Origin of the sequence: Bacillus sp. PK3_68 (genome assembly GCF_003600835.1) — a bacterium.
Taxonomy (GTDB): Bacteria; Bacillota; Bacilli; order Bacillales; family Domibacillaceae; genus Pseudobacillus.
In genome coordinates this window covers 2,376,129-2,491,471 of record NZ_NQYC01000001.1, presented here as the reverse complement: position 1 = coordinate 2,491,471, position 115,343 = coordinate 2,376,129, and the positions used below count along the sequence as shown (strand labels likewise).

General features: G+C 43.1%; 106 protein-coding genes and 3 pseudogenes (2 of these 109 cut by a window edge). 74 read left to right on the top strand and 35 right to left on the bottom strand.

Annotation, left to right across the window (positions count from 1 at the left end):
* The 7 genes in view from CJ483_RS12680 to CJ483_RS12650 are tightly spaced (at most 47 nt apart) and all read left to right on the top strand, a layout consistent with a single transcriptional unit that may run on beyond the window.
* Positions 1 to 635, top strand: partial view of an HpcH/HpaI aldolase/citrate lyase family protein gene (locus tag CJ483_RS12680; RefSeq protein WP_120035484.1) — the 3' portion only. Its footprint begins 556 nt before the window's first position; 635 of the gene's 1,191 nt are visible here — the last part of the coding sequence; its start codon lies beyond the left edge, outside the window; it ends in the stop codon at positions 633 to 635.
* Complete coding sequence (locus CJ483_RS12675) at positions 586 to 1,962, top strand: phosphoribosyltransferase family protein (RefSeq protein WP_120035482.1); 1,377 nt, start codon at positions 586 to 588, stop codon at positions 1,960 to 1,962. The genes CJ483_RS12680 and CJ483_RS12675 overlap by 50 nt, the downstream gene beginning before the upstream one ends.
* A 13-nt stretch (positions 1,963 to 1,975) precedes the next feature.
* Complete coding sequence (locus CJ483_RS12670) at positions 1,976 to 3,091, top strand: cysteine protease StiP family protein (protein ID WP_120035480.1); 1,116 nt, start codon at positions 1,976 to 1,978, stop codon at positions 3,089 to 3,091.
* Positions 3,088 to 3,894, top strand: coding sequence for an HAD family hydrolase (locus CJ483_RS12665; protein WP_120035478.1), 807 nt, complete (start codon positions 3,088 to 3,090; stop codon positions 3,892 to 3,894). The genes CJ483_RS12670 and CJ483_RS12665 overlap by 4 nt, the downstream gene beginning before the upstream one ends.
* 47 nt (positions 3,895 to 3,941) lie before the next feature.
* Positions 3,942 to 5,558, top strand: coding sequence for a YceG family protein (locus CJ483_RS12660; protein ID WP_120035476.1), 1,617 nt, complete (start codon positions 3,942 to 3,944; stop codon positions 5,556 to 5,558).
* 18 nt (positions 5,559 to 5,576) lie between these two features.
* The gene (locus tag CJ483_RS12655) at positions 5,577 to 6,653 is read left to right on the top strand and encodes a toxic anion resistance protein (RefSeq protein ID WP_120035474.1); all 1,077 of its coding nucleotides are present in this window, start codon (positions 5,577 to 5,579) and stop codon (positions 6,651 to 6,653) included.
* A 12-nt stretch (positions 6,654 to 6,665) separates the two neighbouring features.
* Positions 6,666 to 7,280, top strand: coding sequence for a TerD family protein (locus tag CJ483_RS12650; RefSeq protein ID WP_120035472.1), 615 nt, complete (start codon positions 6,666 to 6,668; stop codon positions 7,278 to 7,280).
* A gap of 168 nt (positions 7,281 to 7,448) precedes the next feature.
* On the opposite strand, the gene CJ483_RS12645 is transcribed toward CJ483_RS12650, so the two are convergent.
* The gene (locus CJ483_RS12645; protein ID WP_120035470.1) at positions 7,449 to 8,321 is read right to left on the bottom strand and encodes a cation diffusion facilitator family transporter; all 873 of its coding nucleotides are present in this window, start codon (positions 8,319 to 8,321) and stop codon (positions 7,449 to 7,451) included.
* Between the two features lie 211 nt (positions 8,322 to 8,532).
* Between CJ483_RS12645 and CJ483_RS12640 the strand changes: the two genes are divergently transcribed.
* The 6 genes from CJ483_RS12640 to rbsB are packed head-to-tail and all read left to right on the top strand — an operon-like array spanning position 8,533 to position 14,183.
* On the top strand, positions 8,533 to 9,540 hold the full coding sequence (locus tag CJ483_RS12640; protein WP_342754553.1) for a LacI family DNA-binding transcriptional regulator: 1,008 nt from the start codon (positions 8,533 to 8,535) through the stop codon (positions 9,538 to 9,540).
* Positions 9,533 to 10,414 carry a ribokinase gene (gene rbsK / locus CJ483_RS12635; RefSeq protein WP_120035466.1) on the top strand — a complete coding sequence of 294 codons (882 nt, stop codon included), beginning with the start codon at positions 9,533 to 9,535 and terminating at the stop codon, positions 10,412 to 10,414. The genes CJ483_RS12640 and rbsK overlap by 8 nt, the downstream gene beginning before the upstream one ends.
* Positions 10,411 to 10,806: a D-ribose pyranase gene (gene rbsD, locus CJ483_RS12630; protein ID WP_120035464.1), complete on the top strand. Its 396-nt coding sequence runs from the start codon at positions 10,411 to 10,413 to the stop codon at positions 10,804 to 10,806. The genes rbsK and rbsD overlap by 4 nt, the downstream gene beginning before the upstream one ends.
* 15 nt (positions 10,807 to 10,821) lie before the next feature.
* A complete protein-coding gene (locus CJ483_RS12625; protein ID WP_120035461.1) occupies positions 10,822 to 12,303 on the top strand; it encodes a sugar ABC transporter ATP-binding protein in 1,482 nt (493 codons plus the stop codon).
* Positions 12,303 to 13,256: a ribose ABC transporter permease RbsC gene (gene rbsC / locus CJ483_RS12620; protein WP_120035459.1), complete on the top strand. Its 954-nt coding sequence runs from the start codon at positions 12,303 to 12,305 to the stop codon at positions 13,254 to 13,256. The genes CJ483_RS12625 and rbsC overlap by 1 nt, the downstream gene beginning before the upstream one ends.
* A gap of 54 nt (positions 13,257 to 13,310) precedes the next feature.
* Positions 13,311 to 14,183 carry a ribose ABC transporter substrate-binding protein RbsB gene (gene rbsB / locus CJ483_RS12615; RefSeq protein WP_481747740.1) on the top strand — a complete coding sequence of 291 codons (873 nt, stop codon included), beginning with the start codon at positions 13,311 to 13,313 and terminating at the stop codon, positions 14,181 to 14,183.
* A 57-nt stretch (positions 14,184 to 14,240) separates the two neighbouring features.
* Here rbsB and CJ483_RS12610 read toward each other — a convergent pair whose 3' ends face one another.
* Together CJ483_RS12610 and CJ483_RS12605 are read right to left on the bottom strand one after the other, a co-directional pair.
* Entirely contained in the window at positions 14,241 to 14,516 is a 276-nt protein-coding gene (locus tag CJ483_RS12610) for a hypothetical protein (RefSeq protein WP_259455642.1), read from the bottom strand.
* Positions 14,517 to 14,598: 82 nt separating this feature from the next.
* On the bottom strand, positions 14,599 to 15,354 hold the full coding sequence (locus tag CJ483_RS12605) for an AAA family ATPase (RefSeq protein ID WP_182917042.1): 756 nt from the start codon (positions 15,352 to 15,354) through the stop codon (positions 14,599 to 14,601).
* 217 nt (positions 15,355 to 15,571) lie between these two features.
* Here CJ483_RS12605 and CJ483_RS12600 point away from each other — a divergent pair, with 217 nt between their 5' ends.
* Entirely contained in the window at positions 15,572 to 16,387 is an 816-nt protein-coding gene (locus tag CJ483_RS12600) for a ZIP family metal transporter (RefSeq protein WP_220702328.1), read from the top strand.
* A gap of 43 nt (positions 16,388 to 16,430) precedes the next feature.
* Here CJ483_RS12600 and CJ483_RS12595 read toward each other — a convergent pair whose 3' ends face one another.
* Together CJ483_RS12595 and CJ483_RS12590 are read right to left on the bottom strand one after the other, a co-directional pair.
* The gene (locus tag CJ483_RS12595; protein ID WP_120035454.1) at positions 16,431 to 16,904 is read right to left on the bottom strand and encodes a GyrI-like domain-containing protein; all 474 of its coding nucleotides are present in this window, start codon (positions 16,902 to 16,904) and stop codon (positions 16,431 to 16,433) included.
* Positions 16,905 to 17,143: 239 nt separating this feature from the next.
* Positions 17,144 to 18,154 carry an NADP-dependent oxidoreductase gene (locus CJ483_RS12590; RefSeq protein ID WP_120038011.1) on the bottom strand — a complete coding sequence of 337 codons (1,011 nt, stop codon included), beginning with the start codon at positions 18,152 to 18,154 and terminating at the stop codon, positions 17,144 to 17,146.
* Positions 18,155 to 18,308: 154 nt separating this feature from the next.
* Between CJ483_RS12590 and dat the strand changes: the two genes are divergently transcribed.
* Positions 18,309 to 19,229: a D-amino-acid transaminase gene (gene dat / locus CJ483_RS12585; RefSeq protein ID WP_259455641.1), complete on the top strand. Its 921-nt coding sequence runs from the start codon at positions 18,309 to 18,311 to the stop codon at positions 19,227 to 19,229.
* A gap of 47 nt (positions 19,230 to 19,276) precedes the next feature.
* Here dat and CJ483_RS12580 read toward each other — a convergent pair whose 3' ends face one another.
* A complete protein-coding gene (locus tag CJ483_RS12580; RefSeq protein WP_120035452.1) occupies positions 19,277 to 19,750 on the bottom strand; it encodes a hypothetical protein in 474 nt (157 codons plus the stop codon).
* Between the two features lie 177 nt (positions 19,751 to 19,927).
* Between CJ483_RS12580 and CJ483_RS12575 the strand changes: the two genes are divergently transcribed.
* Both CJ483_RS12575 and CJ483_RS12570 read left to right on the top strand, forming a co-directional pair.
* Entirely contained in the window at positions 19,928 to 21,670 is a 1,743-nt protein-coding gene (locus CJ483_RS12575; RefSeq protein ID WP_120035450.1) for a sensor domain-containing protein, read from the top strand.
* Positions 21,671 to 21,702: 32 nt separating this feature from the next.
* Entirely contained in the window at positions 21,703 to 22,629 is a 927-nt protein-coding gene (locus tag CJ483_RS12570; RefSeq protein ID WP_182917041.1) for a GDSL-type esterase/lipase family protein, read from the top strand.
* 44 nt (positions 22,630 to 22,673) lie between these two features.
* Here CJ483_RS12570 and CJ483_RS12565 read toward each other — a convergent pair whose 3' ends face one another.
* Both CJ483_RS12565 and CJ483_RS12560 read right to left on the bottom strand, forming a co-directional pair.
* Positions 22,674 to 23,477, bottom strand: a complete 804-nt coding sequence (locus tag CJ483_RS12565; protein ID WP_120035446.1) for a carbon-nitrogen hydrolase family protein — start codon at positions 23,475 to 23,477, stop codon at positions 22,674 to 22,676.
* Complete coding sequence (locus CJ483_RS12560) at positions 23,474 to 24,460, bottom strand: sigma-54 interaction domain-containing protein (protein ID WP_120035444.1); 987 nt, start codon at positions 24,458 to 24,460, stop codon at positions 23,474 to 23,476. The genes CJ483_RS12565 and CJ483_RS12560 overlap by 4 nt, the downstream gene beginning before the upstream one ends.
* 235 nt (positions 24,461 to 24,695) lie before the next feature.
* Here CJ483_RS12560 and CJ483_RS12555 point away from each other — a divergent pair, with 235 nt between their 5' ends.
* The 5 genes from CJ483_RS12555 to CJ483_RS12535 all read left to right on the top strand — a co-directional run bounded on the left by CJ483_RS12555 (position 24,696) and on the right by CJ483_RS12535 (position 31,165).
* Positions 24,696 to 25,481: a carbon-nitrogen hydrolase family protein gene (locus CJ483_RS12555; protein ID WP_120035442.1), complete on the top strand. Its 786-nt coding sequence runs from the start codon at positions 24,696 to 24,698 to the stop codon at positions 25,479 to 25,481.
* Between the two features lie 69 nt (positions 25,482 to 25,550).
* A complete protein-coding gene (locus tag CJ483_RS12550) occupies positions 25,551 to 26,903 on the top strand; it encodes an APC family permease (protein ID WP_120038007.1) in 1,353 nt (450 codons plus the stop codon).
* Positions 26,904 to 27,117: 214 nt separating this feature from the next.
* Positions 27,118 to 27,972 (top strand): carbon-nitrogen hydrolase, encoded by an 855-nt coding sequence (locus tag CJ483_RS12545; RefSeq protein WP_259455640.1) that lies wholly within the window; start codon positions 27,118 to 27,120, stop codon positions 27,970 to 27,972.
* Between the two features lie 202 nt (positions 27,973 to 28,174).
* Positions 28,175 to 29,509 (top strand): APC family permease, encoded by a 1,335-nt coding sequence (locus tag CJ483_RS12540; RefSeq protein ID WP_120035438.1) that lies wholly within the window; start codon positions 28,175 to 28,177, stop codon positions 29,507 to 29,509.
* A 27-nt stretch (positions 29,510 to 29,536) separates the two neighbouring features.
* The gene (locus CJ483_RS12535; RefSeq protein ID WP_120035435.1) at positions 29,537 to 31,165 is read left to right on the top strand and encodes an amidohydrolase; all 1,629 of its coding nucleotides are present in this window, start codon (positions 29,537 to 29,539) and stop codon (positions 31,163 to 31,165) included.
* Positions 31,166 to 31,257: 92 nt separating this feature from the next.
* Here the strand turns inward: CJ483_RS12535 and CJ483_RS12530 are convergent, their stop codons facing one another.
* The 6 genes from CJ483_RS12530 to kynB form a co-directional block, all read right to left on the bottom strand.
* Complete coding sequence (locus CJ483_RS12530; protein ID WP_120035433.1) at positions 31,258 to 32,163, bottom strand: AEC family transporter; 906 nt, start codon at positions 32,161 to 32,163, stop codon at positions 31,258 to 31,260.
* Positions 32,164 to 32,262: 99 nt separating this feature from the next.
* On the bottom strand, positions 32,263 to 33,525 hold the full coding sequence (locus tag CJ483_RS12525; protein ID WP_120035430.1) for a dicarboxylate/amino acid:cation symporter: 1,263 nt from the start codon (positions 33,523 to 33,525) through the stop codon (positions 32,263 to 32,265).
* A gap of 145 nt (positions 33,526 to 33,670) precedes the next feature.
* On the bottom strand, positions 33,671 to 35,053 hold the full coding sequence (gene gdhA / locus CJ483_RS12520) for an NADP-specific glutamate dehydrogenase (protein ID WP_182917040.1): 1,383 nt from the start codon (positions 35,051 to 35,053) through the stop codon (positions 33,671 to 33,673).
* A 168-nt stretch (positions 35,054 to 35,221) separates the two neighbouring features.
* Positions 35,222 to 36,562, bottom strand: a complete 1,341-nt coding sequence (locus tag CJ483_RS12515) for a sodium-dependent transporter (RefSeq protein WP_120035428.1) — start codon at positions 36,560 to 36,562, stop codon at positions 35,222 to 35,224.
* Between the two features lie 34 nt (positions 36,563 to 36,596).
* Positions 36,597 to 37,439 (bottom strand): tryptophan 2,3-dioxygenase, encoded by an 843-nt coding sequence (gene kynA, locus CJ483_RS12510; protein WP_445324255.1) that lies wholly within the window; start codon positions 37,437 to 37,439, stop codon positions 36,597 to 36,599.
* Positions 37,426 to 38,091, bottom strand: a complete 666-nt coding sequence (gene kynB / locus CJ483_RS12505) for an arylformamidase (RefSeq protein ID WP_120035426.1) — start codon at positions 38,089 to 38,091, stop codon at positions 37,426 to 37,428. The genes kynA and kynB overlap by 14 nt, the downstream gene beginning before the upstream one ends.
* Before the next feature lie 214 nt (positions 38,092 to 38,305).
* Here kynB and purU point away from each other — a divergent pair, with 214 nt between their 5' ends.
* Entirely contained in the window at positions 38,306 to 39,208 is a 903-nt protein-coding gene (gene purU, locus CJ483_RS12500; protein WP_120035424.1) for a formyltetrahydrofolate deformylase, read from the top strand.
* Between the two features lie 12 nt (positions 39,209 to 39,220).
* On the opposite strand, the gene CJ483_RS12495 is transcribed toward purU, so the two are convergent.
* A complete protein-coding gene (locus CJ483_RS12495; protein ID WP_120035422.1) occupies positions 39,221 to 40,783 on the bottom strand; it encodes a sensor domain-containing diguanylate cyclase in 1,563 nt (520 codons plus the stop codon).
* A gap of 199 nt (positions 40,784 to 40,982) precedes the next feature.
* Positions 40,983 to 42,668, bottom strand: a complete 1,686-nt coding sequence (locus tag CJ483_RS12490; RefSeq protein ID WP_120035420.1) for a S8 family serine peptidase — start codon at positions 42,666 to 42,668, stop codon at positions 40,983 to 40,985.
* 217 nt (positions 42,669 to 42,885) lie between these two features.
* On the opposite strand from CJ483_RS12490, the gene trpB reads away from it, so the two are divergent.
* Positions 42,886 to 44,046, top strand: coding sequence for a tryptophan synthase subunit beta (gene trpB, locus CJ483_RS12485; RefSeq protein WP_120035418.1), 1,161 nt, complete (start codon positions 42,886 to 42,888; stop codon positions 44,044 to 44,046).
* An 83-nt stretch (positions 44,047 to 44,129) separates the two neighbouring features.
* Here trpB and CJ483_RS12480 read toward each other — a convergent pair whose 3' ends face one another.
* On the bottom strand, positions 44,130 to 45,779 hold the full coding sequence (locus tag CJ483_RS12480) for an ABC1 kinase family protein (protein ID WP_120035416.1): 1,650 nt from the start codon (positions 45,777 to 45,779) through the stop codon (positions 44,130 to 44,132).
* A gap of 233 nt (positions 45,780 to 46,012) precedes the next feature.
* Between CJ483_RS12480 and desB the strand changes: the two genes are divergently transcribed.
* Positions 46,013 to 47,113 carry a Delta(10) desaturase DesB gene (gene desB / locus CJ483_RS12475; protein ID WP_120035414.1) on the top strand — a complete coding sequence of 367 codons (1,101 nt, stop codon included), beginning with the start codon at positions 46,013 to 46,015 and terminating at the stop codon, positions 47,111 to 47,113.
* 176 nt (positions 47,114 to 47,289) lie between these two features.
* Complete coding sequence (locus CJ483_RS12470; protein ID WP_120035412.1) at positions 47,290 to 49,113, top strand: cation:proton antiporter; 1,824 nt, start codon at positions 47,290 to 47,292, stop codon at positions 49,111 to 49,113.
* A gap of 185 nt (positions 49,114 to 49,298) precedes the next feature.
* Here the strand turns inward: CJ483_RS12470 and CJ483_RS12465 are convergent, their stop codons facing one another.
* Together CJ483_RS12465 and CJ483_RS12460 are read right to left on the bottom strand one after the other, a co-directional pair.
* Positions 49,299 to 50,822: an acetyl-CoA hydrolase/transferase family protein gene (locus CJ483_RS12465; RefSeq protein ID WP_120035410.1), complete on the bottom strand. Its 1,524-nt coding sequence runs from the start codon at positions 50,820 to 50,822 to the stop codon at positions 49,299 to 49,301.
* Between the two features lie 121 nt (positions 50,823 to 50,943).
* Positions 50,944 to 51,594, bottom strand: coding sequence for a LytTR family DNA-binding domain-containing protein (locus CJ483_RS12460; RefSeq protein WP_120035407.1), 651 nt, complete (start codon positions 51,592 to 51,594; stop codon positions 50,944 to 50,946).
* Positions 51,595 to 51,695: 101 nt separating this feature from the next.
* Between CJ483_RS12460 and ybaK the strand changes: the two genes are divergently transcribed.
* Entirely contained in the window at positions 51,696 to 52,151 is a 456-nt protein-coding gene (gene ybaK / locus CJ483_RS12455) for a Cys-tRNA(Pro) deacylase (protein WP_120038001.1), read from the top strand.
* A 126-nt stretch (positions 52,152 to 52,277) separates the two neighbouring features.
* Positions 52,278 to 53,336, top strand: a complete 1,059-nt coding sequence (locus tag CJ483_RS12450) for a hypothetical protein (protein WP_120035405.1) — start codon at positions 52,278 to 52,280, stop codon at positions 53,334 to 53,336.
* 68 nt (positions 53,337 to 53,404) lie between these two features.
* On the opposite strand, the gene CJ483_RS12445 is transcribed toward CJ483_RS12450, so the two are convergent.
* The 3 genes from CJ483_RS12445 to CJ483_RS12435 form a co-directional block, all read right to left on the bottom strand.
* Positions 53,405 to 54,220 carry an alpha/beta fold hydrolase gene (locus CJ483_RS12445; protein WP_182917039.1) on the bottom strand — a complete coding sequence of 272 codons (816 nt, stop codon included), beginning with the start codon at positions 54,218 to 54,220 and terminating at the stop codon, positions 53,405 to 53,407.
* 442 nt (positions 54,221 to 54,662) lie between these two features.
* On the bottom strand, positions 54,663 to 55,673 hold the full coding sequence (locus tag CJ483_RS12440; protein ID WP_259455639.1) for an AI-2E family transporter: 1,011 nt from the start codon (positions 55,671 to 55,673) through the stop codon (positions 54,663 to 54,665).
* Between the two features lie 132 nt (positions 55,674 to 55,805).
* Positions 55,806 to 57,161 carry a YjiH family protein gene (locus CJ483_RS12435; protein ID WP_120035401.1) on the bottom strand — a complete coding sequence of 452 codons (1,356 nt, stop codon included), beginning with the start codon at positions 57,159 to 57,161 and terminating at the stop codon, positions 55,806 to 55,808.
* A 454-nt stretch (positions 57,162 to 57,615) separates the two neighbouring features.
* Between CJ483_RS12435 and ilvA the strand changes: the two genes are divergently transcribed.
* On the top strand, positions 57,616 to 58,875 hold the full coding sequence (gene ilvA, locus CJ483_RS12430) for a threonine ammonia-lyase IlvA (RefSeq protein ID WP_259455638.1): 1,260 nt from the start codon (positions 57,616 to 57,618) through the stop codon (positions 58,873 to 58,875).
* A 153-nt stretch (positions 58,876 to 59,028) separates the two neighbouring features.
* On the opposite strand, the gene bshB2 is transcribed toward ilvA, so the two are convergent.
* The 3 genes from bshB2 to pdxK form a co-directional block, all read right to left on the bottom strand.
* A complete protein-coding gene (gene bshB2 / locus CJ483_RS12425; RefSeq protein WP_120035399.1) occupies positions 59,029 to 59,733 on the bottom strand; it encodes a bacillithiol biosynthesis deacetylase BshB2 in 705 nt (234 codons plus the stop codon).
* Positions 59,734 to 59,759: 26 nt separating this feature from the next.
* Positions 59,760 to 60,113 carry a YojF family protein gene (locus tag CJ483_RS12420; RefSeq protein ID WP_406908982.1) on the bottom strand — a complete coding sequence of 118 codons (354 nt, stop codon included), beginning with the start codon at positions 60,111 to 60,113 and terminating at the stop codon, positions 59,760 to 59,762.
* Positions 60,114 to 60,219: 106 nt separating this feature from the next.
* Complete coding sequence (gene pdxK / locus CJ483_RS12415) at positions 60,220 to 61,029, bottom strand: pyridoxine/pyridoxal/pyridoxamine kinase (RefSeq protein ID WP_120035394.1); 810 nt, start codon at positions 61,027 to 61,029, stop codon at positions 60,220 to 60,222.
* Positions 61,030 to 61,166: 137 nt separating this feature from the next.
* Here pdxK and CJ483_RS12410 point away from each other — a divergent pair, with 137 nt between their 5' ends.
* The 4 genes from CJ483_RS12410 (at position 61,167) to CJ483_RS12390 (ending at position 63,608) form a co-directional block, all read left to right on the top strand.
* Positions 61,167 to 61,877, top strand: a complete 711-nt coding sequence (locus CJ483_RS12410) for a DUF4230 domain-containing protein (protein ID WP_120035392.1) — start codon at positions 61,167 to 61,169, stop codon at positions 61,875 to 61,877.
* Between the two features lie 66 nt (positions 61,878 to 61,943).
* A complete protein-coding gene (locus CJ483_RS12405; RefSeq protein WP_120035390.1) occupies positions 61,944 to 62,624 on the top strand; it encodes a uracil-DNA glycosylase in 681 nt (226 codons plus the stop codon).
* Positions 62,625 to 62,941: 317 nt separating this feature from the next.
* On the top strand, positions 62,942 to 63,229 hold the full coding sequence (locus CJ483_RS12395) for a YwdI family protein (RefSeq protein ID WP_120035385.1): 288 nt from the start codon (positions 62,942 to 62,944) through the stop codon (positions 63,227 to 63,229).
* Between the two features lie 10 nt (positions 63,230 to 63,239).
* Positions 63,240 to 63,608 (top strand): DUF423 domain-containing protein, encoded by a 369-nt coding sequence (locus tag CJ483_RS12390; protein WP_120035383.1) that lies wholly within the window; start codon positions 63,240 to 63,242, stop codon positions 63,606 to 63,608.
* A 42-nt stretch (positions 63,609 to 63,650) separates the two neighbouring features.
* On the opposite strand, the gene gerQ is transcribed toward CJ483_RS12390, so the two are convergent.
* Positions 63,651 to 64,067, bottom strand: coding sequence for a spore coat protein GerQ (gerQ, locus tag CJ483_RS12385; protein WP_120037997.1), 417 nt, complete (start codon positions 64,065 to 64,067; stop codon positions 63,651 to 63,653).
* A gap of 164 nt (positions 64,068 to 64,231) precedes the next feature.
* Positions 64,232 to 64,978 carry a hydrogen peroxide-dependent heme synthase gene (gene hemQ / locus CJ483_RS12380; protein ID WP_120035381.1) on the bottom strand — a complete coding sequence of 249 codons (747 nt, stop codon included), beginning with the start codon at positions 64,976 to 64,978 and terminating at the stop codon, positions 64,232 to 64,234.
* Between the two features lie 191 nt (positions 64,979 to 65,169).
* Between hemQ and pta the strand changes: the two genes are divergently transcribed.
* Positions 65,170 to 66,144 (top strand): phosphate acetyltransferase, encoded by a 975-nt coding sequence (gene pta, locus CJ483_RS12375; protein WP_120035379.1) that lies wholly within the window; start codon positions 65,170 to 65,172, stop codon positions 66,142 to 66,144.
* 91 nt (positions 66,145 to 66,235) lie between these two features.
* A pseudogene (lipL, locus tag CJ483_RS12370) lies at positions 66,236 to 67,080 on the top strand (octanoyl-[GcvH]:protein N-octanoyltransferase).
* 127 nt (positions 67,081 to 67,207) lie between these two features.
* Here lipL and CJ483_RS12365 read toward each other — a convergent pair.
* Positions 67,208 to 67,897 carry an RsfA family transcriptional regulator gene (locus tag CJ483_RS12365; RefSeq protein WP_120035376.1) on the bottom strand — a complete coding sequence of 230 codons (690 nt, stop codon included), beginning with the start codon at positions 67,895 to 67,897 and terminating at the stop codon, positions 67,208 to 67,210.
* 218 nt (positions 67,898 to 68,115) lie between these two features.
* On the opposite strand from CJ483_RS12365, the pseudogene CJ483_RS12360 reads away from it, so the two are divergent.
* From CJ483_RS12360 to CJ483_RS12350, 3 genes and pseudogenes are all read left to right on the top strand, one after another.
* Positions 68,116 to 68,336, top strand: a pseudogene (locus CJ483_RS12360) (YuzB family protein); the annotation flags it as partial.
* A 239-nt stretch (positions 68,337 to 68,575) separates the two neighbouring features.
* A complete protein-coding gene (locus tag CJ483_RS12355; RefSeq protein ID WP_120035374.1) occupies positions 68,576 to 69,874 on the top strand; it encodes an HD domain-containing protein in 1,299 nt (432 codons plus the stop codon).
* Between the two features lie 33 nt (positions 69,875 to 69,907).
* Positions 69,908 to 70,411 carry a YwgA family protein gene (locus CJ483_RS12350; protein ID WP_120035372.1) on the top strand — a complete coding sequence of 168 codons (504 nt, stop codon included), beginning with the start codon at positions 69,908 to 69,910 and terminating at the stop codon, positions 70,409 to 70,411.
* Positions 70,412 to 70,578: 167 nt separating this feature from the next.
* On the opposite strand, the gene CJ483_RS25775 is transcribed toward CJ483_RS12350, so the two are convergent.
* Positions 70,579 to 70,914 (bottom strand): 2-hydroxymuconate tautomerase, encoded by a 336-nt coding sequence (locus CJ483_RS25775; RefSeq protein WP_259455636.1) that lies wholly within the window; start codon positions 70,912 to 70,914, stop codon positions 70,579 to 70,581.
* Between CJ483_RS25775 and CJ483_RS12340 the strand changes: the two genes are divergently transcribed.
* Together CJ483_RS12340 and CJ483_RS12335 are read left to right on the top strand one after the other, a co-directional pair.
* Complete coding sequence (locus CJ483_RS12340) at positions 70,890 to 71,534, top strand: site-2 protease family protein (protein WP_120035370.1); 645 nt, start codon at positions 70,890 to 70,892, stop codon at positions 71,532 to 71,534. The two genes, CJ483_RS25775 and CJ483_RS12340, sit on opposite strands and share 25 nt — an antisense overlap.
* 27 nt (positions 71,535 to 71,561) lie before the next feature.
* Positions 71,562 to 72,068, top strand: a complete 507-nt coding sequence (locus tag CJ483_RS12335) for a YwhD family protein (protein WP_120035368.1) — start codon at positions 71,562 to 71,564, stop codon at positions 72,066 to 72,068.
* A gap of 233 nt (positions 72,069 to 72,301) precedes the next feature.
* Here CJ483_RS12335 and CJ483_RS12330 read toward each other — a convergent pair whose 3' ends face one another.
* Complete coding sequence (locus CJ483_RS12330) at positions 72,302 to 74,356, bottom strand: transglycosylase domain-containing protein (RefSeq protein ID WP_120035366.1); 2,055 nt, start codon at positions 74,354 to 74,356, stop codon at positions 72,302 to 72,304.
* Between the two features lie 190 nt (positions 74,357 to 74,546).
* Here CJ483_RS12330 and speE point away from each other — a divergent pair, with 190 nt between their 5' ends.
* Together speE and speB are read left to right on the top strand one after the other, a co-directional pair.
* Entirely contained in the window at positions 74,547 to 75,377 is an 831-nt protein-coding gene (speE, locus tag CJ483_RS12325) for a spermidine synthase (RefSeq protein WP_120035364.1), read from the top strand.
* Between the two features lie 32 nt (positions 75,378 to 75,409).
* Complete coding sequence (speB, locus tag CJ483_RS12320) at positions 75,410 to 76,297, top strand: agmatinase (protein ID WP_120035362.1); 888 nt, start codon at positions 75,410 to 75,412, stop codon at positions 76,295 to 76,297.
* 127 nt (positions 76,298 to 76,424) lie between these two features.
* Here speB and CJ483_RS12315 read toward each other — a convergent pair whose 3' ends face one another.
* Entirely contained in the window at positions 76,425 to 76,766 is a 342-nt protein-coding gene (locus tag CJ483_RS12315; protein WP_120035360.1) for a hydrolase, read from the bottom strand.
* 160 nt (positions 76,767 to 76,926) lie between these two features.
* Here CJ483_RS12315 and CJ483_RS12310 point away from each other — a divergent pair, with 160 nt between their 5' ends.
* Together CJ483_RS12310 and argS are read left to right on the top strand one after the other, a co-directional pair.
* Positions 76,927 to 77,370: a YwiB family protein gene (locus CJ483_RS12310; RefSeq protein ID WP_259455635.1), complete on the top strand. Its 444-nt coding sequence runs from the start codon at positions 76,927 to 76,929 to the stop codon at positions 77,368 to 77,370.
* 83 nt (positions 77,371 to 77,453) lie between these two features.
* The gene (gene argS / locus CJ483_RS12305) at positions 77,454 to 79,124 is read left to right on the top strand and encodes an arginine--tRNA ligase (protein WP_120035356.1); all 1,671 of its coding nucleotides are present in this window, start codon (positions 77,454 to 77,456) and stop codon (positions 79,122 to 79,124) included.
* Between the two features lie 43 nt (positions 79,125 to 79,167).
* On the opposite strand, the gene CJ483_RS12300 is transcribed toward argS, so the two are convergent.
* The gene (locus tag CJ483_RS12300) at positions 79,168 to 80,361 is read right to left on the bottom strand and encodes a phospholipase D-like domain-containing protein (protein WP_120035354.1); all 1,194 of its coding nucleotides are present in this window, start codon (positions 80,359 to 80,361) and stop codon (positions 79,168 to 79,170) included.
* Positions 80,362 to 80,573: 212 nt separating this feature from the next.
* On the opposite strand from CJ483_RS12300, the gene CJ483_RS12295 reads away from it, so the two are divergent.
* The 10 genes from CJ483_RS12295 (at position 80,574) to CJ483_RS12245 (ending at position 94,651) form a co-directional block, all read left to right on the top strand.
* Positions 80,574 to 82,754 carry a (Fe-S)-binding protein gene (locus CJ483_RS12295; protein WP_120035352.1) on the top strand — a complete coding sequence of 727 codons (2,181 nt, stop codon included), beginning with the start codon at positions 80,574 to 80,576 and terminating at the stop codon, positions 82,752 to 82,754.
* A gap of 207 nt (positions 82,755 to 82,961) precedes the next feature.
* Positions 82,962 to 84,140 carry an acetyl-CoA C-acetyltransferase gene (locus CJ483_RS12290; RefSeq protein ID WP_120035350.1) on the top strand — a complete coding sequence of 393 codons (1,179 nt, stop codon included), beginning with the start codon at positions 82,962 to 82,964 and terminating at the stop codon, positions 84,138 to 84,140.
* Positions 84,141 to 84,561: 421 nt separating this feature from the next.
* Positions 84,562 to 85,413 carry a 3-hydroxybutyryl-CoA dehydrogenase gene (locus CJ483_RS12280; RefSeq protein WP_120035346.1) on the top strand — a complete coding sequence of 284 codons (852 nt, stop codon included), beginning with the start codon at positions 84,562 to 84,564 and terminating at the stop codon, positions 85,411 to 85,413.
* Positions 85,414 to 85,446: 33 nt separating this feature from the next.
* Complete coding sequence (locus CJ483_RS12275) at positions 85,447 to 86,583, top strand: acyl-CoA dehydrogenase (protein WP_120035344.1); 1,137 nt, start codon at positions 85,447 to 85,449, stop codon at positions 86,581 to 86,583.
* Between the two features lie 14 nt (positions 86,584 to 86,597).
* Complete coding sequence (locus CJ483_RS12270) at positions 86,598 to 87,737, top strand: acyl-CoA dehydrogenase (protein ID WP_120035341.1); 1,140 nt, start codon at positions 86,598 to 86,600, stop codon at positions 87,735 to 87,737.
* 143 nt (positions 87,738 to 87,880) lie between these two features.
* A complete protein-coding gene (locus CJ483_RS12265; protein WP_259455634.1) occupies positions 87,881 to 88,519 on the top strand; it encodes a TetR/AcrR family transcriptional regulator in 639 nt (212 codons plus the stop codon).
* Between the two features lie 12 nt (positions 88,520 to 88,531).
* Complete coding sequence (gene icmF / locus CJ483_RS12260; protein WP_120035339.1) at positions 88,532 to 91,801, top strand: fused isobutyryl-CoA mutase/GTPase IcmF; 3,270 nt, start codon at positions 88,532 to 88,534, stop codon at positions 91,799 to 91,801.
* Positions 91,802 to 92,012: 211 nt separating this feature from the next.
* A complete protein-coding gene (locus tag CJ483_RS12255) occupies positions 92,013 to 92,234 on the top strand; it encodes a hypothetical protein (RefSeq protein WP_120035337.1) in 222 nt (73 codons plus the stop codon).
* Positions 92,235 to 92,325: 91 nt separating this feature from the next.
* Positions 92,326 to 92,856, top strand: coding sequence for a DNA-directed RNA polymerase subunit delta (rpoE, locus tag CJ483_RS12250; protein ID WP_120035335.1), 531 nt, complete (start codon positions 92,326 to 92,328; stop codon positions 92,854 to 92,856).
* A 196-nt stretch (positions 92,857 to 93,052) separates the two neighbouring features.
* The gene (locus tag CJ483_RS12245; protein ID WP_120035333.1) at positions 93,053 to 94,651 is read left to right on the top strand and encodes a CTP synthase; all 1,599 of its coding nucleotides are present in this window, start codon (positions 93,053 to 93,055) and stop codon (positions 94,649 to 94,651) included.
* A 64-nt stretch (positions 94,652 to 94,715) separates the two neighbouring features.
* On the opposite strand, the gene CJ483_RS12240 is transcribed toward CJ483_RS12245, so the two are convergent.
* Positions 94,716 to 95,866 (bottom strand): IS3 family transposase gene (locus CJ483_RS12240; RefSeq protein WP_120035330.1). Its coding sequence is split into 2 segments (ribosomal slippage): positions 94,716 to 95,593 and positions 95,593 to 95,866, totalling 1,152 coding nucleotides; the frame shifts between segments, so codons are not numbered across the junction.
* A gap of 123 nt (positions 95,867 to 95,989) precedes the next feature.
* Positions 95,990 to 96,511 (bottom strand): DUF2529 family protein, encoded by a 522-nt coding sequence (locus tag CJ483_RS12235; protein WP_120035328.1) that lies wholly within the window; start codon positions 96,509 to 96,511, stop codon positions 95,990 to 95,992.
* A gap of 189 nt (positions 96,512 to 96,700) precedes the next feature.
* Between CJ483_RS12235 and CJ483_RS12230 the strand changes: the two genes are divergently transcribed.
* From CJ483_RS12230 to CJ483_RS12170, 13 genes and pseudogenes are all read left to right on the top strand, one after another.
* Positions 96,701 to 97,063 carry a response regulator gene (locus CJ483_RS12230; protein ID WP_120035326.1) on the top strand — a complete coding sequence of 121 codons (363 nt, stop codon included), beginning with the start codon at positions 96,701 to 96,703 and terminating at the stop codon, positions 97,061 to 97,063.
* A gap of 120 nt (positions 97,064 to 97,183) precedes the next feature.
* A pseudogene (locus CJ483_RS12225) lies at positions 97,184 to 98,046 on the top strand (class II fructose-bisphosphate aldolase).
* A gap of 85 nt (positions 98,047 to 98,131) precedes the next feature.
* Complete coding sequence (locus CJ483_RS24525) at positions 98,132 to 98,272, top strand: hypothetical protein (protein WP_182917038.1); 141 nt, start codon at positions 98,132 to 98,134, stop codon at positions 98,270 to 98,272.
* Positions 98,273 to 98,376: 104 nt separating this feature from the next.
* Positions 98,377 to 99,024: a fructose-6-phosphate aldolase gene (fsa, locus tag CJ483_RS12220; protein WP_120035324.1), complete on the top strand. Its 648-nt coding sequence runs from the start codon at positions 98,377 to 98,379 to the stop codon at positions 99,022 to 99,024.
* 119 nt (positions 99,025 to 99,143) lie between these two features.
* The gene (locus CJ483_RS12215) at positions 99,144 to 100,430 is read left to right on the top strand and encodes a UDP-N-acetylglucosamine 1-carboxyvinyltransferase (RefSeq protein ID WP_120035322.1); all 1,287 of its coding nucleotides are present in this window, start codon (positions 99,144 to 99,146) and stop codon (positions 100,428 to 100,430) included.
* A gap of 105 nt (positions 100,431 to 100,535) precedes the next feature.
* Positions 100,536 to 101,501 (top strand): class II fructose-bisphosphatase, encoded by a 966-nt coding sequence (gene glpX / locus CJ483_RS12210; protein ID WP_120035320.1) that lies wholly within the window; start codon positions 100,536 to 100,538, stop codon positions 101,499 to 101,501.
* Between the two features lie 365 nt (positions 101,502 to 101,866).
* On the top strand, positions 101,867 to 103,150 hold the full coding sequence (rho, locus tag CJ483_RS12205) for a transcription termination factor Rho (protein WP_120035318.1): 1,284 nt from the start codon (positions 101,867 to 101,869) through the stop codon (positions 103,148 to 103,150).
* Between the two features lie 136 nt (positions 103,151 to 103,286).
* The gene (gene rpmE / locus CJ483_RS12200) at positions 103,287 to 103,493 is read left to right on the top strand and encodes a 50S ribosomal protein L31 (RefSeq protein ID WP_120035316.1); all 207 of its coding nucleotides are present in this window, start codon (positions 103,287 to 103,289) and stop codon (positions 103,491 to 103,493) included.
* 103 nt (positions 103,494 to 103,596) lie between these two features.
* Positions 103,597 to 104,214, top strand: a complete 618-nt coding sequence (locus CJ483_RS12195) for a thymidine kinase (RefSeq protein WP_120035313.1) — start codon at positions 103,597 to 103,599, stop codon at positions 104,212 to 104,214.
* 547 nt (positions 104,215 to 104,761) lie between these two features.
* Complete coding sequence (gene prfA / locus CJ483_RS12185; protein WP_120035309.1) at positions 104,762 to 105,832, top strand: peptide chain release factor 1; 1,071 nt, start codon at positions 104,762 to 104,764, stop codon at positions 105,830 to 105,832.
* Between the two features lies 1 nt (position 105,833).
* Positions 105,834 to 106,691 (top strand): peptide chain release factor N(5)-glutamine methyltransferase, encoded by an 858-nt coding sequence (prmC, locus tag CJ483_RS12180; protein WP_120035307.1) that lies wholly within the window; start codon positions 105,834 to 105,836, stop codon positions 106,689 to 106,691.
* A 59-nt stretch (positions 106,692 to 106,750) separates the two neighbouring features.
* On the top strand, positions 106,751 to 107,377 hold the full coding sequence (gene spoIIR, locus CJ483_RS12175) for a stage II sporulation protein R (protein ID WP_120035304.1): 627 nt from the start codon (positions 106,751 to 106,753) through the stop codon (positions 107,375 to 107,377).
* 226 nt (positions 107,378 to 107,603) lie between these two features.
* Positions 107,604 to 108,650: an L-threonylcarbamoyladenylate synthase gene (locus tag CJ483_RS12170; protein WP_182917160.1), complete on the top strand. Its 1,047-nt coding sequence runs from the start codon at positions 107,604 to 107,606 to the stop codon at positions 108,648 to 108,650.
* A 55-nt stretch (positions 108,651 to 108,705) separates the two neighbouring features.
* Here the strand turns inward: CJ483_RS12170 and CJ483_RS12165 are convergent, their stop codons facing one another.
* A complete protein-coding gene (locus CJ483_RS12165; RefSeq protein WP_120035299.1) occupies positions 108,706 to 109,479 on the bottom strand; it encodes a DUF3891 family protein in 774 nt (257 codons plus the stop codon).
* A gap of 196 nt (positions 109,480 to 109,675) precedes the next feature.
* On the opposite strand from CJ483_RS12165, the gene CJ483_RS12160 reads away from it, so the two are divergent.
* From CJ483_RS12160 to upp, 7 genes are all read left to right on the top strand, one after another.
* A complete protein-coding gene (locus CJ483_RS12160) occupies positions 109,676 to 110,215 on the top strand; it encodes a manganese efflux pump MntP (RefSeq protein ID WP_120037992.1) in 540 nt (179 codons plus the stop codon).
* Between the two features lie 87 nt (positions 110,216 to 110,302).
* Positions 110,303 to 110,662, top strand: a complete 360-nt coding sequence (locus tag CJ483_RS12155) for a low molecular weight protein arginine phosphatase (protein ID WP_259455633.1) — start codon at positions 110,303 to 110,305, stop codon at positions 110,660 to 110,662.
* Between the two features lie 95 nt (positions 110,663 to 110,757).
* On the top strand, positions 110,758 to 112,050 hold the full coding sequence (locus CJ483_RS12150; protein ID WP_182917037.1) for a methyl-accepting chemotaxis protein: 1,293 nt from the start codon (positions 110,758 to 110,760) through the stop codon (positions 112,048 to 112,050).
* A 77-nt stretch (positions 112,051 to 112,127) separates the two neighbouring features.
* On the top strand, positions 112,128 to 112,568 hold the full coding sequence (rpiB, locus tag CJ483_RS12145) for a ribose 5-phosphate isomerase B (RefSeq protein ID WP_120035295.1): 441 nt from the start codon (positions 112,128 to 112,130) through the stop codon (positions 112,566 to 112,568).
* Positions 112,569 to 112,584: 16 nt separating this feature from the next.
* Positions 112,585 to 113,160 carry a TIGR01440 family protein gene (locus CJ483_RS12140; RefSeq protein WP_120035293.1) on the top strand — a complete coding sequence of 192 codons (576 nt, stop codon included), beginning with the start codon at positions 112,585 to 112,587 and terminating at the stop codon, positions 113,158 to 113,160.
* A 174-nt stretch (positions 113,161 to 113,334) separates the two neighbouring features.
* The gene (gene glyA / locus CJ483_RS12135) at positions 113,335 to 114,570 is read left to right on the top strand and encodes a serine hydroxymethyltransferase (protein ID WP_120035291.1); all 1,236 of its coding nucleotides are present in this window, start codon (positions 113,335 to 113,337) and stop codon (positions 114,568 to 114,570) included.
* A gap of 198 nt (positions 114,571 to 114,768) precedes the next feature.
* A protein-coding gene (upp, locus tag CJ483_RS12130; RefSeq protein WP_120035289.1) for a uracil phosphoribosyltransferase crosses the window boundary here: on the top strand, positions 114,769 to 115,343 show its 5' portion. It continues 55 nt past the right edge of the window; 575 of the gene's 630 nt are visible here — the first part of the coding sequence; it begins with the start codon at positions 114,769 to 114,771; its stop codon lies off the right edge, out of view.

The window sequence follows — 115,343 nt, the reverse complement described above, 5'->3', positions numbered from 1 at the left end:
GCATAAAAGAGCTGGTTGATTGTTATAAGGAACGAATTCTGAACATCCGTATTGGAGCCACCGATTTATGCGGGTTGTACGGATTAAGAAGAAACAGCCAAACGACGGTGTATGAAATTTCGCTTGTTAATGAACTGATTACCGACATTGTTAATTTGTTCAGTAGAGAACCGGACGGCTATGTTGTATCAGGGCCGGTCTGGGAGTATTTCTCCAACCATGAGCGGATTTTAAAGCCGCAGCTGCGCCAAACGCCTTTTGAAAAGCAATTTGGCTCGGAAGGACTGCGCTTAAGAAAAGAATTGATCAGCAAGAATTTTGATGGCTTAATTCAGGAAACGCTGCTTGACAAAGCTAATGGGCTCGTCGGAAAAACTATTATTCATCCGTCCCATCTTCTTCCTGTCCAGGCTATGCATGTCGTTTCCAAGGAAGAATATGTAGATGCTTTGAGTATCGTCCAGCAGGCAAATGGTCAGAAAGGTGTTTTCAAAAGCGAGTTTCAAAATAAAATGAATGAAATTAAGCCCCATTTAAAATGGGCTGAAAAAATATTAATGAAATCAGATATTTACGGGGTGTTCCATGAACATAGCACATTCATCGATTTATTATCCGAACCAGTATACACATAAAATCGGCGAGTCATTAGAAGTGAACGTACAAATAGATGCAAATCCATACAGACTTCCAGCAGACGCGTTATATGAAATGGCTGCACGAATCAACAAGAAGCGGTCTTTTCTGTTTGTTAGTAAAGTGCTCGGAAAGCATATTCCGCTTCATCCGTACATTCCATCCATTGCGTCAGCTTTACTTGCCACTCTTTACTATGAAAGTGAAACCGGCTGTCAATCAAGCGTTAAAGAAACGTTCATAGAGGCATTAAAAGGCAGGTCGGCGGAGCAGCTTGAAGCAGCCTACTCCCTTGTGAAAAATGTAAGCTATTCTCCGGAAGCGCCCCTTTTATTCATCGGCTTTGCGGAAACAGCAACAGCACTTGGCCACGGGGTGTTTGACTGTTTCAGCCAATCAACTTATATCCATTCCACCCGGGAAGTGCTGTGTAATAAAGAAGTTACTCTTTATTTTGAAGAAGAGCATTCACATGCTACAGATCAGCGCTGCTATGCACCAGAAGAGAGCCTGAACAATGAAAGGACCATTTGTCTTGTAGATGATGAAATTACGACTGGCAAAACAGCCTTGAACATCATAGCATCAATTCAAAAAAAATACCCGCGGAAACAGTATGCTGTCTTATCCCTTTTAGATTGGCGTACAAAAGAAGACCAGAAGCGCTTCAGGGACTTTGAGAAAGAGTGGGGAATTGAGATTAAAACCTATTCTTTACTGTCGGGTTCCATCCAGGTACAGGGCGCGCCCAGCAGGGAAGAGACATCGGACAGCCATGCTCAGCCAATCTGTAAAGAGCTGAAGTATAACCACATCCGTCTTCATAATTTTTTTCCTCCTGTGCCGCATATGGCTTATTCATCCGTTGACTCACTCAGCCAAAACAATGAGGCGCCATATTTAGCAATGACGGGGCGCTTCGGCCTTTCCTCTGAAAAGAAAGAAGTGATAGAAAACTATTGCTGTGATATCGGCCATTATTTACAGACACAGCGAAGAGGAGAGAAAACACTTTGTCTCGGCACGGGAGAGTTTATGTACCTCCCTATGAAGGTCGCTGCTTATATGGGGGAAGGAATTCTTTATCACTCAACGACGAGAAGCCCCATCTTTCCTCTTAACCAAGCCGGATATCCAGTGAAAAACCGGGTTGCATTTGAAAGTCCCGACGATCCCGCTATTATCAATTATGCTTATAACATTTTGGATGGGGATTATGAAGAAGTATTCATCTTTTTTGAAAGGCCGGTCGGGGAAGAAAGACGCCTTTCGCTTTTGCGCCAGTTCAGCAGCCTGCCGCACATTCACATCGTTGACTTTATTTGAGAGGAGCGTTTAGATGATAGAGAATGCCAGACAAACGGTTACCGGCAGCTATTCTGTGGAAGATGTGATTTTTTTGTTAAAAGACTTGTCTGAAGCAGCTTTAGAAAAGGATACCAAGGAAAGGGAATGGGCCATTCAGCAAGGGGTGCATTATTCTGAAATGCTGCCAGTAGAGTATCAGCCGTCAGAAGAATATTTACAGCTATTTCATGAATCCCTTGAGATTTATAAGCAAAAGGTAGCGACTGCTGCTGGCGTAGTTTCTGAGTTAATTATCGATGAAAAAGGCCGGGATATAGTGTTTGTTTCTCTCGCTAGAGCAGGTACGCCTATCGGCATTTTAATGAAACGGTATGTAAAAGAAGCTTATGGGTGGACAGTGCCTCATTATAGTGTGTCTATTATTCGTGGGCGGGGAATTGATGAGAATGCTCTTTTATACTTACTGGAGCAGCACCCGGGCAAGCGCCTTGTATTTGTCGATGGCTGGACAGGAAAAGGAGCCATCTCCAAGGAGTTAACGCGTTCCGCACGCTTATTTAAAGAAAAGTATGGCGTTACACTGGATGATGAGCTCGCTGTGCTGGCTGATCCCGGCCATTGCTCTTCTTTGTTCGGTACGAGAGAGGATTTTCTTATTCCAAGCGCCTGTCTTAATTCTACTGTATCAGGGCTTGTCAGCCGGACGGTCTTAAATGATCATTGGATAAAGGCCGGTGACTTCCACGGGGCGAAAGTATATAGGGAGTTAGCAGATAAAGACTTGTCTAATTACTATATTGACATCATTGCGGGGGAGTTTGCGGCTGTTTTGCCGCTTGTTAAACAAGCAAAAGCAGACTTGCAAAAAGCAAATCGGACACCTACATGGGAAGGTCTCCGCTCCATTGAAGCGATTCAAAAAGAATTTGGCATCAAAGATATTAATCTGATTAAGCCAGGTGCAGGAGAAACGACCAGAGTTCTCCTCCGTCGTGTCCCTTGGAAAATACTGGTGAAAGACAAAGAGGATATTCGGCTAAAACATATTTTTCAATTAGCAAAAGAAAGAAATGTCCCTGTGGAGGAATATAAACAAATGTCTTATACATGCTGTGGATTAATTAAGCCAATGGAGGAGAACAAGTGATTTTTGCGAGTGATTTAGATCGGACCCTGATTTACTCAAACAGGTTTTTTGACGCAACTAAGCCAGACATGCCTATCCGCAATGTTGAAATATATAAGGGCAAAGAAATTTCATTTATGACTGAAAAGGCGATCGACCTTTTGCGGGAGCTGTCAGAACAGATGATGTTTCTTCCGGTGACAACGCGAACCGTGGACCAATACAAGCGGATTTCGCTATTTCAGGAAGAAATCCGACCGAAATATGCAGTGACATGCAATGGCGGCGTGATTCTTGAAAATGGGCAAGTGGACCGTGATTGGCAGGGCTATATGGAAGCGAAAATTAATCAAAACTCTACGCCTTTAGAGGAAGTAAAAAAGAAAATTAGCCAAACGGCAGATTCCGTCTGGCTGGAATCTATCCGGGTAGTAGATCACTTTTTCATTTATTTAATTATTAAACCGGAGCTTGCTCCAGCAGAAGTGATGAATGAGTATGCGGAGTGGGCAGCTGAATGTGGCTGGATCTTTTCTCTTCAAGGAAGAAAAGTATATTTTATCCCTAGCTTTGTCAACAAATGGGATGCTGTTCAATACCTTTCTGAGAAAGAGGGAAAGAAACAAGTCTTTACGGCGGGAGATTCTTATCTGGATCTATGTTTAATTGAGAAATCCGGCTGCGGGTTGATTCCGCGCCATGGTGAGGCAGCAGCCAAGCACGGGCATTTAGGACTGACGAAGGCATCCGGCATTTTGGCGGCAGAAGAAATATTAGAGGCGGCGCTGGCAAAGAGGCTGGAAGCCGTTTCTAAATCCTATTAAGTATCGCTTGCATTCCTTTATTTTATTCACTGAAAGGAGGGATGGAGATGAAAAGAGAACCTATTACAATGCAGGTCGATTACACAAACTGGGCAAACGAATTAGCTAAACCGATTACTGATCGGTCTGACTACTATCAAACAGAAGAGGACGTGCAATATAGTCGGGTAGCAGCACGGATACTAGGTGCCGGCTTTGATGAAACCGAATATTTGCTTTCACTTTATTTACTTAGCCAGCAGCCTCACGTATGCGTTCTATCGGAAACACTCGATAAGACGATGCCCAATGACCGCTTTCAATCGATCCAAAAGATTTATCATGTGATTCAACATGAACCCGGCCTTTCTGTTAACCGGTTTGTCGCTTTCCTTGAAGGCGCTGAATTGCTGCCAAAGTATAAGAAAGACCCGGATTTTAACCGGCTTGTTCGTTCAGCACTGATCGATGTTTTCTCTCTCTTTCAAGCGAATCATGCTGGATCCTTTAGCCATCCAGAATTTAGACGAGTGTTTCTAGATATAGTGAAATGGATTTGGAATCATTTAGATCCATGGGTGAAAGAGACACCGATTGAACAAGACGTGCCACATGTGATTTGGTATGGTGACATGAGTAAGAGCCAAGTATATTTCTTATACTATTTAATTCTTTTGGGCATGGATGTTGTTATTCTACATCCTGAAGGAAAAGACGACTTTCGGGAAGTCGATCCAGAGAACAAGTGGACAGTACGGGCAGACTATCCTTCTACAATGAAAATGCAGCCTTTTCCTGAGGAAGAGCCGAAGCGCCAGGGAACGGTCGCTTATCGTGCTTCAAAGGAAATTGAACAAGTACTGAACCATGAGGGATCAGCTTTCTATAAACCGTGGCAATTTCGCAACCATCTTCCGGTATCTGTTATCTTGAAGACCACATATGATGAGGTTTTCTTGCTGGCAAAAGAAAAAGCATTTATCCGGCCAGGCTTCTCGGCTGATGCAGAAGAAGTGAAAATCCCTAACTTATTTGCCAAAATTTCCGGCGTATCTAAGAACAGAAAAGAATATTGGGAAAATATGAACAGGCTGACAAGCTGTTCAAATGCTTTAACCATCAGGAAATTTCCTTATAAGCAGGAAGGAAAAGCGAATAATCAGTTTCACTATCGTCATGCATTGAATAAAGAGGGCCTGCTCGATCCTAAAAAAATGATCGAAAGCAATTGGTGGCAATACGGTCAGCTACATGATGGCTTGCAAATGGGAATCGCTGCTGCTATTTCTCGGATGTGTGCCCATCCAAAACTTAAGCCGCTTTCAGGAGAGGCGGAAGAGGATGTTCAGCTGTATTTGTTTACACAAGCAATCACTATTCCGCAAGAGATCCTAAATTTGCTGCAAACATTTGACTATTCGCAGGACATACCAAAAATCATTTTGTACAACAACGAAAAAAATGGTGATCTATCGCGGGCAGATGCAGCTTTACTCTTGATGCTCAGTGAGTTCGGGCTGGACATTATTTTGTATAATCCACCCGGCCACAATGATTTGGAAAGGTTTATTGATAAACAGTATTTTGATCATCATTTGCTTGAAGACATGGTATTTGACTTGCCATTTAATAACGGAAAAAAAGATCATTCCATTTTTAGCCGGATTTTAAAACAAATTTTTTAGTGGAAGGGGAGGAAAATCATGCCGGAAATCACGAAAAATGAAATTGAATTATTAGCGGAAAATGAAAATAAAGCCGAGGAGATGCGTCTGCAGCTTCGCAATGAACCGGAAGTGCAAAATCTTGTCCGGACGATTGATCCAAGAAACCAAACGGCTCTACTAGAATTTGGAAAAGAACCAGCTGAGGAAATTTCAGCTTTTTCAGACCGGATTTTGGCTTCCATGCGTTCCTCCAGTGTGACCGATTCTGGCGCATTGTTGAAACAGCTCGGAAAAACGATGGACAAGTTTGACAAAAACGATTTTGAAGAGCCAAAAGGTTTTTTAGGCAAGCTGTTTAACCGCGGAGAAAAAATGATTGAAAAAATCTTCGGTAAATATCAGACACTCGGCAAAGAAATTGAAAAAATTCATATTGAGATTTCTAAATACAAAGATGAAATGATCCGCTCTACTAACAACATGGATCAAATGTATGAACAGAACTATCAATATTACATGGCATTGGAAAAGTATGTAGTTGCGGGACAAATGAAGATTGAGGAACTGAAAAAGATGGTTCCTGGGCTTGAACAGCGAGTATCCAGCGGCGACCAGCTGGCACAGATGGAGCTCAGCACGTTAAATAATGCTATTCAGGCGCTCGAAGAGCGTGTCTATGATTTAGAGATGGCAAGAATGGTTGCCTTACAAACAGCTCCACAAATCCGCCTTTTGCAACGAGGAAACACCAAGCTGATCGGTAAGATTAACTCGGCATTCATCACCACCATCCCGATCTTTAAAAATGGCATTATCCAAGCAGTGGCTGCCAAGCGACAGAAGCTGGTTGCCGATTCAATGAGTGAGCTGGACAAACGGACGAATGAAATGCTGCTGCGCAATTCCCAAAATATTGCTAACCAAAGTGCAGACATTGCCCGGCTTGCCGGCGGCCCAAGCATCAAAATTGAAACGATTGAGGAAAGCTGGAATACGATTGTCAAAGGGCTGGATGAAACAATAGCCATTGAAGAAGAAAATAAACGAGCCAGAGAAGACGGCATGAAGCGAATTGCCCAACTGCAGGAAAGCATGAAAAATTACGGGAGATAGAGGTGAACGTAGATGATTGAATTAAAGAAAAAAGGGCAGTCCATTAATCTGTCTAAAAAAGGCAGTGACATTGGGGAAGTCTTAGTTAATTTAAATTGGAATCAAAGCTCAAAAGCAGCTAAAGGCGGTGGGTTTTTATCATCCCTGTTTGGCGGAGGTACAAAAAACTTTGATTTAGACCTTGGCTGTTTGTTTGAATTAAATTCAGGAGAGAAAGGGTGCGTCCAGGCACTGGGAAATGCCTTTGGCTCATTAAATAATCGGCCTTATATCCAGCTTGATCACGATGATAGGACAGGGGCTTCTGCCGGAGGAGAAAACCTACGAATCAATGGCTCCCGCCTCGCTGACATTAAGCGAGTACTCGTATATGCCTTCATTTATGAAGGGGCAGCTAACTGGTCAGAGGCAGATGGAGTCGTTAGGTTAACCTACTCTCATGGAGAGGAAATTGTTGTAAAGCTTGATGAGCATCGCAACGGTCAGATTATGTGTGCGATCGCCATGATTGAAAATGTCCAAAATGAAACGTTCAGCGTTAAAAGGCTAGTTGAATATTTCCCGGGACACAAGCAAATGGATCGGGCTTATAATTGGGGAATGAACTGGGTAGCCGGTTCAAAATAAGAAAAGAAGGGTCAGAATTGACCCTTCTTTTCTTATTTTTTAGAGATAGCGATTTGTTATTCAGTTATCCTTGTTAAAGGACCGTATTAATTTTTTGCAGGTTGATTAGAGTGAAAAGCGAAGCGGCTAGAGGGCAAACCAACATTCACTATGAGCAGGGTCATGCGTTTAAGAGGAAGTATCCGGTTCAGTATGAACGATCGCATATTGAACATTGTATTTTTCTAGCAGAATTTCTTCGATTTGTTCAGTAATTAAATGGCTGTCAACTACATTAAGTTGTGGGTTGACTGTAACGGTTACATCGACAAGAGTAGAATTGCCATGCATCCTGGCCTTTACGCTGCGTACCTGCTGTACACCAGAAACGAGAGCAATCGTGTCCCGTATCTCCTCCACAAGTGCTTGGTCGAAGCCATCGGTTAACGCATGTGTCGATTGTTTAAAAATCTCCCATGCTGTTTTTATAATTAAAAGCCCGACAATAAAAGCTGTAAATGTATCAAGCCAGTTTAATCCAAATTTGGTTCCAGCGATACCGACGAAGGCGCCTATACTTACTAGTGCATCCGAGCGATTGTCTTGAGCAGCTGCCATAATAGATTGGCTGCTAATTTTTTTTGCCAAACGAAGATTGTAACGATAAACGGCATACATGATGCCTGCGCTAAACAGGGCAGTCCATGCAGTCAACATGTCAGGTGATTTCTCCTCGACCAGAAAGAAAGAGCGACCTGCTTCAAGCAGAACCTGAAAACCAACACTGATCATAATAAAAGCAGCAATGAGCGAAGCGATGGTTTCAGCGCGAAAATGCCCATACTGATGATCGGCATCAGGCGGCTTACGGGCAATTTTCAAACCGATTAAAATAGCAATAGAAGCGATGACATCCGTAGTATTATTTAAACCATCCGCTTGCAAAGCTTTTGAATGGCCGATATATCCAACAGAAAGTTTTAGGATAGAAAGGAAAATGTAAGCAATAATACTGAGCCAGGCACCTTTCTCTCCTTGTTTTAAATCCTTGTAAGTATCCATTTTTAAGCCTCCGCAAACTTACTTGTCTCTTGTAATATAAGCATAACAGGTAGAATTTGAGTGAGTCTAGAGCAACAGGATTGCAGCAGGTGAACTTTCGTGCCTCGGCTAAATAGTATTGAAAGTAGTGAAAAAGAATATAGGCTAAATAGTTATATTTTAAATTGAAGCAGGAGAAAAATTATGATACAATTTGTGTAAACGGTTACACATAGAAAGGACGAAAAAAATGGCTACGATAAGAGATGTTGCCTCGGAAGCAGGGGTTTCAGTAGCAACCGTGTCCCGTGTGCTAAACGGCAAAGGGTATGTGCATGAGGATACCTTAAAAAAAGTTCAGCAAGCGATAGAAAAGTTAAATTACAGCCCCAATGAAGTAGCCAGGTCACTTTTCAAGAGAAAATCAAAGCTTGTCGGCCTGCTTCTCCCTGATATTACGAATCCTTTTTTCCCAGAACTGGCAAGAGGAGTGGAGGATGAGCTACAAAAGCAGGGATTTCGCCTTTTATTTGGCAACAGTGATGAAAATCCGGAAAAAGAGCAGGCCTATATAGATACATTTTTGCAAAATCAGGTAGTTGGCATGATTTCCGCCACGCAGACATCCGGTTTGCACAAGGATGAGCCGCACGTCATTCCAACTGTATTGCTTGACCGGACACACGGGGGAAATTATACGGTATATGCAGATGGCAGGGAAGGCGGCAGAATTGCTGCTCGTGAGTTGATCAGCCGTGGCAGCCATAACATTACCCTATTAAAAGGACCAGGGAACATTTCCCCGGTGCAGGACCGTTTCCTTGGCGCTGTTGAGGTGCTGGCAGGTGCAAATGTAGATTTTCATGTGATACAGATGGCCTCCTTAACATATGAAGAAGCAGAGCAGAGAGCAAAGGAGCTTTTTAGCCATTATCCTGGAACGGATGGAATTCTTGCAAGCAATGATATGACGGCTGCGGCCGTGCTTCATGAAGCTTTACGAATTGGCAAGTCGATTCCGGATGAGGTCCAAATTATTGGTTTTGATGATATTCCAATGAGCAGACTGCTTTTCCCCGCCTTATCGACAATACGACAACCGGTATATGAAATGGGAAAACAAGCAGCCCAACTTTTGTTAAAGTTAATCAAAAAAGAGCAGGTGACCGAGCAGAACATTCAACTGCCAGTTACATTTGTAGAAAGAAATACAACGAGGAAGGTGAAGAAGGATGGTTAAAGTTGCAGTAATTGGCAGTTCATCCATGGATTTAGTCGTTACATCGGCCAAACGGCCAGAAGCAGGAGAGACGGTACTTGGAGAGTCATTTAAGACCGTTCCTGGTGGCAAAGGGGCAAATCAGGCGGTAGCTGCCGCCCGGCTTGGCGCAGAAGTATATATGGTCGGCTGTGTCGGAGATGATCATTACGGAAAGGAAATACTTAAAAACTTTGCTGATAATCAGGTGCGAATCAACTATGTGGAACCGGTTACCGAAATGGAAAGCGGAACAGCCCACATTATTTTAGCAGAAGGAGACAACAGCATTGTTGTCGTAAAAGGAGCGAACGATGCTGTGACACCCGCCTATGTAAAACATGCCAAGCGGGCTATTGAGCAGGCAGATATTGTTTTAATCCAGCAGGAGATTCCCGAAGAAACGGTAGAATATGTAGCGGATTTATGTTATGAGCTTGGTGTGCCACTGCTGTTGAACCCAGCCCCAGCCCGTCTGATCAGTGAAAATGTAATCGAGAAAGCGGCCTACATTACCCCGAATGAACATGAAGCAGCATTATTATTTGCGGGGATCAGTGCGGGAGAAGCATTAACAAAATATCCCGAAAAATTATTTATTACGGAGGGGAAGCGGGGCGTCCGTTATTTTAATGGCAAAAGTGAAGTGCTCATTCCTTCTTATGCTGTAGAAGCAGTTGATACGACAGGTGCAGGGGATACTTTCAATGCCGCGCTTGCCGTAGCTTTAGCAGAAGGAAAAACAATCGAAGAAAGCCTTCGTTTTGCTAATCGGGCGGCTTCATTATCCGTCATGAAGTTTGGCGCGCAAGGCGGCATGCCATTGAGAAAAGAAGTGGAGGATAAAATGGAATGAAAAAGCAAGGCATCTTAAACAGCCATATTGCTAAAGTACTTGCTGATTTGGGCCATACCGATTTTATTGTAATAGCTGACGCTGGTCTTCCTGTTCCAGATAATATTCCGAAAATCGATTTGGCTTTAACCGTTGGTGTGCCGAGCTTTGAGCAGACGCTGGCAGCTGTTGCCGCAGATATGGTAGTGGAGAAAGTAACAATGGCTGAAGAAGTAAAGACAGCAAACGGACCAATTTTTGATTATATGAAGGAAACCTTTTCAGATACAGCTATGGAATGGGTTACACATGAGGCGTTCAAGACATTAACAAAGCAGGCAAAAGCAGTCATTCGAACAGGAGAAGCTTCCCCATACGCGAACTGCATTTTACATGCCGGAGTATTCTTCTAGAAAGAGGTGAATGTCATGCAAATTGAAATGAGAAATATCCATAAAAGATTTGGCGCGAATCAGGTGCTTACCGGCGTGGACTTTGAGCTGCTTCCCGGTGAAGTCCATGCGCTTATGGGAGAAAACGGGGCAGGAAAATCAACGCTAATGAATATCCTGACAGGCCTTCATCAGCAGAACGAAGGAACGATTACCATTAACGGGCAAGACCGTTCTTTCTCCAGCCCGAAAGAAGCAGAAGAAGGCGGCATTGCTTTTATTCATCAGGAGTTAAATATTTGGCCGGATATGTCCGTATTGGAAAATCTCTTTATTGGTCGCGAACGGAAAAATGCTTTCGGTTTGCTGAAAATGAAAGAAATGAAAGAGATGGCAAGCGCACAGTTTGAGAAGCTGGCGGTTACTATTCCTCTCGAAAAGGAAGCAGGACTTTGCTCAGTCGGACAGCAACAAATGATTGAAATTGCCAAGGCACTCATGACAAATGCGGAAGTTATTATTATGGATGAACCGACGGCTGCTCTAACAGAAAGGGAGATTTCCAAGTTGTTCGACGTTATCCGCGCACTGAGCAAGCAAGGTGTCTCCATCGTTTACATTTCTCACCGCATGGAAGAAATTTTTACGATCTGTGACCGAATTACCGTGATGCGTGACGGCAAAACAGTTGACACCAAGATGATAAAGGAAACTAACTTTGACGAGGTTGTTAAAAAAATGGTAGGCCGTGAACTCGAAGACCGCTTTCCTGCACGAAAGCCTTCTCCTGGTGAAACAGTATTAGAAGTAAAAGACTTTACGAGAAAAGGGGCATTTGAGAATATCAGTTTCTCTGTGAAAGCAGGGGAGATTATTGGTGTTTCCGGCTTGATGGGCGCCGGACGAACAGAAGTGATGCGGGCAATTTTTGGGTTAGATCAAATAGACAGCGGCGAGCTATATATAAAGGGGCAAAAAGCGGTTATTCACTCGCCAAATGAAGCCGTTAGGAAAGGAATCGGCTTTATTACCGAGGACCGGAAAGACGAGGGACTCATTCTTGATTTCCCTATCCGTGAGAACATTTCCCTGCCAAGTGTTAAGAGCTTTGCTCCAAAAGGAATCATCGACCGGAAAAATGAACGGGAATTTGTAGAGATGTTAATTAAACGATTAACCATCAAAACGGAGTCGGCAGAAACAAGTGCTAAAAATCTATCGGGTGGTAACCAGCAAAAAGTGGTGCTCGCTAAATGGATTGGCATTGGCCCAAAAGTGTTGATTTTAGACGAACCGACAAGAGGTGTGGATGTTGGTGCCAAGCGGGAGATTTATTCGCTGATGAATGAACTGACTGACCGGGGCGTAGCCATTGTTATGGTGTCTTCTGAATTGCCTGAAGTACTTGGAATGAGCGACCGCATTCTTGTTTTCCATGAAGGAAAAATTAGCGGGGAATTAACGAAAGAAGAAGCGACGCAGGAGAAAATCATGACGTTCGCTGCAGGAGGGCAGTAATGATGAATAAAACAGGTGTAAAACCACTGAACGATCTGACACAGAAGCTTGGACCGCTGCTTGGATTAATTATTTTAATTTTGATCGTTTCTATTTTAAATCCCAGCTTCTTGGCGCCTTTAAATATTTTGAATTTGCTTCGGCAAGTGGCGATCAATGCGCTGATTGCCTATGGCATGACGTTTGTTATTTTAACAGGCGGAATCGATTTATCGGTCGGTTCCATCTTGGCGCTGTCTAGTGCGCTAATGGCTGGCATGATTGTTTCAGGCATCGATCCGATACTTGCCATTTTCATTGGCTGTCTGCTTGGCGCAATTATGGGAGCAATTAATGGCCTCTTAATTACAAAAGGAAAAATGGCGCCTTTTATCGCTACACTGGCAACCATGACGATCTATCGGGGGTTAACGCTCGTCTATACTGATGGAAACCCGATCACCGGTCTTGGAGACAATTACTTATTCCAATTGTTTGGCCGCGGTTATTTTCTAGGTATTCCTGTACCAGCTGTTACGATGTTGCTTGCCTTTGTGATCCTATGGGTAATTTTGCACAAAACTCCGTTTGGCCGTCAGACTTATGCGATTGGCGGTAATGAAAAAGCTGCCTGGATTTCAGGTATTAAAGTATCAAGAGTGAAAATTATGATTTACTCCTTAGCAGGTCTGCTCGCTGCATTGGCCGGTGCTATCCTAACCTCACGGCTTAATTCGGCCCAGCCGACAGCGGGAACTTCTTATGAACTAGACGCCATTGCCGCTGTTGTGCTTGGCGGAACGAGCCTTTCAGGCGGCCGAGGTCTTATCATCGGCACGCTCATCGGCGCTTTAATCATTGGCACATTGAACAACGGTCTCAATTTGTTGGGTGTCTCTTCCTTCTTCCAAATGGTCGTTAAAGGAATTGTCATCGTGATTGCTGTATTAATTGACCGTAAAAAAGCAGCGTAGGAGGGGATTGGCTTGAAAAAATTATGGATCATTTTGCTGTCATTTTCGTTATTTATGCTCGGAGGCTGCTCGCTTGAGCCACCTCAATGGGCCAAGCCGGCGAAAAAAGACAAGCTTGAAGATATAAAAATTGGTTTATCTGTGTCGACGTTAAACAATCCGTTCTTCGTTTCTTTAAAAGACGGAGTGGTCAAAGAAGCGAAGAAGAACCATATGGAAACAATCATTGTAGATGCACAGAACGATTCCGCAAAACAAGTGAATGATGTGGAAGATTTAATTCAGCAAGGTGTTGATGTGTTGCTCATCAATCCGACTGATTCATCCGCTATTTCTACAGCTGTGCAATCAGCGAACGCCATCGGTATTCCAGTGATCACGCTTGATCGTTCGGCTGACAAAGGAGACACCGTGACCCTTGTCGCTTCAGACAACGTAAAAGGCGGACAGCTGGCCGGGGATTTTATCGTTGAGAAGCTTGGAGAAGGAGCGAAGGTAGCTGAGCTCGAAGGAGTTCCAGGAGCATCCGCTACACGTGAGCGAGGAAAAGGCTTCCATTTAACAGCAGATAAAAAGCTAAAAGTTGTTGCCAAGCAATCAGCCGATTTTGACCGGACCAAAGGATTGAATGTCATGGAAAACATTTTGCAGGGTCATCCAGATATTCAGGCAGTTTTTGCCCATAACGATGAAATGGCACTTGGAGCGATTGAAGCCATTGCAAGCTCCGGCAAGGACATTCTTGTTATTGGGTTTGACGGCAATGACGATGCTATTAAATCTGTAAAGGCTGGTCAGCTAGCAGGGACAGTTGCACAGCAGCCGGAACTCATCGGCCAGCTCGCTGTGCAGGCGGCCGGAGATACAATGAAAGGGAAGAAAGTAGAAAAAACCATGCCAGCTCCATTGAAAATGGTAACGAAGTAAATAAAAAAGGCCGGCAGAGAAGAAAAAGCTCTCTGCCGGCCTTTTTTGTGAATGGTATTATTGCTGCTCCCGCAAGGCTGTAATAGCTTTATGTTCCTCCTCTTTTTTTACATAAATATCATATTGAGTGTTATCGCTAAAACTTCTGTGTCCGAAGTTAATCGGAGTTTTAGTTTTATAGGAAACGCCATTACTCTTCAGCTTCCCGACTACCATATAATAGCTTTCATGGCCATGTACAGTCCGCACCAGTTTCCATTTTCGATTGGAATTCATTGAAAAAATCATCCCTATAGCAAATAGGACCACCAAAATAATGAGAGAAATAGTCAATTTCAACCCTCCTCCGTTTTCTCTTTAAAAGTTTATTAGTGCTAAGGCGCTTATATGGCTGCGGCAAGAGGTGAAAGCTATGCTAATTTGTATGAAGCAAATGATGAAGCAGTCGCTCTTTATCATCGAAAAATTGTTTCATCATAACATAATGGCTCGTTTCTTCGAGTGGTTTCTCACATAGCCCGTCTTCAGTCACCTCTAGTATTTTAGAATCAGGATACGCCATCAACAACGGGGAATGCGTAGCAATAATAAATTGAGAGTTTGCCATCATTAAGTCATGCATCCTCGAAAGCATGGAAAGCTGCCTTAATGGTGAAAGAGCTGCCTCAGGCTCATCCAGAATATAAATGCCATTTCCTCTGAAGCGATGATTAAATACCGCAAAAAAAGATTCACCATGTGATTGCCGATGAAGCGATTTCCCCCCAAAAGAATCAATGATTCGGCCTCCGCCTGGCTCGCTATCCAACTCTTCAATGTTTGTTGCCACATTATAAAAAGTTTCCGCTCTTAAGAAGAAGCCGTCTTTGGGACGTTTTATACCTTTGATAAGCTTTATATAGTTCCCAAGTTCAGAGTGGGAATCATGGGTGGAGAAGTTAAAGTTAAGCGTACCTCCTTCCGGATTAAAACCAGAAGCAACCGCTATTGCTTCTAGCAAAGTAGATTTGCCCATACCATTTTCGCCAATAATGTAAGTAACCCGGGGATGAAATTCAATTCCTGCTGATTGGATAAAAGGCAGATGAAAAGGATATTCATCGAAAGAAGGGATACTCTCCGTCTTAAATTGAACTTTTTTTATGAACGGACTATCCAATTGACTGATCATTTAAATCCTCCGTCCTATCTGTTTTCCATTAGTGTAACAAAAAAATTTAAGACACCCATTTATTTAATAAATAATAAAATAAATCAGGCAGCTGCTAAATGCTTTAATAAGAATTGGGATTGAGAATAAAAGTTTGCCTAGGGAAAAATAAGCTAGATAATATTTCACTTTCACCATATTATAGAATATAACGGCTTGTCAGAAAGGAAAGATTCGGATGGTAATGGACTGGTTCATCAATTTGAATCCGGCTGTTCAAGCATTGCTTGGCGGTTTATTAACATGGGGATTAACGATGTTAGGGGCATCCATTGTTTTTTTCTTTCGCCACATTAATCAAAATGTAATGAATACGATGCTTGGTTTTGCTGCTGGTGTCATGATTGCTGCTTCTTTCTGGTCTCTTTTAGCTCCTTCCATCGTATTCAGTGAACAAAACGGGCAGATCCCGTGGCTTCCGCCTGCAATTGGCTTTCTGCTTGGCGGCCTTTTTATCCGGCTGCTAGACTTTGTTGTTCCTCACCTGGATTCTGGTTTGTCAGAAAATGAAGCAGAAGGACCGAAGACTGGTTTGCCTAAATCAATGCTGCTCTTCCTTGCCATTACGCTCCATAATATTCCTGAAGGGCTGGCTATTGGTGTGGCATTTGGGGCCGCAGCCATTGGTCTCGGAGAAGCCTCTGTAATAGGGGCTCTCGGGCTCGCTATCGGCATTGGTATCCAAAATATGCCGGAAGGCGCTGCGCTCTCCGTTCCATTAAGGGGAGAAGGGATGTCGCGACTGCGGGCATTTAATTATGGCCAGTTGTCTGCCATTGTAGAGCCGGTTGCTGCTGTAATTGGAGCCGCTGCTGTGCTCGCTGTACAGCCCATCATGCCTTATGCCCTTGCATTTGCAGCGGGTGCCATGATCTTTGTTGTTGTCGAACAGTTGATTCCGCAATCACAATCAGCCGGCAGCAAAGATTGGGCAACGCTGGGCTTAATGGCAGGGTTTACGGTCATGATGATATTGGATGTGGCTCTCGGTTAATATAAAGCCCCGTTACCAGCAAAAGGTACGGGGCTTTTATGGCTTAAATAACAATTTCGGTAGATTCCCTCTTTTTGTCTTCAAGCTTTACATATAGCTCGTGTACAGGAGGTTCTTCAGAAATTTTTACATGAATCATGAATTGATTTGGATCCAGGCGGCAGTGATGCTCCTTGGCCCACTGTTTTATTTCATTAAGAGATTTCCATAATGTGTGAGTGTATCCATTGTGCTTCATATAAATATAGCTTTGGGGAGGAATATTAAAACTAATCATGCCTGCGGGCACAATATCAACGTTGTTTACTTCCAGGGCAACACAGTGTGTCACTAGGCTTCCTTGTTTTTGGCGACAAATCTCCATTAATTCACCGTTTGTTTGATCTAAAATATCACTAGCAAATTGCTTGAACTGTTTCCAAAGTATTGCTTTCTCCGTTTCTAGGTCAGTAGTCTGACATGTTTTTTGCAAGCCAATTACTTTGATCTCCTCAATTTCGACAACTTTCGGGATCATTCGGACACCTCCGCTTAAAATAATTGCTTGTTCTTTTATTTTACAATAAAATTTCGGAGAATAATTACAATAAATTGAAAATTATAAAAATAGTTTGTTCATTAGAAAAGCCGGTTTTTACACCGGCTTTTTAAACGTATAGAGTTGCAGGAAATAAATAAATTACTGATCAGATAGAAATTTTACTGATCATAGCCGATCATTTACGAGCCGCAGAGTCTTGCTTGCAGGCTAACTGTTTACTCTTTATGGGAGGGCTCATTTACTTTTACAAGCTGCTTGCCGATATTTTCGCCTGTAAATAAACCGAAAAATGCTTGCGGAATATTTTCAAATCCTTCTGTAATGGTTTCTTCATAAGTAAGTTTGCCTTCTTGAAGCCACTTGGATAGGTGTTGAAAGCCTTCCGGATAGCGTTCACGATAATCCCCAACAGTAAAGCCTTTAATCAAGGCGCTGGACTTAATTAAGTAATGCTGAATGCGAGGGCCGTGATCCTCTCTTTTATTATAGGAAGAGATGGCTCCGCATTGAATGATCCGGGCGAATTTGTTCAGGAGCGGATATACGGCGTCAGAGATGTCACCGCCGACATTATCGAAATACACATCCACACCATCTGGACAGGCTTCCATAAGTGCCGTATTCACATCCTCTGTTTGATAATTAATAACGGCATCAGCCCCTAGCTGTCTCAACAATTGAACTTTTTCATCGGAGCCCGCAATCCCTACCACCCTGGCGCCGACAATAGTAGCGATTTGGACAACAGTAGAACCGACAGCACCCGCTGCACCAGAAACAACCACTGTTTCTCCTTCTTGTGGCCGGCCAATATCCATTAACCCAAAATAGGCAGTAAGGCCGGTCATGCCGAGAATATGCAGAGAAGTTGTTAGCGGTCCAAGTGCTGGATCTATTTTACGAACAGATTCAGCAGAAATGGTTGTGTATTCTCTCCATGGGAGGGAACCAGTTACAATGTCTCCTTCCTGCAGCTGGTCAGATTGAGACTTTATTACTTCAGCTATTGCTCCTCCCTCGATAGGCTGGTTTAACTGAAAAGGCTCTACATAAGATTTTCCTTCATTCATCCGACCGCGCATATACGGATCGACTGATACATATAGTAGCCGGACGAGTGCTTCTCCCTCTGATAATTCCGGAACAGAGGTTTCCTGAACAGACAAGTGTTCGGTTGTTGGTTCGCCATCGGGGCGTTTTAAAAAAAGTATTTCACGGTTTTTCATCAATGTCATTTCCCCCTCTTTTCTTTTCCCTTATCCTACCCGTTTGTTCTTGAAACAAACGTACAGGTTTCTCATAAAAATCACTGAAAGCCACAGGGTCTTTCTTTACTTAGGTATGTTTGTTTTTATGTATAATAAAAAGGAGAGCTTTTCAATGAATGTATTGCTAAAAAAGGCATACATTTCAGTGAAAGGACCGCTTTTCTTGTTTGTAAAAAAGGAGGTGCCGATGATGGCATTGGCATATTTTAATGGAAAAATTGTCGGCGTAGACGATCCGGTAATTCCGATTGATGAACGAGGCCATCAATTTGGCGACGGGGTGTATGAAGTTATTCGTTTCTATCAAGGTAAACCGTTTATGATGAAAGAGCATCTTGACCGCCTATATATGAGTGCTAAGGCCATTAAGCTGGAGATTGGAAAAGAACCAGATGAGCTGGAAGCACTGATCCTGCAATTAGTAGAAAAAAGCGGCTTGGCTCAAGCGGATCTTTATATGCAGGCAACGAGGGGGATAGCGCCCAGAAATCATTTGTTTCCAAAGTGTCCAGCCTCTATTTCGATGACGGTGAAGCCGGCTCGAGAGCTATCGGAGAGCATGCGCAGAGAAGGAGTTAAAGTAGCGGTGCTGCCTGACGAGCGCTGGCAAAATTGCTATATTAAATCATTAAATTTATTGCCAAATATTTTAGCGAAGCAGGAGGCTTTTGAGCAGGGCTGCTTTGAAGCAGTACTCGTGCGGGATGGCCGGATTACAGAAGGATCGAGTACAAACGTATTTATTGTAAAAGACGGAAAGATACAAACAACCCCTCTTTCCAACCGGATTTTGGCTGGGATTACTCGCCTCGCGGTTAAAGAAGCGGCGGAGGAATTAAGGGTTCCGTTTGTGGAAAAAGATTTTACACCTGAAGAGCTTTATCAGGCGGACGAAGTCTTTTTAACGAGTACGACGTCAGAAGTTCTTGCCGTGACTGTTGCTGATGGACGTGAGATCGGGAACGGGGGCCGGGTTCTATTACTGGTCGGCTACACGAATGCTTTCAACAAAAAACGAAATAAAGTTTCATAAAAACCCAGGCCTTTCTGCCGCTTTATGCAGGGAGGCCTGGGTTTTTATTAAGACAAGAGCTGGAAGCCTTCTTCATCTAAGTATTGAATGGCTTCTCCGTAAGAGTTAAAGGTGCCGTCTAAATTCAAACCGGCATACACATTCCACATATCTTCTTCCTCCACTAGAAGAAGAGTCTGGCCGTCTCTATTAACCCATGTTTCTTCATAGGCATCTCCTGCGACGGCTTCTTCTTCAACTGTTCTTGGAGAAAGGGATTGAATAGATTCATGGATAATCTGCTTTAATTCCTCAGCAGAAAATTCACGGATATTTACCATCCCTTTGGCATCTGTGGGGTAACCAGCCAATTCTCCCGCATATACAAAACCATTTCCATTCGGGTGAAGATGGTAGACGATGTTCTTTTTTTCTGACACACTGTCGGCAAATTGAAAATTGACCCTGCCGAGAGAGACATTTTTCCGTTGAAGTTGAGGAAAAGATTCAATAATCGACAATTTTTCATTGAAATTCAGCATAGTGCCTCCAAAGTTTAAAGGTAGAATAAGCCTTCATTATAACATACCCAAAACGCCGCTATTTCTTAAATTTCGTGACTTTAGTAATTACTTTTTGTATCGCCTCTGGTAAAATGAAAGAAAAATGTAATATTTCGACAAAAAATTACCTATTTTATAACAAGGGGAGAAACGCTCATGAATCCATCCAAACAGGGTAGCGCTGAAGAGAAAAAGAACGCCTTCCACCAGGCAGAAGCGTTTGCTGGTTTGATCCGTGCTATGTCTCCGTTAAACATCAGTATATTAGATGCTTTGCCGGTTCATATCTTTTTGGAAGATCGGCACGGGCGGACGCTCTTTGCTAATAAACTGGCCTGTGAGAAAAATGGCAAAGAACTCCACGAGCTGATTGGCAAGACCTCGTTCGACTTTTTCTCCCCTTCTGTCGCTGAGGAAATACGCTGCAATGACCTTGAAATATGGGAGTCTAAACAATTGAGAATGAAAGAGGCAATTGTAGACTTTGATGGAAAGCCGACCCATATGCTTGCGGGTACAACCATTATTCAAGGCGAAGAGGATGGCGAAGAATATTTGCTCGGCTTTTCTTTTGATATTAGTGAACGAATAGAAGCAGAAGAAAAACTGGCAAAGCTGGCGTTTTATGATCCGCTAACTGGTTTGCCAAACCGTCGCTATATCGAGCATTATGGTGACGGTTATTTAATGACTGATCAGGAAGGGTTATCGGCGCTGCTTGTTTTCGATTTAGATTATTTTAAAAAGATTAATGATAGCCTTGGGTATGAGGCGGGTGACCTGCTTCTTCAAGAAACAGCCCGCCGTTTGCGAACACTTGAAACAGAAAATATCTTAGCCGCGCGTATTAGCGGGGACGAGTTTGCGCTTCTCGTTTCCCGCGCAAATTGTATAAGTGAGATTTCGGAGCTATGCGAAAAACTGTTGGAGCTATTTCGCCAGCCGTTCGTTGTTTTAGAAAAAAAAGTACCTATATCGGCAAGCATTGGTGTCAGCGTTTACCCGCGTGATGGCGAAAGCTTATATTCGCTTTTGGTTCATGCCGACCTCGCCGTAAATGTTTTGAAAAATAGTGGAAAAAATGGCTATCAATTTTTTGCTGTTTCGATGAAAGAGTCTGCCAATCAGCGTTTAGAAAAAGAAATTCTGCTTTCTCAAGGGTTGGAAAAGGGAGAATTTCTTCTTCACTATCAGCCCAAAATATCCATTAGGACAAAAGAGTTATACGGTGTGGAGGCGTTGGTTCGCTGGAATAGTGAACAAGGGTTAATTTATCCGGGAGAATTTATTGGACTGGCTGAGGAAACGGGATTGATTGTTCCTTTAGGAGAGTGGGTACTGCGGGAGGCTTGTCGTCAATGCAAGGAATGGCATGAGATGGGGTATACTCATTTAAAAGTGAGTGTTAATGTGTCGGCCGTGCAATTCCAAAAGCAGGACTTTGCCGAGCTTGCGGCCCAGATTTTAGAGGAAACAGGCTTGGAGCCGGCTGCCCTTGAATTAGAATTAACCGAAAGTACAGTAATGGAAAAGCCAAAGGAAGCGGCAGTGATTCTTCTTCGATTGCAGCAGCTTGGAGTGTCTATTTCAATTGATGATTTTGGAACGGGCTTTTCTTCATTTAGCTATTTAAAACAGTTTCCGATGAATGCCTTGAAAATCGATCGGTCATTTATTCAAAACATTGAGGAAGAAGAAGCTGATAAGGCCATCGCTAAAGCGATGATTAGTCTTGCTCGAAATTTAGGGCTAATGATCGTCGCTGAAGGGGTAGAAAATGAAAAGCAAATGAAAATTTTAGAATCAGCTGATTGTGACACCGCTCAAGGGTACTTTATCAGCCGGCCGCTGGATGCTGATGCTTTTTTAAATTACATGAGAAACAGCCAAGTTAAATAATGCACTTTAATAAAATGGAAAGGCAGGTCTTTATGAAGAAACAGTTTTTTCTAAGTGTAGTCACTGTTTTTCTACTGGTCGCCTCCTTGTTTCCACTTAATGGGAAAGCAGACGGAGTTCGGTATGTGGCGCTTGGTGATTCGCTCGCTGCAGGGCAAACACCTCATAAAGAAATTGGTGCCAGCTATACAGACTTAATTGCCCTGTCTCTGCAGCAAACGGGACAGTTATCTAGCTTTTCAAAGCAATTGGCTTTTCCCGGGTATTCAACCGGGCAAGTATTGGAGCAGTTGGAAAAGAAAGAAGCACAGGCCTTGATCAAAACAGCCGATTTGATCACCATTTCTGCGGGAGCAAACGATATGCTGCCGCTTATTCAAAACGACTCTACCCGGAGAATGTTAAGCTACCAGCCTATCCCAGTGGCTTTTGCACTTAACGGGGTACGAAAAAACTATGTAAAAATATTTGAAAAGATACGAAAAATGAATCGGCAGGCGGATATTTATGTCATGGGTTATTATTTTCCGTTCCCTCATGTGAAAGAAGAACAGAAGCCATCCGTTGCAAGCCAGCTGACGCTTTTAAATGAAATTATTGAGCAGGAAGCAAAAAGAGCAGGTGCTTATTTCGTACCGGTTTCTGGGCGGTTCGGAACAAATGCCCGTTCGCTTATTCCTAACCCGGCAGATGTGCATCCGGCACCAGGCGGTTATTTGGAGATGGCAAACAGTTTCATCGAAGTGTATGCGCCTGGAAGCCGACTAATTCCGACAAGTATATTATCGCAGCTGCCAGCACCAGTGCCTTTTTCTAAGCTGAAAAAAAGCCATCCCAGCCGATCAGCAAGCAGAGAAACTTCAGAGAACAGCAGGAAAGAGAAACCAGCGAAAAAGGAGAATGGAAAAACAGCTGCCAAAGAACAGGGGAAAAGCTGTAAGCGCGGTGAATATACTTAAAGGGGAAAAGCCTTCCTAATCATTAGGAAGGCTTTTTTGCTGTTTCAATTTTTATTGGCCTCTAGTTGTTCAGATTGATACACATCTGGACGACGGTTTTGCAGATAATTGAGCAGCCCCTGCTCGCGGTTGATTTCCTTTAAATTGATGGGAAGAACAGGCAGTTCTTCATTGTTTCGTCCTTTGTATATGGTCTTGCCGCTAGGGTGAACAACTTGGCTTTCACCAAAAAAGATATTCTCACTGTCTAAACCAACCATGTTAGCCGCTCCTATATAGATATGATTTTCTAGGGCCCGGGCACGTAAAAAGGCGTCCTGATAATGCTGGTAAGGAAGCATATTAGCTGCAAGTACGAGTAGAAGCTGAGCGTTTTTTAAAGCTAATATCCGAGAAGCCTCCGGAAATTCCATATCATAGGTAATCATAAGGCCGACATCTCCTTCCGGAAGGGAGAATACAGGAAAGGAATCTCCGGCTGTAAACCATTGTTTTTCTTGATGATATAAATGAACCTTTCGATATTTCCCAAGTATGTTGCCATTTTTCCCAATTAATAAAGCTGAATTATACAAGAGGCTGTTATCTAGTTCTGGAAAGCCTACGATAGCGCCAACATTGCTGGATTTAGCCTGCAGCTGAATGCGTCGGATACTTTCTCCATTCTCTGGCTCTGCCAAAGAATATAAGTCTTCATCTAGTGCATACCCGCTTAAATATAACTCCGGAAAAAGTACATAGTCTGCCTGCTTTTCCTTTGCTTCCTCGATTGTTTGTAAAATTCGGTTTAAATTTGCTTCTTTCTTTTTTAATTCGCAGCGCAACTGTGCAATAGCGATTTTAATCATGGTTTTACTCCTTTTTTCTCTTCTTCTCGATATTTCTTTAGTTTTTTAGCAATCGTTGATTGATCGACTTGTAGCACTTCTGCTGCTTTATAAGTGCTTTTATATAAATGGTACACACGCAAAATTAACTCTTTTTCAAATTGTTGTTTCGCTTGTTTCAGCGGAAGGATATGTTCTTTAGATAAAAAGACAGTATCGGTTAAAGCGTCTGTTAGAAGCCAGCTTTCGCCTGTTTGATCGGATTGGGTGACAACGATTTGTTCAATTGTATTTTCTAATTCACGAATGTTGCCGGGCCAGTTGTAGGATTGAAACTTCTCCATCAGCAGGGACGACAGATTGAACTGCCGATGATATTTTTGGTTGAATTTCTGCACAAAATATTGAGAGAGGTACGGAATTTCGTCACGGCGCTCACGAAGAGGGGGGACCATTAAGGGAACTACGTATAAACGGTAATAGAGATCTTCCCGAAACTCTTTCTTTTGCACGAGCTCTTTTAAATTTTTGTTCGTTGCTGCGATAATCCGGATATTAGCTGCTTTCTCATGAATACTTCCGATTTTCCGGTATTTATTCTCTTGAATAACCTCCAGTAACTTTGATTGTGCCGCAAAAGGAAGTTCAGCTATTTCATCTAAAAATAGCGTACCGCCTTCAGCTGATTCAATGAGTCCTGTTTTTCCTTCTCTTTTTCCACCCGTAAATGATCCCGGTTCGTAGCCAAATAGTTCAGATTCTATTAAGTTTTCAGGAAGCGTACTGCAATTAATAGAGATAAAAGGTTGTTCGTGTCGCATGCTTTGCTGATGAACGTATTTTGCCAGCATGGTTTTGCCGACTCCGGACTCGCCAAGCAAAAGAACCGTTGAATCGACATTAGCAATGCGGTGAATGACGTCAATGATCTTTCTCATTTTTTCTGATTTTGCTATTAATGGACCAGCCGATGTATTTACTGAATAGTCTTCTAGTGAAGTCAATTTCCTTTCACTCCTTGCTGATGATTTTTATCATTATGAGGAAAAAAATCATTATTTTGATTAAATCCAAGTTTTAAACGATGGAATATGCGGTTGGAAATAAAAAACAATGAAAAAAATCATTAATTTATCAATAATTATATCAGAAAATACTAATAAATCGGCCTTTTTATTTTGGTACAGAACTTGCAATAAGGAGAACCACCGTCATTAGAACTAGAAGGGAGTATCAATCATGAAGGTTGCAGTAGCACAGTTCTCTCCAGTTCTCGGAGATAAACAAGAGAATATTAAAAAAATCATTCGTTTTTTAAAGGAAGCGAAGCGGCAGGCAGCAGAGATTGTTGTTTTTCCAGAGTTAGCGCTTACCGGCTATTCCATAGGCGAAAGGTTACCGCTTATGGCGGAAACAAGAGAAGGAGACTCATTAAAAACCATTGCGCTATATTGCAAAAGTCTGCAGATTCATGCCCTTATATCCTTTCCTGAAGAAGAAGAGGGGCGTTATTATATCTCAAGCACATTAATTGACGAAAATGGACTAATTGTTGGTGTTTATCGCAAGACCCATTTATTTCATGCAGAAACAAATTACTTTACACGTGGCGAAGGATGGCCCGTATTCCAAACGAAATTCGGAAAAGTAGGGGCGATGATTTGCTACGATCTGGAATTTCCCGAGGTATCCAGGCTTCTTCGCTTAAATGGGGCGGACATTATTTTAGTGAACACTGCTAATATGGTTCCTTATGAAAAGCATCAGCATGTGTATATGCAAAGCAGAGCGATGGAGAACGAGGTGCCGGTTGTTATTTGCAACCGAACAGGAAAAGAAGGAGAGCTTGACTTTTTTGGCCATAGCATGGCTGTCAATAACGAAGGGGAAATATTGTTCAAGCTTGACTCAGAAGAGGGAATCCGCACCATTGATATTCAAATGGATGAAGAGCGGGATCCTAAGCTGGCTTATACGAGTAATTTGCATTCGCTTGTTAAAAAACGTTTAACTCATTTGATTTAATCAGTCTACTTTGCCTCTCTACACAAAGCGGGGAGGCAAAGAAAAGGATGAGGGGAAAGGGTGAAATTGATGGAAAATGGTAGAAACTCTTTAAAAAGAACACTGACATTAGCACCGCTTGTTTTATTTGGATTAGCTTATATGACACCGATGATTTCATTTGGCATTTATGGCGTGCTGGCTGAAGCAACAAGTGGATTGGTACCAATAGCCTATCTTGTCGCATTAATAGCCATGCTATTTACGGCATATAGTTATGGAAAGATGGTGAAGGCCTACCCTGTATCCGGCTCCGCCTACACATATACGCGTAAATCGATTCATCCGAATTTAGGTTTTCTTGTAGGATGGGCAGTTTTACTCGATTATTTATTTCTTCCCATGGTGATATGGTTAATTGGAAGCGTATACTTGCAAGCTGCTTTTCCAACTGTGCCCGTGTGGATATGGGTCTTATCATTTATAGTAATAACTACTCTTATCAATCTCATTGGTATTCGGACGACTTCCCGAGTGAATTTTCTCATGATGGTGTTTCAATTTCTCGTTATTCTTTTATTTATCATTTTTTCCACAGTAAGTTTAATGAGTGGAGAGGGAATGGGAACGCTTTTTTCCGCAAGTGCCTTTATTCATAGTGACATGTCTTTTTCTCTAGTCTTGGCGGGTGCCTCTGTCGCTTGTTATTCATTTCTTGGCTTTGACGCGGTGACTACTTTATCGGAAGAAACTATCGACCCTAAGAAGACCATTCCGCGAGCGATCTTTCTTGTCGCTTTGATTGGCGGAGGCATTTTCGTTATTACTTCTTACTTTATTTATCTTGTCTATCCGGATTTTACTAAATTCCAAAATATTGATTCAGCCGGATTTGAGATTGCTGCTTTGGTTGGGGGCAACTTGTTTAGTGCTATTTTTCTTGCGGGAATGATTACCGCACAATTTGCTTCTGGTTTATCTGCTCAAGCGAGTGCGGCCCGCCTGTTATTCGCGATGGGACGTGACAACGTGTTGCCGAAGAAAATATTTGGCTTTATTCATCCACGCTTCAGCACACCTGTTCTTAATCTGTTTACAATAGCAATCATTGCTTTGCTGGCATTAAAAATGGACATAGCTACCTCCACTTCATTTATTAACTTTGGTGCCTTTGTTACATTTATTTTTGTGAACCTATCCGTTATTGGTCATTACTATTTTAAGAAAGGACTGCGATCGGGGAAACATGCCTTTTCCTATTTGGTCCTCCCATTAATTGGAGCCGCGTTTGATGCTTGGCTGCTTATCAATTTGGACAAACATGCATTGATCCTTGGAGGTGCATGGGCCTTGATTGGATTTATCTACTTACTGTTTTTAACGAAGCTTTTTCGTGAGGCCCCTCCAGAAATGGCGATCGATGACGTCGATGCAGCCTCATAGAAAAAAGAGTGATAAAGAATAGGGAAGAACGAAAAGGGCTAATGGAAGATATCCGTAGGCCTTTTTTGTTTGTTTTCCAGAACTACTTTTTTATTGGCATAATATTTGCATTTATCAGTTAAATGATCGTAGAGAGCAAACAATCTTCTACTGGTCTTTAAACATTAGATAGGTACCATACATAGAAAGGGAGAGACTAATGGGAAGAGGAAAAATGAACATTGCATTAATCCAGCATAAGTGCGTAGAAGACCGCGAAAAAAATGTAGAAACAGCTGAAGGGTTAATACGGGAAGCGGCAAATAGAGGAGCGCAAATTATTTGTACAGAGGAGCTTTTTGGCGGTCAATACTTTCCGCAGACGATTGATGTTAATAAATATGAGTGGGCTGAACCAATTCCAGGACCGACTTGTGACCGGATGCAAAGATTGTCGCAGGAGCTTGGCGTAGTCATTATCGTTTCACTGTATGAATATGTGCGCGATGGTTTATATTTTAATACGGTAGTTGTATACGAGGATGGAGAATATTTAGGAAAGTACCGCAAGCATCATATTCCTGAAGGCCCTCAGTATATTGAAAAATATTACTTTACTGAAGGAGACACCGGCTATCCAGTCTTCAAAACGAAGTATGGAACGATTGGCGTGTTAATTTGTTGGGATGAATGGTTCCCGGAACCATCCCGTATCTTGGCTTTAAAAGGAGCAGATGTAGTATTTTATCCTTCAGCCATTGGTTCAGAACCTGACAATCCCGATTTAGATACATCGCAAACATGGGTAGATGCGATCCGTGCTCACGGGATCCATAATAATATGTTTATTGCTGCGGTAAACCGTGTCGGTCGCGAGGACAGCAATGAAGGCCATATGACATTTTATGGACGGAGCTTTATTAGCAATCCATGGGGAACCATTATTAAGGAAGCTGAAACAAAAGAAGATGAGATCATTATGGCTGAAATTGATCTTGCAGAGATTACCCACGCCCGCAATGTATTGCAGTTTCATAGAGACCGACGCCCGGATAGCTACGGAGAATTGCTTAAGCGTGTAATAGAATAGCAAATATAGACTCTAAAAAGCCGTTCACTATAAGTGAACGGCTTTTTTGGACTAAGCAATCAGGTTTTTTATTCATACAGTCATAAAATATGCATATTCGAATAAAAAATGTGTCGAAAAAGGATAGACCAGCTCGTTTTTTTATTATTTTTAATTGGCACAATATTTGCAATAATTATAAAAAGGGTTAAGGGGGTTTGTTATGTCACAGACAAAAGAAATGAACAGGTCGCTAGGGCTTATCCACGTTGTTCTCTTTGGTTTTTCGTTTATGGCACTTGCCACAGTTTTCAGCACGTATGGAATTGCGGCCCAATTATCGCACGGAATGGTGCCAGGAGCCTATTTATTGGCCTTGATTGTCATGCTGTTTACTGCATACAGTTATGGACAGATGTCTAAATCTATCCCGTCTGCCGGCTCTGCTTATGCCTATACACAAAAGGCGATAAACCCGTATGTGGGCTTTCTTGTTGGCTGGGCTATTTTAATGGATTATCTTTTCATTCCTATGGTTAATTATCTGTTATTTGGCATCTTTTTTTCTGCTGCTTTTCCATCTGTGCCAAACTATGTTTGGATACTTAGCATGTTGTTATTAGTGACCGTTATTAATGTGAGAGGTGTGAAGCTGGCAACAAAGGCCAATGCTTTTATCACGATTTTCTCCATTGCATTTATCCTTCTTTTTATTGGGCTATCCATTAAAGAAATTGCAGGAGGGGCGGGCACTGGCACTCTCTTTTCTTTGAAACCGTTTTATAATTCGGAAGAGCCGCTTTCATTTATTATTTCGGGTGCTGCCCTTCTATGTTTTTCTTTCCTTGGCTTTGATTCAGCTACAGCGTTTGCAGAGGAAACTGTGAATCCGCAAAAAAATATCCCACGGGCAGTTTTCATTATCACGCTAGTAGGAGGAGCTATCTTTATTACCGTTTCATACTTTGCCCAAAATGTCTGGCCAAATTACAACTCATTTGTTGATCCGGACTCTGCAGCTCATGAAATCATTAAGTTTGTCGGTGGCAAAGCCCTCGCTTCTGCTTTTCTAGCTGTCTATGCCGTTACGGCATTTGGTTCTGCGATGTCTTCTCAGGCAAGTGCTTCGCGTGTGCTTTATGCTATGGGTCGTGATGGACAGCTCCCTAATAAGTTCTTTGGAACCTTGCATCAAAAATATAACACCCCTGTGAACAACATCCTATTAATTAGCGCTATTTCCTTGCTTGCATTGTTCTTAAGCCTATCACTCGTTGCTTCATTCATTAACTTTGGCGCTTTTCTTGCATTTACAAGTGTAAATATCGCCGTTATTACGTATTACTTTGTTCGGAAAAAGGAACGTTCTCTAAAAGGAACGCTGCTTTATTTAATTATTCCAGCAGCTGGAGCCTTGCTTGATTTATGGCTTCTTATTAATTTAGATATCCATTCAAAGGTACTAGGGAGCATTTGGTTTGCTCTTGGTCTTATCTATATGGTGGTTTTAACAAAAGGGTTTAGACAAAAACCGCCTGTAATGGATTTGTCAGCTTAGTATATAAATAGCAAAGGAGAATGAAAAATGTTGAAAGCGGATGTAATTATAAAAAGCAAGGCAGTTTTTACAGGATTAAAGGACGAACCGGAGGCCCTAGCCATTGCTGTTAAAGACAACAAGATTATTAGAGTCGACACGCCAGAAAAGATCGAAGCGCTGAAAAGTGAGGAGACGAAAGTAATAGATGCCGGCAATAAGCTTGTAATGCCTGGATTCCACGATGCTCACTTGCATATTATGCTCGGCAGTCTCTTCAGCCATTATTGTGTGTCTTTAACAGATGTCAAATCAGCTGAAGAGGCAGCGGTTAAAGTAAGAGAATATGCTGAAGGGAAACCAGATGGACAGTGGGTGATCGGCACAGGTTGGGATCATACGGCATGGGACAAGAAAGAGTTCCCCGACCGTTATATCCTGGATCAGGAACTGCCAGACCGTCCTGTTATGCTATTACATGCGGAAGGACATTATGGCTGGGTAAACTCAAAGGCGCTTGAAATTGCCAATATTACAAGTGAGACACCTAATCCGGAATATGGAGTTATTTACAAAGGTGATCAAGGAGAACCAACAGGCATTTTAATTGAAACTGCCATCGCTTTGGCTGCGGACTTTGCTTATGATTTTCCGAAGGAGCAGCTGCACGATATGGTGAGCCAGTTTTTGCAGCATGCAGCAAAGCTTGGTGTAACATCTGTCAATGACCTGTATGCGAGCCGTGCCCATGAAAAGCTAGAAGCTTATTCTGTGTTTAAGGAGTTTGAAGATAACGGACAATTAACATGCCGCTTCCATCTTTATCCGCCATTGAATGGCCAAATAGAACAAGCAAAAAAATTCAGGGAAGATTACTCTTCAGATAAGCTTCGGACTGCGGGGCTGAAGCAATTTATTGACGGGGTAGTGACCGGTTATACAGCTTATATGCTTGATCCATATGTTGACAAACCAGAAACCAGAGGAGAAATCGCCTATACAAAAGAGCAACTGGAAAAGTGGGTAGTAGAGGCAGACAAGGAAGGGTTCCAAATTCGTTTTCATACCATTGGTGATGGAGCTGTCCGGTTGGGATTGGACTTATATGAAACAGCCCAACAAGTGAATGGGAAACGGGATGCTCGTCATGCGCTTGAGCATATTGAGGTCATTGCGCCAGAGGACATTCCACGCTTTAAAGAGCTGGGTGTCATGCCGTCTATTCAGCCGTATCATATGGCTTTGATGCCAAGGGAAAGCCATACAACACGTGTCGGTGAAGAGAAGCAAACGTATATTTACCCGAATGCCACTCTATTAAGATCTGGAGCCGTTGTATCTTATAGCAGTGATTATCCAATTGTTCCGCTTGAACCGATGATTGAAATTTACCATGCAGTGACAAGGAAGGATTTCATGCTGGATGATACTTGGAACGAGCAGGAGCGAGTCACGCTTGCCGAGGCTTTGAAGGCTTATACTGCGGGTTCTGCCTATAGTGTCTTCCGGGAAGATGAATTAGGTACGATTGAAGAAGGCAAACTTGCTGACTTAGTTGTATTGGATCGCAACTTATTTGAAGTGTCAGCGGAAGAAATTCTGCAAACAGAAGTGGAAGTTACAGTAATGGATGGCGAAGTGGTTTGGGAAAAAACCCCTACTGCTGCTTTGAAATAAACAAAAACGAGTGCCTGCTTTTAAAGTTTGCGGCGGGTATTAATAAAGAGGACAGCCCCGAATGTAATCCGTTTGGGGCTGTCTTTCATCATTTAAGCTCCTAGATAAAAAAGCACCACAGGAATCGTTCCAATGCTTAGTAAAGTAGTGACCAGTGTGGTGAAAGATACGAGGTCGGGCTCCGTTCCGAATTGAATGGCAAACATCGTCGTATTGGCTGCAGCAGGCATTGCTGCCTGTAAGATGAGCACATTTTTTAGCAGTTCATTGACAGGTATGAAAGCAAGGATAGCAACTGCGAGCACTGGTGATGCAAACATTCGAATAAGGGTAACCGCAGAGACATAGCGATAGGCGACACGCTTGCGGGCAATAACGGCCAGCTGCATACCGAGGACGAGCATAACTGTTGGGATGGAAGCATCGGCCACGAGACTGATCGCTTCCATGAACGCTTTTGGAATATGTATAGATAAAATTTGTAGAGTAACACCGGCCAATGCCCCATGAATGACTGGCATGCGTACTACGCTTTTAAGAGATTGGATGAGAGAAGACTCGTCCTTCCCGCCGAGCGACGCAAAAAAGAGCCCGACTGTATTCATGAGAAGCGACTGAAAGACCATCATAATAACAGCATAGTCAAAGCCAGCTGCTCCGAAGGCGAAGAGTATGACAGGAGCGCCGTAATTTCCACTGTTCATGAAAGCGCCGCCGAGCATCATTGCAGACAACTGTGGTTTTGATGCTTTCATCCAGTAACCTGTGAGCCCAATCATCAAAACAAGGGCAAGACAAAGCAAAAGGCAAAATAAGATAATATAGAAATACTCCATCGTCAGCTCGTTCGTATAGAAAGTCCGGAAGGCAAGAAAAGGGGACATAATATAAAGAGCGGCTTTGGAAATGGATCGGATATCAAACCCGATTATTTTTTGGCCGAGAAAGCCGGCAAAGAAGATCATGAAGGCTGGCAATACAATCATCAGCAATTCCACATGTGTCACCTCCATTTGGACAATATGTTTTTCTCCTGGGCTATAAAAGAAACAGAGAATAATAAAGAGAGAGTGCCGCAAAGCGAGGCACTCCCGTTGTTAAGAGCCTATGGCCAGCTGGCGTTGCAGCCAATTTCTCCCCTCTACCAGACGAGTGACAAGCATGGCGCAGACCGTATTCCCGGTGGAGTTTAATAGAGTAGCAGGCGCATCAATAATCGTACTGATCACAGCGATAATTGGCAGTGCCTCCGGTGGAAATCCGAATACACTTAGAATTAGCATTTCTCCAATCATGCCGCCGCCGGGAATCGCTCCCATAACCGCACCAACGAGAAATGAAACACCGAGAATAGCTAAGATGCTCGTCAGGCTTGTCATATCCTTGTTAAAAAGAGCAAACAAAAAGACGACCTTTAACACACCACCAAAAACAGATCCGTCTTTATGCGTATTAGCGCCAAGCGGAATAACCGTTTCTGCAATATCTTTTGGCACCCCCATTTTTTTAGCAGCAGTTAAGTTCACAGGAATGCTTGCCGCGCTTGAACAGGTCGCAATGGCTGTAATAGAAGGGGCTGCAGCATGTTTCCAGAAGATTTTTACCCCATTTTTTCCACCCGCAATAAAGGCATACAGTGTAAAGAAAACAAAGTAGTAAAGGGCTGTCAGGCCAAGGTAAAGAGCAAATGTCCGGGCATAGCCACTAAGAATTTGTGGTCCAAGTTCGCCAATAACAGCGGCGAAATAACAACCAAGCCCAATAGGCGCATAATACATAATAATAGAAACGACTTTCATCATAACAGCTGTGCCAGATGCCAGAAAGTCAGCTACTGGTTTTCCCTTTTCTTTTGTCATAGCAGTAGCCAGCCCGAACAAAATGGAAAAGACAATCAGTTGCAGCATGTTGCTTTTCGACAAAAGCAAGGAAAAATCATTAACAGTAAATGTATTTACTAGCTGAGCAGCAAATGACACATTGTCTGTTTCCGCTTCTGCAGGATCAAACTCAGCCATAATATTTTTAATCGCCGTCAGGTCTGTTCCCTCAAGTGGATTAAATAAAAAAGCGCCCGCCAAGCCGATAACAGCTGCAGTAGCCGCTGTGAACAGGAAGACAATCACAATGCTGGCCATGATTTTTCCCAGCCGCTTCATTCCGTCCATGCTGGCAATAGCTGAAGAGATGCTAAAAAAGACGAGCGGGATAATGATCATGAACATCAGGTTTAAAAACAAATCTCCTAGCGGTTTGACTACTGCTGCTTTTGGGCCGAACAGAACACCGGCAACTCCGCCAAGAAGAATAGCTGTGAGCAATAAAAAAGTAAATCGATAGCTTTTCAGAAAACGTTTCAACGAATTTTCCAGCCTTTCTTAGAGAATATACAACTTCCTTATCATATTACGTTTGAGAAGCTGTGAAAAGGGTTTCCCTCAAAGCAAAGAGCCAGATATCTCCGTCGGACAGGAGATGCCTGGCTCTTTGGGGTCACTCGTTCTCTTATACAACACCTTGATCGAGCATAGCGTTGGCAACTTTCATAAATCCAGCGATGTTGGCACCGATCACCAGGTTTCCTTCATAGCCGAATTCAGCAGCAGCCTCGACACTGCTAGAATAAATGTTTTTCATAATCGTATGAAGCTTCTGATCCACATCCTCGAATGTCCACGGCATACGCGAGCTATTTTGGGCCATTTCTAAAGCTGATACCGCGACACCACCTGCATTAGCCGCTTTGGCAGGAGCAAAGAGAACTTTCGCTTCCAAGAAGACATCGATCGCTTCTAGTGTAGATGGCATGTTCGCTCCTTCACCGACGGCTTTTACCCCGTTTTCAACGAGTGTTTGGGCTGCTTCTTCGTCAATTTCATTTTGTGTGGCACATGGGAGAGCGATATCGCAAGCAATATTCCAAATGTTTGAACAGCCTTCTACATATACAGCTTCCGGGTGTTCGTCTGTATATTCACTGATTCGTTTTCTTTCCTGTTCTTTTAAACGTTTGACGGTATCAAGATTAATTCCATTTTTGTCGTAAATATAACCGTTGGAGTCGCTGCAGGCAACGACTTTTGCACCGAGTTGGGTTGCCTTCTCGATCGCATAGATAGAGACATTTCCTGAGCCGGAGACGACAACTGTACTGCCGTTAAAGCTCAGGCCATTGTCTTTGAGCATTTCTTCCACGAAGTAGACGGTCCCGTATCCTGTTGCTTCCGTTCTGGCCAGGCTTCCTCCATAGCTGACGCCCTTTCCAGTAAGAACGCCTGCGTGGTAAGCGTTCTGCAGCCGCTTATATTGTCCGAACATAAAGCCGATTTCCCGGGCCCCCACACCGATATCACCTGCCGGTACATCTGTATCCGGACCGATATGGCGAGAAAGCTCAGTCATGAAGCTCTGAGTAAATCGCATGACTTCGCCATCCGATTTATCTTTCGGGTCAAAGTCAGATCCGCCTTTGCCGCCGCCAATGGGCTGGCCTGTTAATGAATTTTTAAAAATTTGTTCAAAACCTAGGAATTTAATAATGCTTGCATTGACAGAAGGGTGAAAACGAAGGCCGCCTTTATAGGGACCGAGGGCACTGTTATATTGAACGCGAAATCCCCGATTCACTTGAACTTTTCCTTGATCATCCACCCAAGGAACACGGAAGGTGATCATGCGTTCAGGCTCAACAATTCTTTCGAGGATGCTGTTATGCATATATTGAGGGTATTTGGCAAATACAGGGATGAGTGAGTCGAAAATTTCCTTTACAGCCTGGTGAAATTCTTTTTCTCCGGCGTTTCGCTCTTGAACTGTTTGATATACGCTATCTACATAGGATTTTGCTATTTTCATACCAGAATTAGGTATCTCTTTTGTTATATTCATTTCCATCTCTCCCACCTGTATAAAGAATTTTATGAATAATTAAACGATATATCTATATCTTACGGTACGCTAAATAATATCGTCAATGCCATTAAGATATGTAATCAATGCTGAAATGAGATTAAAAAGAGAGCCTTCCACATGGGGAAGGCTCAAAGACACGAACCATTAACCTAGAAAACCAAGCGTATTAATAAACACAATAATAATAGTTAACGGCACGAGCCATCTCATTAATAAGTACCAAGTGGAGTAGATCCCAGGGCTCAACCGGCGGCTAAGCATAAATTCTTCTTTTACAAGTTCACGATTCATTCGCCAAGCAATAAACAAGGCGATTAATAAATTGCCAAGCGGTAGAAGAATGTTGCTCACAAGGTAATCTGTCGTATCAAAAACGGTTTTGCCGAAAAGTTGAACATCTGCCAGCAGACTGAAGGAAAGTGCTGCCGGAATGCCTGCAAAAAAGACGATTGTGCCTGCAATAGCCGCTATTTTTTTTCTGGAAGCACCGTTTTTAAGAAAAGCAGCTACGATAATTTCCAACAGACTGAAGGAAGAGGTTAAGGTAGCGAATAAAAACAGTGTTAAGAAAATAAATAAAAACAAGCTGCCAAATGGCATGTGCGAGAACACGGAAGGGAGAACGATAAACAGCAGTCCCGGCCCTTCTGCCGGTTCAAAGCCAAAAGCGAAAACGACCGGGAAGATCGCCAGGCCGGCAAGGACAGAGACAAAAATGTTCATTATGGCAACTGAACCGGCTGAAGTCGGGAGGCTGACGCTTTTGTTTAAATAGGAGCTGTACGTGACCATGCATGAAAACCCAACAGCAAGAGAAAAGAACGATTGCCCGAGGGCATAAAGCACAGCTTCTGCCGTTATTTTTGAAAAGTCAGGCTGCAAGAAAAAGCGGATACCTTCCATTGCTCCGTCAAGAGTTAATGCCCGGATGACGAGCACAACAAAAAACAAAAATAAGAGCGGCATCATATACTTGTTTGCTTTTTCGATTCCGTTTTGCACACCGGAAGCAACCACGACAACATTAATAACAAGAAAGACAGCAAGACCGGCGATGGTAATGGATGGAGAACCGGTAACGTGTCCGAAGAGGTTGCTATAATCTGCTCCGCTTTTAATGACTTGCCCGCCAAGCGCCATCACGGTATAGATGAGCACCCAGCCGCCTACTACGCTATAAAACGAAAGAAGGAGAAAACAGCCGATTACACCTAATTTGCCAATAATGGTCCAAAAGCTATTTGGGGCCAGTTTCTTATAAGCACTGACAGCTTCTCGGCCAGAACCGCGTCCAATGATAAATTCAGAAATCAACATCGGTAATCCGATTAATAAGGTAAATACAATAAACAATAACAGGAAAGCTCCGCCGCCGCTTTGACCGGTCACATAAGGGAACTTCCAGATTGCTCCAAGGCCTATCGCCGCACCGGCGGAGGATAAAATAAAGCCGAGACGAGAAGACCATTGTTCTTTTTTTTCCATAAACACTCACCTTTTCTATCTGTCTGCTAAAACACTAAAGCTTTGTGCGCAAGTCCCACAATTCCGGAAAGAAGCGGTGATCAAGCACTTTTTTTAAATATTGTACACCTGATGAGCCGCCTGTGCCCATCTTAAATCCGATAATCCGCTCAACAGTTTTCATGTGGCGAAACCGCCACTGCTGAAGCCAGTCTTCTATATCAATTAACTTTTCAGCCAGCTGATATAAGTCCCAATAAGCGTTCACATCATTATATACGCTTAACCATGCTGCTTCCACTGTTGGATGGCCTGTGTAAGTGATGGAATAATCGCGCTGAAGCAAGTCAACGTCAATTGGAAAGCCAGCTCGGGCCAAGGCTTCAATAGCCGCATCATAAATACTCGGTGCGTGATAAGTTTTTTCTAGAAGGGCATGAAGTTCAGGGTTTTTTTTGTAAATGGTTAAAATGTGGGATGTTTTGTAGCCAAGCAGAAATTCAATTTGTCTGTATTGGTATGACTGGAAACCTGAAGCCTGCCCAAGTTTGTCGCGAAATTCCATGTATTCAGAGGGAGTAAGCGTAGATAAAACATCCCATGCCTGAATAATTTGAGTTTGGATCTTAGAGACGCGCGCCAGCATTTTGAATGCCGGCTGCAGCTCATTCTTTTGGATGCAAACAATGGCTCCTTGTATTTCATGAATAATAAGCTTCATCCATAGCTCGCTAACCTGGTGAATAATAATAAATAACATTTCATCATGGTGGCCGGATAGCCGTCTTTGGCTGGAGAGCAGTCGGTTGAGGTCTAAATACTCGCCGTAAGTCATATTGTTTGTGAAATCAGTATGAATGGATGATTCTTGCAAGGGATCGTTTTTATTGATTGTCATATTTCCCCTTCCTCTCTGCTCGATTTGCAAGAGGGCGTAAAACGGCACGGACAGGGCTGCCATCTGCACCCTCAATGGGCAAAGGTAAAGCGATTAATTCATAATCGTCAGGTGCTATGTGATCGAGCACAATATTTTCAAGGATATGAATATTATGCTGGCTGAAAGAATGATGGACAGCCATCTCCTTACTATCTAGTGCATCAACAGATGGAACGTCCACGCCAATCAAACGAATGTTGTATTTTTTTAAAAGGGGACCAAGATCTGGATCGAGCGAAAGGACTTTTTCAGGGAATATTTCAAGGCTGCTTACAGGTGTGGTTTTTAGAAGCAGCCGTTCCGCTCCCTCTAAAGGGAAAGCTTTCATTTGTTCTGCTCCAACTTTTTTTAGGTGAGATACATCAATTACTCGGGCTTTGCCAATAAAGATAGATAAGTCAAGGTCAAGAATCGTCGGAGCACTGGAGTCAAAGTGAAATGGTGCGTCAACATGTGTGCCGGTGTGAAGACTGGTCGTTATTTTGCCGATAGTAACAGAGCCCGTTTGCTCCTTTGTGAAAGAGACATCATAAGAAAAAGGAACATCGCCAGGCCAGTGGGCAATTCGGCTGTTAAGCGGCTGAGAGATATCTAGCCATTTTGCTGTCATTGAGCTTCATCCTCCTCATCGTATTTGTATTTTTATTAAAAGCAAACTATTCAGTTATGGATGGTTTATCATCTCCTCCTGAGCTGTATTCCTAACTTGACTATAATGTAACTGGAGAGAGATGCCAATACAGTAGCGGAAGAAAACTATTTTCATTTATTTTTTTTACAGTATAATGGATAATTAATGATCAGAAGAAGGCAGGGCTTTATTTATGGAAACAAACGTAACATCAACCCCTTTAATAGAAGAAAAAGGACGAAAGGACCGGGGCAGATTGCTCGTTAAATGTCCAGATCGGCCAGGCATTGTCGCAGCCATCTCTAAGTTTTTATCAGACTTTCAGGCGAACATTATTGAATCCAGCCAGTATTCCAGTGATCCGGAAGGCGGGACATTCTTTATTCGCATTGAGTTTGACTGCCCTGGTTTAACAGAGAAGCGAACAGCTATGGAAGCGGATTTCAAAGGGTTGGCAGATACATTCGCTATGGAATACCGGTTCACTTATACAAAAGATAGGAAGCGGACAGCGATCTTTGTTTCAAAAGAGCCGCATTGTTTGCTTGAGCTATTATGGGAGTGGCAAAGTGGAGACTTGCCAACGGATATTGCCCTCGTTGTCAGCAATCATGAGGCGGCCAGAGACATGGTTGAGTCTTTAGGTATCCCGTTCTACTACATCCCGGCTAACAAAGACATCCGGAAGCAGGTGGAACAAGAGCAAATCGCTTTGTTAAAAGAGAACAATATTGATTTGATTGTTCTTGCACGCTACATGCAAATTTTAACTTCGGATTTTGTCAGCGAATTTCCGAATCAAATCATTAATATCCATCATTCGTTCCTTCCGGCCTTTATCGGCGCCCGTCCTTATGAGCGCGCTTACGGCAGAGGAGTAAAGTTAATCGGTGCAACCTCGCATTATGTGACAAATGATCTTGATGAAGGTCCCATCATTGAGCAGGATATCGAGCGGGTCAATCACCGGGATCATATAGCCGATTTGAAGAAGATTGGCCGTTCTATTGAACGCCGTGTTCTGGCGAGAGCAGTAAAATGGCACTTGGAAGATCGAGTAATTGTCCACGAAAACAAAACGATTGTTTTTCAATAAGAAAAAGCCCACCTATAAATGGTGGGCTTTTTTCTTAAAGACATGCAGCTGATTTTTACCTTTCCGCTTTGCCTCGTACATTGCCTGGTCTGCCTTTGTTATTAATTCATCGGGATGCTGGCCGTCCTGTGGAAATAAGCTAATGCCGATACTGGCCGATACTACTGCTTGTCCTTCATTTAAGTGAACAGGCTGAGCAACGAGCTGGCAAATTCGGTTGGCGATACAAGCTGCTTCCTCTTCACTTCTTAAATCGAATAGAAAAACAATAAATTCATCTCCGCCGAGACGGGATACGATATCTTGCTCACGGATCACTCCTTTTATTCGTACAGCCGTCTTTTGCAGCAGTAAGTCACCTTGGTCGTGTCCGTAGCTGTCATTTACGTCCTTAAATCCGTCAAGATCGATAAATAACATGGCGCCCATCCGTTTCATGCCCTTTAAATTATCCAGCAGCATGGAAACTTCGCTGTAGAAAAACGTGCGATTTGGTAAATGAGTCAAGCTATCCTTATAGGCAAGATTCATAATATGACGACGATAATTTTCAAGAGAATCCACCATTGTGTTAAATTCAAGCTCTAGCAAAGAAATTTCATCTTTTCCTCTTACACGTATACGGGCAGATAAATCATTGTGTTGTTGAATGGCAATCATATTTTTCATCAAGCGGTTAAGACGGCGAAACACCATGCGGTTAATAAAGGAAAGGGCGCCTTTTAGCAATAACAAAGCAGCTGCTACAATTAAAAGCAACAAGTAGAAAACGCTTTTCCGGCCTTGATTGTAGAGATGCCGGTCGGCTTTAATGTGCAGTATAGCTGCGGGGTTACCATGTAAATCCGGAAGGGCAGCATAGGCACTATATTCGTCTGTTTTTTGCGTATCCATCCAGATAATAGTCGAGCTATCATCTGATTCTACTTCCTTTGGAAGCACTGTCCGTTTTAAGTCAGCCAGTTCCACCGGTAAAAGAGTATCATCACGAAGTTCATCAACCAGCTGCTTATCCAAATAGTGTCCGACAATCATTGTACCAGCGCGTGGACCGGTTAAGTCGCTTTTTAAAATAGGTTGAGAGACTAGCAGCATCGGTCCTTCTTGCAGACGAATAATACCTGAAAAAGAATCTTGCTTTGAAATGCGAGAAAGGAGAGGATCAGTTGCTAATTTTTCTAAAAGAGATTTAGAAACAACCGCTTCTCTTTCTTCTTCTAACCTTATGGCCTTTTTAAATAGAATCTTTTGCTCGTTATTTAGGATAAGAAGCACATTAAACTCATTGGTAAAAAAGGTTTGGTTCAATAGGTTGTTCTTCTCATACATTTTGTTCGGTTTCAAGGCATATTGATATGTATCATCCCATGCCGAATAATCTAAGGAGCGGGAGACAAGGTGCTCCTCAAAGGTTGTAAGCGCATGCAAAATGCGTTGCATGTTTTCCTTTGCCTGAGCGTCTTCAAGAGCTTTGAAGTGAGTTAATATAAAAAAATGAGCAGAAAAATATAAAACGGATAGGCCTATGACAACAGCAGCAGTAAAAAATAAGATTATTTTTTTGCGAAGAGACATGATGGTTTTCTCCTATATAGATATAAACTCCTATGACCTATACCCTTTTTTGCGATTTGCAAAACTGTTTGTTCTTAAAATATAGACAATTTTTCACAAGGAATCAAAAAACTGTCCTTCGGATTCTCTTTCATCTAAAACTTTCGTCCTTAAAATGATGAAAAGTAAAGAAATCTTAGCGAAGAACAGTTTTTTTATCTTAGGAAATAGTAAATCTAACGATAACAGGAGCCTTTAGAGCTTTTCCTGTTGGTGACGCAATCGTCGTATCTATATAGAGAAAATAAGTTTGTCCGGATGTATAGCCGGCTGGCGGAGCTTTGACTGTCACTGTTTTTCCGTCGGAGCTTGTTGATAAAGCAAGGCCATCTACAAATTCTCCTTCATTTCGCACGAAAACGCTCGAAGAATTAACAGTTTTTGAATCGATGCTTTGGCTGAAGCGAATCGTCAATGTGTGGGTTGGCTTAAGATTTAGGAGAGAAGAAAACTCTATTAAGCCAAGTTGTTGGCGAATGTTGTTCAGCCCAAGCTGCAGTTCTGCTTTTTCTTGTTGATCTGGAAGTTTGCTAATAGCATGACGAGCAGAGTCATAGTCCCATAGCTTTTTAGTGGTGTTGGCCTGGACGATTTTATTTGCTGCTTCTTCAAAAGCGGATAGCAATCTGTTATCTACAGCAGGTTCTTGAACAGAAGACGGACTTGTTTCTCCATAAGTAGCTAATCCGTACCCATACCAAGGATCTCTTCCGGGTGTACCAAGGTCTGTCGTTTGTTTTAGTAATTCATTTCGCAGAGTACTTCCTGAAAGAGCGGGATGTTGCTGTTTCAAGAGAGCAAGTAGACCGGCAATATGAGGAGTGGCTTGAGACGTCCCGCTCATGTAGGCATAACGTCCATCTGTATATGTGCTAAGAACATCAACTCCCGGCGCTGACACTTCCACTTCATTCCCAGTAGAAGAGAAACTTCCTCTTTTTAAATAGCGATCAACGGCTGCTACTGCTATAACGCTGTCATACTTAGCGGGATAGTCAACAGTGTTGCCAGTCCCAGCTGCTAACCCGTCATTCCCTGCTGCTCCAACAAGCACGATGCCCTTTTCATAGGCTTTATTAATCATGTCATGCATCATTCGAGAATCAGCTTCAGTTCCAAGACTTAGATTAATAATATCCATCCCGTTAGCGATCGACCAGTCGATTCCTTCAAGAATATCTTGGAGTGTCCCTTCTCCTTGTTGATCCATTGCTTTGACGGCAAAGAGATTGGCGTCTGGTGCTATGCCGATGATGCCGGTTCTATTCCGATGAGCTCCGATGATACCGGCTACGTGAGTGCCGTGTCCATTGTCATCAGCCCAGGAGGATGTGTAGTCAACGGTAGAAGTTCCACCGGCAATGGTTAACTCAGGGTGAGGGGAGATGCCAGAATCAATAACGGCTACTTTCACACCTTTTCCAGTCATGCCTTTTTGGGCAGCTTCATTAGCTTTTACTGCTTGGTAGCTCCATTGGGATTCTTCACTGGAGATAAAAGCACTTGTTTTAGCATTATCTACTTGCTTTTTTGTGAGTACCTTCTTTTTTGTTCCCTTTAATTTAAAGACTACGTTTTTTTCAATATAAGCAATATTACGGTCTTTCTTCAGTTGATTGATGTCTCCTTGCTCCATAGTAACCGATACAGCGGGGGCATACTTGAATTGATGGTCGACTTCTACACTGTTGAGCAATGCCTTCTTCTTTCCAGTCGCATTTTTATAGACTACAATGACTTCTTCTTTTTTCTGGTCAGCTGTCTGGGGCTGAGCAGCAAGCGGGTGAGAGGCAAGCGATAAAATAAGTGCAGGAACAGCGAGACATTTAAACAGTTGTTGTTTCATCTATATATTTCATCCCCTATATACTAAATTTGAGAGTAAGAGACTAAGAGGCAGCGAGGAAAATGAATTTTCTTGCTATTTATATATCGGCAAAAAATGGATCATTTTAATAAAATAGTGAAAATAAAAGAAAAGGTGAATTGACTGATAAACGCAGGATTGGTATAGTAATAGATAATTTTCAGAATAGTTTTATTGCGGAGAGGAGAAGAGAGAGATGAGTAGAGTTGAGACAGAAAAAGGCTATTTTGGACAGTTTGGCGGCAGCTTCGTTCCGCCAGAATTAAAGGAAGCTTTAGAATATTTAGCTGAGCAGTTTGAGGCATACAAAGATGAACCTGAATTTATGAATGAATATAAATATTATTTAAAAGAATACGTTGGTCGAGAAAACCCGTTAACCTATGCCAGCCAGTTAACTGAGCAGCTCGGCGGTGCGAAAATTTATTTAAAGCGGGAAGATTTAAACCATACAGGCTCTCACAAAATTAATAATGTAATGGGCCAGATTTTGCTGGCGAAAAAGATGGGAGCCAAGCGGATTATTGCCGAAACTGGTGCTGGACAGCACGGGGTAGCCACCGCTACCGTTTGTGCTATGTTCGGTATGGAATGCGTGATCTATATGGGGGCAGAAGATACCCGGCGCCAGGCACTGAATGTCTTTCGAATGGAGCTTCTTGGAGCCCAAGTTGTAGCTGTGAAAAGCGGGCAGGGACGCTTGAAGGATGCCGTTGATGCGGCGTTAGGTGATTATGTAGCAAACTATAAAACGACCTTTTACTTGCTTGGCTCCGCCGTAGGACCTCACCCGTACCCAACCATGGTGAAGCATTTCCACGGTGTGATTAGCGAAGAGTCGAAGAAACAGATTCTCGAAAAAGAAGGCCGTTTGCCGGATGCTGTCATCGCTTGTGTTGGCGGCGGCAGCAATGCCATTGGCGCTTTTGCCCATTATATTGATGAGCCATCTGTCCGTCTCATTGGTGCTGAGCCAGAGCAGGCAGCTACGCTTACGAAAGGGAAGCCAGCTGAACTACATGGTTTCAAATGTCTTGTTCTAATGGATGAGCAGGGAAATCCACTGCCTACTTATTCAATTGCTGCTGGGTTAGATTACCCGGGAGTCGGCCCGGAACATAGCTATATGAAAGAAACCGGGCGCGCAGAGTATTATACCGTGACGAACAAGGAAGTATTGGAGGCATTCCAGAAGCTGTCGCGTACAGAGGGGATTATTCCTGCTTTGGAAAGTGCCCACGCTGTTGCTCAAGCAATTAAACTCGCTCCACATATGGAAAAAGATCAAATTATTATTGTAAATATTTCCGGTCGAGGCGACAAGGACGTTGAGCAAGTATTTGAAATGCTAAAATAATAAAGAAAAAGTCCAGAAGACTCTCTTCTGGACTTTTTTATTCAACAATGACTAGTGACTGTATATTGTAAAATGAGGATAAGTCACTTTTTTCCTCGCCGCAGCAGCTTCCGATGGGCACGTACGCTCATTATATAGTAGAGAAAGCTAATGACGAGGAGGAGGCCGCTTCCGTAGAGCCATAACTCCTGCTGAAAAAAGCTGGTTACAGCCGTTAGAATGAAACTGAGCAGGATAAAAAATAAGGCATCGCGTTTTTTAGATAATAAAAAATCATGCTCAAGCCGATTATGCTCATGACGCTGTTTCCATTCCCGATATTTTCTCGGCTCATCCAGCGTTTGCTGAATTTGCCGTGGAATGGACAACAAAGGGCGAACAGATTGCATAAGCAAGTTGATGGCCGTCCGGTCAGAAACAGGACCAGGCTCAGGGTTTTCCTGTAGCCATTTAAAAATAAGCGGCTTGCTGACCTCCAGTAGGTCGACGTCAGGGTCAAGGATATATAAGATGCCGACGAACGTAGAAACAGCACGGCCAAAAAAAGCAAACTCGCTTGGCATTTGGATAGGTTGATCCTTTACTATTTTTTCAATATCAGCTAACAGCTGTTTCATTAAAAAGTCGTCTGTTAGCGAAAACGTATGTTTTGTATAATGACCTACGAGTGTCTGAATAATATTTTTCAATAATTCTTTGTCCGCTCCAGGAAGCAGGAAGCGCAAGCTTTCTAGGGCGGAGACAACTTGATCATAATCCTCAAGGATAACTCCTTCTACAAGCTGGCGCATGTAAGCAGCGTCATTCCGTTGAATTTCGCCGATCATTCCAAAGTCAATCAAAATGATCGTTCCATCTTTTCTGACTAAAATATTGCCTGGATGAGGATCAGCATGAAACTTTCCTTCTTGAAGAAGCTGTTCTAGAAATATTTCTACAAGCCGGGCGGCTAAGTTCCGGCGGTCGATCCCATTTTGTTCAAGGAACTTTAAATCGGTTATCCGCGCACCCTCTATCCATTCCATCACAAGTACTTTTTTCGTTGAATATTCTTCATAATAAAAAGGAACACTTATCTTATCAAATAATTCATAGCGTTTTTTAAAGTACAACCCATTTTGCGATTCTTTTAGAAAATCGAGCTCTTGGCTGATCGTTGCTTCCATTTCCTGATATAAGGCTGGCAAGTCCGTTTGCTTGCCGAAGGGGGTAAAAACCTCCGCCAGCCACATGACGATGCGGACAGCTCTAAAGTCAGTTGAGATAATCCGGTCAATTCCCGGCCGCTGAACTTTGACGGCAACCGTAGTCCCGTTCGGCAGAAGGGCCTTATACACTTGCCCGATAGAAGCGGAAGCGACAGGCTCCTCATTGATTTGCTGGAGCATGGAAGTATAGGATTTATTCCATTCTTTTTCCATTACAGCCTTCGCTGCTGACCAGGGAACACTAGGTACCCGATCAATTAAGTCTTCTAACTCTTCGATAAAAGCTGCTGGCATAATATCCGCTCGCGTGCTTAAAAACTGCCCAAGCTTAATTAATAGCCCTTCTAAACGCAGAGCCGTTTCCCGATATTCGGCTGCCTGGCGCTTCAGCAGCGCTTCCCATTTCTGATTGGTTCTACTTGTCCAGCGTTTTCGGTATCTTTTGTGAAAGAAAGTTACTTGCAAAAAGAACTTAACTGCCATTGTTATAATAATAAACATGCGGTAAAGAGAGAATTTTTTCATAAATTTTCTTCCTTTCCGGCTAAAGTGTTTATCCTCATTTTAAATCAATAGATTCTGCTCTGTACAATAATTACTATAAATGTTATCACCAAGGAATATAACTTGTTTTTAGTACCAAGTAACAAATTTATTGACAAGTGTGAAAATAAAGTGATACGATTGGCCCTAGTTGAGAAGGTGTCAGTCAGTCGATAGTTTATAGATAAGATACATTTGAAAAGAGGGATAGCACATTGAAAGAGCTTCAATCATTCGGTTGGTATGCTGCTCGTGTAGCATCGCATCTGCCTAAAAAAGCATTCAGCCCTGTTCCCGGGCGTCTTTGGGGAGGACTAGCCTATCTGGTTATTGTCGTATCGGGGATTTTGACGATTAGTTTAACCGATTTTAACATATGGCTAAGCTTAGCTATTTCTATGATATTAGGTACTTCTTTTGCAGCTATGGGATTTCTGGGACATGAGATTCTGCACGGAACGGTTGTAAGAAAAGCCTGGCTTCGCGAATTAACAGGAGGGATTGCTTTCTTTCCGCTAAGCACCGGGCCGAAGTTATGGGTGAAGTGGCACAATATGACACATCATCGCCATACGCAGGATGAGGAGAAAGATCCGGATGCCTGGCCAACGATTGAACAGTTTTCAAAAGCTAAAATATTAAAACCTTTTTATCGGCTTCCGCTGTCACTGCGAGGGTTTTTAGGGATGGCCTTTTTAGCGATAACTTTTACGATGCATTCTTTAAGAATGTTTAAGCGCTTTGTAAAAGAATTTAACCGAGAAAAGCGCTTGTCAGTTTGGATGCAGCTGCTGTTTCCTTGGCTTACATGGATCGGGCTGTTGCTGTTAATCGGGCCGTTAAAGTGGACATTTGCTTTTCTGCTTCCACTCTTGATTGCCAATTTTATTGTCATGGCCTATATTGCAACGAATCACCGCTTAAATCCGCTCGTCCCTGTTAATGATCCACTTGCTAACAGTTTGACAGTAACAGTACCCAAGTGGGTAGATGTGCTGCACTTTAATTTTTCATATCATACAGAACATCATTTATATCCGGGAATGAGTTCAAAATATTATCCGCTCGTCAAAGCGGAGCTTAAAAAACGCTGGCCGGAAAGATACCATGAAATGCCGATGATTCAGGCGCTTGCTGCTCTTTATAAAACACCGCGGCTGTACAGTAATCAAGTGGAGCTTGTAGATCCTGTCGGAGGAGACACTTATGGGACGCTTGGTCATGGACTGAATCCTTCCGATATCAAGCCGAAGGAAGCCGATTCAGTTTCCGCAGCAAAAAAAGATGCACCACGTTCTATGACAGTGAATGAATAAGACAAGCCTGATCTCCATAAAAAAGGAGATCAGGCTTGTTGGCGTTAGGAAACAATTAATTGTAAAGGGAAAGCTTTTATTTCTCGGCTGTCGCCTTTACAGAGGAAGTTTATAAACATCGGAATCAGGGAATACATGGTTGACATTTCGGTATTTCTCAAAGAAAAGAGGTCACTATGCTTGATTCGATGCTATTTCATCTTATGATGATTGGATTGTTGGGGATCATTTCTCAATGGATTTCCTGGCGTTTTCGGCTTCCGGCCATTGTCATTATGTCAGTAGCAGGACTGATCGCCGGGCCTGTGCTTGGTCTAATCAATCCAGAAGAAGATTTTGAACAGCTATTTAAACCCGTTGTTTCCATAGCGGTAGCTATTATTTTATATGAAGGCAGTTTAAATTTGAATCTTCAAGAAATCAAAGGTCTTAAACAGCCAATTATCCGGATTATCACCCTGGGAGCATTGCTTGCCTGGATTTTTGGCTCACTTGCTGCTCGCTATGTTGCAGGCTTGTCATGGGCTGCTGCTCTCGTCATTGGTGGTTTATTCGTTGTTACGGGACCGACTGTCATCTTGCCGCTATTGCGCCAGGCAAAGTTAAAACAGCGGACAGCGGCGATATTAAAATGGGAAGGTATTATTGTAGACCCGCTTGGTGCGCTGCTAGCAGTGTTTGCTTTTGAAATTATTAAAGTCTTTATGCACAGCGAGTTTCACCTCACGGCATTATTTATCTTTTTTGCTGCTTCATTATTCGCCGTGCTGCTCGGCTGGGCACTCGGCAAAGGTATTGGGTTAATGGTAGAAAAAGGAGCGATACCCGAATTTTTAAAAGCTCCATTTGTATTCGTATTGGTCATTGCATGCTTTACCATATCGGATGAACTCATGCATGAAACAGGCTTGCTCGCTGTTACAGCTATGGGAATGACAATGGCTAACATGCCAATATCTTCTATAAAAGATATGAGGCATTTTAAGGAAAACGTATCGATTTTACTTATTTCCTCCATCTTCATTATGCTGACAGCTTCTTTGTCACTGGATGTCCTGGTGCAAATTTTTGACTGGCATATTTTACTGTTTGTCGCTCTCATGCTCTTTGTCGTTCGCCCTTTATCCATTTGGATATCCACTATTGGAACGGGTTTGACAGCGAAAGAAAGAGGGCTTGTGGGCTGGATTGCTCCACGGGGAATTGTTGCCTTGACAGTATCGGGCTATTTTGCCGATTCACTTCTTAGAGCCGGTTACGAAGATGCTCGTATTGTAACTTCTCTCACGCTCGCCCTAGTGTTTGCCACTGTGTGTGCCCATGGGTTTTCAATTAGCTGGTTGGCAAAAAGGTGGAAGCTGGCTGTTGATTCTCAACCAGGAGTATTAGTTGTTGGCAGCAACGATTTTACAGTCGGGCTGGCTGTGGCATTGAATGAGGCAAATGTGCCTGTGTTAATCGTTGATGAGTCATGGAGGAGACTGCAAAAAGCAAGAGCGGCGGGCCTTTCTTTTTATCACGGTGAAATTTTGTCAGAACAGGCCGAATACGAAATGGACCGTACTCCCTATGAATACATGATAGCTGCCACGGATGATGATGCATACAATGCCTTGGTTTGTAACACCTTTGTGCCAGAAATGGGAAGAAACAATTTATTTCAATTGAGCGCTGATACAGATCGCCAGCTTGCTTCAGGAGACTATAGCCACGCGATTGGAGGAAGCATTCTATTTTCCGAAGAGGCTACCTGGGGAGAGTTGAATAAAAAGCTGAAACAACATTATATTTTCCGGAAAACCGAGCTGACAGCCCGGTATAGCTATGAGCAATATGTGAAGGAGAGGGCAAGAGAGACTATTTTGCTACTTATATTAAAGCCGGATGGAAAAGTATTATTTTATGTAAAAGACAATAGTCCGAAAGGAGAAGAAGGGGATATCATTGTTAGTCTCTCTCCTCCTGCAAGAGAAGGATGCAAGAAGCAACAGAAGAGCTAAAAAGCTGCCTGGTTGTCAGCCAGGCAGCTTTTTAAGAGCTTACATAAAAGATAGAATAGTGCTTTTATCATTAACGCCAGATGGTCTCAGCGAAAGCGCTTGTTAAGATGAAAAGAATGGGGTGGCTTTTCATCTAGGCTGAAGCCCATCTTGCAGACGTTACAAAATAGGAATTCTAAACAAGGTTATTTTTTAGCGGAAGCAGCTTCAGGCTGCAGCATGGTGCCCTTTTCCATATAATTCAGATGCCAGGAGAAAGCTTTATTCAACACATGAGGGGTTTGGCCTCCATATGTTAAAGCCTCTTCAAAATAAGCTGTCATCTGTTCTTTATAAGCTGGGTGCATGCAGTTCTGGATAATGAGACGAGCACGCTCCACGGGGGAGAGTCCGCGCAGATCCGCATACCCTTGCTCCGTTACTAGAACATCCACATCATGCTCCGTGTGGTCTACGTGGGAGACGAAAGGAACAACACTTGAAATATCTCCATTTTTCGCGATAGACTTTGTTACAAAGATTGCCAGCCGGCTGTTGCGGGCGAAGTCTCCTGAACCGCCAATTCCGTTCATCATTTTTGTGCCGCAAACATGGGTGGAATTCACGTTTCCATATATATCTGCTTCCAATGCTGTATTAATGGAAATAAGTCCTAGCCGGCGAATAATCTCAGGATGATTGGAGATTTCCTGCGGCCGCAGCACAAGCTGCTCTTTATATTGGTCAAGCTTTGGAAAAATAGTTTTCATCTTTTCCTGCGACAGAGTAATTGAACAGCCTGAGGCAAAGCGGGCTTTCCCGCTGTCCAGTAAATCAAACACCGCGTCCTGTAACACCTCTGAATAGATTTTTAGATTTTCAAACTCAGAATCAATTAATCCGTGCAGCACAGCGTTGGCAACAGAGCCAATTCCTGATTGCAACGGAGCCAGTTGGTTAGTAAGTCGTCCCGCTTTAATTTCTTCACGCAAAAAACCGATTAAATGATCGGCTATAATGGCCGTTTCTTCATCTGGCGGCACAATCGTTGAAGGAGAATCTAGCATATTTGTTAAAACAATCCCTCTAATTTTATTCATGCTCACTTTCAGGCTGGATGTACCTATGCGTCCCTCAACAGACGTTAAAGAAATTGGTAAACGCTTTCCTTGTTCACCCACTTCATAAATATCATGCATTCCCTCAAGTGCAGCAGGCTGCGCAAGATTTAATTCGATAATAATGTTCTTTGCTTTTTCCAAGAAAATAGATGAGTTTCCTACAGAAGTAGAAGGAATAATATTGCCTTCTTTCGTAATGGCAACCGCTTCAATAATGGCAAAATCGATTGGATTCAAGACCTCAGAACGCACCATTTCAGCCACGTGTGATAAATGCTGATCGGTAAAGAGCAGCTCTCTTTGATTGATTTTCTTTCGCATAGAAGCATCCGCTTGGAAAGGTAGCCGTTTATGTATAATGCCTGCTTCTGCCATCATTTTATCAATATCTGACCCAAGAGAGGCACCAGTATATACATCCACTTTGAAGTTTTCATCTTTGGCTCGGTCAACTAATGCCATCGGCACTGCTTTTGCATCGCCGGCTCGTGTAAATCCGCTTAAACCAAGAGTCATGCCATCTTTAATCCATGAGGCTGCTTCGTCTGCTGAAACAATTTTCTTTCGCAGTTCTTCACTGCGCAGCTGTTTAGTGATACGTGAGTTCATTAAAATTCCCCCTTTGCCACTTTTTATAATTCTAGCAACCTTCCTGCGTCTACTCATTCGTTTTTGCATGAAAAGCCTTTAAAAAGCGACAAAGCAGAAAAAAACGTACATAAAGCAGAAGTTAATAATTCAATGCTTTTCGGAAGGAACTAGAGTATGTTTGGCTAACAGGAATCTTTGTCCGATCTTTCATAACGAGCAAAAAAGTGGAGTGGGAGTCCGGTTGAATTTCTTCTATGAAACTAACGTTGACAATATATGAACGATGCACACGGATAAATAAATCGTTTGGCAGCATAAACTCAAGCTCTGTTAAGCTCATTTTATGATAGCCTTCTCCGCCGATCGCCTGTACTTTTGTTTTTCGGTTTTCCGCCTCAAGATAAACAATCTTTTCATAAGAAACAGGATACCAGCGGTCTTCAGCTTTAATTGTAAAAAACTTTGCTGCGATCGGAGAAGGCTTTGCTGGAAAGATAGTTGTAACGGCTCCTGTGACTTGTGCGCCGTTAAATAATGGGATAGATATGGCATAGTAAGGTATTCCATATACATCGCTATTAATGTATTCCGAAATTTCATGTCTGTTGGCAATGGCTTTTGCTGCTCCGCTGCCTTCTTTATAGGGCTCTCCGGGACGAATGCGCAAATCAATCAGCTTGCTTGGCTCGTAGTAGATAAATTTTTCTGAATCGGCTACTGCAATAGATGTATGCGGCGGTAGAAACTCTTTCATTACATTCATAATAGATGTGACAGTCACATGATCCACAGGTTACACCTCATCTCTTTAATCGTTTATACTAATTATCATAACAGGCTTATTTTTAAGAGGAAAGGAAGCTGAAAGAAGTGAAGGGTAAAACGAATGCGATGCGCATACTTGATAAAGCTGGACTAACATATGAGACGTATGCTTACGATCCTGCCGACGGAAAAATTGATGGTCTATCCGCCGCGGAAAAGATCGGCAAAAGCGAAGACAGCGTATTTAAAACACTCGTTACAATTGGAGCGGATAAAGAAATATACGTATTTGTCATACCGGTTGCTGAAGAGCTTGATTTGAAAAAAGCCGCTAAAGCAGCGGGGGCTAAAAAGTTGGATATGATCCCTGTAAAAGACATTCAAAAATATACGGGCTACATAAGAGGTGGTTGTTCACCGATTGGCATGAAAAAACTATACCCTACTTTTTTGGATCGGCGCACTATTTCCCGGGAAAATGTTATTGTTAGCGCTGGCAAGATCGGCAGGCAAATGGAATTAAAAACAGGCGATTTAATCACGATTACAAATGCAGTGACAGAACATGAAATCATAAAATAAACCAACCTAAGTAGCAACTAACAGCTGTTTCTCCATTGGCAGCCTGCTCTATATGTCACATAGACAAATGCCCTTGCATATAGTGAGAGAGGACCATTCTTAAAACTGATACAAAGAGGTGCAAAAATGAGCAGGAATGTGATTCGTTATTTTGCGAGGGGAAATACGGCAAAAGGACTGCACAACCTTCTTGATTCAAATCTACAAGGGCTAAGGCAAGTCTTCCTCGTGGACGGAGGCACACCGGCAGAGAGAGCGGCTTGTTTTAAGCAGCTAGCCGATCAGCTGATGGCGGAAGGAATAACTATGGAATTGTTGCATTGTCCGGGAGATCCTGACCAAGTGGAGGGAATCATTGCAACGAAAAAACAAACAGCTATTTTAATGAAGCAGTTGGCGCCATCTATTTCCGGCCCGCATGTACATGAGGTGAGAATTCCAGAGCAGGCATCTGTGCCGGCAGATAAGGAACGAGAAATAATGGAATTAGCAGAGCAGGAAGAAATCGCCCGGCAAAATGCTTATGCTTGTTTCCGCAAAGCCTTGGCTGTCCATGATGAGTGGGAAGGCATTTATATTCAACAGCTGAATAAAAAAAGAGCCAATGAGTTAGCAGATGAATGGATTGCCCGCTTGGTTCCAAGTCTTTCTGAAAATGGAGGCGGCCTCATTAGACACCGCTTTTTAGGAGCTGCTACACCAAAAGGAGCGGTGGACTTTATTGATAACTTAACAGAGGGCCTTGCTAAAAGATATTTTATTAAAGGCCGTGCTGGAACGGGCAAGTCAACGATGTTAAAAAAGATCGCTTCTGCCGCTGAACAGAGAGGATATGACGTAGAAATGTATCATTGCGGCTTCGATCCCGCCAGCATCGATATGGTAATTGTACGTGAACTCAGTTTTGCTATTTTTGACAGCACAGCCCCGCATGAGTATTTTCCAGAGAAAGCAACTGATAGCATCATTGATTTGTATGAAGAGATTGTGGCAGAGGGCACGGATGAAAGGTATGCGGCTGAGATTCAAGAGATTGCTGGGCGTTACCGGATGCTTATGAATAAAGGCACGGCCTATTTAGCTGAAAGTAAAAAGTGCAGAGAAAAGCTGCAGGCTTGCTATCCTGAAATGGAGAGCCATCACATTTTGACTAATATATGCGAAGGAATTAGATCAAAGCTATAAAGATACTGCTATATAATATTCAACAGATGTCCCTGACGCTAGAAGCGTAAGGGACATCCGTTTGTTGATTACTCTGCCCACAGAAAACGGCCGATCAGCTGGTCTACTTTTTTACTTTCATGCAGGCCGCTATGATTAAGGCTAGGGTCTGTTATAACGGCGTGATGAAAGTTTGAAGCTGGTACAATTTTATTTAAGCTAAGGGCACTATCCACAGAAACAAGCTGATCTCCTGAACTAGCAATGGCCATCACTTGTACATCGGAGGGGAAATTTTCTTTTTGTTTAAACAGTTTTTCCAGAGCTGCCGATTGTGGCATTAAGTCCATTGCTACCGGCCCTGAGTTTCGATTTAAATAACTTCTATCTTTTAATCCTGAAAACGGACTACCGATTACGACTAATTTGCTAATGAATGGGTAGCCGGTTTTTTTGGCATATTCCTCAAGAAATTTAACAGAAACGATGCCCCCCATTGAGTGGCCCACGATGTTTACTTCTTCGAATTTATATTTTTCACGTAAGGTATGCAGGGCTTTGGACAACCAATAGGCTGTATTTTCAAAGCTTGCCCGATTGTTGTCGAAGATCAGTTGAACGAACAGCCGACTGCTTGAGGAGAAACGGCCTGTTTCATCACAGAGTACTTGGCTGTCAGCTGTTACACGGCAAACGATTGCTTTTTTGCCCCACTGTTGTTCGTTTTCAAAGCGATTCAGCATAGAGCGGAAAGAGACAGCCGTTCCTTTATACCCATGTACAAAAACTGTCACATTGGGAGGAGGAGTATTTATCTTAGAATGGACTGTGAAGGTCCCATAACCGATAAGAATGATAAGAGAAACAAGCAGGGAGGCTATGATTAATCTATTTCGCTTTGTCACAAGCTGCAATCTCCTTCTTAGATGGTTTTCTTTAGCTTTCTTCATTTACAACAAGGATATTCAAGTGTTTTTTATTATACAGAAAATAAAAAGCTATCGATGTGAAAATAATGACAGGAACATGAAAATAGATCTCTAATATAAAAAGTAAGGAGGTCGTTAGAATGAAAGAGAAGGTAAGCATATGTAAAAGGTGTGGAAAAGTCCTTTACTGTCTAGACGGATTCTTTAATGGTGTAATAAAAGATGATGGCTCTGCTTGTTGCTTTGAATGCATTGAACAGGAGGAGAGAAAGCAGATATGAAGGCTTCCTATAAAGATAGGAGGTCTTCATCGCGCCTATCTGACGATGAAGACACTGGTGTTGCAAATTTTATATATCTTTCGTAGCTACATCTTTAATTTCCCGGCGTGCTGCATAAAGATTCACAGCGATCGTTTTCAGAATTCCATATGTAGGGATGGCCAATATAACCCCCAAATACCCGCAATATTACCAGCAGCTAAAATTAAGGTAATAACTGTAAGCGGATGGATGTCGAGCGCTTTTCCCATGACATTTGGGGAAATCAAGTTTGATTCAATTTGCTGGGCAATCAGCATAACGAGGGCGACCCAGATAATCATTTGTGGATCTTGAATCCAAGCGACTAACAATGCCGGTGTTACTGCCAGATAAGGCCCAAGGAAAGGAATCACATTAGTTGCCATGCCGATCAGCGCCAAAATTAATGAATAATCCAGGCCGATGATTAAGTAGCCGATTAATAACATGGTGCCGACAAGAAAGCTAACGAGCAGCTGACCTTGGATGTAGGATTGTAAGGTTTCATCTAAATCTTTTAACGTTCGGAGGATCCATTGCCGGCGGTGACCTGAAAAAAAGTTAGCTAGAAAAGGCGCAAATCTTTCTCTATCCTTTAGCATATAAAATAGGAAAAATGGAACGAGTACGGTTAAGAACACCGTTTGCAGTAATCCTTGCAAAAAGTTAATTAACCAAGTACCAAAAGCCATTGCCCAATCTTCCACTTTTCCTTCTGCGTCTTCAAGGGATTGAATCGCAAATTGAGGAAGACGTTCTTTCTCATTCATTAAATAATTGATGGCATCTTCTGCAACTTGAACCATCTGCGGCGTATTTTTTGCCAGTCTTGCCCCTTGCTCATTCACAATTGGGCCAATCAGCGCAAATAACACCCAAAAAGTGATAATCAACAGGAGGAATACGCTCAATATCGAAGCCCATCTTGGCAGTTTCTTTCCTTCCAGCCAGTTAACGACAGGGCGCGTTAAATAAAACAGGACCCCGGCAAGAACAAGAGGTAAAAATACGGTTTTCATAACAATGACTAGTGGATTGAAAATATCATTTATTTGTCTGAACAACAAAATAATAATCAGGACCAGCACAAGTGCAATTCCTGTTTGAAACCATGTTTTATTGACCACTCAACTTTACACTTCCTTCCGCTCTTTAAAGCTGCTATTCACATTATACAAATATTTACTAGGATAAAGAAACCGCCAATGTGAAATAAAAAACACACACTTTCATACGAAAGCATGTGCAAAAGTGTTTCATTAAAATAATAAATGTGCCATACCCGCGACAATTGGCAGGGAGATAAGCGTTCTTAATAAGAAAATAAAAATTAAGTCTTTAATAGAAACCGGGATTTTCGTTCCAAGAAGAAGGCCGCCGACTTCAGACATATAGATAAGCTGGGAAACAGAAAGACTGGCAATCACAAAGCGAGTTAACTCACTTTCAATGCCTGATCCGATAATAGACGGCAAGAACATATCGGCAAACCCAACAACAATCGTTTCCGAGGCTTCTTGAGCAAACGGCACTTGCAATAATTCTAATAATGGAATGAATGGCAGGCCAAGCCATTGGAAGAATGGAGTGGTTTCAGCAATAATTAAAGCAATCGTACCGATCGCCATTACGATTGGGGCGACCCCGAGCCACATATCGATTACATTTTGCATCCCATCTTTCACGACAGCTGACGGTTTGTTTCTTTCAGCTTGAGCAACCGCCTGTTCAAAACCATAACTAAATGGTGTATAGCCCTCCGGAATACTTTCATCATCATGTTTTCTCACTTCGTCATTTACAAACGTATCCATCTTCTTAGAAAGAGGAGGGATGCGCGGTAAGATTAAAGCACAAGCGATCCCTGCCAAAATAACGGTTCCATAAAAAGGAAGGAAATAGCGGGCTAATCCGACTTGGTTAATCACGACTAAACAGAATGTAACCGATACGACAGAAAACGTCGTGCCAATAATAGCGGCTTCTTTCTTTGTATAAAACCCTTCTTCATATTGCTTGCTTGTTAAGAGGACACCAATGGTCCCGTCACCAAGCCAGGAAGCCAGACAGTCAACCGATGAGCGGCCGGGAAGCTTGAAGAGAGGGCGCATCACTTTGGTTAGAGAGTAGCCAAAGAACTCCAGCAGTCCAAAATTGAGTAACAGTGGCAATAACAAGCCAGCGAATAAGAAGGTAGAAAATAGAATCGGCAGGAGTGAATACAAAAGCATGCCACCTGTATTTTCGGAATGCACCCATTCAGGTCCAAGCTTATAAAGGGTCATCACAGCAAATATGGCACCGATGATACGTACGAGAGCCCAAACTGGCGCCACATCAAACAATGAAGCTAGAAACGGAGAACGGCGGACAAACGCCGGGCGCGTAGTCTTGACAAAAATAGTACCCACAGCCGCTAATACGACCAAATACGTCATAATCGTTGGGATGACATTGCCCATAGCTGACTGCAAAGAATTAGATAAAATAGCAATAGGAATAGTCAGCTCTCCATCAATCGGCACAGGCGTCATAAAAAAGAAAACTCCTATTAAGGAAGGAATAACAAAACGTAAAATACTAGATAAAGAGCTTCTAGAAGTAGTAATTTCCATTCAATACATGTTCCTTTCTATGTATATGTTTGTATAAATATTAATTATTTTTAAATTTTATACATAAGTGATTAAAAATGCAACCCCCTTTATTATTATTCAAATATACAAAAGATTCAAACCTCCCTTCTGAATATAGCATAAACAAAAGGGTATGAAAACGTTTTTATTCAAAAATTTACTAATATTGAATAATAATTGGAAGGTTTGCATATTTAAAAATATTCATTTTTAAATATGCAAAAATGTGAAAGCCAAAGGAGTTTTTTATAACTCTCTATCTGGAGCTAAATAAAAAGGGACAGATAAAAAATTCCTATTGAAAGCCAAAAGAGAAATCTATGTTAAAATGACTGAAATGAGAAAATTTAAAGAAATATCGGGATTTTTTATCCATGTTCTGAATAGGTATGTTAAAATAATTCTTAAAATTCAATTAAAGAAGGGGAAAAATGTGAGTAAAGCCTTAACAAAAATAAAAGTAGAAGACATCGTAGTGGCAAATCAAACATTAAAAGACGTCGTGATCAAGACGCCGTTGCAAAAAAATGAATTACTCTCTGCCCGTTACGGGTGTAATATTTTCTTAAAGAGAGAAGACCTACAGGTCGTTCGTTCATTTAAATTGCGCGGTGCGTACAATTTCATTTACCATCTTCCACCGGAAGAACGAGCGAAAGGAGTCGTCTGTGCGAGCGCTGGTAATCATGCGCAAGGAGTTGCTTTCTCTTGCAACCAGTTAAATATTAAAGGCGTCATCTTCATGCCGTCCACAACGCCAAGACAAAAGATCTCCCAAGTTAAGCGGTTCGGTGGCCAAAATGTTGAAGTCATTTTAACTGGCGATACATTTGATGATTCATACGAAGCAGCCATGGAATATTGCACGAAAGAGGGGATGGTCTTCGTTCATCCATTTGATGCTTATCCAACGATTGCTGGACAAGGAACGGTAGGAGTAGAAATTATGAATGAAGCTCCTCAGCCGATTGATTATGTTTTTTGCTCCATTGGAGGAGGCGGTCTCGCAGCAGGCGTTGGTTCTTATATGAAAAGCATTAGCCCTCACACTCGCATGATCGGTGTTGAGCCGGAGGGGGCCGCAGGGATGAAAACCTCGCTAGCCCAGGATAAAGTAGTTGCTTTGGAATCAATTGATCCATTCGTTGACGGGGCAGCAGTAAAGCAAGTAGGTCACTTAACGATGGAAGTGTGCCGTGAAGTGATTGATGATATCGTTGTTGTACCGGAAGGGAAAGTATGCACGACGATTTTGAACTTATACAATGAAAATGCGATCATCGCTGAGCCAGCTGGAGCCTTGTCTATTGCCGCTCTTGATTTTTATAAAGAGGAAATCAAAGGGAAAAATGTCGTTTGTGTCATTAGCGGAGGCAACAATGATATTGATCGCATGCAGGAAATTAAAGAGCGGTCGCTTATTTATGAAGGCATGAAGCACTACTTTATCGTTAACTTCCCACAGCGTGCTGGCGCCTTACGTGAATTTATGCACGAAGTTCTTGGTGAGCATGATGACATTACACGCTTTGAATATACAAAGCGCACGAATCGTGATGAAGGACCGGTTCTCGTAGGTATCGAACTGAAATCAAAAGTAGATTATTTGCCGCTCATTGAACGCATGCAGCAAAAAGGTTTCCCGTATATTGAAATTAACAATGATCCATTCCTATTTAATTTATTGATTTAACTGCCGATATGCACGCCGGCCCAGGGGCTGGCGTATTTTTTCGAAAAAAGCAATTAACTTCCGGATAACTGTTCTCTATTCCAGATAAAATTATTTTTGATAAAGCCTGAGCAAAACAAGAGGATGACCTATTTGGTCATCCTCTTGTTTAATTTATTGCAGCTCGCTTACCTTGTCATCGTCCCAGCGGTAATTCCAAAAGCGTTCAAACTTTATGCGCTGAATAGTTGCTTCGTCATTTTGCGCAAGCAGCTTTTCCATTTCCTTTAGCATCCAGGCCGTTTGAGAGATATGAGCGCGCAAGGCAGCCATCTTCTGCTCGAAAACGTCTGAAATATCATAGACAAGATCCGGTGCCCCAAGATCTGTGTCTGTATTATTGGCAAACGCAACGAGATGAAGCTTCGGTCGTTTATCTTCTGGGAGCCGGCGAACGGCACGAATGACGGCGCGCGCGGTAGCTTCATGATCGGGATGCACGGCGAAGCCGGGATAAAAGCTAATGATAAGAGAAGGGTTCAACTCAGCAAGCAAACCGGAAACGAGATCGGCCATTTTCGTATCATCTTCAAATTCCAGCGTTTTATCACGTAATCCCATCATGCGCAAATCTTGAATATCAATTGCTTCGGCAGCTTTTATCAGCTCAGCCTTACGGATATCCGGCAGCGATTCCCGGGTAGCGAACGGCGGATTCCCGAGGTTTCGTCCCATTTCCCCAAGTGTCAGACAAGCATATGTAACAGGGGTCCCTCTTTTTCTATGTGTAGCAATAGTGCCAGAAACACCAAAGGCTTCATCATCAGGATGCGGAAAAATAACGAGTACGTGCTGTTCTTTTTCAATTTCCGTTAACATATGGGAGAATCACCTTCCTTTACAAATTATTTAAACGGTTCTTCGCCTATTTGCAAAGCAACAGCGAGCTTTCCGTCAAAGCCATGGCCGGCAAGAAGCAGCCTGCCGTTTTCATCGAAGCCGAAATGGGTCAGTCCTTCTGCATATACCCAGCCAATTGATAGTTTCAGCCCGACGCGGTAGGGGCCTTCCCCAACTATTTTTCCATGCTCGTAAACGAGCTTAGCATTGCGTATATAAGCACCTGCTGAAAAAAACTTCTCATCAAAGTGAGAGGCATAAGCTCCATTCGTCGTTTCTAAATGGATATATACTTCCTTCTGAGCAAATCGGTCAATCGATTCTTGAACCTTTGCTACAATAATTGGCTCCACGTTCATCCACCTCCATAAGCACCTGTAATGAACATTTTACAAGAAATAATTAGGGATTGCGAAAAATGAGCCTAAAAAGCCATCCTTTTAACAATGGATGGCTTAAAATTTCTTAGTTTCTAATTTGATTGAAAGCACCGTGCATAACTGGACCGACATATTGGTTTAGCTTGAAGCCGTGGCGAATGGCTGCGCTGACGAAATCTTTCGCATTAGATACGGCCGTTTTTACATCTTGTCCTTTTGCCAAGTTGGCTGTAATAGCAGCAGCAAATGTACATCCAGCTCCATGATTGTAAGTAGTGGCTACTTTTTCGGCTTCTAATACAGTGAATTCATTGCCGTCATAGAAGACATCGACTGCTTTTTCATGCTCGAGCTGTTTGCCGCCTTTCACAACGACATTTTTGGCGCCCAAGTCATGAATTTTTTTAGCGGCTTCTTTCATTTGTTCTAATGTACGGATCGGCCCAATTCCAGAAAGTTGTCCGGCTTCAAATAAGTTCGGTGTTACAACGGTAGCGATCGGCAGTAAAAATTCACGCATAGCAACCGGTGCTTCCGGATTTAAGACTTCATCTTCCCCTTTGCATACCATAACTGGGTCAATCACGACTTTATCTAGTCCATTGGCTTTAATATGCTTGCCTGCTACTTCAATGATCTCAGCAGTTGCCAGCATCCCGGTTTTTACAGCATCAATTCCGACAGACATGGCAGTTTTTAATTGGGCTTCTAGTGTATCAATAGATAGCGGGTGAACACCATGGCTCCAATGATTGTCGGGGTCCATCGTCACGATGGTTGTCAGCGCCGTCATTCCATAGACACCGTGCTCCTGAAATGTTTTCAAATCTGCTTGAATGCCTGCGCCGCCGCTTGTATCTGATCCTGCAATGGTTAATACTTTTTTCATTTCCATGCTGCAAAAATCCTCCTTTGAGTGTATAGCGATATAAGTTGCTATTAACATTTTAAAAAATTAAAACATTTTGTACAAGCCTTTTGGCGCGCATGGCTGTTAAGATAAGGGTAATAAACCCATATAGGAGGGATGAGATGGACCGCAAGGAAAGGGAAAAGCTGGAGCAGCTGGAAGCACTTATAAAAGAACTAAAGGCCGGGCGCAGTGAGACAGCATCTACAGCAGCGGCAACAGGAGGACTGCCTGTGTTCTTGACAGGAAAAGCAACAAGATGGCTGCTCGCTCTCTTTGTGTTAGTTATGCTTGCCCTTGGAACGTTTGGTCTCCTATCTTTATATTCTGATTCCGGGCAAGGAGAGCCGGCTGCTTTTGTTGAACAAATCAAGAATTTAAATTCACTGGCTACGGCAGAAGCTTATGTAAAGGCAGTAATTGAACAGGAAGACAATAAGCTCTTTGGACAAAAGATTGGTGTAGACGTGCCGGGAACAAAAAGGAAAGTTTTGTTAATTGTGCCTGGGAAAGTGCTCGCAGGTGTGGATTTAAGTAAACTATCAAAAGCGGATATTCAAGTGGATGAAAAGAATAAAACAATTAAAATCTATATCCCCAGAGCAAAAATTTTGCAAGAGCCGGCTCTTATGACTGATCAAGTAAAGCTGTTCTCAGTGGAAGGAATCTTTCGGGGAAAGGTGGATTGGAAAGAAGGGTATACCCTTGCAGATGAAGCTAGGCAGTTAATTAAAAAAGAAGCGGTTGAGCAGGGGCTGCTTCAAAAAGCCGAAGAAAATGCCATACAATCGCTTGAGCAATTTTTGAGCATATCGGGTATAAAGCAACTGTAAAGATTTCAGGATAGTAAGAGACCAGATTCTAACAATTATCAGGATGATGGAGAAGGAGTGGTGGGAATGACAAAGAAAATATTGCAAAACGACTGGGGCGAGCTGCTGGCGGAAGAGTTTGAGAAACCTTATTACCAGGAGCTGCGTGAATTTCTCAAAAAGGAATATGCAACAAAAACAATTTACCCTAATATGGATGATATTTACAATGCTCTTCGTTATACAGCTTATAAAGACGTAAAGGTAGTTATTCTCGGACAGGACCCCTATCATGGTCCTGGACAAGCGCATGGATTAAGTTTTTCAGTGAAGCCGGATGTTCCAGTGCCGCCTTCCCTGCGAAATATTTTTAAAGAGCTGCATAGCGATTTAGGATGTCCCATTCCGCACAACGGTTACTTGGTGCCATGGGCAGAGCAAGGGGTGCTTTTGCTCAATACCGTGCTGACTGTGCGACAAGGTGAAGCTCATTCCCACCAAGGAAAAGGCTGGGAGCGGCTGACGGACCGGATTATTTCCTTGATCAGCAGCCGTGAAAAGCCCGTTGTGTTTATTTTATGGGGAAAGCCAGCTCAAAAGAAGCTTGTGCTGATTGACGAAAAGAAACATTGCATCATTCAAGCACCGCATCCAAGTCCTCTATCGGCTTCAAGAGGCTTCTTTGGCAGCCGTCCTTTTTCAAAAGCCAATGAATGTCTGGAGAGGTTTGGAGAAGAGCCGATTCATTGGGAAATAAACGATCAATAAATTTCGTCAATATACGCTGTTTCACGTGAAACAAAGCTAATAAATGACAGCATTCGCCTTTGTCAAAAAGAATTCTTATTCCGATTGGATAAAATTTGTTAGAATGAAAAGCAGAAGGGGCGTGAGCGGATAAATGGAAAAGGTGAATTGTTTTCAGTGCAAATACTTTTTTGTTACGTGGGACCACAAAAGCCCGCGCGGCTGTCGGGCATACGGTTTTAAGACGAGGCAGCTGCCGTCAGCATTCGTTCTGCAGGCTTCTGGTCATCCATGCCGCCAATTCACGCCTAAGCTCGTTAAAAAGTAGTAGGAGGTGCATGAAAATAAACATTTCTCATTTATCCGTCTTAAATAAAATAGAAGAAGAGATCCGGCAGGCACGACTTGCTGAAAAAAGTGGCATGATGAAGCAGCATATTTACACCGTCCGGACGTTATGTGAAGTGCTGCTTGATGAGTCAGACAAGACAGGAGCAGCGGCTGTCCTCCCTGAGTCACTGCCGATTCGGCAGGTAGCCTCTCAGCCGGCGCAACCAGCATTAAGCCAGGCTGAAAAGCTTCAAACGGACGATGGGGCAAATGGCGATTCTATATTTGATTTTTAAGGAGAAGAAAATGAAACTATTTATTATCATTGGGGCAATCAATGCCTTTTTATCTGTAGCGCTTGGCGCGTTTGGCGCCCACGGCTTGGAAGGGAAAGTAGAGCCGAAGTACTTGGAAATTTGGAAAACCGGTGTTCAATACCAAATGTTTCACGCTTTAGGAATGGTTCTAGTTGGTATCCTTATAGGGCAAGTCCAGTTTAGCTCTATGTTGAACTGGTCTGGCTGGATGATGCTTATCGGAACGGTTATTTTTTCAGGCAGCTTGTATGCTCTCACGCTGTCGGGGATCAAAGTGCTAGGAGCTATCACGCCAATTGGCGGTGTTGCTTTTCTAGTGGGCTGGGTGCTGCTCGTTTTAGCGGCTATAAAATTCTAATATAAAAGCTGCTCTCTGAAAAAAGAGAGCAGCTTTTATTAATTAACGTGGCGGATAGGAAGCAAGTCCGCCACCTGTTCCTGCCCCCGCTCCACCAGGGACCGGATAATTGTATTCTATCGGCTCATCAAAGGTAGCATAATCTAAAGAGACCATCAGGATTAAATAGCGCATTCCTGTTTGCGGATCACTCAAGATTAAGTGGTCACGTCCGGCAGCTTCAATAATTCCTTTAAAGATTTTCGCATTCCATTCACGGTTGTTTTCAAACGTTGTGTAGACTGTTACTGGTTTTCCGCGGTTCAGACGAAAAATATTCTCGATGTATGACTGTTCTGAAGGCAGCATGCCAGGGACATTTATTCCGCCTCCTGGTGAAGATGATATGCCCCCGGGAGGTACGCTTGGAGTAGTAGGGGCTGTATACATTGGATAGGGCTGATAATAATAAGATGGCATACCACTTTGCCTATATGGACTAGCAGTTGATGGACTCACAGGAACCCTCCTTGAACGAATAGATTTTTCAAATCGGTTGTCAATTAATGTGTATGTGGAAATTTGAGTTTCATGACAAAATAAAAAGCCTTTTCTAAAATGTAGAAAAGGCTTTAGGCAGTTTTTTAATTAATTTGCAGCATTTGCTCCAACTTAGAATCATCGAGCAGATTGCCGACAAAGAACGCTCCGAATTCGCCGTAACGGGCGCTGACTTCATCAAACCGCATTTCATATACAAGTTTTTTAAATTGAAGCACATCGTCAGCGAATAGTGTAACGCCCCATTCATAATCATCGAAACCGACAGACCCAGTAATAATTTGTTTCACTTTGCCAGCATATTGGCGGCCGATCATGCCATGGCTGCGCATAAGTTTCCCGCGCTCTTCCATTGGGAGCATGTACCAGTTATCTTCTCCTTGGCGGCGCTTATCCATTGGATAGAAGCAAACATGCTTTGCTCTTGGCAGCTCAGGATATAAGCGGGAACGAATCTGCGGGTTTTGATATGGATCTTCATCACTGGATAAGTAATTGCTCAATTCGACAACAGATACGTAAGAATAGCCTGGGATTGTGCATTCGGCAATTTTTAACTTGTTGAATTCCGTTTCAATAGCATTTAACTCTTCCATTGTCGGGCGAAGAATCATCAGCATAAAATCAGCTTTTTGGCCAACGATGCTGTAAAACGCATGGCTTCCCTCTTTTGCCTCGTGAACGGCATTTAACTTATTGAGAAATTGCTGGAACTCATAAATAGCTGTTTGACGTTCATCACTTGAAAGCAACTTCCAAGTCGTCCAATCAATCAGACGAAAATCATGCAGACAATACCAGCCGTCAATTGTTTTTGCAGCTTCACTCATCTTATTCACTCCTTATGTAAATGTTTTCAGTTATTAATATAACATACATCTGGAGGCAATCCATAAAAGTGCTTTGACGGGTGTGTGAACATAAAAAGGAGAGGGAATGATGGAGAAGAGACATTTTATTATGTAAAATCATAACTGTAGAAGGTATCCTGAGTATAGGAAGGGATAAGGAGGGAATTGGAATGAGTGATTTATTTACGGCTTTAGAAAACAAGCTTTCCGGACAGAACGTAAGAATTGTTTTCCCGGAAGGACATGATGAACGCATAGTAGCTGCTGCGAGCCGGCTGGCGAAAGAAAATCTGTTAACACCGATCCTCATCGGCGATGAGCAGGAAATTAAGCAGAAGGCTTCCCAGCTGCAAGCAGGACTGGAAGGAATCGAAATTGTTGATCCTGCAAGCGACAGTCGTCTTAATGAACTTGTTCAATCATTCGTTGAACGCCGGAAAGGCAAAGCAACAGAAGAGGAAGCACAGAATATCTTAATGGATGAAAATTATTTTGGTACAATGCTTGTTTACAAAGGCTATGCCGAAGGGCTTGTAAGCGGGGCTGCCCATTCTACAGCTGATACGGTTCGCCCGGCCTTACAAATTATCAAAACAAAGCAAGGAGTCAAAAAAACATCTGGTGTGTTTATTATGGTACGTGGAGAAGAGAAATATGTTTTTGCTGATTGTGCGATCAATATTGCTCCAGATAGCAATGATTTAGCGGAAATTGCCATTGAGAGTGCCAAAACGGCAGAAATGTTTGACCTTTCGCCGCGGATTGCTATGCTGAGCTTCTCGACAAAAGGATCGGCGAAGTCCCCGGAAACGGAAAAAGTGGAAGAAGCCCTCCAATTAGCGAAAGAGAGAGAACCAGAATTGGTCATTGACGGAGAATTTCAATTTGATGCAGCATTTGTTCCGTCTGTTGCTAGGAAGAAGGCGCCGGATTCGGTCATTCAAGGAGATGCCAATGTCTTTATTTTTCCAAGCTTAGAAGCAGGGAATATCGGTTATAAGATTGCCCAGCGTCTTGGTAACTTTGAAGCGGTTGGACCGATCTTGCAAGGATTGAATGCGCCGGTGAATGACCTGTCCCGCGGCTGCAGTGAAGAAGATGTGTACAAACTGGCGCTGATTACTGCTGCCCAGTCACTAAAATAACAGTTGCATTGAATGACTGTTCCCGATAAAGTAAGGTCAGACCGGCGTCTGCCGGTTTTTTTGATGTGACTATCGAGAAGGAGAACACATTATGAATGAATCGCTACAATTACTTAAGCAGCCGGAGTGGCGCCTGATTGATCAGTCAAGCTTAGGGCCGATGTTCAGCGCACTTCAGTCGTTTGCCGCCGATGATACATTATGTACATCAGTCGGTGCTGGCTCCAGCCCACCGACTGCGAGAGCATGGGTTCACCATAACACCGTAGTGCTCGGTATCCAGGACACAAAACTTCCTTTCCTGCAGGAGGGAATCAAGCTTTTACAAGAAGCTGGTTTACAAGTTATCGTTCGTAACTCGGGGGGCTTGCTGTAGCACTTGATGAGGGTGTGCTTAATTTATCGCTTATTTTTCCTGATACAGAAAAAGGGATTGATATTGATCGTGGCTATGAAGCGATGTATCTGTTGATTAAACAAATGTTTTCCGGCTTTTCTGCAAGGATTGACGCCTATGAAATTGTAGGCTCTTATTGTCCGGGAAGTTATGATTTAAGCATCGGTGGAAAAAAGTTTGCCGGCATTTCCCAACGGCGCATTCGCCGTGGAGTGGCTGTTCAGATTTATTTATGTGTAAGCGGCAGCGGCTCAGAAAGAGCATCACTTATCCGCCGCTTCTACGAGACAGCCAAAAAAACAGAAATAACCAAGTGGGATTACCCTGATATCCAGCCCGAGGTGATGGCTTCATTGTCTGAACTGCTGGGCCGCAAACTTACTGTCCAAGATGTGATGCTGCGGTTTTTAAATACTCTTCATCAACATGCCGGCCGTCTCTATGCGAGTTCACTGCATGGAGAAGAAGTGGATCTTTACCAAGGGTATTTACAGCGCGTAACCGAACGCAATGAAAAAGCCTTGACCGCAGAAAGCTGAAGAAAAACAGATAAGCGGCATCTCTAAAAGGTTTCTATATTCTTTTCTCATATTCATGTATTCAATCAGCAGCAGGCTGTCAAAAAAGAAAGGTGTCCGAAAGACGAAGCTCTCGGGACACCTTTATTTATTCAGCTAGCTTTTCCAGGTTACCGTTGCGGTCCATTTTAAAGGCTGTAGGACTAGGCTCTTCTTCATCAAAGAGAACGAGCTTTCTGGCACGGTTCATTATCTTTATTAGTGTTTCATAGTCTTCTTGCATAGTGACAGTGTTTTGCTCTAGCTCGCGTACAGTTTCTTCCAATGCGGCTTTCTCTTTTGTCAGCTGCTCTACTTCATGCTTTAATCTTGCATTCTCTTGTTTTAGACGGTCTGACTGGTAAGTAGTGCTAGACAGAGTTTGTAAAAAGGCAATCACTTTTTCCATAGACAGTTCTTCATTGTTCACCGGTGACACATACGGCAGCTGTTCAGTTTCTATCTCTATATCATTAGGAAGCGGCAAAGACATAGCCTCGACTTCTTCAATAGAAGGAACAGGAGGCTGATACAACAATTTTTTCTTGCCGCCTTGTTCTTTTCCAAGCAGTCGGTTGCGTTGTTTGCGTTGTTTTTTAGCGAGAGCGAGTGCTTTTTCATATTGATGGCGAACAACTGCGTTCCAGCGAAAGCCGCAGGCAGCAGAAGTCCGGTTTAGCTGATCTCCCACTTCCTCGAACGCATTTAATTGTGTACTTCCTTCACGCACGTGGCGCAATACTGTTTCAGCGAGCAATAGATCATTTTCCTCTGACCATGCATCTTGTCTGTTTTTCATTACATTCAACTCCTTGTTTTAGTAAAAGTTTAATTACTGACAGGATGATCCAAATACGTTAGATTTATACCAATATTAAAAAATAATTTTTTTCTGCTAGTTTCCCTGTTTAGCCGGCACACGAAAGCTTCAAGGACGATTCGAGTGCTTGCCAACCGTTTTTTTTCGATGTAAAATACCGTTTAGCTTAACCTTATTTAAGAAAGGATTGTATATAGATGGCAAACGAATTTCGAGTTTGCGATGATTGCCAGGCAGTTAACTTGAAAACTCTTGTGCCAAAGCTGAAGGGCATCGATCCAGAAGCAAAAATCGACGTAGCCTGTCAGTCTTACTGCGGCCCTGGCCGTAAAAAACATTTACTTTTGTCAATAACCGACCGGTTGCTGCTTTAACTGAAGAAGAACTTATGGAAAAAGTAAAGAAGAAGCTAAAGAGATAAAGATGAATCACCTGTCGGATGTTGGATAAGGTGATTTTTTGTTTAAGAAGCACCGGCTCCAGAATCGGTGAATGATTCTATGAACTTCGTTTCCTACCGGTATTTCTTCGACAAAGAGCACATAGAACGCCCCCTTTATTTCACTATATGCAGGAGAAAGAAGGTTTCTTCCTCCTATCTTCATAATTTCTTCGCTATAATTAAAATAATGAATAAGTATGAATAGGGGGGACAAAATGGAGTACGCAAAGAGCAAGCTGAAAGAAGAAAAAGTGTTTAAGGACCCTGTTCACCGTTATATCCACGTTCGCGATTTAGTTATTTGGGATTTGATCGGTACAAAAGAGTTCCAGCGGCTGCGTCGGATTCGTCAGCTTGGAACGACATATTTGACGTTCCATGGAGCGGAACATAGCCGTTTTAATCATTCACTAGGCGTTTATGAGATTGTTAGACGCATTGTCGACGATGTATTTGCAGAGCGTCCAGAATGGAACAGGGAGGACCGCCTGCTTTCGTTGTGTGCCGCTCTTTTGCATGATGTCGGACATGGACCGTTTTCACATTCATTCGAAAAAGTGTTTCAGCTCGATCATGAAGAGTTTACGAAGCAGATTATTCTTGGAGAAACTGAAGTGAATGCTGTGTTATCAAGAGTGAGTAAAGACTTTCCTAAACAAGTGGCAGAGGTCATTGGCAAAACTCATGAAAACAAGCTTGTTGTCAGTTTAATCTCGAGCCAGATTGATGCAGACCGAATGGATTATCTCCAGCGTGATGCATATTTCACTGGGGTCAGCTACGGACATTTTGATATGGAGCGCCTGCTGCGTGTGATGCGGCCGCGTGAGGATCAAGTTGTCTTCAAGCAAAGCGGGATGCATGCGGTAGAAGACTATATTATGAGCCGCTATCAAATGTATTGGCAAGTATATTTCCATCCGGTAACCCGAAGTGCAGAAGTTCTGCTGACAAAAATTCTCCATCGGGCGAAAGAGCTGGACCGCCAAGGCTACGCTTTTACATATGCACCTTTGCATTTTTACTCCATCTTTCAAGAACAATATAGTCTTGCAGACTACTTGAAACTCGATGAAGCGGTCATGCTGTATTACTTTCAAGTTTGGCAGGAAGAAAAAGATCCGATTCTAAGTGACTTGTGCCGCCGATTTGTCAATCGAGATTTATTTAAGTACGTCGAATTTGACCCTGCTAAAGAGTACCGCAAGCATAGCGAGCTGGAAGCATTGTTTAGAAAAGCCGGCATTGACCCGGAATACTATCTTGTGTTTGATTCTTCGTCGGACCTTCCTTACGATTTCTATCGGCCGGGAGAAGAAGAGGAGCGGCTGCCGATTTACTTGTTGATGAATACAGGGGAGCTGCGCGAACTATCACGTGAGTCGGATATTGTTGATGCCATTTCAGGTAAGAGACGAACAGACCATAAGTTATATTTTCCTGCCGATTTATTAAATGACGATTCGTCAAAACGCAATATTAAACGGCAAATACGATCCATTTTAGAAATCTGACGCCGGGAATGATACAGTGGGAGTTGAGAAAAGTTGTTAAAAGAGCATGCAAAATTGATGGGGGTCTTTGCGGCCTGCGGAGAAGTCATTGGGCGGAAAAAACTGCAAAAGATGATCTACATTGCGAAGAAAATTTCATTTCCTTTTCAGGAGAAATTTGAGTTTCATTTTTATGGCCCTTATTCAGAAGAGCTAACGCTTCGAGTGGAAGAATTATGCAACATGGAATTTATTGATGAAGTTAGAGAGAAAAAAGGCGGTTATTATCAATACCGTTATACGTTAACAGAAGAAGGCAAAGCTTTTCTTCAGCATGCTGAAGTAGACATACCGCATTTACAGGAAGCGGTCACAGAAATGAATAACCAAAGCGCCCGATTCCTTGAGCTTGTGTCTACCGTTCTTTACTTCGATGCACTGACGAGAGAGGAAGTAGCAGAAAAGATTTTTACATTAAAAAGAAAACAGCGCTACACCGAGGAAGAGATTGAAGAAGCTTATACTTATATTGAGCAGTTAAAAGCCCAACTGCAATAAGGAAAGCAAAACCCGATGCTAAGGAATGAGAAGCCTAGGCTGAGTTGATGAAATGATGATTTGCAGCCATGTAACGAGAGTGGCTGATAGCCTCAAGTCTTCAAGGAGCACGGAATGGGGCAATAAAAGAGCCCGCTTTCAAACGGACTCTTTTACCGATTAAGCCATTAATCTTCGTCACTGAGTCTTTTACCGGCAACAGCATAATGGTTTTTAGACATTTCTTCAATGAAAACCACTACTTTGTCCACAGAAGCGCCAGTTGTTTCCGTCACAGCGGCTGTCACTTTTTCGACAAGCGCCTTTTTCTGCTCTTCTGTACGGCCCTCTAGCATTTTTACAGTTACGTAAGGCATATTTCTTGGCTCCCTTCCATATGGTTCAATAACAATACAACCAAATTGTATGCTTTTCAAAGGGGACAAGCAATATATCAAGATGAAAATCTCTACTAAAATAAAATAAAGGGGTTTAACATTTGGACCGATTTTTAGCTTTTTCATTGCAGGAACTGCCGTTTGTCGTGATTACGCTCATTGTGGCCTTCACCTTCCATGAATTTGCCCATGCGTATGTTGCTCATAAATTCGGGGATGATACGGCAAAGAACCAAGGCCGGCTAACGCTCAATCCTGTTCATCATCTCGATCCTATCGGGACAATTTTACTTTTAATTGCTGGATTCGGATGGGCAAGGCCAGTACCGGTTGACCGCCGAAATTTTCAAAATCCCCGCCTTGCAGGAATACTAGTATCACTTGCCGGCCCTCTGAGCAATTTTTTAATTGCCGCCATTGCTTACGGAATTTTATTTTTTTCTGTTGGTGCAGGGCTGCCGCCATTTTTTATTGATCTGCTTAATATGATGGTTTGGCTCAATGTTGTTTTATTCGTGTTTAACCTGTTGCCGCTGCCGCCGCTTGACGGTTACCGGATTATCGAGGATATCGTCCCGCCATCTGTCCGGGTTAAGTTAACGCAGTACGAGCAGTATGGCACGCTAATCTTTTTGATTCTTGTCATTACACCGCTTTATCAATACACAATCCAGCCAATTTTTAGTTTTGTGTTGCCTTCCATCATTCAAGGCTTTAACACGATTTTTATGATACTGTTTGGTTAATGCGACTGTAAGAAAGGAGAATGTCTTATGGAAAAAAAGAAAAAGGTTGGCTTTAATATTATTAAAAATGATCCAACAGATGGTCACAAAGGCTTTGGAAAAGGAGCTCTTTCCCTGGAGAATGTTTCTCCAGTCTTTATCGACGTGGAGGAGAGAGAAGCCTTCATTGATGTAGGTGCTATGCACGCCCGCAGTGCTGTAGAAAAAGGAATTAAGTTCCTCTCAAACAAAGAAGAGGTTCCGGAAGGCGCCAAGCCATACTGGCTCGTCTGGGTAACGGTAGACCAGGGAGAGAAGGGCCCCTTCTATGCAGGTGTCACAGCGTGCGAGTTAACGGTCAATCGTGAAAAACGTCGCGGCTACAAGTCGCTTCCCGAACATGTGAATCGCATGGATAAATCGTTGAAAAGCCATGTGATTGTCGAACATATGGATGCTCCTTCGAAAGAGGTGCTGAAAGCTTTTTTACAAAATCATAATGCTGAAATGTGGGAAAACTCTTCTGCAAAGTTAAAGGAAGACTTAACAGATTGATTATCCTTTTATTCCCTTTTTAGTGAACAATATTTGAACGTTTTTTGAAAATGATGTTCACATCTTGCCCAATAACTAGAAAGAAAGTACACTTAAGGTAATGCATAAATTGCATAAGCTAGGACAAGAAAAAGCCCCGGACCGCACATCCGGGGTTTTTTCTTGTCCTATTTTAGTTAGGTGAGCGCATCATTTGACAAAGACAAAAAGGGTAAAAATAGTAGAGTTTTTGTCTAGAAAAGAGGAAATAGACGCTTCATCCAGCTTTCCTCGTTTTTCTTTTCTTTGGTTTTCTCTTTTTTCGGTAAATGATCCGTGCAGTATTCTTCTGGCTCGGTCCCTTCTATAAAATACATTTTTCTCGTTACTGGACAGTGGCTGCTCGCGATCTTTCCATTCTCCGGGTTGATATCTACGGCGATGACGCCTTTAGGCTTTGGAAATTTCTTCACCGCTTTGCCTCGGTGAGCATTCTCCATAAAACTGAGCCACATGTCTTTGGCATAATGCTTGTCCTCAACTTTCCTTATTTCCCTGCCATCGTCATATCCTGTCCATATGCCGGCAGCCAGCTGGGGAGTGAATCCGATCATCCAGTAATCATAAGTAGTTGACCCTGACTTGCCGGCGTAGGGACGTGTCATTTTCGGCACGAGCGAAGCGCCGGTCACACTAGCATAGCTACTTAGATTTTTGTCGAACATCCCGGTCATCATATGAGTGAGTACGGCTGTTTGTTTTTTATCAAATCGCTGCTCTTTGTCCGGTTTATGTTCGTAAAGAACCTCTCCGTTCGCATTCTCTACCCGCTGAATAAAAATAGGCTCTTCGTATTTTCCGCCGTTTGCTATGGTGGCGTAAGCATTCACCATTTCGAGCGCACGGACCCCGGATGTACCCAGTGCCAGTGACGGCAGTGGTTTTAGCTGGGTGGATATTCCAAAACGCTCCGCTGTTTTAACAAGGGTTTCCGGCTTTAAAAACAAGTGTGTTTTAACGGCATAAATATTATCTGAAACAGCAAGCGCCTGTTCCATGGTTACCTCTCCGTCAGCATAGCGTTGGTTAAAATTGCTTGGCTTATATACCTTTTGGCCATTATCGTACTGGAAGGCTGTTTTTTCGCTTGTTAGCCGGGTGGCGGGAGTATAGCCGTTTTCAAGTGCCGCATAATATAAAAATGGCTTAAATGTCGATCCTGGCTGGCGAATAGCCTGGATTGCCCGGTTATAAGAGCTCTCGTTAAAGTCTTTTCCTCCAGCAAGAGCAGTGACAAAGTGTGTTTTCGGTTCAATGGAAACGAATGCGGGCTGAATGTCGGAATCGTCAGGAATCACTTTTTTAATGGTTTTCTCGGCAATGTATTGATGCTCCCTGTTTAACGTAGTGTAAACACGCAGTCCGCCAAGTGCAATGGTCTGTTCATCCACGCCTAGCTTATTAGCGAGTACTTGCTGGACAGCTTGCCGAAAGTAGGGAGCTGCTTCCGAATCGGTATGCAAATGCTCACCAATGATGTGCACTTTATCTGCAACTGCTCTCTGGTGTTGCTCAGGTGTAATCACACCACTCTCTTCCATTTCATTTAAAATTACCTTTTGTCGTTCTTTAGCCTTTGCTAGTGACGAAAGGGGCGAATAAATAGAGGGGCCCTTTGGTACGCCGGCGAGCATGCTGGCTTCTGCTAATGACAGGTTTTTTGCACTCTTGCCGAAATAGAATTGGCTGGCAGCTTCAATGCCATAGGCCCCGTGTCCATAATAAATTGTATTTAAATAACCTTCTAAAATTTGTTCCTTCGTATAGTTCATTTCAATCCGAACGGTATAGAGCGCTTCAGACAATTTACGCTTCCATGTTTTATCATGGGAAAGATACAGGTTTCGGGCGTATTGCTGGGTAATCGTGCTGGCTCCTTGAACTTTAGCCATGGCTTTCACATCAGCGACGGCCGCTCCTGCCATTCGTTTAAAATCAAAGCCATTATGCTCGAAGAACTTCTTATCTTCTACAGCAAGAGTAGCTTGAACAAGGTAGGGGGATACTTTATCAAGACTGACCCAATACCTTTTTTCCCCGGTATAGCTTTCACCGATCACCTGTCCGTCAGCGGCATAATAAATTGTAGACTGCGGGACGGCCACTTCCGGTTCGCCCAGCATCTTTACGTATAAAAAACCGGCTCCAATAAGCAGCAACAGGCCAGCCGCAGCAAAAAGACCGAGAAACAATCCTGCGCGTATCCATTTAACTGTTTTGTGATAGCCTGACAGGGTAATGACTGTCATATAAGGTTACCTGCCTTAAAAAGAATAATTACACATAGTATGAAAAAAATTCCTAATTTTTAAACGTAGTAGAGGGATATTTTCATACAGATGGAACCGGCGGAAAAAATAACTTGAATTTTTGCGGGATTCCACTATACTTTTTTCAGTGCAATTGGAAAACATTCATTTGCAGAAAGGAAGAGATGACATGAGCGAACTTTGGTATACAGAAAAACAGACGGAAAACTTTGGGATTACAATGAAGGTTAAGCGTACGCTTCATACAGAGCAAACCGATTTTCAATATTTAGAAATGATGGAGACAGAGGAATGGGGCAACATGCTGTTTTTAGACGGCATGGTTATGACATCTCAAAAAGATGAATTTGTTTACCATGAAATGGTGGCACACGTACCATTGTTTACTCACCCAAACCCGGAAAATGTTTTAGTTGTCGGTGGTGGGGACGGCGGTGTCATCCGCGAGGTGTTAAAGCATCCGGAAGTGAAAAAAGCAACACTTGTTGATATTGACGGTAAAGTAATCGAATATTCAAAGAAGTTCCTGCCTGAAATTGCAGGGGAACTGGACAATGCGCGTGTGGATGTACGTGTAGATGATGGGTTTATGCATATTGCTAAGAGTGAAAATGAATATGATGTAATCATGGTTGATTCAACAGAACCAGTTGGCCCGGCAGCAAGCTTGTTTACTAAGGGCTTTTATGCCGGCATTGCCAAAGCACTAAAAGAGGATGGTATTTTTGTTGCACAAACAGATAATCCTTGGTTCAAAGCAGATCTAATTCGTGAAGTACAGCGTGATGTAAAAGAAATTTTCCCAATTACACGCTTGTATACAGCGAATATCCCTACTTATCCGAGTGGCATGTGGACATTCACCATCGGCTCAAAAAAATATGATCCGTTGGAAGTGAGCGATGAGCATTTCCACGAAATTGAGACGAAATATTATACGAAGGAACTGCACAAGGCGTCGTTCGTTCTACCGAAATTTGTAAAAGATTTAACTGAGTAATCGGCTATTTTGATAAAAGAGGTGGGAAAGTTATGCGTTTTGATGAAGCGTATTCGGGCAACATCTTTATTGGTGCCCAGCAGGAATATAAGAACAGCCGGGTAGTCTTATACGGCATGCCAATGGACTGGACAGTCAGCTACCGTCCAGGTTCCCGTTTTGGCCCGGGGCGTATTCGTGAAGTATCAATTGGCTTGGAGGAGTACAGTCCTTATCTGGATCGCGAACTGGCGGAGGTTAATTATTTTGATGCGGGGGATATTCCGCTGCCTTTTGGCAATGCAGCAAAAAGTCTGGATTTAATCGAGAACTACATTGACAGTCTATTAGCAGACGGAAAATTTCCGCTTGGCATGGGCGGCGAGCACCTTGTTTCCTGGCCGGTCATGAAGGCTGTCGCAAAAAAATATCCTAATCTGGCAATTATTCATATGGACGCCCATACAGATCTCCGTACAGAGTATGAAGGCGAACCGCTTTCCCACTCTACGCCAATCAGAAAGATTGCTGAATTGATTCATCCTGAAAATGTTTACTCCTTCGGTATTCGTTCCGGAATGAAAGAAGAGTTTCAATGGGCGAAGAAAAATGGGATGCATATCTCTAAATTTGAAGTACTTGAGCCGCTGAAAGAAATTTTGCCGAAGCTTGCTGGCCGGCCGGTATATGTCACAATTGATATTGACGTTCTTGATCCAGCTCATGCTCCGGGAACTGGAACGGTGGACGCAGGAGGAATTACTTCCAAGGAATTGCTGGCGGCTATCCATGCAATTGCCCATTCCGAAGTGAACGTTGTTGGCGGTGACCTTGTAGAAGTAGCTCCAATCTACGATCCTTCCGAACAAACGGCCAATACTGCCGCTAAGCTAATTCGTGAAATGCTGCTTGGCTGGGGCTTAGTGAACAAGGCAAAGTAAGAGCCGTTCGGTTAGAGAGAATAGAATGAGACGTTGTACTCAATCAGGGGAGGCCGATTGGTTAGCCTTCTAAAATAGCACCCGGCATACGAGATTGCCGGGTGCTTAATTCTTTTGGGAAATATAATTAAAAGTCTTTTCTATCATTGAGGCGGTATTCATCTAAAATGCCCATCTCATCAATATGGCGTCGGGCTTGCTCGTCGCCAAATTTATAAATCAAACCGTAAATGGCGATAAGCGCCCGGTCATACTTATCATTTTTTTCTTTGTAAGAATAATCGAGATAAGGAACATGAGCGCGGACAAAGGTTTCAATCTCAGCTCCATATTCTTCTTCAAAGACACGCTTGATAAAAGCGGCCTCCTGATCAGTGGCTTCTATTCTGAAATTGCCTTCACTTGCAGCGGTGGGCAACACTTCTTTACTGGCAGGATCTACATAGTATATTCTTTTTACCTCTTCCATCGTTCAACAACTCCAATCCCTTTTTCTATTGATGTACCACAAGTGATCCCTCTTTAATCATGCATTCAGCGAAATTTCAACGATGTCCATTGCATTTTTAAATAAACATTTTTATACTTAATAAGTTATAAGGAAGAATTTTTAAAAGGATGTGAACAGCTTGGCACAGAATCCGCAAGCATCTGTTCCTGTCGATATCCATTTAACAACAAGCATTGAACATGAGGGAGAGAAGGAAGTTTTTAAATTTATGCTCTCCGGGGAATTTCAGGAAAAGAATGGGTCCTTTTTTTTGAAGTATAATGAAATTCAAGAAGAGGGCACGATTCAAACGATTGTGAAGTTTTCTGACAAAGGCGCTGTTATTTTACGCAGCGGTGCTATCAAGATGAGACTGCCGTTTAACGAGAAGGAACAAATGAATGGTTCATACGAGAGTCCTCAAGGCACATTGGCTATGTCAACTCGAACAAACAAGCTGTCGCACAGCCATACATACAAAGAATCGCAACTTGAAGGAGCGCTCCGGCTTGACTACCATTTGCTTATGCAGGGAATAGCAGTGGGCAGTTATACACTGGATCTTACGTTTAAAAGTACATAGAGAAACGTTTCATAGGAGGAACATAACAAGGGGCATTTCCCATTCTTTAAAGCATCGAAGAATATTGAGGAGGTATCATAGAAATGAACGTAGCAGAGAAGGTACAGGAGGAGTTAAAGGAGGAAGTAAAGGCGGCAGTGTTGAAGGCCGGTTTAGCTCAGGAAGAAGAAATTCCCGTTGTAGTATTAGAAACGCCAAAGGAAAAGGCACACGGTGACTATTCAACGAACATGGCGATGCAGCTGGCTCGCGTGGCGAAGAAAGCTCCGCGTGTCATTGCAGAAGAGATTATTGCTCACTTTGATCTCTCAAAAGCCTCCATTGAAAAAATTGAAATTGCTGGTCCTGGCTTTATTAACTTTTATATGAACAACGCGTATTTAACCGACCTGATTCCAGTTGTATTAAAAGAAGGCGGGGATTATGGGAAAACAGACGCTGGTCACAATGAAAAGGTTCAAGTGGAGTTTGTATCTGCCAACCCAACGGGAGATTTGCATCTTGGTCATGCCAGGGGAGCCGCTGTCGGCGATTCCTTGTGCAACGTGCTTGAAAAAGCCGGTTACAACGTTACCAGAGAATATTACATTAACGATGCTGGCAACCAAATCAACAATTTGGCTTTATCTGTTGAAGCCCGCTATTTCCAGGCGCTCGGCCAAGATAAGGAAATGCCGGAGGACGGTTACCACGGTCAGGACATCGTTGGCATCGGAAAAAAGTTAGCTGATGAGTTTGGTGATAAGTTCGCTGCAATGACGGAGAAAGAGCGATATGAGGCATTCAGGGAATATGGCCTGAAGTATGAAATGGAAAAGCTAAAAACTGACCTGGAGAATTTTCGTGTTCCATTCGATGTTTGGTATTCGGAAACTTCCCTTTACAAAAATGGAAAGATTGATGAAGCGCTTGCTGCCTTACGTGAAAAAGGCCATATTTATGAAGAGGATGGGGCGGTTTGGTTCCGCTCAACGGCATTCGGGGATGACAAAGATCGCGTTTTAGTGAAAAATGATGGCACCTACACCTATTTAACGCCAGACATTGCATATCATAGAGACAAATTTGAGCGCGGCTACCAAAAAGTAATCAATATTTGGGGAGCCGATCACCACGGCTACATTCCACGAATGAAAGCAGCGGTAGAAGCACTTGGCTATAATCCGGATAATTTAGAAGTTGAGGTTATTCAACTTGTTCATTTATACAAAAACGGCGAGAAAATGAAAATGAGCAAACGGACCGGAAAAGCAGTAACGATGCGGGAGCTTGTTGAAGAGGTTGGATTAGATGCTGTTCGCTATTTCTTTGCTATGAGAAGCGGTGACACACATATGGACTTTGACCTCGATCTGGCTGTATCTGAGTCAAATGAGAATCCTGTCTACTATGCACAGTACGCACATGCCCGTATTAGCAGTATTTTGCGCCAGGGAGAAGAACAGGAGATCACAGTTAACAAAGAAGCAGACTTGTCACTCATCGGTGCTGAGAAAGAGATCGACTTGCTAAAGAAAGTCGGCGATTTTCCGCAAGTGGTGGCGGAAGCTGCTGAGAAGCGTATCCCGCACCGCATTGCTAACTATATTCAAGAACTATCCGCTGCGTTCCATAGCTTCTATAATGCGGAAAAAGTGTTAGATCCAAATAATAAACAATTATCTGAAGCTCGCCTTGCTTTAGTAAAAGCTGTGCAGATTACATTAAAAAATGCTCTGCAGCTTATTGGCGTATCCGCACCTGAAAAAATGTAAAGAAAAAGCTTGCCCTGCAAACTGCAGGGCAAGCTTTCTTCTATTACAAAAAATCCTTCAATAAATGGGCAGCTTTTGTTTTCACCTTTTCGCTAAAAGTGAAAGGGTACAAATCTTTTATCGCAAGCGGTCGGCTGTTTTTTAGATCTTCCTCAAGAAAAGGACGAATTTGATGAATGAATGCCTCACTGTAAATAAAACAGTTACACTCAAAGTTGATGATCTGGCTACGGGCATCAAAGTTTGCTGTGCCAAGATCACATACCTTATCATCGAAAATAATAATTTTCGCGTGGTAAAACCCGTTTGTAAATGATTGAATATGGGCATTTGGAAAAAGCAGCAGCTCTCTTAAAAATGGCCAGGCAGCTTCTTTTACAAGCGGATGATCTTCATTACCGGGGATCAGAACCGTAACACAGACACCACGCTCCAGTGCGCGGAGGAGCTCATCAAAGATAGGCTTCGTTGGAATAAAGTAAGGCGTTCCAATAAAAATAGAGTGCTGGGTGTGCTGGATGAGATTGATTAATTTTTCTTGAAGATTTCCGTTTCCAGAAGGGAAAATAACATGTTCCACTCCGCTTTCGCTTTCCAAATCTGTCTCCACTTGCCGAAGATGAGGACGATTCTCCTGGTTCCAATCAGCAATGAACTCTGCTTCTAAATCAATAACACTGCGACCTGTTAAGCGTAAATGGTAATCCCGCCATGGAGAAAGCTGCGGGTTTTTGCTTTTATTTATATATTCGCGACCGACGTTAAAGCCGCCAAGATAGGCAACTGTACTATCAATGACGGTGATTTTTCGGTGATTCCGCTGCTGAAGAGTAAAAAAGAAATAAGGAAGCCGGGGTTTACCAAAAAAGCTCACTTGTACGCCGGCCTGTTTTAAATCATCCAGATGGCGTCTTTTTACTTTTAAACTCCCATGCCAATCCATGAGTAGATATACCTCTATGCCGCTGCTTGCCTTCTCTTTCAATAGGTGAAAAAACTCTCGTGTAACACTATCGTCTTTTACAATATAAAAAAGGCAGTACACACGTTTACGAGCATTTTTTATATCGAAAAAAAATTGCTGAAAAAACTCAGGGCCGCTGCAGATAAAATCAATCGATCCCCTTCTCTTTGGGTACGTTCGCTGGAAAGATTGCCTTTCTGCGTTTTTTTGGCCGAAATAAAGATCCAGCCCAAGCCATGAAGCGAAGAGAGCGAGCCAGAAAAGTATCCTCATGAATCTTTTTCCTCCTTAAAGAAAGCAGCATTACTTCTATGCTTCCCAAAAAGAAAAAAAGACTCTCATAGGAATTGCGTAAAAAATATTTTAATTAGAGGTTGACTGAATGCTCATTCATAATATAATAAAGGTATAAACATTCTGAATAGTAATACTGTTTTTGCAAAGGGGTAAGAAGCAGCTACTTTAGAAAGGAGTGGGAAGGGGTTATGAACGGACTGCTATGGATCAACTTAATTGCAACTATTTTTGTAATCGCTTACGGGGTGTATTTATTCGTTTATTTATTAAAAACTCGTTATGAATACATGAAGTTGGGCAAAAAACAAGCATTTGACAACGATGTGAAGAAGCGATTGGAGAAAATTTGGGTATTCGTGTTCGGGCAGAAAAAGTTGCTGAAAGACAAAAAAAGCGGTGCCATTCATGTCATGTTCTTTTACGGGTTTTTGCTCGTGCAGCTTGGTGCCATTGACTTTATTATCAAGGGTATTGTCCCAGGGGCACATCTGCCGCTTGGCCCGCTGTATGGAGGGTTTAAGTTTTTTCAGGAACTAGTGACCTTAATGATTCTTGTAGCCGTCGTATGGGCGTTTTACCGCCGTTATGTAGAGAAGCTTGTTCGCTTAAAGCGCGGCTGGAAAAATGGCCTCGTTCTGATTTTTATCGGACTCTTAATGCTGTCTGTCTTAATTGGAAACGGCTTGGATCTCATCTGGCATGAAGGAGCAGATGTTCACTGGACGTGGATCGAACCAGTCGCTTCTACTATTGCTGTAGTCTTTTCAGGAATCAGCACCAAGGTGGCCATTGCTTTTTTCTATGTCTCCTGGTGGGTGCATTTACTTGTTTTGCTCACCTTCCTTGTATATGTGCCACAATCCAAACACGCTCATTTAATTTTCGGGCCAGTCAATACGTATTTTCATCGCCTGGATCGTCCGGGGACATTAAAGCCAATTGACTTTGAGGATGAAACGCAAGAAACCTTTGGTGTCGGAAAGATTCAGGACTTTAATCAGCTGCAAATGATTGATTTTTACGCTTGTGTGGAATGTGGGCGCTGTACGAATATGTGTCCGGCTACCGGTACCGGGAAGATGCTTTCGCCGATGGACCTAATTGTCAAGCTGCGCGACCATTTAACGAACACAGGGGCAGCCGTGACATCGAAACAGCCATGGGTGCCGGCATTTGCTTTTGCCAACACACAAGGGAACCAGCTGGCGCTGGCTGGTGGGGCAGAAGCAGCAGCTGCTATGTATCACCCCAGCCTGATTGGCGATGTGATTACCGAAGAGGAGATTTGGGCATGTACGACGTGCCGCAACTGTGAAGACCAGTGTCCGGTTATGAATGAGCACGTCGATAAAATTATTGATCTGCGCCGCTATCTTGTTTTAACCGAAGGAAAAATGGACCCGGAAGCCCAGCGGGCAATGCAAAGCATTGAACGTCAGGGGAACCCTTGGGGACTCAATCGAAAGGAAAAAGAAAACTGGCGTGAGCTACGCGACGATGTCCATGTGCCAACAGTGAAAGAGATGAAAAAAGCAGGAGAGGACTTTGAATACTTGTTATGGGTCGGCTCAATGGGCGCATTTGACAACCGCAGCCAGAAAATCGCTCTTTCGTTTGCTCGTTTGTTAAACGAGGCTGGGGTAAAGTTTGCGATCCTTGGGAACAAAGAAAAGAATTCTGGCGATACGCCGCGCCGTCTGGGCAATGAATTTTTATTTCAGGAGTTGGCGGCAGCGAATATAGCTGAGTTCGAGAAAAACGGTGTAGAGAAAATTATCACGATTGATCCGCACGCGTACAATATTTTCAAAAATGAATATCCGGCGATGGGCTTCAAAGCAGAGGTATATCATCATACAGAACTGCTTGCGCAGCTTGTGAAAGAAGGGCGCCTGAAGCCGCAGCATCCGGTCAATGAGACAATTACCTTCCATGACTCTTGTTATTTGGGCCGCTACAATGACGTCTATGACCCGCCGCGGGAAATTTTAAAGGCGATACCAGGTGTAAAACTGGTAGAGATGGCCCGCAACCGGCAGGACGGTATGTGCTGCGGAGCAGGCGGCGGACTGATGTGGATGGAGGAAGATACTGGCCATCGCATTAACGTAGCACGCACGGAGCAGGCGCTGGCAGTCAGCCCATCTGTCATTAGCTCCGGCTGCCCTTACTGCCTGACGATGCTCTCCGACGGCACAAAAGCGAAGGAAGTGGAAGAAACTGTCGCCACTTATGATGTAGCCGAATTGCTAGAGAAAGCTGTTATCGGCCCACAAAAAGTGGAGGAACTTCCGGAAGAAGAGCAGGCTGAAGAGCAGCGTAAAGCAGTCGTCGCTGAAACAGCTGCTGATACACAAGAGGAAAAATAATAGAGCAGAGAGGAATTCCTCTCTCGCTCCTTTGTTTTTTGAATGTTCATTATTTTCGTTTGATTTTTAATTTATTTTCTTTAAAATAAAAGAATATAAGAGTATAAAAGGGAAAAATGTCCCTTTTCTTATGGGGAATTTTCGAGCGAGCGTTCAGTCAAAGTGGTGAAAGCGTTTTCTTTAAAATGGGTGAAGGGGGAAATAATCATGGCAAAAACAGTAATTATCGATGGGGCTCGTACGCCTTTTGGAAAATTTGGTGGGGGACTAAGCACATTATCGGCTTCACAGCTTGGGGGAATAGCGATTAAAGAGGCTTTAAGACGCGCAGGGGTAAGCCCTGATCAAGTGGATGAAGTGATTTTTGGGAACGTTCTTCAGGCAGGACAGGGACAGATTCCTTCTAGACAGGCAGCTAGGGAAGCAGGGATTCCTTGGGAAGTGAAAACAGAAACCATTAATAAAGTGTGTGCATCTGGCTTGCGAAGCGTCACGATGGCCGATCAAATCATCCGAGCAGGCGATGAAGAGGTCATTGTTGCGGGCGGCATGGAATCCATGTCTAATGCTCCTTATGCGCTTCCTAAAGGCCGATGGGGAATGCGGATGGGAGATGCGCCGATGGTTGATTTGATGATTCATGACGGATTATCCTGCAGCTTTACGGGGGTCCATATGGGGAATTATGGAAATCAAACAGCTGAAGAATTTGGTCTGTCGAGAGAAGAGCAGGATGAATGGGCGGGTCGCAGTCATGAACGAGCAATAGCTGCTATTGAAAATGGCCGCTTGTCAGAAGAGATTGTCGCAGTTGAAGTGCCACAGAGAAAAGGAGACCCTGTCAAAGTAGAGCAAGACGAAGCTCCCCGCAAAGATACCAATAAAGAGGTATTGGCAAAGCTGCGCCCGGCGTTTGGTAAAGATGGAACGATCACAGCGGGCAATGCGCCAGGAATTAACGATGGAGCTGGGGCACTCGTCCTAATGAGTGACGAGCGGGCTGCAAAAGAAGGGAAACAGCCCCTTGCCACAGTGATCGGTCATGCGGAAGTAGCCGTAGAAGCGAGCAAGTTTCCGCAAACTCCAGGGCTTGTCATTAATGAAATTCTAAAAAAGACAGGAAAGTCCCTCCAGGACATTGATTTATTTGAAGTCAATGAAGCTTTTGCTGCCGTTGCACTTGCAAGTGGTAAAATTGCTGATCTTGACCCTGAGAAAGTGAACGTAAACGGCGGAGCCATCGCCCTTGGTCATCCAATCGGGGCAAGTGGAGCGAGAATTATTCTGACCCTTGCTTATGAATTGAGAAGAAGAGGCGGCGGCATTGGAATTGCGGCTATTTGCAGCGGAAGCGGCCAAGGCGACGCCATCATGATTGAAGTGTAAAGAAAAGCGAAAGGCGCTAGCTCAGCACGCTAGCGGATTGGAGCTCTCGACGAGAAGTCGTTTTTCAGACTTCGACAGAGAGAGCGAAATCAGCGTACGTGTTAGCGCCTGCAGCTGGACAAAAGAAAAGCGAAAGGCGCTAGCCCAGCACGCTAGCGGATTGGAGCTCTCGACGAGAAGTCGTCTTTCAGACTTCGATAGAGAGAGCGAAATCAGCGTACGTGTTAGCGCCTGCAGCTGGACAAAAGAAAAGCGAAAGGCGCTCATTCAGCACGATAGGGGATTGGGGAAATTTCAAGAGGCGTGGTTCTTGGATCCTTGTAGAAGGTGTGCACCATTTTTAAGCCAGCGCTTATCCATTCCAAATGGTACTGACAAAAGGGCATATTTGCGCACAAATTAAACAATGGGAGGGGAAATTATGGAAGTAAAAAAGCTAATGGTTATTGGAGCTGGACAAATGGGATCGGGTATCGCCCAGGTTTGTGCCCAGGCTGGTTATGAAGTGCTTTTAAATGATTTGAAAACTGAATTTATTGAACGCGGGATAGGAGTCATTGAGAAAAATCTCTCTCGTCAAGTACAAAAAGAGCGCATGACAAGTGAAGAAAAAGCCGAAATAATCGGGAGGATTTCTACATCAACAGACTTGCAGGATGCGAATGAGGTAGACCTTGTTATTGAAGCAGCGGTAGAAAACATGGACATAAAGTGTAAAATCTTCTCCCAATTAGATAAAATTGCGCCGGCGCATACAATTTTAGCAACCAATACTTCCTCGCTTCCGATTACAGAAATTGCGGCTGCTACAAATCGTCCAGAAAAAGTGATCGGCATGCATTTCATGAATCCTGTACCTGTGATGAAACTTGTTGAAATTATCCGCGGTCTAGCAACAGCAGATGAAGTGTATCAAGCAATTGAGGATATAACAAAAACCCTTTCCAAGGTGCCGGTTGAGGTCAATGACTTTCCTGGTTTTGTAGCAAATCGGGTACTGATGCCGATGATTAATGAAGCAATTTATACATTGTATGAGGGAGTAGCAACAAAAGAAGCGATTGATGAAGTGATGAAGCTCGGTATGAATCACCCGATGGGACCGCTAACGCTGGCTGACTTCATTGGCCTTGATACATGCTTATACATTATGGAAACGCTTCATGATGGCTTCGGCGATGATAAGTATCGTCCTTGCCCATTGCTTCGCAAATATGTGAAAGCCGGTTGGCTCGGTAAAAAGACCGGTCGCGGCTTCTACACATACGACTAAAGCGCCTAACCTTAAACAACAGGAGGAAAAAATATGGAATTGCGATTTTCAGAAGAGCAGCAGATGATGAGGAAAATGGTAAGGGATTTTGCAGAAAGTGAAATCGCACCGTTTGTGGAACGCATGGAGAAGGGGGAGTTTCCTCGTGAATTGATTAAGAAAATGGCTGAGCTGGGCTTAATGGGAATTACAATTCCTGAGGAGTATGATGGCAGTGGGATGGACTTTATTTCTTATATTATTGCGATAAATGAGCTGTCAAAAGTCAGTGCTACAGTCGGGGTTATCTTATCCGTTCACACATCTGTCGGCACCAATCCAATTCTGTATTTTGGCACAGAAGAGCAAAAGCGTAAATATGTACCGAAGCTGGCGACCGGAGAGTATTTAGGGGCCTTTTGCCTGACCGAACCAGGAGCTGGGTCGGATGCAGCCAATTTAAAAACAAAAGCAGTCAAACAAGGGGATTATTATACGATAAACGGTTCAAAAGTATTTATCACAAACGGGGGAGAAGCAGATACATATATCGTCTTTGCTTCAACCAATCCGGCAGAAGGTTCCAAGGGCATTTCAGCCTTTATAGTGGAAAAAAATACACCGGGACTGATCATCGGCAAAGATGAGCATAAAATGGGCCTTTATGGCTCTCGCACCGTGCAGTTAACCTTTGAAGATATGAAAGTGCCGCACGAGCAGCTGCTTGGAAAAGAGGGTGAAGGATTTAAAATTGCAATGGCAAATCTGGATGCCGGTCGTATCGGCATTGCTGCCCAGGCATTGGGGATTGCCGAAGCAGCGCTGCAGGAAGCTACACAATATGCGAAAGAGCGCAAGCAGTTTGGAAAACCGATCGCCGCTCAACAAGGGCTTGCCTTTAAAATTGCTGACATGGCAACAAGTGTGGAAGCAGCAAAATTGCTCGTTTACCGTGCAGCCGGTTTGCGATCACAAGGGCTTGCCTGTGGCAAAGAGGCTTCAATGGCAAAACTGTATGCATCAAAGACAGCCGTTGATGTAGCAATCGAAGCTGTTCAAGTACACGGCGGCTATGGTTATACGAAAGAATATGCCGTGGAACGGTTCTTCAGAGATGCAAAAGTAACAGAAATTTATGAAGGTACGAGCGAGATTCAAAAGATCGTTATCAGCAAACAGTTAATCAAATAAAGGCGGGGAACAAGATGAACTTCCAACTGACAGAAGAACATGAAATGATTCGCAAAATGGTACGGGATTTTGCTAAAAATGAAGTCGCGCCAACAGCAGCGGAACGAGATGAAGAAGAGCGCTTTGACATGGAGCTCTTCCGCAAAATGGCAGATCTCGGATTAACGGGCATTCCCTGGCCAGAAGAGTACGGTGGCATCGGGAGCGATTATTTAGCTTATTGTATCGCTGTAGAAGAGCTGTCAAGAGTTTGTGCATCGACAGGTGTTACCCTGTCCGCCCATACGTCACTCGCTGGCTGGCCGGTTTATAAGTTCGGCACTGAAGAGCAAAAACAAAAATACTTAAAGCCGATGGCCCAGGGGGAAAAGATTGGCGCCTACGGATTAACAGAGCCTGGCTCCGGTTCTGATGCAGGCGGCATGAAAACAACAGCCCGTCTGGAGGGCAATGAATATATTTTGAATGGCTCGAAGATCTTTATCACAAATGGCGGTATCGCCGATATCTATATTGTATTTGCCTTAACAGATCCAGCTTCGAAACAACGTGGTACAACAGCATTTATTATAGAAAAAGATTTTCCGGGATTTTCTGTCGGCAAAAAAGAAAAGAAACTTGGCATCCGTTCGTCACCTACAACAGAGATTATTTTTGAAGACTGCCGCGTGCCGAAAGAGAATGTCCTTGGCTCGGAAGGAGAAGGGTTTAAAATTGCTATGATGACCTTAGATGGCGGACGTAACGGCATTGCCGCCCAGGCAGTCGGCATTGCCCAGGGAGCGCTTGATGCGGCGGTTGAATATGCGAAAGAGCGCAAACAATTCGGCAAACCGATTGCTGCGAATCAAGGCATCTCCTTTAAGTTAGCTGACATGGCCACTGGGATCGAAGCATCCCGCTTGCTCACTTATCAGGCTGCTTGGCTTGAATCAAACAATTTGCCATATGGAAAAGAATCGGCGATGTCAAAGCTGATGGCCGGTGATACAGCAATGAAGGTTACAACCGAAGCAGTACAAATTTTTGGTGGTTATGGCTATACGAAGGACTATCCGGTTGAACGCTATATGCGTGATGCGAAAATTACCCAAATATATGAAGGCACGCAAGAAATACAAAGATTAGTCATTTCGAGAATGGTTACAAAATAATCAAAGCTCTGGCCCGGACAAAATCGGTTATAATGTTAAACAGCAAATTTAAAAGAGTAAAATAACAGCAAATATAAGAGCAGATGAGGAGAGTACCGCTTCTTCTGCTCTTGCTATGTATTTATTAAAGGCGGTTGATAACATTGAATGCGGGCAAGAGAAAAGTACACGCATCTGTAAAAGACGAGCAATTAATCGAAAAAAGACGTTCTGAAATGATTAAAGGGGCCGTTCATCTTTTTAAACAAAAAGGGTTCCATCGAACAACAACGAGAGAAATTGCAAAAGCGGCAGGGTTTAGTATCGGAACGCTCTATGAATATATTCGCACAAAAGAAGATGTTCTTTATCTTGTATGTGACAGCATTTATGATCAGGTAAAAGATCGCTTGCAGCAAATTGATCTAGAGGCAGGTACACTGGAAAGCTTGAAGCTTGGCATCGGCTATTATTTTAAAGTCGTAGATGATATGCAGGATGAAGTGCTTGTTATGTATCAGGAAGCGAAATCTCTTTCAAAAGATGCTTTGCCTTACGTTCTTAAGAAGGAAATGGATATGGTGAGCATGTTTGAAAGGCTGATCCGCCGTTGTGTAGAGAATGGAGAGCTTGATATCGAAGAACAAAAGATTCATATGCTCGCCCAAAATATTTTTGTGCAGGGACAAATGTGGGGGTTTCGACGCTGGACATTGCAAAAAAACTTTACGATTGAAGATTATACCAATGTACAGACGGATTTGCTGTTCTTAGGCATTAACGGCTACAAAGCGAAACAATAAGGGGGACAAGAAATGAGTCAGACAGTGGGGGTTTATCAACCAAAACATCATATTCGTTTTGTGACAGCTTCCAGCCTTTTCGACGGGCATGATGCATCGATTAATATTATGCGCCGGATTTTGCAGGCGAGCGGTGCAGAAGTGATTCACCTCGGCCATAATCGTTCGGTCGAAGAGGTTGTAAATGCTGCTATCCAGGAGGATGTACAGGGGATTGCTATCTCCTCTTATCAGGGCGGCCACGTGGAATACTTTAAGTATATGCATGATCTGTTAAAAGAAAAAGGCTGCCCGCATATCCGAATTTACGGAGGTGGAGGCGGCGTTATCATTCCTCGGGAAATAAAAGAGCTTCATGATTATGGGATTGCGCGGATATTTTCACCTGAGGATGGCCGGATTAATGGTTTGCAAGGCATGATCAATATCATGCTGAAAGAATGTGATTTTTCTACTGTATCTGGCAACCTGGGAGAAGTCATTAACAAGCTGCCAGACGGGGATATTACGGCTGTGTCAAAATTGATTTCACTAGCGGAGAATCAAATAGGGGCTAATAAGGAAGAAAAAGCCGAAGCAGCTGCTGCGTTTGAACAAATTCAGTCTTTAAGCAATGAAGCCCCAGTCATTGGTATCACCGGGACAGGTGGTGCAGGGAAAAGCTCTTTGACCGATGAACTGATCCGCCGCTTCCTCAATGAATTGTCCGACAAAAAAATCGCTATTTTATCTGTTGATCCAACAAAGCAAAAAACAGGCGGTGCGCTACTTGGTGACCGTATTCGCATGAATGCCATTTTCTCTGACCGGGTGTTTATGCGCAGTCTTGCTACCCGAAATTCCCGTTCTGAGCTTTCACTCGCTATGAAAGATGCGATCCGTGTTGTAAAAGCAGCTGGTTATGATCTTGTCATTGTAGAAACGAGCGGAATCGGGCAAGGAGATGCAGAAATTACTGAAATTTCCGATTTGTCCATGTATGTAATGACGAGTGAGTTCGGGGCACCTTCCCAGCTTGAGAAGATTGATATGATTGATTATGCTGACTTAATTGTTATTAACAAGTTCGAAAGAAAAGGTTCGGAGGATGCTAAACGCCAGGTACAGAAGCAATATCAGCGCAGCCGCAACCTATTTGATGAGCCGCTCGATCATATGCCGGTCTATGGAACGATTGCCAGTCAGTTCAATGACCAGGGCACGAATGCTTTATTTGCCGCACTCGTAGAAAAGATTAATGAAAAAGCTGGCACCGACTGGAAAGTATCCTTCAGTAAAGAAGTAGATGTGGAAAAGCAAAACGTTATTATTCCTAATGATCGTCGCTACTATTTGAGAGAGATTGCTGAAACGGTGAGGCGCTATCATCAAAAAGCAGAAGAACAGGAACAAATTGCCCGCCGGCTGTTCCAGCTTGAGGGGGCATTAAAGGAAGCGAGAGCCAACGGCGCTGGCGAAGAAGTCATTCGATCGCTTGAAACATTTAAAGCGGCTGTTGAGGAGCAGCTGACCGCTGAATCGAAAAAGATCCTTGCCGGGTGGAAGGAGTTAAAAGAGACATATGCGGCTTCTGAATACGTCACCAAAATTCGTGACAAAGAAATAGTAACAGAATTGACAACAACGAGCTTATCAGGACTTAAAATTCCTAAAGTGATGCTGCCGAAGTTTGTTGATTACGGAGAGATTCTTCGTTGGGTATATAAAGAGAACAGGCCAGGTTTCTTTCCCTACACAGCCGGTGTTTTTCCGTTTAAGCGGAAAGGAGAAGACCCTAAACGGCAGTTTGCAGGGGAAGGCACGCCCGAAAGAACCAATCGCCGCTTTCATTACTTGTCCAAAGATGATGCAGCAAAGCGGTTAAGCACGGCTTTCGACTCGGTTACCCTGTATGGGGAAGACCCGGATCACCGCCCGGATATTTATGGGAAAGTCGGCGAAAGCGGCGTGAGTATCTGTACGCTGGAAGATATGAAAAAACTGTACGCCGGTTTTGACCTTTGTCATCCGTCTACCTCGGTCTCCATGACGATCAACGGGCCCGCACCGATTATTTTGGCGATGTTTATGAACACGGCAATCGATCAGCAGGTAAAGCGGAAAGAAGAAGAGCTTGGCCGCATACTTACAATTGAAGAATTTACCGATGTGCGGGCTGAAACGTTAAAAACAGTTCGAGGAACCGTGCAGGCTGATATTTTAAAAGAGGATCAGGGGCAAAATACATGCATTTTTTCCACGGAATTTGCTCTGCGCATGATGGGAGATATCCAGCAATATTTCATTGATCATTCGGTTCGCAATTACTATTCTGTCTCGATTTCCGGCTACCATATTGCTGAAGCCGGAGCCAATCCGATTTCCCAGCTTGCTTTTACCTTGGCGAATGGCTTCACTTATGTAGAGTATTATCTAAGCCGCGGCATGGCGATTGACGATTTTGCACCGAACTTGTCTTTCTTTTTCTCAAACGGTCTAGATCCGGAATATACAGTAATTGGCCGCGTTGCCCGAAGAATCTGGGCAGTAGCGATGCGTGAGAAATATGGTGCCAATGAGCGGTCGCAAAAGCTTAAGTATCATATTCAAACATCCGGGCGCTCACTCCATGCGCAGGAGATTGATTTTAATGATATTCGGACGACACTGCAAGCGCTAATGGCTTTGCAGGATAATTGTAATTCACTTCATACAAATGCTTATGATGAAGCTATCACTACACCTACTGAGGAATCAGTGCGCCGTGCTATGGCGATTCAGCTCATTATTACAAAGGAGCATGGATTATCAAAAAATGAAAACCCAATGCAAGGTTCCTTCATCGTTGAAGAGTTGACAGACCTTGTAGAGAAAGCCGTGCTGCAGGAATTTGAGCGCCTGGATGATCGAGGGGGCGTGCTTGGGGCAATGGAGACTCAGTATCAGAGAGGGAAGATCCAGGAAGAGTCGATGCACTATGAAATGTTGAAGCACACGGGTGAATTGCCAATCATTGGTGTTAATACTTATCTGAATCCAAATCCGCCATCCGAAGAAGAGATCAATAGCATGGAATTAGCAAGAGCAACGAAAGAAGAGAAAGAGCATCAGATCAGTGAGTTGCATGCGTTCCAGCAAAAGCATGAACAGGAGGCCGAGCGAGCGTTAAAACGGTTGAAGGAAGCTGCTGTGAATGGGGGGAACATTTTTGCTGAACTAATGGAAACAGTAAAAGTTGCCAGCCTTGGGCAAATTACAACAGCTCTCTATGAAGTAGGCGGACAATATAGAAGAAATATGTGAGTAACAACAGCCGTGGAAGAAACAGGTATTCTCTTTCACGGTATTTTTTTCACGAAGAAAGATTATAATTGTAAAATAAAGGGTAACGTAATGGGGAAAAGACCGCTTTTATACATTCATGATGTAAAGTTTTTTACATGATCACTTATTTTCTTTTATAATGTTTACCAGAAAGTATACAATAAGGGAAGGGTAAAAGGCGGGATGTGGAATGATGAAGCAGTGGTTGAACTATATATGGCTAGGCGCCTGTGTGCCCGCAGCTTTTTGGCTTTATCAGATCCAGCTTGGAGCCATCCCTTTTATTTTATTGTCATTTTTTCTATTTTATCGGACATATGTGGAAATGAAGAAGAAAAGTTTGGCAGAAAAGCCGTCTGAAGAGGACGTGTCGAAAAAGGCGGACAAAAAAAAAGCGGAAATCGTTACATAAATATGGCATAATGAAAGCGTCGATGTTTATAATGGTGAATATGACCTTTTCACTCCAGTGGAGTGCGTAAATAGAGAAGGGAAGTGCGGATGTGAATTTGAAGCAACTATCTAAAGAAGAATTGAAGGAAATGTCCTTTATTGAAATTGCTTACGCTCTTTTAAAAGAAAGCAAAGAACCGGTAGTATTTCAGGACATGCTTTCTCAAATTCAGCAATATCAAGAATTGAGCGATGCCGAGTTAAAATCGCGAATGATCCAATTCTATACTGACCTGAATATCGATGGCCGGTTTATTACATTTGGAGAAAATCGCTGGGGTTTGCGTGCTTGGTATCCAGTCGATCAATTAGAAGAGGAAGCTACACCGACTGTAAAAGCGAAAAAGAAGAAAACGAAGAAAGCAGCAAAAGAAGAACCAGACTTCGATGAAGACGAATTGGATGAAGTGGACGAACTTGAAGAAGATCTCGATTTTGAAGATGAGGATCTCGAAGATCTTGATGAAGTAGAAGAGCTTGAAGATCTGGATGAGTTGGATGAAGATGACGAATTCGAAGATGATCTTGGCGAAGAAGATGAGTATGATTTGGACGACGATGAGGAAGAAGATTTAAAATAAAGAAAATTAATCTTTTCTTGACTTCCTTTATTTCAAATTGTAGTATTTTATTTGGGCTCTTTAAAGAGACGTTTTTATGCTTATAACGCTCCCTTTACTTTTAAGTAATTGGGGCGTTTTTGTTTTTTGCCCCGATAAAATAAGTGTATTCATTTAATAATATAAAGAAACAATAGATTGAAGGGGGCTTTTCAAGTTGACTAAATATATTTTTGTAACAGGCGGGGTTGTTTCTTCTCTCGGTAAAGGGATCACAGCTGCTTCCCTGGGACGCTTGTTAAAAAATCGTGGATTAAAGGTGACTATTCAAAAGTTTGATCCATACATTAACGTCGATCCGGGAACAATGAGTCCCTACCAGCATGGAGAAGTATTCGTTACTGACGATGGAGCAGAAACAGACTTGGATTTAGGGCACTACGAGCGTTTCATCGATATTAATTTAAATAAGTACAGCAATGTCACTACAGGCAAGATTTATTCAACAGTCTTGCGCAAAGAACGCCGTGGTGAATATTTGGGTGGTACGGTTCAGGTCATTCCGCATATTACGAACGAAATTAAAGACCGTGTGTTCCTTGCAGGCAGAGAAACAAAAGCTGACGTTGTTATTACAGAGATTGGCGGAACAGTAGGGGACATTGAATCCTTGCCATTCTTAGAGGCTATCCGTCAAATCAAGAGCGATGTCGGTGCCGATAACGTAATGTATATCCACTGTACGCTTATTCCATATTTGAAAGCTGCCGGTGAAATGAAAACAAAGCCGACACAACATAGTGTGAAAGAGCTTCGCAGTCTTGGAATTCAGCCAAACATTATCGTTGTTCGTACGGAGTTGCCTGTTTCACAGGAAATGAAAGATAAGCTAGCTCTTTTCTGCGATATTGCTCCGGAAGCGGTTATTGAAGCAATGGACGCCGATACTCTTTATGCTGTCCCACTTTCTCTTCAAGAACAGAAAATGGACGAGCTTGTCTGCCGTCATTTAAAACTTCAGTGCCATGATGCGGAAATGGATGACTGGAAAGCGCTCGTGGATAAAGTACGTACTTTATCGAAAAAGACAAAAATCGCGCTTGTCGGTAAATATGTAGAACTACAAGATGCTTATATCTCAGTTGTAGAAGCTTTGCGTCATGCCGGTTACGCATTTGACGCGGATATTGAAATTGACTGGATCAACGCTGCTGAACTAGTCGCTGAAAATGCGGAAGAGCGCTTGAAGGGTGCAGACGGCATTCTCGTTCCAGGCGGTTTTGGAGATCGTGGTATTGCTGGTAAGATTGAGGCAATTAAATATGCTCGTGAAAACAAGATTCCGTTGTTTGGTATTTGTCTTGGCATGCAGCTTGCTTCTATTGAATATGCAAGAAACGTTGCTCAATTAGAAGGTGCCAACTCATCTGAAATTGATCCAACAACTCCATATCCGATCATCGACTTGCTGCCAGAACAAAAAGATGTTGAAGATCTTGGCGGAACGCTTCGTCTTGGCTTGTATCCATGTAAATTACAAAAAGGAACAAAGGCTTATGAAGCTTATCAAGATGAAGTCGTTTACGAACGTCATCGTCACCGCTATGAATTCAACAATGAGTTCCGTGAAGCAATGGAGAAAAAAGGCTTTGTTTTCTCTGGTACAAGTCCAGATGGCCGTCTCGTGGAAATCATCGAGCTTGCTGATCATCCGTGGTTTGTAGCAGCTCAGTTCCATCCGGAATTTACGTCACGACCAACTCGCCCGCAGCCGCTTTTCCGTGCATTCATTGAAGCGACTTTGGCTAATAAATAAGAAAGAAAAAGCCTTTAAAGCATGGGGACTGACCCCTATTTTTGAGACAGGGGTCAAAACACCTTTAAGCAGCCAGCTGCCGATACTTGACCGGTGGCTGGTTGTTTAGTTTCGCTTGAATACGGATATGGTTATAATAGTGAATATAGTTTTCGACAGTTTGCACTACGATGGCCGTCGTAGTGCTTCTCAACTCGTCGAGATAGAACGTTTCAGACTTTAGCGAGGAATGAAACGATTCGATGGAGGCATTATCAGAGGGTGTCCCTTTCCGGGACATACTTATGGTAATGCCTTTTCCTTTGACTGCCTGTTGATAAGCATAAGATGTGTAAACAGATCCTTGGTCACTGTGCAAGATACACCCTTTGGGGAGAGGGGGCAGCTGGGTCAGCGTATGCAGCACGAAATCTGTGTTTTGGTAGCTTCCTATAGAATAGGCAATGATTTCGCCGTTAAATAAATCCTGGATACTTGAAAGATACAGCTGTTTCTGGCCAAAAGGCAAGTATGTAATATCTGTGACGAGCTTTTGAAGAGGCTGATTTGCCTGGAAATCTCCTTTTAACAGATTATCGGAAATATGACAGGGCTGTCCTGTTCGTTTGCGTTTCTTCACCTTTACCCGGCATTGCCAGCCATACTTTTGCATCACACGCTGTACCGCTTTATGGTTAATAGACATCTCTCGTTTTAATAAGGCTGTGATTTTACGATAACCGTATCGAAACTTATGATCCCGGCACAACGTGCCGATTTTTCGTTCAACGATCTGCCTGGATGTTTCTTCCCGGCTCCTGCTCTTCCAGCGATAATAAGTGGATCTAGCAATGCCAAGATGCCGGCATATCTCCCTGACGGGCATGCTGGTTTTGAGTTCTTTCACTAATTCTACGGCTGTTTCTGGGACCACTTCCTCTCCAATTCTTTGTACTTTTTTAGTACTTCAATCTGTTGTTTCAGATACCGATTTTCTGCCTTCAACTTCTCCGCTTCACTTTCATGCTCAGTCCCTTTTCCAAAGGAATACTGCTTGCCTACTGGCTGTTCAAATCGATGAAACTCTCCTGCTTTATACCATTTCATCCATGTTTTAAGTTGTGTCTTATTTCGAATGTTTAATTCCTTCAAGACTTCTTTAACCGGCACCCCAGACAATCTCATTTTTACAGCCTTCATTTTTACTTCCGCTGGATAACTGACTCTTGTACCCATAGAAAAACACCTCCAAGTTACTTTCGAGTATTCCATACCCGTTTTCAACTTAAAGGTGTTTTTTTATTTGTCTCACTTTATGGGGTCAGTCCCCATGTGTGCTTTAAAGGCTTTTTTCATTGTTTAATTTTGTTCCTGCAAAATTTCATCGATGGTAAGCTTAAGGGAAAAGTAAATATATAGGGCAGCGAGACTAGAAGGAAAGCCTGTGCGGCCGCCATTTTCGTCAGGAAGAAGCCCTTTCGTAACCTTTGTATTTATAAACACATCGGCTTTTTCGTGAAGTGAGTGCTCTTTCTCGGGCACAAGTCCGGCTATTGCAACGAAGGGAATGCCTCGTTCCTCAAGAGCAGCAGCTAAAGCTACAGCTTCGGAGTCATGGGAAAAACGGCTAACGAGAAGCACCCGGTCACTTTCTGTTATGTTATCGGCGGCTTCAAACGATTGGAAGCAGGAGAGCGCTTCAGCTCCGGCCGTTGCTTCTGCCTCTACGGCTTTCATTTCTTCAAATCCTTTTATATAAACTCGTCCCTCTCCGATTACTGCCTGGGCCAGAAGGCGGGCGCCATCTTCCATTTGTTCCGCTTCTTTATCGGCAATCCGTTGGAAAAGACCATTTAATTGAGTGGTAAACATTTTTAACATCGTTCGTCCTCCTTAATCGTGAAGTATATTATACATGTCTTTTAACTCGGGAGCAAAAGTCATAAATTATTTCCGTAAGCAGGAATTTCGAGTGTCGAACAAGAATTAAACATAGAGCAAGAAATAGTCAGTTGTTTTAAACCATACATAACATAATAGAAAGACAATTAAGATCAGGGGGAGAGGCAATTGAGTGGGAAAATACTTATTGTAGACGATCAATTTGGTATACGCATTTTACTAAATGAAGTTCTTCAAAAAGAGGGGTACGAAACATTTCAGGCAGCGAATGGCATACAAGCTCTCGAAATTGTAGATAATCATTCACCTGATTTAGTGTTGTTGGATATGAAAATTCCAGGAATGGACGGCATTGAAATTTTAAAACGTATGAGGGAAAAAAATAAAAGCATCCGTGTCATTATTATGACGGCCTACGGAGAGCTGGATATGATTCAAAAAGCAAAGGATCTTGGGGCGCTCACGCACTTTGCCAAACCATTTGATATTGATGATATCCGCACAACAGTAAAAGAATACATATTTTCCTAAAGGATAACCGGCTGCTTTTCCATTGGTAAAGGGCCGGTTATTTTGGTATGATACAAATGTAAATTTATTCGTAAGTGTATACTAAGATGTGTACTTAGTTCATCGAGGAGGAAAATAATCATGCCTTTAGTTTCCATGACAGATATGCTAAATAAAGCAAAAGAAGAAAAGTATGCTGTTGGACAGTTTAACATCAACAACCTTGAATTTACTCAAGCTATTTTGCAGGCGGCTGAAGAAGAAAAGTCTCCAGTCATTCTTGGGGTTTCTGAAGGAGCAGCCCGTTATATGGGTGGTTTCAAGTTTGTCGTTGCTATGGTAAAGGCCCTAATGGAAGAGTATGAGGTAACCGTTCCGGTAGCTATTCATCTTGATCACGGTTCCAGCTTTGAAATGTGTGCCAAAGCAATTCAAGCAGGCTTCACTTCCGTTATGATCGATGGCTCTCATCATCCATTAGAGCAAAACATTGAGCTAACAAAAAAGTAGTAGAGCTTGCCCACATTCACGGTGTATCTGTTGAAGCAGAGCTCGGCCGTATTGGCGGACAGGAAGATGACTTGATCGTGGAAGATGCGGAAGCTGCTTATGCCATTCCGGCAGAGTGTGACCAATTAGTCCGTGAAACAGGTGTGGATTGCTTTGCTCCAGCTCTCGGTTCTGTTCATGGTCCATACAAAGGCGAGCCGAAATTGGGCTTTGACCGCATGGAGGAAGTAATGAACTTGACCGGCGTTCCACTCGTACTTCACGGGGGTACTGGTATTCCAACAAAAGACATTCAGCGTGCGATCTCCCTTGGAACAGCAAAAATTAACGTTAACACAGAAAACCAAATAGCATCAGCAAAAACGGTGCGTGAAGTCCTCGCTGAAAAACCAGATCTATATGACCCACGTAAGTACCTAGGACCTGCACGCGAGACAATCAAAGAAACCGTTAAAGGAAAAATGCGTGAATTTGGTTCCTCTGGAAAAGCGTAAAGCTTATTTATCCTATAAAGATGCATAAAAGAAACCGCCTTATTGAAGTAAGGCGGTTTCAATTTAGAAAAGCGGAAGCGCCCGAATGGCTCCGACAAGCATAAGATGGGCCGGCGAAGTGGCACCTTTCAGCCACACAGCTGGGCCAACTTATGACCTCGAGGAGCAGGCGCTGCAGCTGGACAATAGAAAAGCGGAAGCGCCCGAATGGCTCCGACAAGCATAAGATGGGCCGGCGAAGTGGCTTCTTTCAGCCATACAGCTGGACGAACTTATAACCCTGAGGAGCAGGCGCTACAATAGCCAACTAATTAAAGGAGAGATTATATAATGAAATTATTCATCGATACAGCTAACATGACAGAAATCAAAGAAGCCCATTCCTGGGGCATTCTATCAGGTGTGACAACAAATCCATCTTTAGTGGCGAAGGAATCTGTTCCTTTTGAAGAGCGCTTAAAGGAAATTACTGATTTGGTGAGTGATTCAGTCAGCGCTGAGGTGATTGCGCTTGATGCAGAAGGAATGATCAAAGAAGGCCGTGAATTAGCAAAGATTGCACCGAATATCACGGTAAAAGTTCCGATGACAGCAGAAGGATTAAAAGCGGTTTCTGTTTTCGCTAAAGAAGGTATTAAAACGAATGTAACGTTAATTTTCAGCGCAAACCAAGCATTGTTAGCAGCGAGAGCAGGCGCTTCTTATGTTTCGCCATTTTTGGGACGTCTTGATGATATCGGCCATAATGGATTGGATCTTATTGAAACGATTGCTTCTATTTTTGCTATTCACGGCATTGATACAGAAATCATTGCTGCTTCTATCCGCCATCCACAACATATTACAGATGCAGCTTTACGTGGCGCCCACATTGCAACTGTACCATTTAAAGTGCTGAAGCAAATGTTTAACCATCCGCTAACAGATAAAGGAATTGAGGCGTTTTTGGCTGATTGGGATAAACGTCAAGTAAAATAAAACATTTTTTACATGTTTTTACTTCAGTGGGATAAACTATATTTAGTGAAAATAGTCAGCGTATGATGAAGCAGTTCTTTTTCGATGCTTAGCCAGTGCGTGAAAGAAGGGAGCATAAAATGGAAAAGCTGAAGATTGTGGGAGGACGTCCGTTAAAAGGCACAATTAAAGTAGATGGAGCCAAAAACAGTGCAGTTGCTTTAGTGCCAGCTACTATTTTAGCGGAATCTCCAGTAACAATTGAAGGAATGCCCGATATTTCCGATATTCATATACTGAAAGGATTGCTCGAGGAGATCGGCGGAAGAGTCACTTTTAAAAATGGTGAAATGATTGTCGATCCAACGAGTATGGTGGCCATGCCTTTGCCAAATGGTAAAGTAAAAAAGCTGCGTGCTTCCTATTATTTAATGGGAGCCATGCTCGGAAAGTTTAAAAAAGCGGTAATCGGCTTGCCGGGTGGCTGTCATTTAGGGCCACGGCCGATTGATCAGCATATTAAAGGATTTGAAGCGCTTGGAGCGGAAGTAACAAATGAGCAGGGAGCTATTTACTTGCGGGCGAATGAGCTAAGGGGAGCCCGGATTTACCTGGATGTTGTCAGTGTCGGCGCTACCATCAATATTATGCTGGCTGCTGTCAAGGCAAAGGGGCAGACTGTTATTGAAAATGCTGCAAAAGAGCCAGAAATTATTGATGTAGCCACCCTGTTGAATAACATGGGAGCTAAAATTAAAGGAGCAGGCACCGACATTATTCGTATTGAAGGCGTGGACAAGCTCGATGGCTGCCGCCACACAATTATCCCCGATCGAATTGAAGCAGGAACATTTATGATTTTGGCAGCTGCAGCAGGAGATGGTATCGTGATTGACAATGTCATCCCGCTTCATCTGGAATCGCTAACCGCCAAGCTGCGAGAAATGAATGTCCCCGTAGAAATAGGAGATGACAAAATTTTTGTAGGCCGAGCGGATAAGCTTAAGGCTGTTGACGTAAAGACGCTTGTATATCCAGGATTTCCGACCGACTTACAGCAACCCTTTACCTCACTTTTAACAAAAGCAGAAGGTTCTTCTATTGTTACGGATACGATTTACTCTGCCCGTTTTAAGCATACCGATGAGCTGCGAAGAATGAATGCAATCATGAAAGTGGAAGGAAGATCGGCTGTTATTAATGGACCTGTCCAGCTCCGAGGAGCGAAAGTGAAGGCGAGCGACTTGCGGGCAGGGGCTGCTCTCGTGATTGCCGGCTTGATGGCTGAAGGGTTAACAGAAATAACAGGGCTTGAGCATATTGACAGGGGCTACAGCATGCTTGTGGAAAAACTCAGCCTCCTCGGTGCAGAGCTCTGGCGCGAAGGCTTGTCAGAAGAAGATATAGGACAAATGAAAAGTGGCTGAATTCTTCCCCCTCATTTCCCGTTAATGTGTTACAATATATATGTTAATTAGGTTATACTTTTAAAGTTATTAAATTGCAGCTCTAATACGGGAGGAAAATATAAGATGGAAAGAAGTTTATCAATGGAGCTTATCCGGGTAACGGAAGCAGCTGCTTTATCTTCTGCACGCTGGATGGGGAGAGGGCAGAAGATGGAAGCGGATGATGCGGCAACTACTGCTATGCGCGACGTGTTTGATACCATTCCGATGAAAGGAACGGTTGTAATCGGAGAAGGCGAAATGGATGAAGCTCCGATGCTATATATCGGTGAAAAGCTCGGAACAGGCCATGGTCCTCGAGTAGATATCGCAGTCGATCCGCTGGAGGGTACCAACATTGTTGCATCAGGTGGATGGAATGCATTGGCTGTTCTTGCTATAGCAGATCATGGCAACCTTCTGCACGCTCCTGACATGTACATGGACAAAATTGCGGTAGGACCTGAAGCTGTAGGGCAAATCGATATCAATGCATCCGTTCTCGATAATTTAAAAGCTGTCGCTAAAGCGAAAAATAAAGATATCCAAGACGTGGTAGCCACAGTGCTAAATCGTCCACGCCATGAAGATATCATCGCCCAGCTTCGTGAAGCAGGTGCGCGTATTAAATTAATTGAAGACGGCGACGTAGCAGCCGCGATCAATACTGCTTTTGATCAAACAGGCGTCGATATTTTATTCGGTTCCGGAGGTGCTCCTGAGGGAGTCATCTCAGCGGTAGCGTTAAAATGTCTTGGCGGAGAGATCCAAGGAAGATTGCTTCCGCAAAATGATGAAGAAATCAAGCGTTGCGAAAAAATGGGCATCGATTTGAAACAAGTACTTCGTATGGAAGACCTCGTACGTGGGGACGATGCAATTTTTGCAGCAACAGGCGTAACAGATGGTGAGCTGCTGCGTGGTGTTCAATTTAAAGGTTCCTATGGACAGACTCATTCTGTCGTTATGAGAGCAAAATCTGGTACGGTTCGTTTTATTGATGGCCGTCACAGCTTGGAGAAGAAGCCGAACTTAGTTATGAAGCCTTAACATATAAAGAAACTGTTTTTATTTAATTCATTCAACAGCACGGAGCGGGCTTATGCCGGGAGTGACCGGCTCTTCAGCCTGCCTTTGCTGTTTTTCAACGCCACTCACAATATTGCCCAGAAAATGTGTATCAACGCAATATTCCCTCCTTTTTTATTCAATTATTGCGGCAATTACCCTAACAGGTTAAAATAGATATTATTTTAAAGAAAAGCAGAGCCGATGCCTAGAGCAATTAGCATAGGACAGGCTCGGAAAGCATATAACGGCCTAGATTCGAACCCGAATAAGGCGCAGCTAAATAAAGAAAGAACGGCTCATCTTACTTACATAGGGTGAGAATTAAATAAAAGTGTGGTGCCGAAATGGAAGAACTAACAATTTCTTATTTAGAGAATTTAAAATTAAAGGAACTTTACGAGCTTGCGCGTACGTACAAGATTTCTTATTACAGTAAGCTAACGAAAAAAGAATTAATTTTTGCTATTTTGAAAGCGCGCGCAGAGGAGCAAGGCTTCTTTTTCATGGAAGGCGTTCTTGAGATTATTCAGTCTGAGGGCTTTGGATTTTTAAGACCGATTAACTACTCGCCAAGTTCCGAGGATATTTATATTTCTGCTTCACAAATTCGCCGATTTGATTTGAGAAACGGCGATAAAGTATCAGGTAAAGTACGTCCTCCGAAGGAAAACGAGCGTTACTATGGCCTCCTGCACGTCGAAGCAGTAAATGGGGACGATCCTGAATCTGCTAAAGAGCGTGTCCACTTTCCAGCATTGACTCCTTTATATCCGGATCGTCAAATTAAGCTTGAAACCAGTCCAAAAAATCTTTCCACAAGAATCATGGATTTAATTTCTCCTGTAGGTTTTGGTCAGCGGGGATTAATTGTGGCACCGCCAAAAGCAGGAAAAACGATCTTGCTGAAAGAGATTGCTAATTCTATCACTGCCAATCATCCAGAAGCAGAGTTAATCGTTCTGCTGATTGATGAACGTCCGGAGGAAGTAACTGATATTGAGCGGTCTGTTCAAGCAGAAGTTATCAGTTCAACGTTTGATGAAGTGCCGGAAAATCATATTAAAGTAGCGGAGCTTGTGCTGGAGCGAGCGATGCGTCTTGTAGAGCACAAGCGCGATGTAATTATTTTAATGGATAGTATTACAAGACTGGCAAGGGCATACAACCTTGTTATTCCGCCGAGCGGACGCACGCTTTCCGGAGGGATTGACCCAGCCGCATTTCACCGTCCGAAGCGCTTTTTCGGAGCAGCGCGGAATATCGAAGAAGGCGGCAGCTTGACGATTTTAGCAACGGCTCTTGTAGATACAGGTTCTCGTATGGATGATGTCATTTATGAAGAATTTAAAGGGACAGGAAATATGGAACTCCACCTCGACCGCTCGCTTGCTGAGCGTCGGATCTTCCCGGCTATTGATATTAAACGTTCTGGCACGCGTAAGGAAGAGCTGCTCATTGAGAAAGGTCAGCTTGATATGATCTGGTCTATCCGCAAGACGATGTCCGATTCACCAGATCTTGCCGAAAAATTCCTGCGTCGCCTGCGCCAGACGAAATCAAACGAGGACTTTATTGAGCAATTAGTAGAGGAAATTAAAGCAGGCGGTTCATCCAAACGGATTTTATAATTGGTATTTGATTTTTGGACAAATACTTGTTATAATAATACCAGTGTGTTCAGCCTATAAGTATGGAGAACTAACTCCGTACTTCGTATAGACAACTCTGTTTCAGAATGATTCAGGGCGGAAGGAGATGACAAGAATGAAAGCAGCTATTCATCCAGATTATAAAAAAGCAATGGTGAAATGTGCATGCGGCAACGAGTTTGAAACTGGTTCCGTAAACGAGGAAATTCGCGTAGAGGTTTGCTCTGAGTGCCACCCATTCTATACTGGCCGTCAAAAATTCGCTGATGCTGGCGGACGTGTTGATCGCTTCAACAAAAAATACGGCATGAAGAATAAGTAAGTTAAAAATGAAAACAGGCAAGGAGTTATTTATTAACTGCTTGCCTGTTTTTTGCCTTTTGGGACTATTTTTAAGAAGGAATGTTGAAAGTGAGGCTTGTTCAATGTATGTAATGAAACAAACCGGATGGGTGGAAGTGATTTGCGGCAGCATGTTCTCGGGAAAATCTGAAGAGCTGATCCGCCGTGTCAGGAGAGCGCAGTTTGCAAAGCAAGAAATCGTGGTGTTTAAGCCAAAAATCGATAATCGTTATAGCGAAGACTCAGTCGTTTCCCATAATGGATCTGCTGTGATTGCAGTACCGGTAGCAGAGTCGGCTGATATTTTAGCAGCTGTCTCGCCTGATGTGGATATCGTTGCGATTGACGAAGCTCAATTTTTTGATAAGGGCATTGTTTCAGCTGCCCAGTTGCTCGCCAACCGTGGACATCGTGTGATTGTAGCCGGCCTTGATCAGGATTTTCGGGGAGAGCCGTTTGGTCCGATGCCGGCATTAATGGCGATTGCTGAACTCGTTACAAAGCTTCAAGCTGTTTGCACGGTCTGCGGATCACCAGCTAGCCGGACACAGCGTTTGATTAATGGACAGCCGGCGGGATATGACGATCCCATTATCTTAGTTGGAGCCGCTGAAAGTTATGAAGCGCGCTGCCGCCACCATCACGAAGTGCCGCTTACCTCTGTACATAAGCAGAAAGCAGCTGTTGAAAAAACCCAATAGGTTTTAGCCTGACTACAAATTCATAGAGGGCGTCCATCGGACGTCCTCTTCTTCTTTTTAGAAAAAAACAATGCTTTTCCAGATAAACTGCCTTTTATTCCAGATAATATAGGTGTTTCTTATGAAAAAGTATACACAATTCCAGATAACAGCTTCTTTTCCGGGAAAAACGTATTGTCGGTAAAAGGTGAACCAGTCCATACGCCGCGAATCAAGCACCTCCGCTTTTCTCTTGTCCAGCTGAGCCTCCTTGCCCCTCGAGGACATAAGCCGATCTGGTTGTGTAGCTAAAGAACGCCACTTCACCATTTCGTCTTATGCTTGTCGGGGGAGTACAGTCGGCTCCGCTTTTCTTTTGTCCAGCTGCGGACGCTAGTGCGTACGGCGGTTTCGAAATACCTAAAGAAGTCAAAGAACGACTCCTTTAGGTATTCCTCCAACCTTCTATCGTACTAGACAAGCACCCTCCGCTTTTTCTTTTTACATTGTGCTGGTTTTTTCGATATATTATAATGAAAACATTATGGACGAAATTTGAGGTGACATTATGTTTGACCGTTTACAGGCGGTGGAAGACCGCTACGAAAAGTTAAATGAACTGTTAAGCGATCCGGAAATTGTGAATAATCCTGGCAAGCTCAGAGATTATTCAAAGGAACAGTCTGACATTCAAGAGACTGTGCTTGTGTATCGTGAATATAAAGAAGCAAAGCAGCAATACGAGGATGCCAAGGCAATGCTTGATGAAAAGCTTGATGCTGACATGCGTGAAATGGTGAAAGAAGAAATAGGAGAGCTTGAAGATCAGCTCGAGCAGCTGGAAGAACGGTTGAAAATTCTTTTGATTCCAAAAGACCCGAACGACGATAAGAACGTAATTATGGAAATTCGCGGGGCAGCGGGCGGAGATGAAGCGGCTTTGTTTGCCGGTGACTTATATCGTATGTACAGCCGATATGCGGAGATGCAAGGTTGGAAAACAGAGGTCATTGAAGCCAACTCCACGGGCCTTGGCGGTTATAAGGAAATTATTTTCATGATTAACGGAAAAGGTGCTTTCTCCAAGATGAAATATGAAAACGGTGCCCATCGTGTGCAGCGTGTTCCAGAAACGGAATCAGGTGGACGGATTCATACATCTACAGCTACGGTAGCCTGTCTTCCAGAGGCGGAAGATGTGGAAGTGGATATCCACGACAAAGATATTCGAGTTGATACATTTGCCTCGAGCGGACCGGGCGGCCAAAGTGTTAATACGACGATGTCAGCTGTTCGTTTGACGCATCTTCCGACAGGGATCGTTGTTTCCTGTCAGGATGAGAAGTCCCAAATTAAGAATAAGGAAAAAGCGATGAAAGTTCTCCGGGCCCGTATATATGATAAGTTCCAACAGGAAGCCCAGGCGGAATATGACGCGCAAAGAAAATCGGCTGTCGGTTCTGGAGATCGCTCTGAGCGTATCCGAACATACAATTTCCCGCAAAACCGTGTGACTGACCACCGCATCGGTCTAACTCTGCAAAAGCTTGATCAAATTTTGGAAGGCAAGCTAGATGAAGTGCTAGATGCACTTATTATGGAAGAACAGTCTTCCAAGCTTGAGAATTTGCAGGATTAATATGACACAAAAAATATATGAGGCCCTTCGATGGGCTTCTTCTTTTTTAAGAGAGAAAGAGCGGGATGAGAATGCGGGAGAACTACTGTTGCAGCATGTTATGCAGATGAAACGCTCAGAGTTGCTGGCAAATATGCATGCGCAGCTGACAGGGCAGCAACAGCAAACCTTTAAGGAAATGGTCAGCCGGCATGGGGAAGGTATTCCCATCCAGCATATGATTGGGAGAGAAGAATTTTATGGAAGATCTTTCGCTGTAAACGGGAATGTGCTGATTCCCCGGCCGGAAACGGAAGAATTGATTTGGCATGCGCTAGAAGGGATAAGCGAGCATTTCCAAGAGGATCAGGAACTTGTAATGGCGGATATTGGGACGGGAAGCGGAGCTATCGCTATTACGATGAAGCTTGAACGTCCGCAGCTTACCGTGTATGCTTCGGATCTCTCGGAAAAAGCGCTGCAGACAGCCAAACAGAATAGCAGGACATTGCAGGCTAATATTCAGTTTTTGCATGGAGATTTGCTGGCTCCTTTCATTGAGGAGGGAATAAAACTGGATATTCTTCTGTCTAATCCTCCTTATATTCCGTTAACTGATAAAAAAGAGTTATCAACCGTTGTGGTTGATCATGAGCCGGAACTGGCTTTATTTGGAGGAGAGGATGGCCTTGATATTTACCGTCGGTTATGTGAACAGCTGCCCCATGTATTGAATGCAAAAGCATTGATTGGGTTTGAAATCGGAGCGGGCCAGGGAAAAGCGGTATCTGATCTTTTGCAAAGCGTTTTTCCAGAAGCGGTCATCAGCGTTAAAAATGATATTAATGGCAAAGACAGAATGGTTTTTGTGAAAATTTAATAGTTTCATTGTTTAAGTTTTTCTTTTCTGGACAGACTGATAGCCAGGAGGGGAAAATAATGAATAGATTAATTGCAGGCATTTATTTACTAATTTTATCAATCGGTACAATAATGAGTTTATATATTCCTGATCAAGCAGCAGAAGCGGAAGAAACCATCGTGATTCCAAAGGAAGCGATCAGGCTGAGAATTCTTGCGAATAGCGATAATGCGACTGACCAGGAACTAAAAAGAAAGATCAGAGACGATGTGAATAAAGAGATTACAAAGTGGGTATCCAATCTGGAATCTTTGCCGGAAGCCCGCCGTCTTTTAAAAAGCAAACTGCCGGAAATTCAAGAGATTGCTATAAAGCGTGCGAGGGAGGAAGGGATACAAACAAACATTAAGGTTAATTTTGGACAAGCAAAGTTTCCAACGAAGCTGTATGGGCAATTTCTTTACCCTGCTGGTGAATATGAGGCAATCGTTATTACAATTGGTGAAGGAAATGGGGCGAACTGGTGGTGTGTGCTCTATCCCCCGCTTTGTTTTCTTGATTTTTCAAATGGTACAGCCATTAGTCCCGGGGTGGAAGAGAACAACCACTCAGACCAGCAGAAAGTACCAGTCTATGCAGAAGGTGAGGAGCAAGTTCCAAAAGTAAAGTTCGCTATCGTTGAGCTTTTCAAGAAGAATAAGTAAAAAGTGAGGATGGCTTTTTCATCTTGTGGATAAAAATAATAACGATTGATTTTTCAGAAATTTATCCACATTTACCCACAGACTTATAAACAAAACTAAAAAAGTTATCCACACAATGTGGATAATGGGTATGATTTTGTGCATATCTTTCCAAAAGTGTCTGATTTATTAACAAGAAACACAGAAATCGTACAAAAAAAGAAGGAATGAAAGATAAATGAGCAAAATGCAAACAAAACATTGGTATGTGGATAAGGGTGTGGATTTTTTAGACACATATCCACAAATTGAGGAAGCAGCTGATTTATTAAAGCAAAATGAGGTGGTGGCTTTTCCAACTGAGACGGTATACGGACTAGGAGGAAATGCCTTATCAGATGAAGCGGCTGCTAAAATATTTGCTGCAAAAGGCCGCCCGGCTGACAATCCACTAATTGTTCACATCGCTTCAAAGCAACAGGTAGCAGACGTAGCGGTCAACATATCAGAAACAGCTGAACGATTAATGGAAGCCTTCTGGCCAGGTCCGCTCACTATTATTTTGGAAAAGCAGCCAAACCGGCTGTCGGAAGTGGTTACGGCAGGACTTGAAACGGTAGCGGTCCGCATGCCCGATCATCCTGTAGCCATGGCTGTCATCCGGGAAGCGGGCTTGCCAATTGCAGCACCGAGCGCTAATCGATCAGGCAAGCCGAGCCCTACTTCTGCAAAGCACGTACGAGATGATCTGGATGGAATGATTGCGGGAATTATAGATGGCGGCGATACTGGAGTAGGGGTAGAATCTACAGTTGTGGATTGTACAGGAGACATTCCTGTTATTTTGCGGCCAGGTGGCATTACAAAAGAAGAAATTGAGGAGGTTGCCGGGGAAGCTGGGATTGATGCGGCGTTGACGGATGCAAAGCAGCGGCCCAAGTCGCCTGGAATGAAATATAAACATTATGCCCCGGAAGCTCCTGTTTATTTGCTAGATGGCAGCCGTAAATGGATTCAGTCAAATATTGATGAGCAGCGGCAGCAAGGGAAAAAAGTTGGCGTGTTAACAACAGAGGAGAATCTCTCTTTCTACGAAGCGGATGTTGTTTTTCCATGTGGAAGCCGCCAGGATTTAAGAACAGTGGCGCATTCTCTTTACGATGTATTGCGCGCTTTTAATGAGACAGATGTAGATATTATCTATTCCGAAGTTTTCCCCACGTCGGGGGTTGGTTTAGCCATTATGAACCGGCTGGAAAAAGCAGCCGCTCACCGCTGGGTATGTGAAGAATAGAAAAAAGAGGAAACCGGATAGCGGCGACTGCCGCTTTTTCTGGTTTCCTTTTTAATTATTTATATGATGGCATGAGTTGAATGGGTGTTTCACAAAAGCTGGTTTTTTTATAGCTTTCAAGAAACCCTTGGGAAGCAATCTGGTCTTTTGACAGAGTCTTCTGTTTAAGTGTGATAAGAATTTTATCTCTAAAAGGGAAAGGGTCCATAGCGATGGTTTGTTTGTCTTGCCAATAAAGCTGAATGTTATCTTTCTCTATTTTGTTGAAGGCAGCAGAAAGAGGAATTCCTTTGCAAAAGAAGGGATGTTCCTGCTCTTTCGTTGTCCCGGGCTCGTTCAGACAAATATATAAAGAAAGATTATCCCCGAGCTGTAACAGTCTGTAATGTGAATCGGGCAAAGATGGGTCTGGAATTTTAAGAGAAGCAATGAGCCGCTCCCGGCGCTGTTCTTCATTTATTTGAAATGGTTTTACTTCATCTAAAGCCTCGTTTCTAAGAAAAGCCGAATAATGCATGCTGCATAAGAGAGCAGCGTAATGATCGTTTTTTTCCACCTCATCAATTCCTTGTTTGTAAAGTACAAGTTTTGGCAGCAGTGGAAAATCAACGAACGTATACGGGGCCTCTTTTTTATCATTCCAGAAGGGGTCTGTGTCAAATGGCTTCCAGCCGCAGTCGTGCTGAAAAATGGCATATTCGACGGAGCGCCTGAATTCTGGAGCAGAAAACAGTGAATCTTTCCAATAGGACATGATGATTCCAGAAATTTGTGCGTGATGATCCTGTTCAATTAATACAAATTCGTTCTTGCGCTCTCTAATGATCATTCGTGCTCACCCTCTCAAGTTTAGTATTTTTTATTTATTCCCTTATCGTGTGCTGGCAATCTTGCTTTTGGTTTTAAAAGTATTCCACCATGTCTTTGCTGCGCTTTCTCATTTGGCATCTATTCAAGAAAGTATTCGAGCATTCCTGCATATGTTGAAAAGAGGCACGTCCAACAAGGAAGGGAATGAAGCAAAGATGGGTGAAGTCGTTACTTTGAGTACACTGGCTTTAGCGTTAGGAATGGACGCTTTTTCAGCAAGCTTAGGAATAGGCATGGCGCCAATCAGGTTAAAGCGGATCTTTTATATTGGAATCATTATCGGCAGTTTTCATATTATTTTACCGCTTCTTGGCATAATAGCTGGCCGATTTGTTACAGATACATTTGGGACAATTGCTTCTCTTATTGGAGGCTTGCTGCTCATAATTGCTGGTACTCAAATGATTGTTGCTTTTTTTCAACAAAAGGAGGAAGAAAGGTCGGTTCCTTTCGGTTGGAGATTGATGGTATTCTCTTTGATCGTCAGTCTGGATAGCTTCTCGGTTGGCCTTACATTAGGGATTTATGGAGCAGAAATTTTGCTTGTACTGCTTCTGTTCGGCGGCATTGCAGCTGGTTTAACTTGGAGCGGACTGTTGGTTGGCAGAAAGGCCGGCAGTTGGCTTGGGGCTTACAGCGAAGCATTTGGCGGTTGCATTTTGCTGGCGTTTGGTTTTAAACTTCTTTTTCTTTAATTGGAAAAATATATAGAACTTTTTACCCTCTTTGATAAAAATCTTATATAATAAGAGGAGAAGAAAACAGCTGGAGGGTGAAAACGGTTGAACATATTGTTCGTATGTACAGGAAATACATGTAGAAGTCCGATGGCAGAAGCAATTATGAAGCATAAGAAGCAAGGATGGGATGTACGGTCTGCAGGGATTTATGCAGCAGCAGGTGACCGGGCAGCCAGGCATGCCATTCAAGTGTTACAGGAAAATAGCATTCCTATTCAACATCTTTCTCAAGGGATATCTAGAAAGATAGTCGATTGGGCGGATGTCATTTTCACTATGACAACCGGCCATAAACAGGCGGTTCTTTCTTCGTTTCCTCATTCTGCTGGCAAGCTATGGACATTGAAAGAGTTTGTCTATGGGAGCAAGGAGATGTCGCTGACCCGTACGGGGATCACTTGAAAATTATCGTCAAACTTATGTGGAATTGGATGAATTAATCACCGAGGCATTAAAAAAAATGCAAAGCCGGGCAGGAGACATTCCGGAGAGGGGTCATGATGAGATATAGAAGCGAAGCGAAATTTGGATTAAGAAAGAAACTTGTTTTTCTCGTCACAATTTTAGCTTTAATTACTTATACGACGAGCGGCTTTTTTATCTATTATATTTATCCTAATTATTTTTCTTGGATGAACGAAACTTTGTTCACGGTCACTACTTTACTGTTAGGTATTATTTGGTCGGGAATTCTTGCCTATGTAGCTGGGGGCTATTTTGTCCGGCCGTTGAAGAGATTAGAAGCAGCTACACTGGCAGCAGCGCAAGGCAATATCAAGGAGGATGTAGAACTTCCTGAAAGTGAAGATGAAATCCGTTCCCTTGGTATTGCTTTTAATCACATGCTTAGCAATTTGAGAAGCATGGTCCATAGCATTGATAATAATTTTTCTTTAACCAATGAAAGTGTTGTGCGCATATCGACAGAAGCAACCCGGGCTTCCGAAAGAGCCGAAGAAATTTTTCGGACGGTAGATGAGATTTCTGCTGGAGCTGAAAATTCAGCAGTGGCTATTCAGTCTACGGCAGAATCGATTGAAGATGTCACGCATCTCGCTGCTGAAGTGCAAACAAAGGCAAAGGATTCGGCCGCTCAAGCTGAAGAAATGGTAGAAGAGCTGAAGATCAATAAAGAGATTTTCCAATCGCTCATTTCGGGTATGGAACAATTATCTACAGAAAATGAACAGTCACTCGAGGCGGTTAAGAGGCTGGAGACAAATGCACGTAAAGTTGAACAGATTATTCAGCTCGTCGGTGACATTGCAGCTCAGACCAATCTTCTAGCGCTCAATGCTTCAATTGAAGCAGCGCGTGCTGGCGAACATGGAAAAGGGTTTGCCGTTGTAGCAGAAGAAGTCCGTAAATTGGCTGATGAGAGCGCAAAGGCTGTCAGTGGCATTTCAGAGCTGATCCAGCATATTCAGCAGGAAGTAGATCAAGTTGTCCAAAAGATTTCTTCACAAGTACAAACTGTCAATAAAGAGGTTCAAAAGGGGTCTAAAGCCAATTCTGCTATTGAACAGATGACTGGAAAGATCCATGAAGTAGCAGAGGCTGTACAAATTATTTCTCAGCTGGTGGACAGGCAGCTTGGCAGCATCCAAGATACATCCAACCAATCTGAGGAAGTAGCAGCAATCGCGGAGGAAACATCGGCTGGGGCTGTTGAAGTGACACAGGCTACAAAAGACCAAACCAAAGTGATGCATGATATTGAACAGGCTGCTCTTCAACTGAAAAAACAAGCGGAAGAATTAAAATCAACGATTACACAATTCCAGCTTTAGAGACATCGGGCTTTTCATTTGTCTCCTATTGTGACAAAATAGAAAAAAATTGATCAAGCCAAAAGGAGATTATCAACATGAAAATTGCCATTGCATCTGACCATGGTGGAGTAAACATTCGAAAAGAAATAAAAGATCTGATGGATGAGCTCGGCATTGAATATGAAGATTTTGGGTGTGAATGCAGTACATCTGTTGATTACCCAGATTATGCTGTTCCTGTAGCTGAAAAGGTAGCCAACGGGGAATTTGACCGTGGTATTTTAATATGCGGCACAGGTATTGGAATGAGTATTGCGGCTAACAAAGTGAAAGGGATTCGCTGCGCCCTCGTTCATGACGTCTTTAGTGCAAAGGCAACGAGAGAGCATAACAACAGCAATATGCTTGCTATGGGAGAGCGGGTCATTGGTCCGGGTCTTGCCCGGGAAATTGCGAAAGTATGGCTGACAACTGACTATGAAGGCGGCCGACATGAAAACCGTCTTAATAAAATTAAAGCGTATGAAGAAAAATAAACTGGAGGGATGAGCTTTGTTGCAGCTTAAAGAGTGGGAACAGCAGCTCGGTCGCCTGTTGCAAGAGTTTCAGCAACAGGCCGGTCTCCAAAAAGGACAGATAGTCGTCATTGGCTGTTCGACTTCCGAAATTGCCGGAGAAAAAATTGGAACAGCCGGCACGCTGGAGATTGCTGAAATGGTGTACCGACAATTGCAGGCATTTGCAGATGAATACGGGCTGTATCTTGCTTTCCAATGTTGTGAACATTTAAATCGTGCGCTTGTAGTAGACCGCGAGCAAATTCAGCGACTGCAGCTTGAGGAAGTGGCAGTGGTGCCAGTTCGTCAGGCAGGGGGATCGATGGCTACCTACGCCTTTAATGAAAAGAAAGATAGCGCCGTCGTTGAATTTATTAAAGCTGATGCAGGCATAGATATTGGCGATACGTTTATTGGCATGCATTTGAAGCATGTCGCTGTCCCGTTGCGGACAAGTGTGAAAGAAGTAGGGCATGCGCATGTTACGATGGCCAGAACCCGGCCGAAGTTAATCGGAGGAGCCAGAGCGGTGTATGAAAAAACGAATGCCAACGAGAAGTGCTCTGGTTAATGTTAAGTTTTAGCTGGCTTTTAATAATAAAGTCGGCTTTTTTTATAAAAAAGATCGGCTTTTATATTTATTTGATTTAAAACAAGCCAAAAACATGTTAGAATATAAATGAATTTTAAAAATTAGCAATACATAAAGACATATATCATTCTTAGAAATGGAAGGGGTTTGAAAATGAGTATCCTTAAAGAACAAGATACGGCTGTGTTTGAAGCCATTCAAGATGAATTAAAACGCCAGCAGTCTAAAATTGAATTAATCGCTTCTGAGAACTTTGTCAGCCAGGCAGTCATGGAAGCACAAGGTTCCGTGTTAACCAATAAATATGCGGAAGGCTATCCGGGCAAGCGTTATTACGGCGGCTGTGAGCATGTTGACGTTGTTGAGGATCTAGCTCGCGACCGGGCGAAAGAAATTTTCGGCGGCGATCACGTGAATGTGCAGCCTCACTCTGGCGCTCAGGCAAACATGGCTGTTTATTTCACTATCCTGGAGCACGGTGATACAGTTCTCGGAATGAACTTATCTCATGGTGGCCATTTAACACACGGCAGCCCGGTAAACTTCAGCGGTGTGCAATACAACTTCGTTGAATACGGAGTAAGCAAAGAAAACCAGCAAATTGATTATAACGATGTGCGCCAAAAGGCAATCGAACATAAGCCGAAGTTAATTGTAGCAGGAGCGAGCGCTTATCCGCGTGCGATCGACTTTGCTAAATTCCGTGAGATTGCAGATGAAGTAGGCGCTTATCTAATGGTTGACATGGCGCATATCGCCGGCCTTGTAGCAGCTGGACTTCATGAAAGCCCTGTTCCATACGCTGATTTTGTAACAACAACGACACACAAAACATTACGTGGCCCTCGCGGCGGTATGATTATTTGTAAAGAAGAATTTGCTAAGAAAATCGACAAGTCTATTTTCCCTGGTATCCAAGGTGGCCCGCTCATGCACGTCATTGCAGCGAAAGCTGTAGCTTTCGGAGAAGCGTTAGATGAGAGCTTCAAAACCTATGCACAGCAAATCATCGACAATGCCAAGCGTTTGGGAGAAGGCTTAGTAAAAGAAGGCATCAATCTCGTATCAGGCGGTACAGACAACCACTTGCTGCTTATCGATCTGCAAACTCTTGGCCTAACAGGTAAAGTAGCGGAAAAAGTATTGGATGACATCGGTATTACGGTTAATAAAAATACGATTCCATTTGATCCGGAAAGCCCATTTGTAACAAGTGGCATCCGTATCGGTACAGCAGCGGTCACTTCACGTGGCTTTGATCTAGAGGCAATGGACGAAGTAGCAGCTCTTATCGGAGCAGCACTTAAAAACCATGAAGATGAAGAAAAGCTTAAGGAATTAAGCCAGCGTGTAGCTGATTTAACAGCAAAATATCCTTTATACAGCTAAATGGCTCCGCCCGGGAAAGAAATGTATCATTCCCGGGCTTTTTATATTTTCCCATTTGTTCTTCTTCTGCTTTTTATGTAAAATTAGATGGAAGCTTGCTGAAAGAAGTGGAAAAATGGCTGCGTGTGCGGCTTATTTTTTTGCCATCGGAAGCTTTTATGGCATAATTTGAGATATTAACATAAGGGAGCGATAATTTTGGGAAAAGTATATGTGTTCGATCACCCATTAATCCAGCATAAGTTAACGATTATTCGCGACAAAGAAACAGGAACGAAAGAATTCCGTGAATTAGTAGATGAAGTGGCTACGCTGATGGCTTTTGAAATTACACGGGACATGCCTCTTAAAGAAGTGGCCATTCAAACACCGGTATGTGAAGCGAATGCTAAAATTCTTGCTGGCAAAAAGCTAGGCATTGTTCCCATTCTCCGTGCTGGTATTGGCATGGTAGATGGAATTTTAAAATTAATTCCGGCTGCTAAAGTAGGCCATGTCGGGCTATATCGTGATCCGGAAACACTAAAGCCTGTTGAATATTATGTAAAGCTCCCAACGGATGTGGAAGAGCGTGATTTTATCGTAGTAGACCCAATGCTTGCTACAGGAGGATCAGCAGTAGAAGCGATCCATTCCTTGAAAAAGCGTGGAGCAAAGAATATTAAATTTATGTGCTTAGTGGCGGCTCCTGAAGGTGTAGAGGCTATCCAGGAAATCCATCCAGATGTTGATATTTACATTGCTGCCTTGGATGAAAAGCTGAATGAAAAAGG

Excerpts from the sequence above, each read along its gene's own strand:
- CJ483_RS12675 (WP_120035482.1), top strand. The coding sequence starts at position 586 with ATGAACATAGCACATTCATCGATTTATTATCCGAACCAGTATACACAT.
- CJ483_RS12670 (WP_120035480.1), top strand. The coding sequence starts at position 1,976 with ATGATAGAGAATGCCAGACAAACGGTTACCGGCAGCTATTCTGTGGAA.
- CJ483_RS12660 (WP_120035476.1), top strand. The coding sequence starts at position 3,942 with ATGAAAAGAGAACCTATTACAATGCAGGTCGATTACACAAACTGGGCA.
- CJ483_RS12655 (WP_120035474.1), top strand. The coding sequence starts at position 5,577 with ATGCCGGAAATCACGAAAAATGAAATTGAATTATTAGCGGAAAATGAA.
- CJ483_RS12650 (WP_120035472.1), top strand. The coding sequence starts at position 6,666 with ATGATTGAATTAAAGAAAAAAGGGCAGTCCATTAATCTGTCTAAAAAA.
- CJ483_RS12645 (WP_120035470.1), bottom strand. The coding sequence starts at position 8,321 with ATGGATACTTACAAGGATTTAAAACAAGGAGAGAAAGGTGCCTGGCTC.
- rbsK (WP_120035466.1), top strand. The coding sequence starts at position 9,533 with ATGGTTAAAGTTGCAGTAATTGGCAGTTCATCCATGGATTTAGTCGTT.
- rbsD (WP_120035464.1), top strand. The coding sequence starts at position 10,411 with ATGAAAAAGCAAGGCATCTTAAACAGCCATATTGCTAAAGTACTTGCT.
- CJ483_RS12625 (WP_120035461.1), top strand. The coding sequence starts at position 10,822 with ATGCAAATTGAAATGAGAAATATCCATAAAAGATTTGGCGCGAATCAG.
- rbsC (WP_120035459.1), top strand. The coding sequence starts at position 12,303 with ATGATGAATAAAACAGGTGTAAAACCACTGAACGATCTGACACAGAAG.
- rbsB (WP_481747740.1), top strand. The coding sequence starts at position 13,311 with ATGCTCGGAGGCTGCTCGCTTGAGCCACCTCAATGGGCCAAGCCGGCG.
- CJ483_RS12605 (WP_182917042.1), bottom strand. The coding sequence starts at position 15,354 with ATGATCAGTCAATTGGATAGTCCGTTCATAAAAAAAGTTCAATTTAAG.
- CJ483_RS12600 (WP_220702328.1), top strand. The coding sequence starts at position 15,572 with ATGGTAATGGACTGGTTCATCAATTTGAATCCGGCTGTTCAAGCATTG.
- CJ483_RS12595 (WP_120035454.1), bottom strand. The coding sequence starts at position 16,904 with ATGATCCCGAAAGTTGTCGAAATTGAGGAGATCAAAGTAATTGGCTTG.
- CJ483_RS12590 (WP_120038011.1), bottom strand. The coding sequence starts at position 18,154 with ATGAAAAACCGTGAAATACTTTTTTTAAAACGCCCCGATGGCGAACCA.
- dat (WP_259455641.1), top strand. The coding sequence starts at position 18,309 with ATGAATGTATTGCTAAAAAAGGCATACATTTCAGTGAAAGGACCGCTT.
- CJ483_RS12580 (WP_120035452.1), bottom strand. The coding sequence starts at position 19,750 with ATGCTGAATTTCAATGAAAAATTGTCGATTATTGAATCTTTTCCTCAA.
- CJ483_RS12575 (WP_120035450.1), top strand. The coding sequence starts at position 19,928 with ATGAATCCATCCAAACAGGGTAGCGCTGAAGAGAAAAAGAACGCCTTC.
- CJ483_RS12570 (WP_182917041.1), top strand. The coding sequence starts at position 21,703 with ATGAAGAAACAGTTTTTTCTAAGTGTAGTCACTGTTTTTCTACTGGTC.
- CJ483_RS12565 (WP_120035446.1), bottom strand. The coding sequence starts at position 23,477 with ATGATTAAAATCGCTATTGCACAGTTGCGCTGCGAATTAAAAAAGAAA.
- CJ483_RS12555 (WP_120035442.1), top strand. The coding sequence starts at position 24,696 with ATGAAGGTTGCAGTAGCACAGTTCTCTCCAGTTCTCGGAGATAAACAA.
- CJ483_RS12550 (WP_120038007.1), top strand. The coding sequence starts at position 25,551 with ATGGAAAATGGTAGAAACTCTTTAAAAAGAACACTGACATTAGCACCG.
- CJ483_RS12545 (WP_259455640.1), top strand. The coding sequence starts at position 27,118 with ATGAACATTGCATTAATCCAGCATAAGTGCGTAGAAGACCGCGAAAAA.
- CJ483_RS12540 (WP_120035438.1), top strand. The coding sequence starts at position 28,175 with ATGTCACAGACAAAAGAAATGAACAGGTCGCTAGGGCTTATCCACGTT.
- CJ483_RS12535 (WP_120035435.1), top strand. The coding sequence starts at position 29,537 with ATGTTGAAAGCGGATGTAATTATAAAAAGCAAGGCAGTTTTTACAGGA.
- gdhA (WP_182917040.1), bottom strand. The coding sequence starts at position 35,053 with ATGAATATAACAAAAGAGATACCTAATTCTGGTATGAAAATAGCAAAA.
- CJ483_RS12515 (WP_120035428.1), bottom strand. The coding sequence starts at position 36,562 with ATGGAAAAAAAAGAACAATGGTCTTCTCGTCTCGGCTTTATTTTATCC.
- kynA (WP_445324255.1), bottom strand. The coding sequence starts at position 37,439 with ATGACAATCAATAAAAACGATCCCTTGCAAGAATCATCCATTCATACT.
- kynB (WP_120035426.1), bottom strand. The coding sequence starts at position 38,091 with ATGACAGCAAAATGGCTAGATATCTCTCAGCCGCTTAACAGCCGAATT.
- purU (WP_120035424.1), top strand. The coding sequence starts at position 38,306 with ATGGAAACAAACGTAACATCAACCCCTTTAATAGAAGAAAAAGGACGA.
- CJ483_RS12495 (WP_120035422.1), bottom strand. The coding sequence starts at position 40,783 with ATGTCTCTTCGCAAAAAAATAATCTTATTTTTTACTGCTGCTGTTGTC.
- CJ483_RS12490 (WP_120035420.1), bottom strand. The coding sequence starts at position 42,668 with ATGAAACAACAACTGTTTAAATGTCTCGCTGTTCCTGCACTTATTTTA.
- trpB (WP_120035418.1), top strand. The coding sequence starts at position 42,886 with ATGAGTAGAGTTGAGACAGAAAAAGGCTATTTTGGACAGTTTGGCGGC.
- CJ483_RS12480 (WP_120035416.1), bottom strand. The coding sequence starts at position 45,779 with ATGAAAAAATTCTCTCTTTACCGCATGTTTATTATTATAACAATGGCA.
- CJ483_RS12470 (WP_120035412.1), top strand. The coding sequence starts at position 47,290 with ATGCTTGATTCGATGCTATTTCATCTTATGATGATTGGATTGTTGGGG.
- CJ483_RS12465 (WP_120035410.1), bottom strand. The coding sequence starts at position 50,822 with ATGAACTCACGTATCACTAAACAGCTGCGCAGTGAAGAACTGCGAAAG.
- ybaK (WP_120038001.1), top strand. The coding sequence starts at position 51,696 with ATGCGCATACTTGATAAAGCTGGACTAACATATGAGACGTATGCTTAC.
- CJ483_RS12450 (WP_120035405.1), top strand. The coding sequence starts at position 52,278 with ATGAGCAGGAATGTGATTCGTTATTTTGCGAGGGGAAATACGGCAAAA.
- CJ483_RS12435 (WP_120035401.1), bottom strand. The coding sequence starts at position 57,161 with ATGGAAATTACTACTTCTAGAAGCTCTTTATCTAGTATTTTACGTTTT.
- bshB2 (WP_120035399.1), bottom strand. The coding sequence starts at position 59,733 with ATGTTAACGGAAATTGAAAAAGAACAGCACGTACTCGTTATTTTTCCG.
- CJ483_RS12420 (WP_406908982.1), bottom strand. The coding sequence starts at position 60,113 with ATGAACGTGGAGCCAATTATTGTAGCAAAGGTTCAAGAATCGATTGAC.
- pdxK (WP_120035394.1), bottom strand. The coding sequence starts at position 61,029 with ATGGAAATGAAAAAAGTATTAACCATTGCAGGATCAGATACAAGCGGC.
- CJ483_RS12410 (WP_120035392.1), top strand. The coding sequence starts at position 61,167 with ATGGACCGCAAGGAAAGGGAAAAGCTGGAGCAGCTGGAAGCACTTATA.
- CJ483_RS12405 (WP_120035390.1), top strand. The coding sequence starts at position 61,944 with ATGACAAAGAAAATATTGCAAAACGACTGGGGCGAGCTGCTGGCGGAA.
- CJ483_RS12395 (WP_120035385.1), top strand. The coding sequence starts at position 62,942 with ATGAAAATAAACATTTCTCATTTATCCGTCTTAAATAAAATAGAAGAA.
- CJ483_RS12390 (WP_120035383.1), top strand. The coding sequence starts at position 63,240 with ATGAAACTATTTATTATCATTGGGGCAATCAATGCCTTTTTATCTGTA.
- gerQ (WP_120037997.1), bottom strand. The coding sequence starts at position 64,067 with ATGCCATCTTATTATTATCAGCCCTATCCAATGTATACAGCCCCTACT.
- hemQ (WP_120035381.1), bottom strand. The coding sequence starts at position 64,978 with ATGAGTGAAGCTGCAAAAACAATTGACGGCTGGTATTGTCTGCATGAT.
- pta (WP_120035379.1), top strand. The coding sequence starts at position 65,170 with ATGAGTGATTTATTTACGGCTTTAGAAAACAAGCTTTCCGGACAGAAC.
- CJ483_RS12365 (WP_120035376.1), bottom strand. The coding sequence starts at position 67,897 with ATGAAAAACAGACAAGATGCATGGTCAGAGGAAAATGATCTATTGCTC.
- CJ483_RS12355 (WP_120035374.1), top strand. The coding sequence starts at position 68,576 with ATGGAGTACGCAAAGAGCAAGCTGAAAGAAGAAAAAGTGTTTAAGGAC.
- CJ483_RS25775 (WP_259455636.1), bottom strand. The coding sequence starts at position 70,914 with ATGAAAAAGCTAAAAATCGGTCCAAATGTTAAACCCCTTTATTTTATT.
- CJ483_RS12335 (WP_120035368.1), top strand. The coding sequence starts at position 71,562 with ATGGAAAAAAAGAAAAAGGTTGGCTTTAATATTATTAAAAATGATCCA.
- CJ483_RS12330 (WP_120035366.1), bottom strand. The coding sequence starts at position 74,356 with ATGACAGTCATTACCCTGTCAGGCTATCACAAAACAGTTAAATGGATA.
- speE (WP_120035364.1), top strand. The coding sequence starts at position 74,547 with ATGAGCGAACTTTGGTATACAGAAAAACAGACGGAAAACTTTGGGATT.
- speB (WP_120035362.1), top strand. The coding sequence starts at position 75,410 with ATGCGTTTTGATGAAGCGTATTCGGGCAACATCTTTATTGGTGCCCAG.
- CJ483_RS12315 (WP_120035360.1), bottom strand. The coding sequence starts at position 76,766 with ATGGAAGAGGTAAAAAGAATATACTATGTAGATCCTGCCAGTAAAGAA.
- argS (WP_120035356.1), top strand. The coding sequence starts at position 77,454 with ATGAACGTAGCAGAGAAGGTACAGGAGGAGTTAAAGGAGGAAGTAAAG.
- CJ483_RS12300 (WP_120035354.1), bottom strand. The coding sequence starts at position 80,361 with ATGAGGATACTTTTCTGGCTCGCTCTCTTCGCTTCATGGCTTGGGCTG.
- CJ483_RS12295 (WP_120035352.1), top strand. The coding sequence starts at position 80,574 with ATGAACGGACTGCTATGGATCAACTTAATTGCAACTATTTTTGTAATC.
- CJ483_RS12290 (WP_120035350.1), top strand. The coding sequence starts at position 82,962 with ATGGCAAAAACAGTAATTATCGATGGGGCTCGTACGCCTTTTGGAAAA.
- CJ483_RS12280 (WP_120035346.1), top strand. The coding sequence starts at position 84,562 with ATGGAAGTAAAAAAGCTAATGGTTATTGGAGCTGGACAAATGGGATCG.
- CJ483_RS12275 (WP_120035344.1), top strand. The coding sequence starts at position 85,447 with ATGGAATTGCGATTTTCAGAAGAGCAGCAGATGATGAGGAAAATGGTA.
- CJ483_RS12270 (WP_120035341.1), top strand. The coding sequence starts at position 86,598 with ATGAACTTCCAACTGACAGAAGAACATGAAATGATTCGCAAAATGGTA.
- icmF (WP_120035339.1), top strand. The coding sequence starts at position 88,532 with ATGAGTCAGACAGTGGGGGTTTATCAACCAAAACATCATATTCGTTTT.
- CJ483_RS12255 (WP_120035337.1), top strand. The coding sequence starts at position 92,013 with ATGATGAAGCAGTGGTTGAACTATATATGGCTAGGCGCCTGTGTGCCC.
- CJ483_RS12235 (WP_120035328.1), bottom strand. The coding sequence starts at position 96,511 with ATGTTAAAAATGTTTACCACTCAATTAAATGGTCTTTTCCAACGGATT.
- CJ483_RS24525 (WP_182917038.1), top strand. The coding sequence starts at position 98,132 with ATGGCTCCGACAAGCATAAGATGGGCCGGCGAAGTGGCACCTTTCAGC.
- fsa (WP_120035324.1), top strand. The coding sequence starts at position 98,377 with ATGAAATTATTCATCGATACAGCTAACATGACAGAAATCAAAGAAGCC.
- CJ483_RS12215 (WP_120035322.1), top strand. The coding sequence starts at position 99,144 with ATGGAAAAGCTGAAGATTGTGGGAGGACGTCCGTTAAAAGGCACAATT.
- glpX (WP_120035320.1), top strand. The coding sequence starts at position 100,536 with ATGGAAAGAAGTTTATCAATGGAGCTTATCCGGGTAACGGAAGCAGCT.
- rho (WP_120035318.1), top strand. The coding sequence starts at position 101,867 with ATGGAAGAACTAACAATTTCTTATTTAGAGAATTTAAAATTAAAGGAA.
- rpmE (WP_120035316.1), top strand. The coding sequence starts at position 103,287 with ATGAAAGCAGCTATTCATCCAGATTATAAAAAAGCAATGGTGAAATGT.
- CJ483_RS12195 (WP_120035313.1), top strand. The coding sequence starts at position 103,597 with ATGTATGTAATGAAACAAACCGGATGGGTGGAAGTGATTTGCGGCAGC.
- prfA (WP_120035309.1), top strand. The coding sequence starts at position 104,762 with ATGTTTGACCGTTTACAGGCGGTGGAAGACCGCTACGAAAAGTTAAAT.
- prmC (WP_120035307.1), top strand. The coding sequence starts at position 105,834 with ATGACACAAAAAATATATGAGGCCCTTCGATGGGCTTCTTCTTTTTTA.
- spoIIR (WP_120035304.1), top strand. The coding sequence starts at position 106,751 with ATGAATAGATTAATTGCAGGCATTTATTTACTAATTTTATCAATCGGT.
- CJ483_RS12170 (WP_182917160.1), top strand. The coding sequence starts at position 107,604 with ATGCAAACAAAACATTGGTATGTGGATAAGGGTGTGGATTTTTTAGAC.
- CJ483_RS12165 (WP_120035299.1), bottom strand. The coding sequence starts at position 109,479 with ATGATCATTAGAGAGCGCAAGAACGAATTTGTATTAATTGAACAGGAT.
- CJ483_RS12160 (WP_120037992.1), top strand. The coding sequence starts at position 109,676 with ATGGGTGAAGTCGTTACTTTGAGTACACTGGCTTTAGCGTTAGGAATG.
- CJ483_RS12150 (WP_182917037.1), top strand. The coding sequence starts at position 110,758 with ATGATGAGATATAGAAGCGAAGCGAAATTTGGATTAAGAAAGAAACTT.
- rpiB (WP_120035295.1), top strand. The coding sequence starts at position 112,128 with ATGAAAATTGCCATTGCATCTGACCATGGTGGAGTAAACATTCGAAAA.
- glyA (WP_120035291.1), top strand. The coding sequence starts at position 113,335 with ATGAGTATCCTTAAAGAACAAGATACGGCTGTGTTTGAAGCCATTCAA.